General features: G+C 41.7%; 85 protein-coding genes, 10 tRNA genes and 1 other RNA gene. 44 read left to right on the forward strand and 52 right to left on the reverse strand.

The window, feature by feature from the left end; genetic code table 11:
• The 14 genes from rsxC to A923_RS0112870 form a co-directional block, all read right to left on the reverse strand.
• Window positions 1-2,115 (reverse strand): electron transport complex subunit RsxC (gene rsxC, locus A923_RS0112805; RefSeq protein WP_026006229.1); only part of this gene is annotated, 2,115 nt, incomplete at its 3' end.
• A 5-nt stretch (window positions 2,116-2,120) separates the two neighbouring features.
• Window positions 2,121-2,669: an electron transport complex subunit RsxB gene (gene rsxB / locus A923_RS0112810; RefSeq protein WP_017222077.1), complete on the reverse strand. Its 549-nt coding sequence runs from the start codon at window positions 2,667-2,669 to the stop codon at window positions 2,121-2,123.
• Window positions 2,670-2,681: 12 nt separating this feature from the next.
• Complete coding sequence (gene rsxA, locus A923_RS0112815) at window positions 2,682-3,263, reverse strand: electron transport complex subunit RsxA (protein WP_026006230.1); 582 nt, start codon at window positions 3,261-3,263, stop codon at window positions 2,682-2,684.
• Between the two features lie 139 nt (window positions 3,264-3,402).
• Window positions 3,403-5,262, reverse strand: coding sequence for an EAL domain-containing protein (locus A923_RS0112820; RefSeq protein ID WP_017222079.1), 1,860 nt, complete (start codon window positions 5,260-5,262; stop codon window positions 3,403-3,405).
• Between the two features lie 187 nt (window positions 5,263-5,449).
• Window positions 5,450-5,525: transfer RNA gene (locus tag A923_RS0112825), tRNA-Asn, on the reverse strand.
• A gap of 117 nt (window positions 5,526-5,642) precedes the next feature.
• A tRNA-Asn gene (locus tag A923_RS0112830) sits at window positions 5,643-5,718 on the reverse strand.
• 60 nt (window positions 5,719-5,778) lie between these two features.
• Window positions 5,779-5,854, reverse strand: a tRNA-Asn gene (locus tag A923_RS0112835).
• Window positions 5,855-5,912: 58 nt separating this feature from the next.
• Window positions 5,913-5,988: transfer RNA gene (locus tag A923_RS0112840), tRNA-Asn, on the reverse strand.
• A 59-nt stretch (window positions 5,989-6,047) separates the two neighbouring features.
• Window positions 6,048-6,123: transfer RNA gene (locus tag A923_RS0112845), tRNA-Asn, on the reverse strand.
• Between the two features lie 60 nt (window positions 6,124-6,183).
• Window positions 6,184-6,259: transfer RNA gene (locus tag A923_RS0112850), tRNA-Asn, on the reverse strand.
• Between the two features lie 60 nt (window positions 6,260-6,319).
• Window positions 6,320-6,395, reverse strand: a tRNA-Asn gene (locus A923_RS0112855).
• 59 nt (window positions 6,396-6,454) lie between these two features.
• Window positions 6,455-6,530: transfer RNA gene (locus A923_RS0112860), tRNA-Asn, on the reverse strand.
• A 161-nt stretch (window positions 6,531-6,691) separates the two neighbouring features.
• Window positions 6,692-6,767, reverse strand: a tRNA-Asn gene (locus A923_RS0112865).
• Between the two features lie 145 nt (window positions 6,768-6,912).
• A tRNA-Asn gene (locus A923_RS0112870) sits at window positions 6,913-6,988 on the reverse strand.
• Between the two features lie 533 nt (window positions 6,989-7,521).
• Here A923_RS0112870 and A923_RS0112875 point away from each other — a divergent pair.
• Both A923_RS0112875 and uvrB read left to right on the forward strand, forming a co-directional pair.
• Window positions 7,522-7,710 carry a hypothetical protein gene (locus A923_RS0112875; protein WP_017222080.1) on the forward strand — a complete coding sequence of 63 codons (189 nt, stop codon included), beginning with the start codon at window positions 7,522-7,524 and terminating at the stop codon, window positions 7,708-7,710.
• A 552-nt stretch (window positions 7,711-8,262) separates the two neighbouring features.
• Window positions 8,263-10,257, forward strand: a complete 1,995-nt coding sequence (gene uvrB / locus A923_RS0112880; protein ID WP_017222081.1) for an excinuclease ABC subunit UvrB — start codon at window positions 8,263-8,265, stop codon at window positions 10,255-10,257.
• A gap of 92 nt (window positions 10,258-10,349) precedes the next feature.
• Here uvrB and pfkA read toward each other — a convergent pair whose 3' ends face one another.
• The 6 genes from pfkA to A923_RS0112910 form a co-directional block, all read right to left on the reverse strand.
• The gene (pfkA, locus tag A923_RS0112885; protein WP_026006231.1) at window positions 10,350-11,312 is read right to left on the reverse strand and encodes a 6-phosphofructokinase; all 963 of its coding nucleotides are present in this window, start codon (window positions 11,310-11,312) and stop codon (window positions 10,350-10,352) included.
• Between the two features lie 452 nt (window positions 11,313-11,764).
• A complete protein-coding gene (gene tpiA / locus A923_RS0112890; RefSeq protein WP_017222083.1) occupies window positions 11,765-12,520 on the reverse strand; it encodes a triose-phosphate isomerase in 756 nt (251 codons plus the stop codon).
• A gap of 233 nt (window positions 12,521-12,753) precedes the next feature.
• On the reverse strand, window positions 12,754-13,509 hold the full coding sequence (elyC, locus tag A923_RS0112895; protein ID WP_017222084.1) for an envelope biogenesis factor ElyC: 756 nt from the start codon (window positions 13,507-13,509) through the stop codon (window positions 12,754-12,756).
• Between the two features lie 164 nt (window positions 13,510-13,673).
• The gene (locus A923_RS0112900; protein ID WP_017222085.1) at window positions 13,674-14,948 is read right to left on the reverse strand and encodes a hypothetical protein; all 1,275 of its coding nucleotides are present in this window, start codon (window positions 14,946-14,948) and stop codon (window positions 13,674-13,676) included.
• Window positions 14,948-15,580 (reverse strand): condensin complex protein MksE, encoded by a 633-nt coding sequence (locus tag A923_RS0112905; protein WP_017222086.1) that lies wholly within the window; start codon window positions 15,578-15,580, stop codon window positions 14,948-14,950. The genes A923_RS0112900 and A923_RS0112905 overlap by 1 nt, the downstream gene beginning before the upstream one ends.
• 3 nt (window positions 15,581-15,583) lie before the next feature.
• The gene (locus tag A923_RS0112910) at window positions 15,584-19,459 is read right to left on the reverse strand and encodes an ATP-binding protein (RefSeq protein ID WP_017222087.1); all 3,876 of its coding nucleotides are present in this window, start codon (window positions 19,457-19,459) and stop codon (window positions 15,584-15,586) included.
• 269 nt (window positions 19,460-19,728) lie between these two features.
• Between A923_RS0112910 and A923_RS0112915 the strand changes: the two genes are divergently transcribed.
• The 12 genes from A923_RS0112915 (at window position 19,729) to A923_RS0112965 (ending at window position 34,337) form a co-directional block, all read left to right on the forward strand.
• Window positions 19,729-21,159, forward strand: a complete 1,431-nt coding sequence (locus A923_RS0112915; RefSeq protein ID WP_017222088.1) for a basic amino acid/polyamine antiporter — start codon at window positions 19,729-19,731, stop codon at window positions 21,157-21,159.
• A gap of 166 nt (window positions 21,160-21,325) precedes the next feature.
• Window positions 21,326-22,111, forward strand: coding sequence for a sulfite exporter TauE/SafE family protein (locus tag A923_RS0112920; RefSeq protein ID WP_017222089.1), 786 nt, complete (start codon window positions 21,326-21,328; stop codon window positions 22,109-22,111).
• A gap of 129 nt (window positions 22,112-22,240) precedes the next feature.
• Window positions 22,241-23,728, forward strand: coding sequence for an isochorismate synthase (locus tag A923_RS0112925; RefSeq protein ID WP_017222090.1), 1,488 nt, complete (start codon window positions 22,241-22,243; stop codon window positions 23,726-23,728).
• The gene (gene menD, locus A923_RS0112930) at window positions 23,725-25,581 is read left to right on the forward strand and encodes a 2-succinyl-5-enolpyruvyl-6-hydroxy-3-cyclohexene-1-carboxylic-acid synthase (RefSeq protein ID WP_017222091.1); all 1,857 of its coding nucleotides are present in this window, start codon (window positions 23,725-23,727) and stop codon (window positions 25,579-25,581) included. Before A923_RS0112925 ends, menD begins: the two co-directional genes overlap by 4 nt.
• Window positions 25,565-26,461, forward strand: a complete 897-nt coding sequence (gene menH, locus A923_RS0112935) for a 2-succinyl-6-hydroxy-2,4-cyclohexadiene-1-carboxylate synthase (RefSeq protein WP_017222092.1) — start codon at window positions 25,565-25,567, stop codon at window positions 26,459-26,461. Before menD ends, menH begins: the two co-directional genes overlap by 17 nt.
• A 177-nt stretch (window positions 26,462-26,638) precedes the next feature.
• A complete protein-coding gene (gene menB, locus A923_RS0112940; protein WP_017222093.1) occupies window positions 26,639-27,505 on the forward strand; it encodes a 1,4-dihydroxy-2-naphthoyl-CoA synthase in 867 nt (288 codons plus the stop codon).
• A gap of 20 nt (window positions 27,506-27,525) precedes the next feature.
• The gene (gene menC / locus A923_RS0112945) at window positions 27,526-28,635 is read left to right on the forward strand and encodes an o-succinylbenzoate synthase (protein ID WP_017222094.1); all 1,110 of its coding nucleotides are present in this window, start codon (window positions 27,526-27,528) and stop codon (window positions 28,633-28,635) included.
• Window positions 28,628-30,193, forward strand: a complete 1,566-nt coding sequence (gene menE, locus A923_RS0112950) for an o-succinylbenzoate--CoA ligase (protein WP_017222095.1) — start codon at window positions 28,628-28,630, stop codon at window positions 30,191-30,193. The genes menC and menE overlap by 8 nt, the downstream gene beginning before the upstream one ends.
• A gap of 152 nt (window positions 30,194-30,345) precedes the next feature.
• Window positions 30,346-32,232, forward strand: coding sequence for a putative bifunctional diguanylate cyclase/phosphodiesterase (locus A923_RS0112955; RefSeq protein WP_017222096.1), 1,887 nt, complete (start codon window positions 30,346-30,348; stop codon window positions 32,230-32,232).
• A 141-nt stretch (window positions 32,233-32,373) separates the two neighbouring features.
• An RNA gene (ffs, locus tag A923_RS22800) (signal recognition particle sRNA small type) lies at window positions 32,374-32,470 on the forward strand.
• Between the two features lie 685 nt (window positions 32,471-33,155).
• On the forward strand, window positions 33,156-33,638 hold the full coding sequence (locus tag A923_RS0112960; RefSeq protein ID WP_017222097.1) for a hypothetical protein: 483 nt from the start codon (window positions 33,156-33,158) through the stop codon (window positions 33,636-33,638).
• A 108-nt stretch (window positions 33,639-33,746) separates the two neighbouring features.
• Window positions 33,747-34,337, forward strand: a complete 591-nt coding sequence (locus tag A923_RS0112965; RefSeq protein WP_017222098.1) for a DUF6988 family protein — start codon at window positions 33,747-33,749, stop codon at window positions 34,335-34,337.
• 398 nt (window positions 34,338-34,735) lie between these two features.
• Here A923_RS0112965 and A923_RS0112970 read toward each other — a convergent pair whose 3' ends face one another.
• Both A923_RS0112970 and hflX read right to left on the reverse strand, forming a co-directional pair.
• On the reverse strand, window positions 34,736-35,272 hold the full coding sequence (locus A923_RS0112970; RefSeq protein ID WP_017222099.1) for an outer membrane beta-barrel protein: 537 nt from the start codon (window positions 35,270-35,272) through the stop codon (window positions 34,736-34,738).
• 361 nt (window positions 35,273-35,633) lie between these two features.
• Entirely contained in the window at window positions 35,634-36,977 is a 1,344-nt protein-coding gene (hflX, locus tag A923_RS0112975) for a GTPase HflX (protein ID WP_017222100.1), read from the reverse strand.
• A 165-nt stretch (window positions 36,978-37,142) separates the two neighbouring features.
• Here hflX and A923_RS0112980 point away from each other — a divergent pair, with 165 nt between their 5' ends.
• From A923_RS0112980 to A923_RS0112990, 3 genes are all read left to right on the forward strand, one after another.
• Complete coding sequence (locus A923_RS0112980) at window positions 37,143-37,781, forward strand: LysE family translocator (RefSeq protein WP_017222101.1); 639 nt, start codon at window positions 37,143-37,145, stop codon at window positions 37,779-37,781.
• Between the two features lie 436 nt (window positions 37,782-38,217).
• Window positions 38,218-39,138: an esterase/lipase family protein gene (locus tag A923_RS0112985; protein WP_017222102.1), complete on the forward strand. Its 921-nt coding sequence runs from the start codon at window positions 38,218-38,220 to the stop codon at window positions 39,136-39,138.
• 2 nt (window positions 39,139-39,140) lie between these two features.
• Window positions 39,141-40,103 (forward strand): lipase secretion chaperone, encoded by a 963-nt coding sequence (locus A923_RS0112990; RefSeq protein WP_017222103.1) that lies wholly within the window; start codon window positions 39,141-39,143, stop codon window positions 40,101-40,103.
• A 94-nt stretch (window positions 40,104-40,197) separates the two neighbouring features.
• Here the strand turns inward: A923_RS0112990 and A923_RS0112995 are convergent, their stop codons facing one another.
• The gene (locus A923_RS0112995; protein WP_017222104.1) at window positions 40,198-41,829 is read right to left on the reverse strand and encodes a methyl-accepting chemotaxis protein; all 1,632 of its coding nucleotides are present in this window, start codon (window positions 41,827-41,829) and stop codon (window positions 40,198-40,200) included.
• Between the two features lie 351 nt (window positions 41,830-42,180).
• Here A923_RS0112995 and A923_RS0113000 point away from each other — a divergent pair, with 351 nt between their 5' ends.
• On the forward strand, window positions 42,181-43,074 hold the full coding sequence (locus A923_RS0113000; protein ID WP_017222105.1) for a PhzF family phenazine biosynthesis protein: 894 nt from the start codon (window positions 42,181-42,183) through the stop codon (window positions 43,072-43,074).
• On the opposite strand, the gene A923_RS0113005 is transcribed toward A923_RS0113000, so the two are convergent.
• Window positions 43,045-43,950, reverse strand: a complete 906-nt coding sequence (locus A923_RS0113005; protein WP_017222106.1) for a LysR family transcriptional regulator — start codon at window positions 43,948-43,950, stop codon at window positions 43,045-43,047. The genes A923_RS0113000 and A923_RS0113005 overlap by 30 nt on opposite strands.
• A 159-nt stretch (window positions 43,951-44,109) precedes the next feature.
• Between A923_RS0113005 and A923_RS0113010 the strand changes: the two genes are divergently transcribed.
• Window positions 44,110-45,108, forward strand: a complete 999-nt coding sequence (locus A923_RS0113010) for an NADP-dependent oxidoreductase (RefSeq protein ID WP_017222107.1) — start codon at window positions 44,110-44,112, stop codon at window positions 45,106-45,108.
• Between the two features lie 82 nt (window positions 45,109-45,190).
• The gene (locus A923_RS0113015; protein ID WP_017222108.1) at window positions 45,191-45,850 is read left to right on the forward strand and encodes a DsbA family oxidoreductase; all 660 of its coding nucleotides are present in this window, start codon (window positions 45,191-45,193) and stop codon (window positions 45,848-45,850) included.
• A gap of 49 nt (window positions 45,851-45,899) precedes the next feature.
• Here A923_RS0113015 and A923_RS23010 read toward each other — a convergent pair whose 3' ends face one another.
• Window positions 45,900-46,046, reverse strand: coding sequence for a hypothetical protein (locus A923_RS23010; RefSeq protein WP_237716216.1), 147 nt, complete (start codon window positions 46,044-46,046; stop codon window positions 45,900-45,902).
• 345 nt (window positions 46,047-46,391) lie between these two features.
• On the opposite strand from A923_RS23010, the gene A923_RS0113025 reads away from it, so the two are divergent.
• Window positions 46,392-46,730, forward strand: a complete 339-nt coding sequence (locus tag A923_RS0113025) for a P-II family nitrogen regulator (protein WP_017222110.1) — start codon at window positions 46,392-46,394, stop codon at window positions 46,728-46,730.
• A 14-nt stretch (window positions 46,731-46,744) separates the two neighbouring features.
• Complete coding sequence (locus A923_RS0113030; protein WP_017222111.1) at window positions 46,745-47,977, forward strand: ammonium transporter; 1,233 nt, start codon at window positions 46,745-46,747, stop codon at window positions 47,975-47,977.
• A 133-nt stretch (window positions 47,978-48,110) separates the two neighbouring features.
• Here A923_RS0113030 and A923_RS0113035 read toward each other — a convergent pair whose 3' ends face one another.
• The 8 genes from A923_RS0113035 to A923_RS0113070 form a co-directional block, all read right to left on the reverse strand.
• Window positions 48,111-48,872 carry a spermidine synthase gene (locus A923_RS0113035; protein WP_017222112.1) on the reverse strand — a complete coding sequence of 254 codons (762 nt, stop codon included), beginning with the start codon at window positions 48,870-48,872 and terminating at the stop codon, window positions 48,111-48,113.
• A 410-nt stretch (window positions 48,873-49,282) separates the two neighbouring features.
• Window positions 49,283-49,888, reverse strand: a complete 606-nt coding sequence (locus tag A923_RS0113040) for an alpha-ketoglutarate-dependent dioxygenase AlkB family protein (RefSeq protein ID WP_017222113.1) — start codon at window positions 49,886-49,888, stop codon at window positions 49,283-49,285.
• Window positions 49,889-50,049: 161 nt separating this feature from the next.
• On the reverse strand, window positions 50,050-51,261 hold the full coding sequence (locus A923_RS0113045) for a bifunctional alpha/beta hydrolase/OsmC family protein (protein ID WP_017222114.1): 1,212 nt from the start codon (window positions 51,259-51,261) through the stop codon (window positions 50,050-50,052).
• A 275-nt stretch (window positions 51,262-51,536) separates the two neighbouring features.
• Entirely contained in the window at window positions 51,537-52,211 is a 675-nt protein-coding gene (locus A923_RS0113050) for a hypothetical protein (RefSeq protein ID WP_017222115.1), read from the reverse strand.
• Between the two features lie 22 nt (window positions 52,212-52,233).
• Window positions 52,234-55,401 (reverse strand): efflux RND transporter permease subunit, encoded by a 3,168-nt coding sequence (locus A923_RS0113055; protein WP_017222116.1) that lies wholly within the window; start codon window positions 55,399-55,401, stop codon window positions 52,234-52,236.
• Window positions 55,401-56,945, reverse strand: coding sequence for an efflux RND transporter periplasmic adaptor subunit (locus A923_RS0113060; RefSeq protein ID WP_017222117.1), 1,545 nt, complete (start codon window positions 56,943-56,945; stop codon window positions 55,401-55,403). The genes A923_RS0113055 and A923_RS0113060 overlap by 1 nt, the downstream gene beginning before the upstream one ends.
• An 8-nt stretch (window positions 56,946-56,953) precedes the next feature.
• Window positions 56,954-58,210 (reverse strand): TolC family protein, encoded by a 1,257-nt coding sequence (locus tag A923_RS0113065; RefSeq protein ID WP_017222118.1) that lies wholly within the window; start codon window positions 58,208-58,210, stop codon window positions 56,954-56,956.
• Between the two features lie 38 nt (window positions 58,211-58,248).
• Window positions 58,249-58,557: a hypothetical protein gene (locus A923_RS0113070; RefSeq protein WP_157532844.1), complete on the reverse strand. Its 309-nt coding sequence runs from the start codon at window positions 58,555-58,557 to the stop codon at window positions 58,249-58,251.
• 244 nt (window positions 58,558-58,801) lie between these two features.
• Here A923_RS0113070 and A923_RS0113075 point away from each other — a divergent pair, with 244 nt between their 5' ends.
• Window positions 58,802-59,170: a hypothetical protein gene (locus A923_RS0113075; RefSeq protein ID WP_237716217.1), complete on the forward strand. Its 369-nt coding sequence runs from the start codon at window positions 58,802-58,804 to the stop codon at window positions 59,168-59,170.
• A gap of 204 nt (window positions 59,171-59,374) precedes the next feature.
• Complete coding sequence (locus A923_RS0113080; protein WP_017222121.1) at window positions 59,375-59,815, forward strand: DUF411 domain-containing protein; 441 nt, start codon at window positions 59,375-59,377, stop codon at window positions 59,813-59,815.
• 82 nt (window positions 59,816-59,897) lie between these two features.
• Here A923_RS0113080 and A923_RS0113085 read toward each other — a convergent pair whose 3' ends face one another.
• Window positions 59,898-60,806, reverse strand: a complete 909-nt coding sequence (locus tag A923_RS0113085; RefSeq protein ID WP_017222122.1) for a DUF5692 family protein — start codon at window positions 60,804-60,806, stop codon at window positions 59,898-59,900.
• Between the two features lie 306 nt (window positions 60,807-61,112).
• Between A923_RS0113085 and A923_RS22655 the strand changes: the two genes are divergently transcribed.
• Window positions 61,113-61,736 (forward strand): TetR/AcrR family transcriptional regulator, encoded by a 624-nt coding sequence (locus A923_RS22655; RefSeq protein WP_017222123.1) that lies wholly within the window; start codon window positions 61,113-61,115, stop codon window positions 61,734-61,736.
• Between the two features lie 45 nt (window positions 61,737-61,781).
• Here the strand turns inward: A923_RS22655 and A923_RS0113095 are convergent, their stop codons facing one another.
• Genes A923_RS0113095 through A923_RS0113115 form a run of 5 tightly spaced genes read right to left on the reverse strand, consistent with a single transcriptional unit; the run spans window position 61,782 to window position 66,450 of the window.
• Complete coding sequence (locus tag A923_RS0113095; protein ID WP_017222124.1) at window positions 61,782-62,411, reverse strand: ATP-binding cassette domain-containing protein; 630 nt, start codon at window positions 62,409-62,411, stop codon at window positions 61,782-61,784.
• Window positions 62,395-63,135: an ATP-binding cassette domain-containing protein gene (locus tag A923_RS0113100; RefSeq protein WP_017222125.1), complete on the reverse strand. Its 741-nt coding sequence runs from the start codon at window positions 63,133-63,135 to the stop codon at window positions 62,395-62,397. Before A923_RS0113100 ends, A923_RS0113095 begins: the two co-directional genes overlap by 17 nt.
• A complete protein-coding gene (locus tag A923_RS0113105; protein WP_017222126.1) occupies window positions 63,129-63,923 on the reverse strand; it encodes an ABC transporter permease in 795 nt (264 codons plus the stop codon). Before A923_RS0113105 ends, A923_RS0113100 begins: the two co-directional genes overlap by 7 nt.
• The gene (locus A923_RS0113110; RefSeq protein WP_017222127.1) at window positions 63,920-64,894 is read right to left on the reverse strand and encodes an ABC transporter permease; all 975 of its coding nucleotides are present in this window, start codon (window positions 64,892-64,894) and stop codon (window positions 63,920-63,922) included. Before A923_RS0113110 ends, A923_RS0113105 begins: the two co-directional genes overlap by 4 nt.
• Complete coding sequence (locus tag A923_RS0113115; protein ID WP_017222128.1) at window positions 64,885-66,450, reverse strand: ABC transporter substrate-binding protein; 1,566 nt, start codon at window positions 66,448-66,450, stop codon at window positions 64,885-64,887. The genes A923_RS0113110 and A923_RS0113115 overlap by 10 nt, the downstream gene beginning before the upstream one ends.
• Before the next feature lie 461 nt (window positions 66,451-66,911).
• On the opposite strand from A923_RS0113115, the gene hypB reads away from it, so the two are divergent.
• The 6 genes from hypB to A923_RS0113145 all read left to right on the forward strand — a co-directional run bounded on the left by hypB (window position 66,912) and on the right by A923_RS0113145 (window position 80,403).
• Window positions 66,912-67,583 (forward strand): hydrogenase nickel incorporation protein HypB, encoded by a 672-nt coding sequence (hypB, locus tag A923_RS0113120; RefSeq protein ID WP_017222129.1) that lies wholly within the window; start codon window positions 66,912-66,914, stop codon window positions 67,581-67,583.
• A gap of 36 nt (window positions 67,584-67,619) precedes the next feature.
• On the forward strand, window positions 67,620-70,310 hold the full coding sequence (locus tag A923_RS0113125; RefSeq protein ID WP_017222130.1) for an FAD-dependent oxidoreductase: 2,691 nt from the start codon (window positions 67,620-67,622) through the stop codon (window positions 70,308-70,310).
• A gap of 125 nt (window positions 70,311-70,435) precedes the next feature.
• The gene (locus A923_RS0113130) at window positions 70,436-70,777 is read left to right on the forward strand and encodes a hydrogenase maturation nickel metallochaperone HypA/HybF (RefSeq protein ID WP_017222131.1); all 342 of its coding nucleotides are present in this window, start codon (window positions 70,436-70,438) and stop codon (window positions 70,775-70,777) included.
• A gap of 515 nt (window positions 70,778-71,292) precedes the next feature.
• Complete coding sequence (locus tag A923_RS0113135) at window positions 71,293-73,980, forward strand: FAD-dependent oxidoreductase (RefSeq protein WP_017222132.1); 2,688 nt, start codon at window positions 71,293-71,295, stop codon at window positions 73,978-73,980.
• 304 nt (window positions 73,981-74,284) lie between these two features.
• Window positions 74,285-78,892, forward strand: a complete 4,608-nt coding sequence (gene gltB, locus A923_RS0113140; RefSeq protein ID WP_017222133.1) for a glutamate synthase large subunit — start codon at window positions 74,285-74,287, stop codon at window positions 78,890-78,892.
• A 20-nt stretch (window positions 78,893-78,912) separates the two neighbouring features.
• Window positions 78,913-80,403, forward strand: coding sequence for a glutamate synthase subunit beta (locus A923_RS0113145; RefSeq protein ID WP_017222134.1), 1,491 nt, complete (start codon window positions 78,913-78,915; stop codon window positions 80,401-80,403).
• Between the two features lie 404 nt (window positions 80,404-80,807).
• On the opposite strand, the gene lamB is transcribed toward A923_RS0113145, so the two are convergent.
• The gene (lamB, locus tag A923_RS0113150; protein ID WP_017222135.1) at window positions 80,808-82,010 is read right to left on the reverse strand and encodes a maltoporin LamB; all 1,203 of its coding nucleotides are present in this window, start codon (window positions 82,008-82,010) and stop codon (window positions 80,808-80,810) included.
• 335 nt (window positions 82,011-82,345) lie between these two features.
• On the opposite strand from lamB, the gene A923_RS0113155 reads away from it, so the two are divergent.
• The 4 genes from A923_RS0113155 to treC all read left to right on the forward strand — a co-directional run bounded on the left by A923_RS0113155 (window position 82,346) and on the right by treC (window position 87,762).
• Window positions 82,346-83,305, forward strand: coding sequence for a glucokinase (locus A923_RS0113155; protein WP_017222136.1), 960 nt, complete (start codon window positions 82,346-82,348; stop codon window positions 83,303-83,305).
• Window positions 83,306-83,392: 87 nt separating this feature from the next.
• A complete protein-coding gene (gene treR, locus A923_RS0113160) occupies window positions 83,393-84,409 on the forward strand; it encodes a trehalose operon repressor TreR (RefSeq protein WP_237716218.1) in 1,017 nt (338 codons plus the stop codon).
• A gap of 137 nt (window positions 84,410-84,546) precedes the next feature.
• On the forward strand, window positions 84,547-85,995 hold the full coding sequence (treB, locus tag A923_RS22260; RefSeq protein WP_017222138.1) for a PTS trehalose transporter subunit IIBC: 1,449 nt from the start codon (window positions 84,547-84,549) through the stop codon (window positions 85,993-85,995).
• Window positions 85,996-86,079: 84 nt separating this feature from the next.
• Entirely contained in the window at window positions 86,080-87,762 is a 1,683-nt protein-coding gene (gene treC, locus A923_RS0113170) for an alpha,alpha-phosphotrehalase (protein ID WP_017222139.1), read from the forward strand.
• Between the two features lie 137 nt (window positions 87,763-87,899).
• Here the strand turns inward: treC and A923_RS0113175 are convergent, their stop codons facing one another.
• The 6 genes from A923_RS0113175 to A923_RS0113200 are packed head-to-tail and all read right to left on the reverse strand — an operon-like array spanning window position 87,900 to window position 94,372.
• A complete protein-coding gene (locus A923_RS0113175) occupies window positions 87,900-89,336 on the reverse strand; it encodes an ATP-binding protein (RefSeq protein ID WP_017222140.1) in 1,437 nt (478 codons plus the stop codon).
• Window positions 89,323-89,982, reverse strand: coding sequence for a response regulator (locus A923_RS0113180; protein ID WP_017222141.1), 660 nt, complete (start codon window positions 89,980-89,982; stop codon window positions 89,323-89,325). The genes A923_RS0113175 and A923_RS0113180 overlap by 14 nt, the downstream gene beginning before the upstream one ends.
• Before the next feature lie 2 nt (window positions 89,983-89,984).
• The gene (locus tag A923_RS0113185; RefSeq protein ID WP_017222142.1) at window positions 89,985-90,656 is read right to left on the reverse strand and encodes a tetratricopeptide repeat protein; all 672 of its coding nucleotides are present in this window, start codon (window positions 90,654-90,656) and stop codon (window positions 89,985-89,987) included.
• Window positions 90,657-90,679: 23 nt separating this feature from the next.
• Complete coding sequence (locus A923_RS0113190; protein ID WP_017222143.1) at window positions 90,680-91,483, reverse strand: SDR family oxidoreductase; 804 nt, start codon at window positions 91,481-91,483, stop codon at window positions 90,680-90,682.
• Between the two features lie 31 nt (window positions 91,484-91,514).
• Window positions 91,515-93,707 carry an AMP-binding protein gene (locus tag A923_RS23325; RefSeq protein ID WP_017222144.1) on the reverse strand — a complete coding sequence of 731 codons (2,193 nt, stop codon included), beginning with the start codon at window positions 93,705-93,707 and terminating at the stop codon, window positions 91,515-91,517.
• Window positions 93,704-94,372, reverse strand: a complete 669-nt coding sequence (locus A923_RS0113200; RefSeq protein ID WP_017222145.1) for a thermostable hemolysin — start codon at window positions 94,370-94,372, stop codon at window positions 93,704-93,706. The genes A923_RS23325 and A923_RS0113200 overlap by 4 nt, the downstream gene beginning before the upstream one ends.
• Before the next feature lie 271 nt (window positions 94,373-94,643).
• On the opposite strand from A923_RS0113200, the gene A923_RS0113205 reads away from it, so the two are divergent.
• A complete protein-coding gene (locus A923_RS0113205) occupies window positions 94,644-95,624 on the forward strand; it encodes a universal stress protein (protein ID WP_017222146.1) in 981 nt (326 codons plus the stop codon).
• 63 nt (window positions 95,625-95,687) lie between these two features.
• Window positions 95,688-96,302: a flavin reductase family protein gene (locus A923_RS0113210; RefSeq protein ID WP_017222147.1), complete on the forward strand. Its 615-nt coding sequence runs from the start codon at window positions 95,688-95,690 to the stop codon at window positions 96,300-96,302.
• Between the two features lie 97 nt (window positions 96,303-96,399).
• Here the strand turns inward: A923_RS0113210 and A923_RS23170 are convergent, their stop codons facing one another.
• A complete protein-coding gene (locus tag A923_RS23170) occupies window positions 96,400-99,342 on the reverse strand; it encodes a cytochrome c peroxidase (protein WP_157532847.1) in 2,943 nt (980 codons plus the stop codon).
• Between the two features lie 339 nt (window positions 99,343-99,681).
• On the opposite strand from A923_RS23170, the gene A923_RS22545 reads away from it, so the two are divergent.
• Both A923_RS22545 and A923_RS0113225 read left to right on the forward strand, forming a co-directional pair.
• Window positions 99,682-100,056: a flavin reductase family protein gene (locus A923_RS22545; protein ID WP_017222149.1), complete on the forward strand. Its 375-nt coding sequence runs from the start codon at window positions 99,682-99,684 to the stop codon at window positions 100,054-100,056.
• 466 nt (window positions 100,057-100,522) lie between these two features.
• Complete coding sequence (locus A923_RS0113225) at window positions 100,523-102,217, forward strand: hypothetical protein (RefSeq protein WP_017222150.1); 1,695 nt, start codon at window positions 100,523-100,525, stop codon at window positions 102,215-102,217.
• 74 nt (window positions 102,218-102,291) lie between these two features.
• On the opposite strand, the gene A923_RS0113230 is transcribed toward A923_RS0113225, so the two are convergent.
• A complete protein-coding gene (locus A923_RS0113230; protein WP_017222151.1) occupies window positions 102,292-103,002 on the reverse strand; it encodes an SDR family NAD(P)-dependent oxidoreductase in 711 nt (236 codons plus the stop codon).
• 119 nt (window positions 103,003-103,121) lie between these two features.
• The gene (locus tag A923_RS0113235) at window positions 103,122-103,466 is read right to left on the reverse strand and encodes a DoxX family protein (protein ID WP_017222152.1); all 345 of its coding nucleotides are present in this window, start codon (window positions 103,464-103,466) and stop codon (window positions 103,122-103,124) included.
• Window positions 103,467-103,546: 80 nt separating this feature from the next.
• On the opposite strand from A923_RS0113235, the gene A923_RS0113240 reads away from it, so the two are divergent.
• From A923_RS0113240 to torR, 3 genes are all read left to right on the forward strand, one after another.
• On the forward strand, window positions 103,547-104,452 hold the full coding sequence (locus tag A923_RS0113240; RefSeq protein WP_017222153.1) for a LysR family transcriptional regulator: 906 nt from the start codon (window positions 103,547-103,549) through the stop codon (window positions 104,450-104,452).
• A gap of 228 nt (window positions 104,453-104,680) precedes the next feature.
• Complete coding sequence (locus tag A923_RS0113245) at window positions 104,681-105,346, forward strand: YoaK family protein (protein WP_017222154.1); 666 nt, start codon at window positions 104,681-104,683, stop codon at window positions 105,344-105,346.
• 165 nt (window positions 105,347-105,511) lie between these two features.
• A complete protein-coding gene (gene torR, locus A923_RS0113250; protein ID WP_033197624.1) occupies window positions 105,512-106,258 on the forward strand; it encodes a two-component system response regulator TorR in 747 nt (248 codons plus the stop codon).
• 10 nt (window positions 106,259-106,268) lie between these two features.
• Here the strand turns inward: torR and torT are convergent, their stop codons facing one another.
• Window positions 106,269-107,282, reverse strand: coding sequence for a TMAO reductase system periplasmic protein TorT (torT, locus tag A923_RS0113255; RefSeq protein ID WP_237716219.1), 1,014 nt, complete (start codon window positions 107,280-107,282; stop codon window positions 106,269-106,271).
• 156 nt (window positions 107,283-107,438) lie between these two features.
• On the opposite strand from torT, the gene torS reads away from it, so the two are divergent.
• Entirely contained in the window at window positions 107,439-110,405 is a 2,967-nt protein-coding gene (torS, locus tag A923_RS0113260; RefSeq protein WP_017222157.1) for a TMAO reductase system sensor histidine kinase/response regulator TorS, read from the forward strand.
• A gap of 389 nt (window positions 110,406-110,794) precedes the next feature.
• A complete protein-coding gene (locus tag A923_RS0113265) occupies window positions 110,795-112,888 on the forward strand; it encodes a methyl-accepting chemotaxis protein (protein ID WP_017222158.1) in 2,094 nt (697 codons plus the stop codon).
• Window positions 112,889-113,265: 377 nt separating this feature from the next.
• Here A923_RS0113265 and A923_RS0113270 read toward each other — a convergent pair whose 3' ends face one another.
• Both A923_RS0113270 and A923_RS0113275 read right to left on the reverse strand, forming a co-directional pair.
• Window positions 113,266-114,216 (reverse strand): 3'(2'),5'-bisphosphate nucleotidase CysQ family protein, encoded by a 951-nt coding sequence (locus A923_RS0113270; RefSeq protein WP_017222159.1) that lies wholly within the window; start codon window positions 114,214-114,216, stop codon window positions 113,266-113,268.
• 14 nt (window positions 114,217-114,230) lie between these two features.
• The gene (locus tag A923_RS0113275; RefSeq protein ID WP_017222160.1) at window positions 114,231-115,283 is read right to left on the reverse strand and encodes a phosphotransferase; all 1,053 of its coding nucleotides are present in this window, start codon (window positions 115,281-115,283) and stop codon (window positions 114,231-114,233) included.
• Window positions 115,284-115,343: the final 60 nt, after the last annotated feature.

A 115,343-nucleotide genomic window follows, 5' to 3' on the forward strand; every position in this document is an offset into this window, starting at 1 on the left:
AGCAGGCGCGGGTGATTCAGGTGTTTGAATTGCTTCAGTCGTACTTGCTTGCGCGGCAGCCTTCTTGGCTTTAGCGCGAGCAATTGCAGCAGCAACCGCGGCTTTTTTAGCATCGACAGCAGGCGCGGGTGATTCAGGTACTTCAGTTGCTTCAGCTGTACTTGCTTGTGCGGCAGCCTTCTTGGCTTTCGCACGGGCGATAGCAGCAGCAACCGCGGCTTTTTTACCATCAATGGATGGTGTAGAAGCATCTGTAGTCGAGCCTCCAGCGGCTGCTTTTTTGGCTTTAGCACGGGCGATTGCATCGGCAACGGCGGCTTTCTTCGCTTCAATCGCTGGGCTGGTTGTTATTCCAGCTGGCTCTGAACTTTCGGCTTCACGTTTCGCTTTCGCGGCGGCTTTTCTGGCTTTACGCTCAGCAATGACCGCTGAATTGTCTGGAAGGTCGGTATTTGGCATCGCAGTTTCTACTGATGCCGCGCTAGCTGACGCTGCTTTCTTGGCTTTAGCACGCGCAATGGCATCAGCAACGGCAGAACCTTTATTACTTTGACCGTCACTTGGCGCTTGTTCTGCGGCTTTAGCTTTTTGAATGCGTTCCATTGCGGCTTTAACTGGATCTTCCCCCGTTAAAGCTTTCGCAGTGGCTCGGCGTTTTTCAGCAGCGTCTTTTTGACGTTGTTCGCGTTGTGCTTTCTCTAATGCTAAACGCTCATTACGTTTTTCAAAGCGCTCTTTGGCAATGGCCGCAGCAGCAAGTTCAGCATCGCTTTCACGGACTTCAACTTTGGCAATACGGTATTGATGTACAAGCGGTATTTGGCTTGGGCAAACATAACTACATGCACCACATTCAATGCAGTCCATTAGATTGTAATCAGCCAGCTTTTTCACGTCTTTCGCTTGGCTATACCAATGTAATTGCTGTGGTAATAAATCGACAGGGCAGACTTCAGCACATTCACCACAACGAATACAAGCATCCGCTTCTCTGACTTGTGGAATTTCATCCTTAACGGGCGTTAAAATACAGTTACCCGTTTTGGTTAATGAAAATTGCGCATGTGGCAAGGTAAAGCCCATCATAGGACCACCATAGATAATGGCTGCCGCTTGGTTTTCATTACAGTCAAACTCGTCTAGTAGCGCTTTGATTGGCGTACCAATGAGCGCTTGTACATTACGAGGTTGCGGAAAGGCTTTACCCGTTAACGTCACGATACGACTTAGCAGTGGTTGGCGGTCTATAATCGCTTGCTTAACCGCGTAGATCGTACCCACGTTTTGCATCACGATGCCAGACTGGGCAGGGATTTGACCTTTGCTGATCTCTTTACCCGTGAGCATCTTAATTAACTGTTTTTCACCGCCGTTCGGGTATTTTGTCGGCACTTTATGCACGACGATATCATCGCTTAGCTTAAGTTTTTTGATCGCGGCTTCTAACGATTGTGCGGCATCAGGTTTATTATCTTCAATACCAATAACACAAAGTGCAGGCTTGATCATGTGACGTAATATCTCAATACCTTGAATAATATCGTCAGCACGTTCACGCATTAATACATCATCAGACGTGATGTAAGGTTCACACTCTGCGGCGTTGATTAATAAGAATTCAATCGGCTGTCTATCATTTAATTTAACGGCTGTCGGGAAACCCGCGCCGCCCATACCGGCAACACCTGCCTGGCTAATATATTGCTGCAACTCAGCCGTTGATAGCTGTTTATAATCTAACGCCGGTTGCGCTGGCACGGCTTGATCTTCTTGATCGCAGACAAGCTTAATGGCAATTTCTGGTGCAGCAGAGGGCTGGGTACTTGGATATTGGGCAATATGTTCAATCGTGCCAGATGTCGGCGCATGAACAGGTACTGCCATAAATGAATCTGAAGCGGTAAGTGGCTGACCCTTTAAAACCCGATCGCCTGCTGCAACAATGATTTGACCGCCTTGGCCAATGTGTTGCTTCACAGGAATAATAAGATGTTTAGGAATACTCGCGGTGGTGATCGCTAAACTTGTAGACTGGGTTTTGTTCTCTTGCGGATGTACACCACCAAGATAGCGCCACAGTTTACCATTTTTGATTTGTTCGATTAATGACATCATGTGACCTACTTAATATTGACGATTGGGATAGAATCTAACTGCCATTTCCAGGCAGTTTGTACTGGTTCCATCACGATACAATCGGTCGGACATGGTGCCACACATAATTTACAACCGGTGCAGGCATCAACAATGACAGTGTGCATTGCACGCGTTGCCCCTGCGATAGCGTCAACAGGACAGGCTTGAATACATTTAGTACAACCAATGCAGTCTTCTTCAATGATCCGCGCAACGAGTTTAATGCTGGCATCATGTTCTTGTTCTGCGACGGGTTTAACTTCAACGCCCATGATATCAGCGAGTTTTTCGACGGTCGCTGCGCCACCAGGCACACATAAGTTAACTTCAGCACCATTGGCGACGGCTTCGGCATAGGGTTTACAACCCGGGTAGCCACATTGGCCACATTGTGTTTGTGGTAGCTCTGCATCAATCTGCTCAACGACAGGGTTACCTTCAATTTTGAAACGAATAGCTGCCCAGCCGAGTCCAAGCCCAAACAAAGCGGCGAGAATAACAAGGGTAATAATTGCAATTAGAATAGTAGTCATAGTTATCAATAGTTAAAGTTTAACTAAGCCCGTAAAGCCCATGAAAGCAAGGGACATAAGTCCAGCTGTGATCATAGCGATTGAAGTACCCTTAAAAGGGGCAGGGACGTTTGCAGCAGCGATACGTTCACGCATGGCCGCAAATAATATAAGCACTAATGAGAAACCAACCGCAGCGCCAAAGCCATATACCGCACTTTCGATAAAGTTATGTTTTTCATTAATATTAAGCAATGCCACGCCAAGAACCGCACAGTTAGTGGTGATCAGCGGTAAGAAAATACCTAACAGACGATAAAGGGTAGGGCTGGTTTTATGCACAACCATTTCGGTAAATTGTACCACAACGGCAATCACCAGAATGAAACTCAGCGTTCGCAGGTATTCTAAGCCGAGCGGCGTTAAAATATACGTTTCAACAAGGTATGAAGACATTGCCGCAATGGTCAAGACAAACGTTGTCGCAAACGACATGCCGATTGCACTTTCTAATTTGCTCGATACACCCATAAATGGGCATAAACCAAGGAATTTGACTAGTACAAAGTTGTTTACAAGCACAGTGCTGACTAGTAGTAAGAGATATTCGGTCATGATGAAGTAATACAGTGACTATGGGAGGCCATATTATCAGGGATCTGGATCATTGTTACAATAGGAAAGCACTAAAATGATAACGTAAAAAGGCTAAAAATCAATTAGTCTCCTTACGTTATCTGGGGTTTTTACTGTTTTAACTGACTATTTTGCTTAAAGGAGCAGGTCTTGCAATAAGGTAACCTTGGATCCCATCGACATGCATAGATTCCAGCAATTGTTTTTGTGCCAACTCTTCAACACCTTCGGCAATGACTTGGCAGCTCATGCGGTGTGCGACATCAACGATCATACGTAAGAATTGTTGACTGGCGTTATCATCGGTAATTGATTGGATCAAGCCACTGTCTATTTTTATATAGTTTGGTTTGAGTTCTTTAAATAATTTAAATGAGCTAATACCGTGACCAAATTTACTAATGGCGGAGCGACTACCAACACGGCGTAACATATCAATTGCGCGTTTACTGGAAACAATGTTTCTTTCTAACACAATTTCATCTATTTCGAACACGAGATTAGCGGCAATATTCGGCTCCCGTAATAATAGACGTTCTAACCAGACAATGAATGCGCTACTTTGCACGGACTGAGACGTCAAGTTGACACCCCAATGGCTGTTGCCATCCATTTGCGTGCGACTATTACTGATAATGTTTTCAATAATTATTTGGTCTAATTTGACGGTGTAATCCAAACGTTGAGCCATCGCAAACAAGGTGTGAGTTGGTAGCACTGCATTATTACTACCAATAAAGCGGGTATATATCTCTTGGTAATTTTTCATATTTCGATGAATTGGTTGTACTGGTTGACTCAGTAACATCAGACAGCGTTTATTGATTATTTCTTCTATGACCTCTTTCCAATAAGATTGGCCTTGGTTGTCCTGCTGGCTATCTTGCTGTTGGAAAGCCCAATGATTTGGTCCTTCAAGTTGTGCTTTGGCCAATGCTGTATCTGCGCGGGCAAGCACTTGCTCGGGCTGGTGGCCTGAATGAATCGTTGTAATGCCAATATAAGCGACATTTTCTAGTTCATGCAGTGATTGATATTCATCTAAATTAGCTTTTATCTCTCGCGCCAATTTATGGGCGACTGCAGCCGTCATATTGGGGATGATGATGGCGAAATCAGGACCTGATACACGGTATAACTGGCTATCTGGATAGCGCTTTGTGCATTGCTTTAGCATATTTGAGATATCTTTTAGATAAGTATCGCCAAGTTGAAAGCCTCTGTGTTTATTGATATGTCCTAGCGCCGTTGCGCGAACTAATGCGAGAATTGCAGATTGAGATTGCTTTTTCTCCGATAAGATTTCGACGAGTTCACCACGAAAATAAAACCGATTGTATAAGCCGGTCAAATTATCCATGTTGATTTGTTTTGATAGCGCTTCAATTTCATCGTGCTGGCCTTGTAACTCTTTATGATGCTCTGCTTTATGCTGAGCAAGAAGGCGAGTGACAGCAGGAAATGATTGGTGCTTTGGTTTTGTGGTATTACCAATTTCGTGCATGATATTTTTTTCTAGGCCAACCAGTAATCGCTTAACGGATAGCAGGCATAATAAATAGGCGATAAACAGTGAAATAGTAAAGGTGCTTAATAACTGAATAATCACGTTATCTTTTTGACTAAACCTTAACTTAAATTTATAACTGAATAAGTCTGTCGCACCGGAAAAATGCTTAGTTAGCTGCGGAAAGATCAGTTGGATCAAAGTCGGGTAGTTGATATTTGATTCCCAACTTGAAGATACTGATTCTGTTTGAATGAATAATTGGCTTAGCGCGAGACGCTCGGTGAGTAACTTCGTATTATCATCCGTAATTGAATCAAGCGTTATCTTTTGACTTAATACGTCATTAACAGCACTGCCTTGAACCGCCAATGATGAGTTTAATGAATTGTAGCTAAAACCTGATGCGCTGATCAACATACATAAAAAAACAAATGTCAGAAAAAGGTTGCAGCGAAAATAATCCGTCATTTTCATTATCCCTATAAAATTTACATCCCTGTTACTTTAGATTAACCTTTTTAGATCAATAAAAACACGAATAATTAGGATTGGATAAAGAATATGCGATAGAGGGCACTATATTATAATTGAGGTATTTAAATAGATGATTTACGAAGGAATTAATAGGAGAGTGTGACTATAAAGATAAAGAAATTGGCTCCCCTTGCTAGACTCGAACTAGCGACATATGGATTAACAGTCCACCGTTCTACCAACTGAACTAAAGGGGAATTATTCGTTTGCTTCTTTTGAAGCTGATGCGTTGTGGTTATATATACAACATATCATTGTTGGTGTTCTCTATTCTTTTTGGTCTCACTAAAAAGTAAGAACAGAATAAAGTAAATTGGCTCCCTTTGCTAGACTCGAACTAGCGACATATGGATTAACAGTCCACCGTTCTACCAACTGAACTAAAAGGGAATTATTCTTTTTCATAAACAGCTATGTAATAAGCGGCTTAGGTACTCTTTACTTAAAAATTGGCTCCCCTTGCTAGACTCGAACTAGCGACATATGGATTAACAGTCCACCGTTCTACCAACTGAACTAAAGGGGAATTATTCTTTTTATAAACAGCTATGTAATAAGCGGCTTAGGTACTCTTTACTTAAAAATGGCTCCCTTTGCTAGACTCGAACTAGCGACATATGGATTAACAGTCCACCGTTCTACCAACTGAACTAAAAGGGAATTGTTCTTTTTTATAAACAGCTATGTAATAAGCGGCTTAGGTACTCTTTACTTAAAAATGGCTCCCCTTGCTAGACTCGAACTAGCGACATATGGATTAACAGTCCACCGTTCTACCAACTGAACTAAAGGGGAATTATTCTTTTTTATAAACAGCTATGTAATAAGCGGTTTAGGTATTCTTTACTTAAAAATTGGCTCCCTTTGCTAGACTTGAACTAGCGACATATGGATTAACAGTCCACCGTTCTACCAACTGAACTAAAAGGGAATTATTCTTTTTTATAAACAGCTATGTAATAAGCGGCTTAGGTACTCTTTACTTAAAAATTGGCTCCCCTTGCTAGACTCGAACTAGCGACATATGGATTAACAGTCCACCGTTCTACCAACTGAACTAAAGGGGAATTATTCTTTTCATAAACAGCTATGTAATAAGCTGTTTAGGTACTTTGTACTTAAAAATTGGCTCCCTTTGCTAGACTCGAACTAGCGACATATGGATTAACAGTCCACCGTTCTACCAACTGAACTAAAAGGGAATTGTTGGTTTGCTTCATTTTGAGTTAATAAAATTAAAGCGAATAAATTGTGTGTTTCTTACGAAACAGATTAACAGTTTACACGACATTATATAGTAGCGTAAATCACTAACCGTACTTTCAATGCGTACTTTTAATACGTTAATTCACTGAAAGTAAATTGGCTCCCTTTGCTAGACTCGAACTAGCGACATATGGATTAACAGTCCACCGTTCTACCAACTGAACTAAAAGGGAATTGTTGGTTTGCTTTTTATAAAGCTAATAAGTTGTACGCTTCTCTCGAAGCCAGCCCGTCTATTTACTTTACTTGAAAATTCAATTAAAAGAAAATAAAACCAACTGTTGTTCCTAATCTCTTCATAAGAGATAAAGAATAATTTGGCTCCCCTTGCTAGACTCGAACTAGCGACATATGGATTAACAGTCCACCGTTCTACCAACTGAACTAAAGGGGAATTACTTGTCTTTGTTTCGAAGACGGGGCGAATATTAAGGTTAGATGATTCTAGTGTCAATGATAAAGCGGGTGAAATTGGTATTTGCGTTTTGTTTGTCGAATAACTGAGCGATGATGGTTAAGAATTATTGATAGCGTAGTTTAAGTAAGCAATTTAAAAGTTGTGGTTAGGCTAACATTTTCAATACTTTAAATTGAACATTGTTCATGTTTTATTAATATAGTGACTATCCTAGAGTGATTGTGGCGAATAAGCGGTACTACGGATGTACTTTTAAACTACGGAAAGTCGAAATGTCAGATAAAAATGTTGCTTTCCAGGTGATGAGAATGGCAATTATGCATAAATATTTACCCATTTTAGTGAGTATCTTGCTGTGTACACTGGTCGGGGGTTATGGACTGCGTTGAAAACGACTATTAATGTTCGGTACACAATCGGATATAACCTGACAAAAGGATATAGAAGAACAAAATCATCATTTTGCCAATCACGATGCATTAACGGATTTACGAGTTTAAGATTAGCCAATGACCGTCAAATCAATTGAGGACAAAATGCTTAAAGTGGTATCTCAACCCGTGCCTTTTAAAGGTAATAAACTAACCGTTGGCGCAAAAACGTTGATTAAGAAAGCAGATGAAGCCATGTATATGAGTAAGAGCTTGGGGAAAAATAGATATACGTTTGCAGTCGAAGAAGAAAATGTCTCATTGTAAATAAGTCCGTACATTCGCCCCCTGTAAATAATTATTGGTTACACCGCATTTAAACCTTCTTTGTGCTACCTCGATAAATAATTAGTGCTTCTATGTGTTATAAACAGAGTCGGATGTCGTGTTATGTTGCTTGATTATTGAATATGACACTATTTTTGAGTTATCCACTAAATCTGTGGATAACTCTGTTGATTAAGTATGTAAAAAGTATAACTCTACATTTTAGATGATTTTAACTTGTCGTATTGATAATACCTCTAAAGACTATTTAACCACTTTAAATCAATTGCTTAGCCTTGTTATTTTGATTTTATGCACATGTGTATAATGCATCCCTACAATCTCTGTATCAAAAACAACCACTGCAAATTTATTTTTATTATGACTGTTGATAACTGCTTGACATTTTGTTTTTATTGATGATTTTAGACTTGTTGTTCTAATTTTAAATGATCAGTAATCATGGCTAGGGTGATAATTCTGCTGGCGGACTAAGTGTAAATTGGTATTATGGCTCTATATAATTTATAAGCTAAGTTGTGACTTTAAATAATGACGATTTTATTCGATTTATGTTCTGAATATACCCCGAGTGGTGATCAGCCTCAAGCGATTGAAAAGCTAGTTGATAGTTTTAATGCCGGTGTGGCTAGTCAAACCTTATTAGGGGTAACTGGCTCTGGTAAAACTTACACTATTGCGAACATGATTGCGCAATTGAATCGTCCTACACTATTGATGGCACCAAACAAAACCCTTGCTGCGCAGCTTTATGGCGAGATGAAAGAATTCTTCCCGAACAATGCGGTCGAGTACTTTGTTTCTTACTACGATTATTATCAGCCAGAAGCCTACGTACCGAGTACTGATACCTTTATTGAAAAAGATGCTGCTGTAAATGCTCACATCGAGCAAATGCGCCTGTCAGCGACCAAAGCGTTGTTAGAACGCCGTGATGTGATCTTGATTGCGTCTGTTTCTGCTATTTACGGTCTGGGTGATCCAGCATCATATTTAAAAATGATGTTACATATCTCTGTTGGTGAGGTGATAAGCCAGCGCAGTATCATTCGCCGCTTAGCGGAACTGCAATACACCCGTAACGACATGGACTTTAAACGTTCAACATTCCGAGTACGTGGTGAAGTAATCGATGTTTACCCTGCAGAATCAGACAAGCATGCAGTGCGCATGGAAATGTTCGATGATGAAATTGAACGTATAAGCTATTTTGATCCGTTAACAGGCGCGGTTGAAAAGTCTGTAGAACGTGCGACTATTTATCCTAAAACGCATTACGTCACCCCAAGAGAGAAGATCTTAGCCGCAATTGAACATATCAAAGTTGAATTATCAGAACGTAAAAAGCAGTTAATATCAGCGAATAAATTAGTTGAAGAACAGCGCGTCAGCCAACGTGTGCAGTTTGATATTGAAATGATGCAAGAGTTGGGTTATTGCTCGGGTATTGAAAATTATTCTCGTTATTTATCTGGTCGTACTCCAGGTGATGCGCCTCCAACGTTATTAGACTATTTACCCGATGACGGCTTGTTAGTGATTGATGAGTCACACGTGACAGTGCCACAAATTGGTGCCATGTATAAAGGTGACCGCTCGCGTAAAGAAACGCTGGTTGAATTCGGTTTCCGCCTGCCATCGGCATTAGATAACAGACCGCTTAAATTTGAAGAGTTTGAATCTATTTCACCGCAAACCTTATATGTTTCAGCAACGCCGAGTCAGTATGAATTGGACCGTTGTGAGGGTGAAATTGTGCAACAGCTTGTGCGCCCAACTGGCTTGTTAGATCCGATCATTGAAGTGCGCCCTGTTGATACCCAAGTTGACGATCTGCTCAGTGAAATTAACATCCGAGCTAAGAAAGGCGAAAGGGTACTTGCAACGACATTAACTAAGCGTATGTCTGAAGATCTGGCTGAATATCTTGCCGATCACGGCGTGAAGGTACGTTATCTGCATTCTGATATTGATACCGTTGAACGTGTCGAGATCATCCGTGATTTACGTTTAGGTGTATTTGATGTGCTTGTTGGCATTAACTTATTGCGTGAAGGCTTAGACATGCCAGAAGTGTCGTTAGTGGCGATTCTGGATGCTGACAAAGAAGGTTTCTTACGTTCTGAGCGTTCTCTGATCCAAACCATTGGTCGTGCCGCTCGTAACTTGGAAGGCAAGGCGATCTTATATGCTAATCGCATCACCAAAGCGATGGATAAAGCGATTAGCGAAACTGAACGCCGTCGTGCTTTGCAGCATGAGCATAATATCAAGCATGGCATTACACCAACCGGATTGAAGAAGAAGGTGGGTCAAGGTTTCAATATTGGTAGAACGCCAGAGCAACAAATGATGCATATTGCTGAGCAGAAAGCGACGTATGCGATATTTACGCCAGCTGAACTGAGTAAAGAGATCGTACGTTTAGAAGAGGTGATGTATAAATATGCGCAAGATCTGGAATTTGAAAAAGCCGGTGAAACGCGCGATAAAGTAGCGAAACTACGAGAGCAGTTAATACAGTAGACAGAAAAAAGCGAAATCAATGTAAGTTGATTTCGCTTTTTTGTTCAAATCATTTTAAATCTAACATGATCTTGTTCTAAAACTAACAGCGTTTAGAATAATGAATCAGACAGATCAAACAGTTCTTGGTTGAACGGACGTTTCATATTGTTAATACAATCGATGATGTCGTGATGAACCATTTCTGAGTTCATTAGACCAACGCAACGACCGCCTTCACCACTTATTAATAACTTAACAGCATATGAACCCATTCGGCTTGCCATGATACGGTCACGAGCTGTTGGTGTACCACCACGCTGTAAATGACCTAAAACAGTTGCTCGTGTCTCACGACTTGTCACTGCTTCAATATGTTTCGCAAGCTGGTTAACGTCTGTTACATGTTCGCACATAGCAATAATGGCATGTTTCTTACCTTTATCGATACCTGCTTGAATTTGTGCTAATAAATCAGCTTCATCATAGCCTTTTTCTGGAATGACAACGAATTCAGCACCACCGGCAACTGCTGCACCCATGGTTAAATCACCACAGTAACGACCCATGATTTCAACAATCGAAATACGTTGGTGAGATGTTGAAGTATCGCGTAAACGGTCAATCGCATCAACCACGATGTTTAGTGCAGTATCAAAACCAATGGTATAAGTTGTACCTGGGATATCGTTATCAATAGTGCCCGGAATACCGATACAAGGGAAACCCATTTCAGTTAGTTTCATCGCACCCATGTAAGAACCGTCACCACCGATAACAACAAGCGCATCGATGTCGTGTTTTTTAAGGTTCTTGATTGCTTCTTCACGAACACTTTTTTCTTTGAATTCAGGGAAACGTGCAGAGCCTAGGAAAGTACCACCACGGTTAATCACATCAGAAACAGATTTACGATCTAGTTTCTCGATACGGCCTTCGTGTAAACCGGCATAACCATCGTAAATACCATAAACTTCTAAGCCAAGATGTAAGCCTTCACGTACAACTGCTCGGATTGCTGCGTTCATGCCGGGTGCATCACCACCACTTGTTAAAACACCTATTTTTTTAATCATTGAAGCCTCAAATATATCAATCGATGATACTTTATTTATTGGGTTAAAGTACTGCTCTTTATGAGAGCGTACTGTGGCAGCAGGTGGTGGCACGGTTGTTTATATGCTTAGTACACCAATTATAGTTTATCTGTCGCTGCTACATTCTATTTAGTTATTATAACTAATTTGTATTTATCATCACTAGTTTCTATCATTTTAGTATAACTAGGTCTGCTATTATTTTCTGTGTCTTTATGACTCATTTTATTACTAAAGTGATATTAATCACGCTTTCATATGAAACTTTCATCGTGAAAACAAAATAATGCCTTGGTGCAATTTTATTTTTTGAATATTAGTTTAATAAGAAAGGAGTGTAGCAATACATTATTACGGCGTAATAGGTATAACTACACTTTTAGCACTAATGCAGAGAAGATATTATCTCTATATTAGCTTTTGATAGGCAACTATGCAGAAGCACCAGCAATTACTTTAGAGAATTCTACAGCGTCTAGTGAAGCGCCGCCAACTAGGCCGCCATCAATGTCTGCTTGACCAAATAATTCAGCAGAGTTAGCGCCTTTAACAGAACCGCCGTAAAGGATTTGAACTTTGTTTGCTACAGCTGCATCTTGCTCTGCTAACCATGAACGGATATGAGCGTGGATTTCTTGTGCAATTTCAGGTGTTGCTGTTTTACCAGTACCGATTGCCCAAACAGGTTCGTATGCAATAACTGCATTGTTTAGCGATGTAATACCAGACTTAGTAACAACAGCTTGAAGTTGTGCTTCAACAACTGCTTTAGTCTCGCCAGCTTCGAATTGCTCTAGTGTTTCACCGATACAAAGTACAGGTACTAGACCGTTTTCTTGTGCAACAGCAAATTTGTCTGCAACAACTTCGCTTGATTCACCGTGTATAACACGACGTTCGCTATGGCCAACAAGTGTGTATTTACAACCGAATTCTTTCAACATTACTGCTGAGTTTTCGCCAGTGAATGCGCCTGAAGTGTTAACGTCACAATCTTGTGCGCCGTATGTAATTGCAGTGTCAGCAGTTAATGCTTCAACTTGTGGGATAAAAACAGCAGGAGGGCATACAGCAACTTCAACAGTTGCATTGTCTTTTGCCGCATCAACTAAACCGTTAATTAAAGCTTCTACAGATGCTTTAGTTGCGTTTAATTTCCAGTTACCCATTACTAGTGCTTGTCTCATGTCTATCTCCGATATGGTTTAAAGCTATTTTTCTTTAACTTAAGTGCTGACGTTATGTCAAAGCGACTTTAATTAAGAACATGAGATGATTATAGAGTCATCTAGCGCTAGGGCAAGTTGTCATAAGACAATTTTTGGTAATAAAACTACATAAAATGCAGTAACTGTGACTTGCCCCACGTTTACTTGCGCAATTCAATCGGAATTTTTCGGCTAATTACAGGATATGAGTTCTATTGGTTATTTTTTAACGACAACCAAGCCAATCCTAACCATTCATGGATCACCATAGAGCTAATAGCAAGGTTTTTAGCTCTAGGAAAGTAATTTTGGATAGGTTGGATCTCATTAGTCGTTTTGCTGACATGCGCAGTAGGTGCTGGGATTGGAGTTAAACCCTGTTGTTGGAAGATCTTCATTGACCGTGGCATATGGGTTGCTGAAGTAACTAATACAAGTGTTTTATTTTTAGTTATCTTTTTGTTTTCAATGGCTTCTTCTATTGTATCACGTGGCGACTCTAACAATAATATAGCTGATTTCGGTACCCCTAACGCGATTGCTAAGCGGGCATTCATCTTAGCATTACTGTTGATATCACCGCTGGCATAACCACTAAAAATTAACTTGGCCGTTGGGTTCAGTTTATAAATTCGTACACCCTCTGTGGTTCTGGCTAGGGCTGCTGGAGTTAACTGACTGGTGATCGGTAAGCTGTCTACAGTCGTGTGACCATTACCTAATACGTGGATGTAATCGACACTTTGATTCTGATAACTTGGGTACTGAGACTCTAACAACGCCGCTAAACGTGTTGCAACGGGGGCAAGGCTTAATAGTAATAATGTAATAAAACTACTAAAAATAAAAATTTGAGCTGTTCGTTCAAAGCGTGTGAATTTATATAACAGTGCAGCAAGGATAAAAATAGTGAGTAATAAAGGTAATGGCATTAGCCAAGTACCAATAATTTTTTTAAGTGCGAACATAGGCTCTAGTCCCTAGATTATTTACATATGTAGAAACTCATGCAGGAGCATCACCAGATTGTGTAACTTCCATTTCTTGTGTGAAAACTCACCTTAACTTTAATCAGTCTAGATGTAGTTTCAATAGTTCGTAATAAAATACTGATTTATTCTGATTCGAACCGTTAACCTCGTTGTAGTTGAATATCGCTAACGCGTAAATTACCTGAGATTAATATCGAACCGGGTAAATTGGTTGTGATCGCTTTAGGAAAATCAATCGCCATGACTTTACGTACCGCGGGGGCACACTTGTGGTATTCATTATATAGAATACTCAGCCATAAATGCTTCGGTAAAATGTCTGTGAGCTGAGCATCTTGCTGCCAATAGTGCAGGGCAGAGAAACGATCACCTTTATTACTTAATACTTGTTTGAATAACACTTCACATTGTGACAAAACATAATCGGCTTCGAGTTCTCGGGCCTTTTGTTGTAAGTCATCAATACGACCGCTGCTACGTAAATCAACGGTTTCAGCGTCTGACTTGCTTTCTTTACGTAATGAGTTGTAAATGTCAGTCAGTTCTTCTTGTTGTACCTGATTACTAATATCAATACTGGCTGATAATACCAGAGGGGCAACACGATTGAAGATAGCGGGCACTTGTTCACGTTCAGCGTAGTCGTCAAGTTCCCAAATAGGGTTGTCTTTAAGGTATTTAGACATCGCCTTAAGACGAGCCACTTGATCATTTTGCTTACGCAGCGTCATTAACAGCTGGCGCATACGATGAACCGCGCTTTCTAGTTGACGGTTAATACGGCGGTAACCATCAATAAAGAAGGTCACTTTACGGCTTAATTCCGCCGGTACATCATCCCAATCTAACCACGAGTACACATCATTAAGATTAATATCCGCTAATGCGTTAAGCAGGCCTTCGGTATAGGCAATGGCTTTTTCATTCTCATGAATTTTACTTTCTAAGCTATCAACAAAACCAAATTTACTGGTAATTGCCGCGAATAAACCACTCACACTGTCTTCTAATTCGTAAACAATGCCGTAAAGTTCTTCGTCAATCTGACTTAAATAGAAAGACACTTCATTATGCTGGCCAGTTAATAACGCGCGCTTGTATGATTTGATGTCGCCGTCGATGTGCTGCATGACTTTGGCAATATCAGTACGTTTACGATAAGACGCGTGACGTAACAATAACTTGTCTAAAATACGCTTTAAGTTGATGGCAAGCATGTAAGTGCCATCTTCTTCACTTGGGCGGATCAGACCATTTTTGGTGAGCATTTCTAATAATGCAGTATTCTCACCATCATCAATAATATTGCCATCAAAATACGCTTGCGCCAACATCGTACTGTTTGATTTAGCAAACGAGCTACGAATTATCTGGGCAATTTTTTCGACTTCAGAAGCACTTTGCTGCTGTGACATTAAAACATCTCCGACTGTGAGTCATCGAAGATATGGTTATCTTGTGTTTCTAGTTTCAACGATTCACTGTCATTAATAAAATCAATTAACTCGTGAATGTAGTTCATCTTAGCGGTGATCTGATAGATGGTACTGCCAGTCTCTAAGCGCTGCACGTAACCTGCTTCATCTAATTTTTTGAGGATGAAGTTAAGTTGTTCAGAGATCTCGTTACGACTGGTTTTGAAAATACCTTTATTGGTCAATAACGCCAGCTGCTGCTTTAACGTCGGCTCGTTTTCAATACCACGTAATAATTCGGATAAACGGATCGTATCGCCAGCACGCATGGCACAATCATGTACCAGGGCTGTCATGGCAAGATCGAGGAAATTAACCAAGGGACGGAAAATATCACGTACTTGGCGTAACTGCTGACGAATATCACCGCGGTTTTCTTCTTCAATCGTGCAGTAACAAGCAACAAACGCTAAGCCGTCTTCAATCACTTTTACCTTACGGTTAATCAAACGCAGGTAATCATTTACCTTTTCAAACAAGCTTTGTTCAGACAAATAGCGGTATGCATCTGGTTGACTAACCTGACAAATGGTGTGGCCCTGTAACAATAATTCAACGGTAGTTTGAAACATGGCTTAACCCTCTTCTTGCATAGTCGTTGCTATGTTTGATTCTGTAATTGTAGATGTCGTCGACTCAGTATTTTCAGGCGCAGATAGCACAGGACTTATTGGTGAAGAAGGCACCGCTGTTAGCACTTCTGTATCTGCTACGAGTGCTTTTTTAGCATCGCCATTGAGTAATGCCATTAATGGATCATCATCGACATTCATCTGGATCAAACGTTTGTTACGGCTATCAATTTCATATAAGTGATCGAATAACTGCAATACCGATTTATCTGTCGACGGTGATGCAGTCATGATCTGAATACCGTGTTGGTTTAACATATCCAACATGGCTTGAATGTTTTCAGAATGCAGCTCACCTAATTCATCCACTGGCCAAGTGATCACTGTACTTGCATCCGGGCGTAACATGGTCGTTAAACCGGTAAAGAAAGTAATTAAGGCTAAGTAAGATAAACCTGTTGATGACACATCTTCTAATTCTTTCGGTGTTGTCGCACGCGTTGTTCGACCGTTTTCAACAATGGTGAATTCGATATCAAATAACTCATTGTGTTGCATGCTGTTATTTTTCGGCAATACCGCTGACAGTTCATCTAAGCTATCAATTAAGTCTTGTGGAATACTGCGATCGTGCGTCAGTTCGGTATTCGCTTGATAAGCTTCAAATGCGTCGTTTACATTCTCAAGCTGCTGCCAATAGCCTAACTTGTCCATCTTAGTGCGAATGGCAATTTTAATATCACCCAAGGCTGTAAAGAACTGTTTACCATTCATATGGCTAGACAGTTTACGGCCGGTACGGGTAATGTTGCGATCAAAGTTACTTAAATGGGTGTAGATAGATAAAATATCGTTAGCGCGTAATTCTACTTCGTGTGTGGTTGAAGTTTGCAATAATTTAGCATTTTTAAGCACGTAACTCAGCTGTTCGCCGCTGTTAATCGCTTCTTCTAAACGGTAATTAACCAGCTCTGGATCACTTTCAATGCGGTTTTCTAACCAGCCTATTTGCAGTGTGCTTTTCGAGTAACGTTTTAATTCACTGCTGATTTTACTGACAGCGCTTAATACATTGCTTTGCTGCTTGCCTAACAGACTCATCTGACTGTTGGTTAATTTAGAGATATTGTTAACACTGTATTCAGGTAAAGCTTCGTTAACAACAGCAGGGTAGTCGGCTAGTTTTACGAGGCTGTTATCTAAGCCTTTCAGTTGTAATACTAAATCTGAGACTTGTTTATCAAGCTGGGTTTTTTTTTGTTCTAGCTTGTCTGTTGACTGTTGGTAGTCTTGTTTTTTATCTTTTAACTGTTGCTGGAAGCGTTGGATAGCAGCATCTAAACGACGTAAACGCTCGCGACCTGGTTCAACTTGTGACCATGATGTTTCTAACCAGCTATTATACTTGTCGGCTTTTTGTTGGAATACTTTCGCATTCTCAACGGCTTGCGTTGTTTGTTTGATCTTGGCAGCAAGGGCGTTAAAGATACTGGCATTAATACCGGCGTCACTTAATGCAGCTTGTAGTGCAGCGGCAATACGTTGCGTTTCAATTTGCGCTTCATTACGTAAGCTATCAAGCGATGTTTGATAGCTGTCTATACGCTGATTATAGTCTGTTTCTAACTGACAATGGACGCCTAAACGTTCGTTGTTTAGTTCGTTGTGACGGCTTTGATAATCAACCTTCGCTTGGCTTAGTGCTTGTTGCGCTTGGTCTAACAGTAATGCCGTTTCGGCTAATTGAGTCTGAATGCGGGCAATCGCCAAGGTCTTATGTTGTTCTAGCTTGCCGTTTAACTCATCTTCTTCATTAACGAGGTTTGTTAGCAGTTGGTTCTGTTTGAACAATAATTGCTTGCTCGAGTTTAACTGCTTATCAAGTTCTTCAACTTGTTTATTCAGTTGTTCAAGGGCTTTTTGTAGCTGTTCAAGTTCTGCTTTCTTCGCGCCAATCTGGGTCGAGATATGTTGTTCTTTTTCTGCTAGCGCACTGTCGGTAAACGATGCGTTTTCTAGGGCATTGAGGTTGATCTTGATGCCGTAAAAGTCTTGTACTTGCGTTAGTGCTGTTTCAGCATCGGCATTTTTCGCAGCGTCAGCAAAGGCGACTAATAACTCAGGCTCAAGGTGCAGGTGTTTGAGTAACTCAGGGTTAATCACACGGCCGATATTAGCTTGCCAATTTGGCACATGTTCAGCAAGGAAAGCGTGTAATGAGCCTTTTTCTGGGCTTAATAATGCTTGCACATCGCGGTGCTGCTGGGCCAAGTGATTTAATTCAATTTTTAATCTGTCATTGGTTTGCAATGCTTGATGCTGTTTTTGGCGTAAGCTTTGTGATTCATGACTAATACGATTGTAGGCTTCTTGGCGCTCGTTAATATTACGGCGACATTGACTTAAATTCTGTTGTAACTGCTGAGACTGTAACGTCAACGCAGGATCAAGCTGCGGTTGTGTTAACTGCAGATTAAGCGAGATCTTGGTGTGTTCCAGCGGGGTTTTCTTTTCATTTAACTGATCAACTAATACCTGCGTTTGTGTTCGTAATTCACTTTCGAGTGTCGCATAGTGTAGTTTGTTCTCACTTAACGCCGTTGTTAACTGCTGCTGTTGAGAGCTGATTTCGTTCGTCAGTTGTTGTTCACGTTTGTTAAAATCAAGTTCTTGTTGCTGCTGTTGTTCTGTAAACGTGCGGCTAAGATCGGCTGACTTTTCGCTTAACTGGGTCTTTTCATTGTTTAGATTGATTAACCGTAAAGTAAAATCAGACAGCTCTGAGCCACGTTGTTGATAGGTAGCGGCTTCATCATCTTCAAAATCAATTTTTTCTTGTTCTAACTTATCTAAATCGTGCTTTATTTCACGGTGGGCTTTTTCTTCATCGTGGCAAGCATCTTCAATCGATGATACTTGCTGTCTGTGGCTTTCTTTTAAATCTGCGAGTTCAACCAGTACGTCTTTTAAACGCGTGTCGGCGAGCACTTGATCTTGATTGCACTTGTCTTGATAGAGTGCCGCAAGATGATGTAAGTGTTGTAGATCTGCTTTGATTTCAATGAGTGAATCAATGTCAGTTAATGACAATAAAATCTTTTCTTCTAAATTCAGAATAGCTTGTGATGAATGCAGATCGGCTAGCCAGCTATCAATATCGGTTTTATCAATGTTGACCATGTCAGTCACATTGTTGCTCAGCATTTCAGAACTGATGGCATCTTGAGAGATTTCGATGATCATTTGTTTAATCACGTCGAAATTAGAGATCTTGTTGAATACCGAGGTTACTACTTTTTCAATGTGCTTAATCGGTGATTGGCTCATTGAAAAACGTTGTTGCAGGGTACGCAGTGATTTCTTGCCGCCTAGGTCGCGATGATTTTGGATGACTCTTGCATAATCATCTACGCTTAATAAGCTACTGACTTCGCAACGCACTTGTGTTCTATAGTTACGCTTGATCTCGTCATCACCAAAGATATTGCCGCTTTCATCAAGATACATCTTGATGTCGAAGGGGCTATCAATAAAGCGGTATAGCAGTTTGTCGCCATCGCTTTTAATTAATACGTGGCACAACTGTGGTGTGTCAGATCCGTTCGGACGTTGATAGTCAAAAACGATATAACTGGTTTTGCGCGGCAAATAATAAGCAGCAAATGATTTCTTGTTGGCATTACGTTCAACAATACGCCCAGGTCGAGCACCCCAAAACAGCATCGGCAGTTTAAGTAATGTTGTTTTACCTGCGCCATTAGTACCCGCAACCTTGATATTACCCGCGTTATTTAACTCGAGTAGTTTACCAGGCCAAAAGCTATCAATAAGGTAGGTTTTGCGACATAGATATTGTTGTGAAGAATCAGTCATCATCATTATTATTATGCAAGAAATCGAACCCCATATTTTAACTGAATGATGCTCAAGATGTAAGGAAAAAAGAGAAGTTTAATTGGGTGATGCTTGGTTCTGCTCAGATTATCGGCAATCTTGGTCACTTGTCAGGATTTATGCAAATTAAGTGAATATTCTTGCATATATAAAATATTATAATACAATCCGCCGAATCATTTTATATTAACAAACGAAAATTAGGTATTTTATGACAGATTATGTCGTAAGTTGACCTTTTTTAGGAATTATCGATGGAAAACAAACTCGGACTTGGCATGTTAGTGGCCTTGGTATTTAGTACCATGGTCGGTGCCGGAATCTTTAGTCTGCCACAAAATATTGCTGTATCAGCGGCGCCCGGTGCAATCACGCTAGGCTGGTTGATTACGGGCTGCGGCATGCTGGCATTAGTCTCGGTATTACGTAATTTAGTCGTGCGTTTCCCTAATTTGAATGGCGGCATTTTCTCGTATGCACAAGCGGGTTTTGGTGATTACATCGGCTTTATGTCTGCTTGGGGTTACTGGATCTGTAACTTACTCGCTAATGTATCTTATGCAGTGGTGTTCTTTAGTGCGATTGGCTATTTTGTCGATACCCCTGAAAACCCAATGATGGGGCAGGGTAATACGCCGATTGCCGTTTTCGGTGGTTCGTTATTGATTTGGTTTATGCATGCATTGGTATTACGTGGCGTGACACGTGCCGCGTTGATTAATGTGTTTGCGACTATCGCTAAAATCATTCCTATTTTAACCTTCGTTTGTTTGGTTATCATGGCGTTTAAAATGGATAAGTTCACTCTTGATTTTTGGGGTGATAAAACGCCTGAGTTAGGCTCGGTATTAGATCAAGTGAAAGCGACTATGATGGTGACATTATGGGTATTTATCGGTATTGAAGGCGCGGTTATTTTATCAAATCGTGCTAAAGACAAGCGTGACGTGGCGAAAGCAACCGGTATTGCACTGTTCTCGGCACTAATACTCTATATTGCTGTGAGCTTGTTTACCTTAGGTGTGATGACTCAACCTGAAGTTGCAGCACTAAAAAACCCATCAATGGCGCATGTTTTAGAAGTGATTGTTGGTCCTTGGGGCGCAATGCTGATTAATGCCGGTCTGATTATTTCAGTATCCGGTGCGTTATTAAGTTGGACAGTCGTCAGCGCTGAAGTACCTTTCATTGCCGCGAAAGAAGGCTTGTTTCCGAAAGCATTCGCTAAAGCGAACAGCAAGGGTGCAGCAACCACATCACTGTGGTTCTCGTCATGTATGGTGCAGCTGTTTTTAATTTTAACCCTGATACAAGAAAGCTCGTATTTAGCCTTGGTCAACATCGCGACATCGGCAGTATTGCTCCCGTACTTTCTTGTGGGTGCGTATGGCGTGAAAGTGGCGTTAAGCGGTGAAGGTTATAGTGCCACTGAAAACCGTAAGAAAGACCTGTTTATCGGACTGGTATCGTCGTTTTATGGTGCTTGGTTAGTGTATGCGGCGGGCGCTGAATACATGTTGTTATGTGCATTGTTGTATTTACCGGGTGTATTGATTTACAAAAAAGCATTAGCAGAAAAGCAGCAATCATTTAGCAAGCGAGATTATGCTTATTCAACGGTATTATTAGCGGGCGCTGCAGGGGCAATTTACCTGTTATCAACGGGTGTATTGTCGCTTTCTTAGTATTTTAACCACTATTTTGTTACTCTTATCATTTAGTTAAAAGCTGTTAATCAGTCAAAAACTATTAATCACTCAAAAACTATCAACTAGCGAAATGCTGGCACTTATAAAGTAAAGCTCAGGCACCTATCAAGAATAGGTGCATGTTGTAAAAGGAATTGTAACGATGATTGTGGTTTTATATTTAATTTTAGGCGCGGCAGCAGGTTTGATGGCGGGTCTGTTTGGTGTCGGTGGCGGTTTAATTATCGTTCCGGCATTAATTGTATCTTTTAGCTTCCAAGATCTTTCGCCTGATATATTAACCCAATTGGCGATTGGTACTTCTCTCGCGACGATTATCTTTACCTCCCTGAGTTCGATTAAAACTCACCACAGTAAAGGTGCCATTGATTGGGCGTTGGTTAAACGCTTAACCGTTGGTATTGTTATTGGTGCCGTGCTGGGCAGTATTTTTGCCGATTACTTACCCGGTGATACCTTACAAATGATCATCGGTATTTATGCGTTGACGGTTGCGGTACAAATGGGCTTTGATATAAAACCAACAGCACAGCACGATTTACCCCAAGGCGCTGGTTTGACTGTCGCAGGTGGTATTATTGGTGCTATCTCGGCTTTATTCGGCATTGGCGGCGGCTCACTCACGGTACCTTACTTGTCTTGGTGTCGTGTTGAAATGCGTAATGCGGTTGCAACGTCTTCAGCTTGTGGTTTACCCATTGCGGTGGCAGGCGTATGCAGTTACATCGTGACTGGTTGGAATAACCCAGAGTTACCAGCATACAGTCTAGGTTATATTTATTTACCGGCATTCTTTGGCATTATAATTACCAGTACGGTGTTTGCCAAACAAGGTGCTAAATTGGCTCATTCATTACCGAGTCATGTGTTAAAGCGTTATTTTGCGTTGCTATTATTAGTTGTTGGTTCGAAGTTTATTTTCTTCTAAAACGAACATTTTATTGATCTAGGCTATAAAAAATTAAAAAAACTACCCATTAAGTATAGTCAGATGTTCGATTTTGTTATATTTATGCTAAAATTACCCCCTACGTAGTCGTTTAGTAAGGGGAGCGATTTGTTAAATTTAACAACCGCGATCACAGCATTACAACAACAGGTTATCCATGCTCCAGCTGAGCAAACTCGGATTTCTGTTGATTTACAGCCCTTAAATTCAACCGAGCTTATAGAATGGCTTGGTGCTCAAGTTATATTTCCTCAATTTTATTGGCAATCTCGAGACGGCGATGAAGAAGTTGTCGCACTCGGGAAATGCTGTCATTGTCATGATGTTAATCTCGCAAAAACATTGTTTACTCAGCCGCAGCGGATGTGGGGCGGACAAGCCTTCCCTAATAAAGAATCTAGCGAAAAGTCTAGCCAAGCACTGACCAGTAGCGATAGTGATTACTATTTCTTACCGCAAATAGAATTAACCCGTCAGCAAGCGCATTGGCAGCTATCGGTCAACCTACCAGTCAATTTACCAAAAATGTCAGTAGCCAAACAGGCAATGGCAGACGCGGGTTACGACAAAGTTCAGTTATTGGCAAGTCTTGCACAGTTAATTGCACCTGCACCGATACCATTACCGCAATCTTACGTCATTGAATCTCGTCGTCATTATCCTGAGTTCAAACAATGGTCTGATCTTGTCACTAAAGCGTTAACCGCAATCGATGAGCAGTATTTTGCCAAAGTGGTATTGGCGAGAAAAACGGTGCTAACGTTAAACCGTCCTCTGTCAGCGACGCAATTTTTACAACAAAGCCGTCAAGTTAATCAGCAGTGTTTTCATTTTATTTTTGCTATCAATCCTGATGATTATTTTGTTGGTTCAACACCTGAACGGTTATTCAGTCGCGACACCGATCAGTTACATACCGAAGCGCTTGCTGGTACCGCTGCACGAAGTTTAGATGCCGCGGAAGATCGCGCGTTAGCAAACTGGTTACTTAACGACAAGAAAAATCGCTACGAAAACCGCTTAGTGGCAGATGATTTATTATCACGCTTACAACCGCGCTGTCGTTCTGTGCACGTTGAAACGCGCCCTGAGTTAATTAAATTACGTAAAGTGCAGCATCTTAAACATAAAATATCTGGCCAGTTAATGGCGGGCATTGATGACGCCGAATTACTCACCAGCCTACAACCAACGGCTGCGATTGCTGGATTACCGCGTCAACCGGCATTAGATTTTATTGCTGATAACGAACCGTTCGACCGTGGTTGGTATAGTGGTGCATTAGGTTATATCGGCCAGCAACAGAGCGAATTCTGTGTTGCTATTCGCAGCGCGCGGGTATTAGGGCGTGAATTACAGTTATTTGCCGGTGCAGGGATTGTTCCTGGTTCTGATCCGCAAAGTGAATGGCAAGAGTTAGAGCGTAAAACCGCGACTTTATTAACCTTGCTTGAACCTGATGCGAACGACTATCGCGACTCTGACGTCCATCACGATAATGACGACAAGCAAGGTCGAAATAGGCATTCTCATACCCACAATAGTAATAAGCATGTGCTTGCCAATCAATTTGCCTCGGAGCAACAACGCGCATGATCACGAATCAATCGCTTTCAGACATACAAGCGCCATTAAATCGTTTATGGGCGAGTTTAATTTTAGAAGAACTGAGTCGTTTAGGTGTTCGCCATGTGTGCGTGGCACCGGGTTCACGTTCTACACCCTTGGTATTAGCGGCAGCGGCGCATGATGATTTAATACTGCATAGTCATTTTGATGAACGTGGTCTGGGTTTTTATGCGTTGGGATTAGCGAAGTCATTACAAGCGCCTGTGGCTGTGATTGTCACTTCGGGAACAGCCGTCGCTAACTTATTACCTGCGGTAGTTGAAAGCGGCTTAACCAAAGAAAAACTGGTATTACTCACCGCAGACCGCCCGTTAGAGCAGATTAATTGCGGTGCCAATCAAGCTATTCAACAAGCGGGTTTATTCTCTAGCCACGCCTGTCATGAACTGTTATTACCCAGCCCAAGTTTAAGCATTACCCCACAATGGTTGTTGAGCAACATAGATCAAAGCTTGGCAGTGCAACAACAAACGGGTGGGGCGGTGCATATTAATTGTCCTTACCCTGAACCACTTTATGGCGGTGATGCTGATTTTAGTGACTACCTTGCTGGAATAAGCCATTGGCAAGCGCAGCAACAAGGCTATTTATCCATTTATTCACCTTGCATTAATGCCTTAAAGACGATGCCGTCTACAGAAATCTGCTCGACGATGCCAGTGGTTAACCGCAAAGGCTTGGTGGTTATTGGCGCGATGAATACTGCTGATATGCTGGCGATTAAACAATGGGCGAAGACGATGGGCTGGCCTGTATTGGTCGATCCGCAATCGGGTGGTAGCAGTGCTTGGTCGCATTATGATGTGTGGTTACAAAACCAAGCATGTCAGGACAAGTTAGCGGAAGCGGAGATCTTAGTACAATTTGGGGCACGATTAGTATCAAAACGTTTGGGTCAGTTTATCGCACAGCAGAACTGGCAAGATTACTGGTTAATAGCACCGCAAGCCGGGCAGTTAGACCCTTATCATCAGCGTTGTAAGCAATTTGTTAGCCCAATACAAAGTTGGTTAACACTGTTTGAAAATGGTCAGTTGAATACCGCTTTAACGGCTGATAGGTATTCTCTTGGCAACGCTCTTAATAATGTCTTCGCCGACGTTGGTGTGCAACACTGTGATGTTGATAGTTATGAATGGGCCAGAGTATTAACGGTTGCCAGTGTGACGGTGCGACAGTTAATTGAAATTAATCATATTGATGAATTAACCGAAATTAGTTTCGCGGCCACATTAGATACCTGCTTTTCAAAAACGTTAGTGAACAAGCCTACCAGTTTATTCATTGGTAATAGCTTAATTGTCAGATTATTAGACATGTTCGCAGCATTACCCAATGTCCCGGTATTTAGCAACCGAGGTGCCTCGGGTATTGATGGTTTATTAGCAACGGCAGCTGGCGTACAGCAAGGCCAACAACAAGCGATGCTTTGTCTGCTAGGCGATACATCCTTGTTATATGATTTGAATTCGCTAGCGTTATTTTCTCAACCTACGCACCCGAGCGTGATCGTGGTATTGAACAATGACGGTGGTGCAATTTTCGATATGCTCCCTGTTGCAGAGCAACAAAAAGAACAATTATACCGTATGCCACATGGCTTTAATTTCAAACATGCAGCGGCGATGTTTGATTTAGATTATATCCAACCTCAAAGCTTAGCAGATGCACTTTCTGCTATTCACCATAGCTTACACCCGATGACTGAAGTAACCGGAAAAATGCGTACTTTACTCGTCGAGATAGTCACTCCCGCAGGGGCTGCAGCCAAGCAATTGAAGCAATTGTTTAGCGAGGTAAAAGATGCGAAATTTATCTAACATGATCATTACGACGCAGACCCAATTACCGTTATATTCAGAATCAGTTCAATCTGCGAGCAGTCTGTCGCAAGGTGCTGTCGTGAAACCAAGTTTAGTATTCTTACATGGCTTGTTGGGGTCTACCGCAGATTGGCAAAAAATAGTGTCACATTTGTCGTCAGACTATCAGTGTATTTGTATTGATTTACCTGGGCATGCGGAAAGCCAAGCGGTGACCGCGAACGACTTTCAGCATGTACAGCAACTTATTATCGCGACGTTGGCCCAGTATGAACTTGAGCACATCGTTTTTGTTGGTTATTCGTTAGGGGCGCGTATTGCCATGACGATTGCTAGCGAACCGGCTGCTAACTGGCCGTACACTATTGATGGCATGTTATTAGAAAGCGGTAACCCAGGTTTAAACAGCAGCGCCGAACAATTACAACGTGGATTACATGATTTAGGTTGGGTAACACGTTTTAGCGAAGCACCATTAACTCAGGTATTGCCCGATTGGTACCAGCAAGGGGTATTCGCATCATTAACCAAGACAGAAAAAACCGCATTGATTGCAACGCGCAGCCACATTCAAGCGGACTACAATGGTTTTAATGGTGGCAAGCAGATAAGTAAAATGTTGGCGGCCACGTCTCTGTCGAAACAAGGTTATTTGTTACCGAAATTACAAGCGGCTGAGTTCCCAATCAGTATGGTATGTGGTGAATTAGACCCTAAATTTGTGCAATTAACTCAAGCCAGTCAGCTGGAATATCATGTTGTCGCTGATGCTGGGCATAACGTACATGCCGACCAGCCGATTGTATTTTCAGCATTAGTCAGAGGGTTAGTCAGTGACAGCCTGAAGAATAAAGCAGCACAACAGAGCGCCGCTTAAACACGTTGATTGCGGATTGTCGTGGTCGCGGAATTTTAGAAAGTAATAGAAGCATTTAGTTTAGACATTTAGTTTAGAACGTCAGATTAGACATTTAGTTTAGACATAAAAATTAGACATTTAGCTATTCATATATAAAAAGAGTAGCTATTCATATATACAAGATCAGGAATTATTATGAGCAGAACAGTTGGCATTACCGAAGAAGAGCTATACGCAAAAGTTGAATGGCAAGATTGCACAGGTGAATATCAAGATATTCACTTTCATAAATCATTAGATGGTATTGCAAAAATCACCATTGCCCGACCACAAGTACGTAATGCGTTCCGTCCTCAGACCGTAAATGAAATGATGCAAGCGTTAGCTGATGCACGTTACGACTCAAAAATCGGCGTGATCGTGTTAACGGGCTTGGGCGAACATGCATTCTGCTCGGGTGGCGACCAAAGTATTCGTGGCGATTACGGCGGTTATAAAGACGACGAAGGTATGCATCACTTAAACGTATTGGACTTTCAACGTCAGATCCGTACGTGTCCAAAACCTGTGATAGCTGCAGTAGCTGGTTATGCAGTCGGTGGCGGTCATGTATTACACATGATGTGCGATTTAACGATTGCAGCAGACAATGCACAATTCGGCCAAACAGGACCGAAAGTGGGTTCGTTTGACGGCGGTTGGGGCGCATCTTACATGGCACGTATTGTTGGCCAGAAAAAAGCGCGTGAAATTTGGTTCTTGTGTCGTTTTTACGATGCACAAGAAGCCGTTGATATGGGCCTTGTAAATACAGTGGTACCACTGGCTGAGTTAGAACGTGAAACAGTACGCTGGTGTCGTGAAGTATTGCAACACAGCCCGATGTCATTACGTTGTTTAAAAGCGGCATTAAATGCCGATTGTGATGGCCAAGCTGGCTTACAAGAATTAGCGGGTAACGCCACTATGATGTTTTACATGACAGAAGAAGGACAAGAAGGGCGTAATGCCTTTAATGAAAAACGTCGTCCTAATTTCGACAAATTCCCGCGTAATCCATAATTAGCAGCGGAACATTATTAATGCCACGCAAGGCTAAGCTATATCACTATCAGCTACCTTTAGACTGCGCCATGATATTACGTGGCCAGTCTGTTACCGTACGTGAAGGTTGGTTGCTTGAGCTGAGTCGCGGATCTGAAATAATGCAGCGAGGGCGCGGAGAAATAGCGCCCTTGCCTGGCTTTAGTACCGAAACAGCAGCACAGGCAAAGCAACAACTAGAAAGTGTGATTAAAATCTGGTTGGGGCACGGTGTCGTAACACTCAGCGGCTGTTACCCCTCAGTAGCGTTTGGCTTTAGTATGGCGCTGCTGGAGTTAGAAGATGGATTACCGCAAGCTATTCATCGTAGCGATAATGATGATAACGCTAACAGTGCGTTATTATTGGCTGCTGATATTGGATTAATAACCGCTAAACATGCGCAACTTGCTAGCAGTGCGTTATGTAAGTTGAAAATAGCCACGCAAACAAGTATTAAAGCTGCTTGCCAAGACGGCGACGTTGCACGGTACGTACTGCAGACATATCCGCATTTATGCTTACGGCTAGATGCTAACCGCCGTTGGTCATTAGCCGCCGCATTGGCATTTGCAGATCAAATCCCCACTGAATATCGCCATCGTATCGATTTTATTGAAGAGCCTTGTCATACCCCAAGTGACTGTTTACGTTTCTCCCGAGATACGGGTATTGCTATTGCGTGGGATGAAAGCTTACGGGATGCCGACTTATGGGATACAGATAGCAACTCACAAGGGCAGGGCGCTTTAGCGCTTATTTCCTCTGCGAAGTTAGAACATTCCCGTTCAGTCGTTAAGGCCATTGTGATTAAAGGCAGTGTGATTAAAGCTATTGTTATTAAACCGATGTTGACCGGAACTGTTGATTATTGCGCTGAGTTAATTGCTCATGCTCATGAACAGGGATTAACGGCGGTGATTAGCTCAAGCTTAGAATCTAGCTTTGGTTTACTGCAATTAGCGCGTTTAGCACAAACATTAACGCCCGAGACCACGCCTGGTTTAGATACCGTTAATGTATTTAAACAGCAACTTGTTAAACCTTGGCCAAATTGCGCCTTACCCTTACTCTCCTTATCTCAATTGCCTGTGACGACCTATGAATAATCATGATGCTATTATCAACAACGTAATCACAACCACCCCCAATAATGACAAGTCTATTAGCGATAAGGTTAATTTTAGCGAATGGCCTTGGCTGCATTGGGCCCAGACCAATCCAGCGCAAGTGGCTTTAGTCTTTGGTGAACAGCAATTCACTTGGCAGCAAGTTAATGATTTTGTTAACGGTTATGCCCAACAGTTAAGCGTGCAAGGTGTACGAGAAGGAAGTCTCATCGCAGCAGTAAGCACTAACAACTTAACTGTGCAGTGGCTGTATTTGGCTTGTTTACGCCTCGGTGCTTGTTGCGTGATATTAGACCCGAAACAAAGTATTGAACAAGTGAATGATAAGCTGGAAACCTTAGCGGCGGCGTTTATTTGGTTATCAGATCCTGAATTGAATGTGTTGCAAGCACTTGATTATGAAGCTGCTAAGCAGTTAGTGATTACTTCCGCTGACGAGGCCGATATTGCTGCTGAAATTAATGATGGTGTTAAATACGACGCCGAATCTGATGTCGAATGGCAAGCCCAGCGACTCGCTAGTATCGTCTTTACATCGGGGTCGAGTGGCAAAGCCAAGGCCGTCGCGCACAACGGTGACAATCACTTGCACTCAGCGGCAGGGTTATTGCAATCGTTCGTTTATACCGCACAAGACAGCTGGTTATTATCCTTACCCTTATTTCACGTATCGGGACTGGCGATTGTGTGGCGTTGGTTATTTGCTGGTGGCCAGTTGGTGTTACCGTCAGCGGATAGCTTAGTTGCACAGTTAGCACAAGTGACGCATGCCTCGCTCGTGCCGACGCAGTTAAAGCGCTATCTTAACGAACTCGATGCAAATGTAGATGTAGATGCAGATAAAGATAAAGAGCAAGAGCAAAGTACGATTAGCTTAAAGCGTATTTTGTTAGGCGGTGCTGTCATTCCGGTGGTATTAACCGACAAAGCCAAGTCCCTTGGTATTGAATGTTGGTCTGGATACGGCATGACCGAAATGGCGTCGACTGTTACCGCTAAACTAGCTGATAGCAGCGCGGGTGTTGGCATGTTATTAGCACACAGATCATTAACTATTTGTGCTAAAAGTATCAAAGTACGTGGTAAGAGTTTGGGAATAGGGTATTACTATCGCGGTGTATTACGTAGCATGACGGATGATAGTGGTTGGTTGGTGACGGGCGATCTTGGCGAGGTTAAATGTGGTGATGCACGATCTAATGAATTATTCATTTTAGGGCGCAATGACAACATGTTTATTTCTGGTGGTGAGAACATTCACCCAGAACAAATTGAGCGCGTTTTACTTTCGCATCCGTCCATTAATCAAGCGTTGGTGTTCCCATGCGAAGATGCAGAGTTTGGTCATCGTCCTATTGCTGTAATTGACGCGATTGGACACTTATCAGTCAGTGAAATGAATAACTACTTACAAAACAAGCTGATTAAATACATGCGACCAGTAAATTATTATGCATTGCCGGAGTCCATAAATGTGACCGGTATCAAGTTAAATCGCGCTGTTGTTCAACTATGGGTCACAAGTTTGTCCAAATAGTTGAGCTAGATGAGAATTATTCTTGCTCGCCATAAATCTGGCTTGGTGTTCGCTTTGTTTTCTTGTAGTATAGCTATTCTTCCTTATTCATCAGATGAATAGCGGTAAGGTAATCATGATTTACGATGCGATGTAACTAACAGAGATGTAGGATGCTTAATATTAATACTCAGGTGATTGAGATTCCGGAACCTATGTTTCGTGGTTGGCAACAAACTGTAGAGTTGATCGCTGGAATCATGAACCTACCAGCAGCATTAATTATGCGCGTTCACCACAGTGACATGCGCATATTTTCGTCAAACGACACCGCCAACCCAATGTCTTCATTGCTATTAGAATCTAAGCAATTAAGTTGTTATAGCGCCCAGGTTATTTATAACCGTGCGGAGTTATTAATTGAAGATGCGTTACTTGATCCAACCTGGTCTTTGGTTGGTAATGTTAACGCTGACATTATGGCTTATTACGGCTTACCGCTTACTTGGCCAGATGGACAAGCCTTTGGTACACTTTGCGTTTTAGATACCCAAGCACGTGAATTTACCCCGCATTGCAAATTGCTGGTGGCTCGTTTTCAACAATCGATGAATGCTGATCTCGCGGTGCTTTACGAAAAAGCAGAATTACATCACGCCAACCGACAATTACAGAGTTTACTGACTAAAAAGACAATGGCGCTGAGCTTGTCGCACCAAGCGTTATTGCACGAACAAGATAGCCGCTCGGCATTAGAATCTACACTTATATACCAACAAGAATATGATGCACTTACCGGTGTCGCTAACCAGCGTTCATTAGTGCAACAGATGGACAGCATGCTGGAATCTGTTGATGATGAAAATGAACTGGCGGTGATTTACCTTGGCATCCGCAATTTCAAATCGATTAACAACAGTTATGGCTATGACATTGGCGACAAAGTGTTGTTGGAAGTCAGTCAGCGAATTCATCAGCAGTTAACGACTGAGTATTTAGTGGCTCGTTGCTGGGGTGACTCGTTTGCGATAGTAGTGCGTGATGAGATTGTCGTAGAACAAGTGATTGATTTAATCTCTCGTCTTACCCGCGCTTTTGAATCGACTTTCCTAATTGATGATTTTACGATCACCACGCGCGTTTGTTTTGGTATTGCGTTAGCAGATTCAGCCGCCGACAAAGGTATTTCGTTAGTCGAAAAAGCCGAAGCAGCAATGACGGCAAACAAAGATAAAGGCACGCATTACAACTTCTTTACGGAAGAGCTAAGCGCTGTTATTGGTGAGCGTCATTATCTTGAATCGCATTTAGCAGAAGCCCTCGATAAACAAGAAATGTCGGTACATTATCAGCCGATGATATGTGTTAAAACGCAGCGGGTATTAGGTGCGGAAGCATTAATCCGTTGGCGTAATCCAATATTAGGCGCTGTTGCTCCAGATCGCTTTATTAATTTGGCCGAACAGAACGGCCAGATCTTAGCATTGGGTAACTTTGTATTACGTACGGCAATGAAACAAGCCGCACAGTGGCGTAATAGTTTTGGTGATGACTTTTGTATTGCGGTGAATATATCGCCTGTACAGCTGCGTGATGACAACTTAGTGTCTCGGGTTGCTCAGCTGTTAGCTTATTATCAGATACCTGGTAGTGCGTTAGAGCTTGAGATCACCGAAGGCGTATTATTACAAGACGAACAGAAGGTGACTAAATCACTTGCTGGATTAAAGAAACTCGGTGTCAGCATCTCGTTAGATGATTTTGGTACGGGTTATTCATCATTAAGTTATTTGCAGAAGTATTCGTTTGATACCTTAAAGATAGATCGCAGTTTCATTATGAATTTAATGGAATGTGATCAAAATAAAGAATTAGCGCGCGCGATTATTGCGATGGCGAAGAAGCTTAATTTACAAGTTGTGGCCGAAGGTGTCGAAACGGCAGAGCAACATCAGTTTATTGTCGATGAAGGTTGTGATTTTGGTCAGGGTTATCTGTATGGCAAACCAGTACCTGCAACTATGTTTACATCCCAGTACCTTTGCCGAAAAGTCATTTAACTGCATCGGAATTGATCGACTTGGTTGGATAGTGTGCAATCGGAATTTATAGTGAATAAAACTGCTATAAACGGTTGCAAAGAATCAGTGAATAGTTAATAATTCACTCGTTGTCAAGCACGACACGTTTGATGGGTGCCTTATGGGTCCCTCCGCATTGATACTCTGTGAACTCGGCCAGGTCCGGAAGGAAGCAACCGCAGCAGATGATTCAAGTGCCGGAGTGAGGCTTGTAGGGTATCCTTCAAAAGTGTTGTGCTTTTCGCGTTTCTGACGTCCTATTATTTTAAATAAATAGGAATCAATATCTTATCAAACAATCTTCCTTTATTTTATATCCTCTTTAGTTATAGTTTCATATTACCTATTAAGCAATTTATCTGCTAAACAATGTTCGGGCTTAACTGTTTATTATGCCAAGCGTTCAAAACTTATCTTTTCATGGTTTAAGCCAAGCTCGTGACTGCAGCCTTTATCTATTATCTTTCTCCTTAATCAGCACTATGAATTAGCAGTAAGCCGTTTCTGCCCCATTTTCAGTTAGTGCTTCTACTCATCAACATTTTATGTATGGCAAATTGCCATACATTTTATTATGCATAAGCTTGGCAACTTGAGTTGATCTATTTATACCTAATGAAAACGGTTCGATGGAATAATTTTATACAGTGTTCTTGATGAAAGCTGTCACGATGTATCAAAAGGCATTATTGATACATCTATAAATAAAAGTCTCAATTTTGCGGAATAAAGTGCTCAAGTTATGATTAAGTAAAAGTATATAATGTATTGATTTATAAGTTAGTTTAAAATGGTATTTAAATTATTTGCCGTCGTCTGAAAAAAGGCTTACGAAGACGTCTGTATAATACACTTTTAGGCTATCTAGGCTTTGGTCGAATATAAATTTTAAAGGAATAACAATGACAGTATGGCTACTAGCAATTGATCGAGAGCATTCTTCTTATGAAGAGTTGAAATATAGGAAAGTTTTAGGGCAAGGTTGGTCTGCTATTGGAGATTTATCTCCTCTCTTACCTGTTAAAAATGAGCAAAAGTTTAGAGAGATTATTACCAATTTTGTTAGTTATGTTTATGATAACTGGACAGACAATCGAGATCCGAGTCGAATCATTTTGAATCTAACAAAATTCTCTAAAGGTGATTATGTCATTTGTTGTGAAGGTGAGTCCGCTAGGGGAATTGCAAGGTTAACAGAGTCTGTTGAGTATCATTACGACAATCCAAAATTGTACGAATATTCTCAAGTTATTTACCCTGTAACAAGTTGGGTAGATCTAAGTGATAATGGCCATATTAAAATTAAATCAATGGGGCCTGTTGGTATTCAAAAGTATGGTGGCAACCCTGAATATATTGCATCGTTCTTTGAACCGAAAACCTAGAAAAGCACTTAAATTAAACTAAAACAGTGTGTTGCGTTTATTTTTTCTACACGTTTCAACCCACAGTTTTAGTCCGCTTAGTGCGGAGTTATGGCTCAGAAGGATATTATGAATTTACAGATTGCGGAAAATTGGGTTACAAGTTACGAAAGTGCACTTAATGGTTTGGAGTTTCATCACGAAGACCGAAAATTAGTGCCACTTGCATTGCTGCATTTAGCATTAGAACATAATGCAGCAATTATCAAACTAATTGGATTAGGGTGTCATGGTTCTGCATTTGCTTTACTACGGCCGCAGCGAGATGCATTTTTACGTGGGATTTGGTTATATCGTTGTGCTACAGATGAACAATTAAAGAAGTTTATGGATGGAAAAGAGCCACCAGGAATTAAAATTCAATTAGAACAAATTGAACAAACAGAAGGTTATCGCCATAAACAATTATCTTCGCTAATGGCCGATATTAAGATCTATTTGCACGATTATACTCATGGCGGGCTTTGCCAATCAGCAAGTAGAGATAAGGGTGACCGAATCGCAGGCGGTTATTCAGCACAACAATTAGAATGGTTGTTAAGGCAGACATTGTTACTTTCATTTTTAACAATTCTGGAAGTCTGTTACGTATTTAATGATATGGCATGTGCGCAAAAACTGACATCGCAATTTAATGAGTTAGTTTCAGATGGTAACTAGCTGAAAATTAATCTTTATCTGTATAGTCGTAAACGTGTTATGCAGCCGTTAATCTCATTTACCAATACTTCTGTAATGCGAACCGTACCCTTTGAAGCATAAGCACTAAGCCGTTTCTGTCCATAAATGGTTTAGGATGCTCGATCTAAGCTTTGTGAACAATACATGCATTCATGTTAGTGAAAACTTATGGACGTAGATAATTTATATGTTACTTAATCGGGGGGTGGGGAGTTGGATAGGTATTTTCTGGTTCTGTAGCTTCGAATTACCCATTAAAGAATGTTCAGGTTTAACTGTTCATCAATCCAAGCTGATTACTAGGGTCTTTCTTAGTCGATGTTAAAGACGCGCTAAATCGCTTGGGTTGAATCACAGGTGTTTTGCATCAGTCAGTACTAAAAAGCAAATCTCACGCCTATACCAGCGATTGAAGAGTCCACATCGGTATCAAATACCAGGTATTCTGCATAAATGTCAATTGTATCTAAAACATCGATGCTAGCACCAATACCGCCGAATATCTCTTCGCCATCAGCATCATCTTTCGATGAACCCACTTCAACATCAATATTAACTAAAGCGACACCTAATTTTGCATAAACCTCAAAAAATGGCCCTATTGGTAAGTAACCAACACCTGCTAGTGTAAAGGCTGATGCATCAATGTCATAATTAGTATTTGCTACTGTGCCACTATATCCACCAAGGTCGTAATAACCCAGTTCGGCAGCAACCATAAAAACATTAGAGTCGATGAGGGTATAGCCGACGAATAAACCAGGTACCACGTCGTCGTCATCGAAGCCACCTTCTTCTACATTGGCCTGATACACACCAGCACCAATATATAAACCATCTGCATGCGCCAGAGAAGGGCTGTTGGCCGCGAGGATAAAGGTGGTCATTGCTATTAATTGAGGGAATTTGTTCATGTAAGCTCCTGTCGATATATCGACTTTAATTACGTTAGTCTTCCAAACCTCTTACAAGCATTACGTGTCGGTACTATTTTAATTACTCGAAATAAGCTATCTACCGCCACATACATTACATAAAGCTAGACGCTATATTTATTTGCGCCAACTTTCCTTTCACTTCATTTTAGTGAAAAATGATGGATATAGATTATTTATATGTGATTGAATAGAGGGGAGTAGGGTCAGGTATGACGGGAGCATAATGCAGCTATTAGCATTACTTAGGGGGATTAAGGTACGTGGTTTAGACTGTGGACGAGAAGAGTCCCCTTGCTAGGGGGACTTAAATTGTAACTATTTCTATACCTAGAATTGATTAATAAGAGATTTGCATCATTTTATGTAATCGTTCGAAGGCAATCGGGCTCGCTTTTAGTGTCATGCGTATACCATCTTGAAGATATTCTTCATCTATTACCTGCATTTTACTGTGGATCTCACCCATGATGCCACTGGCAGTATAAGGGATTTGGAAACAAGCATTACACATGGTTTTTTCTAGTGCATTTTGAATTTCTCTATGCACTAACGCGACATCAGCTTTGTCACGTGAACTGATTAGTAGCGCGTCAGGGTATTTCTCTAACAATTCTAATTGCTGATCATCGCTTAAACAATCGACCTTATTCAACAATAATAGTTTGTTACTCAAATCGGTATTTAACTCATGTAATACATGGTTAACAACGGCTAGTTGAGAAGCGAAATTCTCGTCCGATGCATCAACCACATAAAGCAATAAATCCGCATTCTTTGCTTCTTCTAGCGTTGAATGGAATGATGCGACCAAATCATGAGGCAATTTTTGGATAAAACCAACGGTGTCCGAGATTAAAATACGCGGTTGTGTCGGTGGAAGTAGGGTACGTACCGTCGTATCTAACGTAGCAAATAGTTTATCTTCAACTAATACTTCGCTGCCTGTTAGGGCGCGCATTAACGATGATTTACCAGCATTGGTATAACCCACTAACGCGACAGTTAATTGTTCGATACGACCACTGCTTCGACCTTGCATTTCGCGTTGTAACTTGGTTAGCTCACGTCTTAGCTCGGCGATTTGAGTACGAACACGGCGACGACTAATCTCAAACACCGTTTCACTGATTGAACGGCCTTTTTGACGCTCGCGATCGCCACTGCTTTCATCACGTAATCGCGGTGTTAAGTAATTAAGTCGCGCGATCTCTACTTGCAGCTTCGCGGTACGTGTACGTGCATGCTTACTAAAAATTTCGATAATAACGCGGGTACGATCGTAAACCTCAACCCCTAATGCCTCTTCAACATTACTTAATTGATTCGGGCTTAATTCACAGTCAAATACCACGACATTAGCTTGTCCTTTAATGCCGGGTGTTGTTAATAATTCGCTTAACTCGTCTTGGTCAAATTCGATCGGCGGTTCATCTTGTTCTGATGCCGTCGACTCACCTGTTAACGTTGCTAATTCTTCTAGTTTACCAGAGCCTAATACGGACAGCTGTTTGGTCGATTTTTGTCGTTGCGTTTTAGTCCCTACCACAGTAAAGCCGAGCGTATTTACTAAACGGCCTAATTCAGATAGTGATTCGTCCACATCCTCTTGAGTAACACAAGGTGTGCGAATAGAAATTAGTAAAGCGCGGGTAACAGAGTTATCTGTTGTTGAAATCGACATGTAGGTGCTCATTGCTTAAAGTCATATGGGGTGCATCCTACCTGTTTATGCTTTGCTTATATATGCTTTACTTCGATTTATAAAAAATTAGGCTTTATAAAATATTATTTTACTCTGACCTTGGTTTCTTGCTATAAATATACTTTGCTTACAGGAGTTAGCGTTATGCATATTTTAAATTTTGAAGCTTTTTTGATCGCGATTACTATTTTAACGTTAACACCGGGTCTGGATACCGCATTGGTGATCCGAAATAGTAGCCGTTCGGGATACATTGACGGCTGCGTGACCAGCCTCGGGATCTGTTCTGGGTTGTTTGTACACGCGATGTTTTCTGCGCTTGGGATCTCGGCTATTTTGCTGCAATCGGCAGATCTGTTTCAAGTGGTGAAATGGATTGGTGCTGCTTATCTCATCTGGTTAGGGCTTGGTAGTCTTCGCGCTATCTACAAGGGTAGTAATAAAGTAGCGATGCTCCAGGAAGATAACGGGATATCTAGCTCTAGACGTTCGCTGCGTGAAGGTTTTCTTTCGAACGTGCTGAATCCTAAAACGGCCATTTTCTATCTCGCGTTTTTACCGCAATTTATTGATCTTAATTACTCACCGATTTTGCAGTCGTTTACGATGGCTAGCATCCACTTTTTAATCGCTATGATCTGGCAATGTAGTTTAGCGTTTGCCATTAACTCAGCTAAAAAATTATTTAAAAGTAGTGCCATGATGAATTGGATGGAAGGCGTGACGGGCGTGGTGCTCATTGCATTAGGCGCGAAGTTATTACTGTCGGATGACAAGCTTTAGTGCTGTGATTGTTTAGTCAAATAGAGATTGCCCAGTTAAGTGGCAATCTCTATTTCAATTGTAAAACATCCTTGATTGAGACGTTTAAAGAAGTATATAAACACGACAGCCTTTAATCCCGCAATTACCTTCTAATTAAAATACCGCCATCAAAACGTTGCAATGAGTCGGACGTTATCTCAGATTAATCATATTTTAGCCGAGTATACATATATTTTTTATCAACTCATATATTAAACAAGGGATTGGATCACTAATTACGTCTCAATTGTATCTATAACTTCACATTTATAATTAAAATAAAAGGTAATTTAAAAAAAACAGAGGCGGTATAATAAATATTTAAACTACTCCTTTATAGTTGGTTCCGTTTAGTGATGTTTTATTTTTAATTAGTTAATTCATAAATAAAATGGACCTTGTCCAAGGAGTGAATATGAAAAAAAGCTTAATAATATTTATTATTTCTATATGTGCTGTTATTACACCTGTGTATGCAGGTGACAAAGCGGCAACTAAGTACCCCATTGTTTTTGTCCACGGCATTTTTGGTTTTAGCGATATATGGGGCGTCGATTATTTTTATGGTGTCCCCCAAGCGCTACGAAATGAAGGGGCTAACGTTTATATTGCCAGTCTCTCTCCAGCCAACTCAACGGAGTTAAGAGGGGAGCAATTACGTATTTTTATCCAAGCCGTACTTGTTGATAGTGGTGCAGAAAAAGTAAATATTATTGGTCATAGTCATGGTGGTCCAACAGCTCGTTATGCTGCGAGTGTGAGTCCTGAACTTGTTGCTTCAGTTACATCTGTTGGTGGTGTTAATTGGGGGACTAAATTTGCCGATGTTATGCGAGGCGCTGTGAAAGTTGACTCCGTTACGGAAACATTGGTTAAAAAAGGCATGAATACTTTAGCTCATGTTATCACTGGTATTAGTGAAGGTGAGACGCTACCAGAAGACAGCTTACTTATGACTGAGTCATTAACGACTGCGGGGTCATTATTATTCAACAGCGCTTATCCTGAAGGTATGCCAACAACTTATTGTGGTGATGCGGATACTGTTGGTAGTAATGGGGTTTATTATTACTCTTGGTCTGGCGCACAGCCTTTTACGCATGTCTCTGATCCTGTCGATTATGCGTTAGAGCTAACGAGTTTAGTTTTTGATGAAAAAAATGACGGAGTTGTTACTTCTTGTAGTTCTCACTTAGGGCAAGTTATTAAAGATGATTACTATATGAATCATATGGATGAGGTTAATCAAACGTTTGGTTTGACGAGTTGGTTTGAGACCGATCCGGTGACCTTGTATCGTCAGCATGCCGAACGTTTAAAAATCGCTGGTTTATAGAGATGAAAAAACTTATCGCGGCAATTGCCGCGTTATTACTGTTATCAGTATTATTGGTTATTCAGTTTTCAGATGTATTAACGGATAATGTGCTTACTGTTAACCAGAAATCGAAACGGACTGATCCGGTAATAATGGTAGAAAAACTACCTTCAAAACAAGATTCAGATATTTTGGCTATAAAATTAGAAGGTCTTAGTCGTGAGCTGATAGGGAAAGACCTAACCATTGATTTTTATTTACGTAATCATTTCGATGACATAATTCATCAGCACAAGCTGAAAGATCAATTGCTTGAAGTTTTATTAACAAAGCTGTCTGCTGAATTGAACTTACATCAACAAGCAGATAATCGATTAAATGACCTATTTGATCGCTATCGACAATACTTATTGGCAATTACTGATCTGAAAGGTAACGCACCAGCAATTGATGGAGAGATTGATATATCTGAAAGCCAGATATGGTTGCAACACTTGTATGCACTGCAATATAAATTATTTACTGAAAGTGAAATATTGGCCTTTTTTACCAAAGAAAAAAACTATGATCAGCAAGTGCTTACTCGCTTGGCTATACGTCAAGATTTAAGCTTAAGTAAAGCACAACGAGAGATTCTTGTTGAACATCAAATTAGTCAGCTCGAACCAGAAGAGCTGGCAGCACTGAAACCAACGATCTCAGCACAAAGAATTGCTTCTTTATTAACTTATAGCGGAAACAATTACACTGATATTGATTCTGAATTAACGGTAGATCAGATAGATCGTATTAACATGACCCGAGAAAAAAATACGTTATGGCAAGATAAAGTACAGGCTTATAGGGATACTGTTACAGCTAATCCGCAATTAGATCAAAACGGTATTTTAGAAGACATGCGACTTTATCAGCAGCAAAAATTTAGTGACAATGAGCTGAAACGTTTACAGGTATTCTTAAAGAACCCACAATTATTGGATTAAAAAAGATACTAGTTTGGTTTAATGCGGGGAAAATTCGGCTTAGCGCTGTTGTACTAAGCCGGAACTCAATGTGATAAAATTCCGGCTTAATGCATTAGCTAATACCTAAACTATCTTTATCATTAATCTTGAAAAAAGACAGCTCGTCATTTAATTTTTTAGTTAATTCTGAAATATCTTCATTTGAAGAACTCGTTTGCTCAATTCCCTTTAAGTTTTCTTGCACAAGTAAATTAATATCTTCGAGCTGTTTCGAAATATCTTGCGTTACAGCACTCTGCTCTTCAGATGCTGTAGCGACTAAGGCATTAACATCTGAAATACTTGATACTTTATCTGAAATTGATTTAAAGGCTTCGGTAAGTTCTTGAGAAATAGACAGTGATTCATCTATTAGTACAACATTTTTATTCATCGACTCATCGGCCATTAACGACTGATCTTGAAGCTGGGTAATAATATTTTGAATATCAATTGTTGATTGCTGGGTTTTAGCGGCCAAGGCTCTCACTTCATCCGCCACGACAGCAAAACCTCGCCCATGCTCCCCAGCTCTGGCTGCCTCAATAGCGGCATTTAATGCTAAGAGGTTTGTTTGCCCTGAGATGTTGTTAATGACTTCAACGACTGAGCTAATTTTTTCTGAGTGGCTTCTTAAATCTTTAACAATAGTCGTAGTACTATGAACGGAACTGCTAATTTGTTCTGCAATATCTTCAGAGCGTTTTAATGTCTCAGAGCTTATAGAGATAACTTCCATTGCCGACGTCGCCGCGCTTTCTGCCGCCGCTGCATTTTGAGCAACACTATCGGCCGTTGAAGATAGTTCAGTTGCTGCTACCGCTACTTGATCGACAAATGAAATTTCGTTCTGAGCATTGGCTTGGCTAGACCCAATAATCCCCGTTAGTTTTGATTGATTATTACCTAATCCAAGCATTAAAACATGATTATCATTCACAAAACGCTTTAACTTCCCACTAAATAAAGCAAGAGATGCGGATATTTCATCAAGCTCATTATTTGATTTTGGAATAATATTTTGACTAACTGATCCATTTGATAATTCACTAATCCAGTCAATTATATATCTCAGGTACTGCAATTCTCTGCGCATCATGAAACTAGAGAATAAAAAGGCGGCGATACTAGAAATAATAATGACACACCAATTGAAAAATTCAGTATCACTTAAATATTCATAACTGAAATCTAACTCACTCTTTGCGACATCCAACTGTAAATCAATTAAATCAGAGAGTTCTTCGCCCAAACTATCAATTAATCGATAGAGTTCTATTATCAGTTCAGCATTTGGTATTTCCCCACGTTGATGCAGAGAAAACAGTCTTGGTAAGTTAGTCTCTAGAGATATAATCTTATTATCGAGTATTACGGCGAGATCTTTTTCATTTGAAGTCAGTTGAGTTTCAAGGTATTCATTATAAATATTACGTGCAATTTCTAGCGATGAATTAGCATTTTTATAAAAATCGTCAACTTCTAATATGCCTAAATGAAATTTATTAGCTGAATCAATAATTTGAACAGCATATAAATCAGAAACCGATTTGAGTGAAGAAAGAGGAATTACTCGATCTACATAAACATGATTAAAAGAGTTCATGATCTTTGCTGATGAAGATAAAGAATTAACTTGAACAAGAACAAGAATAAGACTAAAAAATAAAGGCACACTAAGTAATTTCATTGAAATACTTTTCATTATCACTCCATAAATAATTGGGATACGAGTTGTTATATAATCGCCTCGCCTTAATCATCGGTTCATTTTTAGTCTATCCCATCTCATTAACAAAAATGAATCAAGTTATCTTCATTTGATAAAAACACTCAATACTGGCTAGTTATTTGGCCCGTTATATTAAATTTTTATTCCTTTAGATGTATGCTAAACAATATAATTTGAATTTATTAGATTTTAAGCTCTAATTATGCTGCATATTTTTACTGCTTAGCGACCTGAATATGCTTGTATGTGGATATGAAGTGGTAGAGTAAACTTAGCGAGTAGAAATGTTTTCTATTCATTGTTATATAGCGCAAGGAAGTTTCGATGAATGTAGACGTTATACTTGTAAATGCATTTACAGCGAATGGTACAGGTGGCAATCCTGCAGGGGTCGTGCTTAATGCTGACAAGTTATCTGATGCGCAAAAGCTAAGTATTGCGCAAGCGGTAGGTTATTCTGAAACTGCTTTTGTATCGAGTGATGAGGAAGTCGATTTTGAAGTTTCCTTCTTTACGACGACAGGTGAAGTTGATTTCTGTGGTCATGCAACATTAGCCACATTTTCAATCATGCATCAAATGGGGATACTTGCGACTGGTCAATATGTCCAGAGGACAAAGGCTGGGCTGCTGCCGATTGCGATTGCATCAAACAGCCAAGTCATCATGGACCAGCAGTTACCTAAAATGCTCGGTAGTTTTTGTTACCAAGATATCGCAGCTGTCATTGGTATTGAATGCTCAATTCTAGCAAGTACGAAATTACCCATTGAAGCCATATCAACGGGATTAGCTGATCTTATTATTCCAGTGCCGACTGGGCACCTAGATTTAATCGAACCCAACAGCGACATAATTGCTGATTTCTGCAAACAACATGACCTTGTTGGTTTTCATGTTTTTGAACTTTGTCCATCAGACAGCGAATTCACCGCAAGTTGTCGTAACTTCGCACCGTTATTTGGTATCCCTGAGGAATCGGCCACTGGCAGCTCAAGTGGTGCTTTAGCGTGTTATCTCGCAAAGCATGTTCCTTTAGCCAGTGACAATAAAAATCACAATCACTATGTTTTTGAGCAAGGCAGGGCGATGAATTGTACATCGATTATCACAGCATCTGTCGAGTCAAACGATTCAACAATAACGCGCGTTAAAGTCGGCGGTTTAGCGAGAGAAATTGGTACTGTGTCAATAAACCCCTTGAACTCTCTCAACTAAAAAGTCCACTGCGGCCTTTATCTTAGGCACTTGATAGCGCTGTTTTTGATACAACAAGAACACCCCTAAATTAGCCTGCTGCGTGATCTTAATGCTTGGCGTAATAGTAAGCTCTGTCAGTTCCCCCGATTCAATATACGGTTTTAACGCCCAGCGTGGCATCAGCAAAATTCCTAATCCCGCGACGGCTTTCTCTACTAGCCATTTACCATTGTTACTGATGAGTACCGGTTCTGCAGAAACATCTTGCCACTGAGTATCAATTTCACAGATCCAAGGAGTAGGGCCATTCGGAGCTTTAAAATACAGGCCTTTGTGTTGCTTTAACTCCATGGCATTAACGGGTACACCATAGGTTTGTAAATAACTGGGCGCTGCGACGGCGATGAAGTTGTTATCCATCAGCTTGATAGCCAATACGCGTTCATCGGGTGCATAACCGCCTCTAATAGCAAGGTCAACTTCATCACGCCCTAATGTCGATAAGTCATCACTCAGGCTTATATTCAAGGTGATCTGCGGGTATAACTCTCTGAATTCGTCTAACAGCGGTAATAATATGCGCTCACCAAACCCCACCATAGAGCTGATATTCAATACGCCCATCGGTGTCGATTGATAGTTTCTTACTGTTTCATCACTGTGTGCTAATAAAGACAGCACTTCGCTGACTTGCTGATAATAAATTTGGCCTATCTCAGTTAAGCTCACCGCTCTTGTCGTACGTTTTAATAATGTAGCGCCAAGGCTTTTTTCTAGGTCTGCGACCCTGCGCGACAGCGATGAAGGCGGCACCGAAAACAATTCAGCGGCTTTACTAAAACTGCCATGTTCTACCACTTTTACAAAATACTTTAATGCTCTTAATTGGTCCATCATTCACTCTCATCGCTATTATTGTCTTTAAGACAATAAACATTCGCTAATTAGTCTCTATATCTTACATTAAATTAAGACAATAATGAGGCATAGTTAATTATCTTTTAGACAATTAGACTCATCCTTCAGACAACATTAAGTACAGGAAGCAAGCACATGACAACATATACAGCGATCAATCTTATTAAACGTCCAACTGGCGGTCCAATCAATGCAGATCTATTTGAAGTAGTGCAAAAACCAATGCCGACTGTGGGCGAGGGCGAGTTTTTAGTTAAGCAAAGCCATATGTCACTTGATCCTGCTATGTTTGGTTGGATGAGCCCTGATACCAACAGCTACATTCCACCAGTAGGCTTAGGTGATGTGATGCGTAGTTCTGGCATCGGTGAAATTGTCGAAAGTAACCATCCCGATTTTAACGTGGGCGATCGCATGATGGGTATGATGGGCTGGCAGGAATACTTCCTAAGTAACGGCCAAGGTCTGAATAAAGTAACAGCGCCATTACCAGATGAAGCAATATTATCTGTGTTTGCTTTACCTGGATTAACTGCGACTCAAGGTCTATTTAATGTAGGTAAACCGAAGAAGGGCGAAACTATTATCGTTACGGGCGCTGCGGGTTCGGTTGGCTCTATTGTTGGCCAGTTAGCAAAAGCGGATGGCTTGAAAGTAATTGGTGTTGTTGGCAGTGACGAAAAAGCCGATTGGGTTGTTAACGAATTAGGTTTTGACGCAGCGATTAATTACAAGAGTGACGATTTAGACGCACAACTTGCAGAGCATACTGCTGATGGTATTGATTTGTATTTTGAAAATACCGGTGGTGCGATCCAAAGTTTAATTGTAGATCGTATGAATCCACATGGCCGTGTCATGGTATGTGGTCTGATCGCGGATTACGCAAACGAAGTACCTACACCTGGTCCAAGCTGGTTGAACGTGATTAAACGTCGCCTGACTATTCAAGGTTTCACTATGCCGGATCATTTCCATGAAGTACCTGCATTGCTAGAAAAGCTAACACCTTATGTAATGGCCGGTAAAATCAAACACAGATCGCATGTATTAGAAGGTTTGGAATCATCTATTGGTGGCTTAAACTTATTCTTTACCGGTGAAAACAAAGGTAAGTTGATTGTAAAACTTTAATTACCAATGATGCTATCGGTTCATAAAGTAAGTGGCTAATCGTCACTTACTTTTTGTTTTATTAAACGGGATTAAATTTAACATGAGTCAATTTAATATGAGTAAATTACAAATCGATATTGTGTCTGATGTTATGTGCCCTTGGTGCATTGTCGGATACAAAGGCCTAGAGTCTGCATTGGCACAACTTGCACCGGGCATTGAAGCGACAATCAACTGGCTGCCTTTTGAATTGAATCCGCAGATGCCGAGTGAAGGTCAAGATATGCAAGAACACTTGGTTGAGAAGTACGGTATCAGCGAGCAACAAAGTGTGCAGAACAGAGAAATGATCAGTCAACGCGGTAAAGATGTTGGTTTTGATTTTAACTTTGCCCCCAATATGCGCATGATCAACAGCTTTAATTTACACAGATTATTAGCGTGGGCTAACGAGCAGGGCAAGCAACATGCATTGCAAATGGCCTTGTTTACCGCGCACTTTACTGACAATGTCTCTTTGAGTGATGATGCAACGCTTATCAAGGTCGTTGATTCGGTTGGTCTTGATGTTGTAGTCGCTAAAAACATCCTCGACTCTGATGATTATGCTGCGCAAGTACGTGCAGAACAAAAGTTGAGTATGGACAGGGGCATTAGTTCGGTGCCGACTTTCATTATTAATAATCAGTATTCTATTGCTGGTGGCCAAACTGCAGATACTTTTAAGCAGGTTTTAACGGAAATCACGCAGGAAGCATAAAAGCAGCCCGTGAGCAGGTAGTTATTGTCAACTGCCTGCCCGTTTAGACCTAAGTATCTTTGATTTTTTTACTTTGTTTTTTCATTATATACATCGCTTTGTCCGACCGTGCTAAAGCGTCATTGAAAGTATCTTTGGTTGCTCGTTCAGGTTCTACTGTAACGACAAATTCATCACCACCCACTCTAAATGCCATTTCATTTTATATCAATTCATTCGACTTAGTATTCGTATTTATTATTGTCCTGTAAATCATAATTTATTTAGTATGTATTACGAAAATAGAGTTCAAACCCTAGTTTATTGTCAATCTATTCCTGCATCGTTACATCGTTAGGATTAGCGTTTCGCTTTAGCATCTGAATCACTGCACTATTTTGGTGTAACGCGATAATAAATTGCACTAATTTGGTTATATTAACTCTTCAACACTGTTTGTTTTTAAGGTAAGCCTTTGAATTTTAGTTGTTATATTTATTGGCACAGAGATTGAATTAACTTTAAACATATAAATGTTAAAAGTTGATACTTGAGGATCTCTATGAAATTAATAAGCGCAATTATTAAACCATTTAAACTCGATGATGTTCGTAAAGCAGTAGCCGATATCGGAGTGGAAGGATTAACAGCGACTGAGGTTAAAGGTTTAGGTCGCCAAAAAGGTCACACCGAGCTATATCGTGGCGCTGAATACCAAGTTGATTTCTTACCAAAAGTGAAATTAGAGATCGCAACTCAAAGTGACAATGTTGAACAAGTCATTGAAGCGATTAAAAATGCGGCTTACACAGGGAAAATTGGTGACGGTAAGATCTTTGTTTACGACTTATTGCAGGTAGTGCGTATCCGTACCGGTGAAATGGATTCAGAAGCGATTTAAAGGGAATTATATATATGCAAGAATTAACAACGACTGTGACGGAGCTGCGCTTTGCACTCGATACGTTTTACTTTTTAATGTCTGGTGTGCTGGTGATGTGGATGGCGGCAGGTTTTGCCATGCTAGAAGCAGGCTTGGTTCGCTCTAAGAATACCACCGAAATTTTGACTAAAAACATCGTGCTCTATTCAATTGCATGCATCATGTTCTTACTCGTAGGTTATAACATTATGTACGTCGATAATGTTGAGGGCGGTATTATCCCGTCATTTGGTTCGTTAATTGGAACGCAGGCTGAAGGCGCTGACCATTCACTTGAATCAGACTTCTTTTTCCAAGTTGTATTTGTGGCAACTGCAATGTCTATCGTGTCTGGTGCTGTGGCTGAACGTATGAAGTTATGGGCCTTCCTTGCTTTTGCTGTCGTGCTCACCGCGGTTATTTATCCGGTTGAAGGCTATTGGACTTGGGGCGGTGGTTTCTTATCTGAAGCGGGTTTCTCTGATTTTGCTGGTTCTGGTATTGTTCACATGGCGGGTGCATCGGCTGCATTAGCGGGTGTGTTATTACTCGGAGCACGTAAGGGTAAATACGGTAAAAATGGTGAGGTACACCCAATTCCGGGTTCAAATATGCCACTCGCGACATTGGGTACATTTATTCTATGGATGGGTTGGTTTGGTTTTAACGGTGGTTCACAGTTATTAATTTCTGATGCTGAAAATGCAACGGCTGTTGGTCTTATCTTCCTGAACACCAATGCGGCGGCAGCGGGTGGTGCGGTTTCTGCGTTGATTGTGACTAAGTTCATGTGGGGTAAAGTAGATTTAACCATGGTACTTAATGGTGCATTAGCGGGTCTTGTTACTATTACTGCTGACCCTCTGAGTCCAGCTCCAGCATTTGCAACATTACTAGGCGCTTTAGGCGGAGTATTAGTTGTGATTAGTATTGTTGCCCTGGATAAAGTGAAGATTGATGATCCAGTTGGTGCTATCTCTGTACACGGTGTGTGTGGGTTATTTGGTTTAATGGTTGTTCCATTTAGTAATGGCGAGGCAACATTCTCTGCTCAATTATTTGGTGCTGCGATTATCTTTGCTTGGGTGTTTGGCGCAAGTATCCTTGTATGGACAGTGCTTAAAGCAACCATGGGTATTCGAGTGACTGAAGAAGATGAAATGATCGGTATGGATATGGCTGATTGTGGTATTGATGCTTACCCTGAGTTTATTACGACTAAATAAATCGATGTAATACTTGGACAAGAAAGCTCAGCATTTGCTGGGCTTTCTTTTTATTAGAAATAATTCATAAGAAATAATTTATAATAATCGCTTTTATTAAGTAGATATAACAATAACTTATTATATCTCTTGTTTATAAGTTTTGTGTGTCACAGAGTAATTCGGCATAACGTACCATCGGAATATTCATTTCTGCTTGCAACAATGTCCCTTTCGCCAGCAATGCTTCTCTGCTTATGAACGGAATGTCGTTTTTGAATGCGAGTATAATCGTGTTGCCACCTTTTACGTCAAGACTAAGAAGTTGGTTGTCAAATTCCAGCGCCAGTAATTCATCTAACGCTTCTCGTAATTCAGGCGTCGTATTGCAGATATTGAGGACCAGGACACCCTGTTGGTTGAGTGCATTATTACAATCACGTAAGTAGGTTGCCTGTACTTGCTTCGGTTCCATGCCTTGTGAGTTGTATAGATCTGAAAAGATAATATCGCTTTTTATGTCGGTATTTTTCATGTAATTCACCGCATCATCGATATGAATGCTGAGGCGTTCTGTGTCGGGTAAGTAAAAATATTCTTTTGCGGCTGTCGCCACTGCTTCGCGGTATTCAATTGCGTGCACGTTCAAGGTTGCAAAACTACTGAGCAAGTTCTTTGCCATTGAGCCCGCGCCCAGCCCCATGACGGTAGCCGTTTTGACTGTGGGGATAAAAAATAAACCCGCCATCATCGCTTGGGTATAACCAAGATGTAAGCCATTAATGTTATTTAGTTTCATGCAACTTTGATAGATCTTGCCATCAAAACTGAGGATCCGACTGTTCTTGGTTTCGTAAACATAAACTGGGCCGTGTTCATCTTCTGTTGATGAGATGCAGGTTCCTTTAATATCCATGGTCTTTTTAATATCTCTTCAATACGTAAATATAACTGATAGGGCATTATAACGGAAAACGAGGTAATAGAAGTACTATCGAAATATTTCAATGAATTTAGCTCGAACGGAGAAGATTAGGTGTTATTTTGTGAGGTGTGTAAAGAGTTGCTGACTTAAAAAGGCATGAATATAAATGAGTACCTACAATATGTCTATGTAACTCTAATGGGATAGGAATATCATGAGAAAGTTGTTATTAAACATATTTAAGAAAAAACGACAATCAGTGTGTTTAAATGAAAGACTGAAATATGCCATGATTGAAAACCCAAAGAGGTCATAACCACTATTAACCGGCACGATTCACTTTTATTATTAATTGGCATTACTCACCTTAACGGTGACAGCATTACCGACTGCCACAGCGATTAAATAATACGTCTAAACGTCAAGTTAATACGCGGGGTATCAACCTTAAGCCTTTTTGGTAAAGCATGATGCCAATGCTGCTGGCAGTATCGCATTAACAATAAATCACCCTGTTCCAGTTCGACGGATACTTGTTCTTTTGTGGCTTTATGGCGGAATTTGAAACTTCGGGTCGCACCAACACTGACCGATGCGATACAACTTTGGTCCATGTTCGTTTCATCATCACTGTGCCAACCCACGTAATCAGTACCGTCACGGTATAAATTACATAACACCGCATTAAACTTCTCGTTATGTATTGCTGTTATTTTATCGGCTAATTGCAAAAGTGAATGAGGCCAATCTAAGACTTTATGTGTGACAGCGTTATAGCGATGTTCTCTGTCCGTGTACAGACATACCAAGCGTTTTGGTTCTACCCATTGGCCATACATAAACAGTTGCTGCGTTTCCCAATGAATAAGTGACTGAAGCTCAGACAGATCAAGATCTGTAAAAAAATTAGGATAAAGCCAAGCTTCGCCATCTCGCGGTAGAACTTGTTCTGGTTCTCGCGTAAATAAGTCTAAATTCATGGGTAATGTCATGTGGGATGCTTGCATATAAGAACATCCCATCATATTAACTAAAATATAATCATGTCACAATCTCAATGCTGATTGTTTTACGCCATCATGACTTACCGCTGAAAGAGCCTCTGTCATGTGAAGCATTGACTCATGTCGTCAAGCAATGTCGTCAAAAAATGTCTCAAGCTATGCCATTAACTCATGTCATCAACCAATGTCGTCACCACTTGTGGGTTACTGTGTAATGTTCGATGTACCGGACACCTATCTGCGATCTCCATTAATCGTGTTTTTTCGGCATCACTCAAGGGGCCTAACAGCTGTACTTTACGGATTAATAATTCTATTTTTTGATTCGGTTCCGTCACATTACTGGCATCTTTTATATAATCACGCTCGTGAGATAAAGATACTTCGACATGCTCGAGGGGGATCTTCTTATGATCCGCATACATACGAATTGTCATCGCAGTACAGGCACCTAAAGCAGCCAATAAATGTTCATAGGGATCGGGCCCTGTATTTTGGCCTCCGACTTGTGTTGGTTCGTCGGCATACCAACTGTGGTGGTCACTGAAAACGGATTGCTGAAATTTATGGTCGAGTTCCGCTACCGTAATGTGCCCTTTGGTTACTTGGGGACGCGATATTACGGCGACTGGGATATAGCGGCTTGCCCATCCGGAAATCGTTTGCGCAACATATTCACTGTCGATTGATTTTGATAACAGATGATCGGCAGTGTCTAAGCTAACAAAGCTTTTAGGGTGCTTGGCCGCTTTATAGATTTTCTCGGCATCTGCAATATCGACAGTTAAATCGATGGGAGAATGCAATACCAGCAACGCCTTATTCAGATGCTGTATATGCTCTGTCGTTTGGTTACGCAAATCATCTATAAATTGTTTTTTAATCGTAAACTCACGTGGGCCCAAACTCACTTTCGCACTGCCGCTTTGTTCTATTGTGTCGAGGTGGGCATCAAAGTTGTGTATCACATGGCTTGCTTCAAACGGTGCCGCAATGGTCACCACTGCTTTGACTTTTGGCAGTTTTGCTGCCATCGCTAACACGGCAGCGCCACCGAGACTATGTCCGATTAATAGTTGTGGTGCATCATAATGCTGTTCAAGAAATTCTGCCGCTGCAAGCAAGTCTTCGGTATTGGATGAAAAATTGGTATTGGCAAAGTCACCGTCACTGTTACCCAAGCCGGTGAAGTCAAATCGAAACACAGCAAAGCCATGTTGCACTAAAAACCGGCTAATTCGCGAGGCGGCTGCCACATCTTTACCACAGGTAAAACAATGAGCAAATAATACATAGGCTCGTATCGCTTGGTCAGGTGTTTCAAGCAAGCCCGCTAGGTTTTGTCCTTGACTCGGAAATTCAACTTTTGTTCTCATCGATTTGATCCTAGGTTTATAATAAACACCTTGGAACTAAATGCATCTCACGGTGTTATTACGTAATTAAAAAGCAATTAACGGTAGTAATTGTATCTGGGATCTTATGAGTATAGTTGTAGTTGCATCGCTAATTTGAACATTAGCTAAAAGACATCATGTATGTAGAAGGTAAAGTACGGTACAAGAAAGGCGGTGGTGGCATTCTATTAAAGAAAGCGACCAAGCTATAACTTATTTCATTACAGCTTGGTCACGAGCGATATTATTAAAAATTAGTCACATTTAATACGATATTCTTTATGACTTTTCTTGGTATGTTGCTTGATTGCCTTAAGCACTGTTTTAACTTCTTTTTTGCCGTCTGCTGTTTGTAATTGCTTAAACAGACCCGTCAATTTTTCAATGCCTTGCTGATAGCCCTGATGCTGCATGTGAGTTTGGTGGTCCATGCCGGGCATATTTTCCATTTGGCTATGATCCATCGCTGGCATATCTTTATTCATGGCAGACATGTCGTGATTCATAGCAGGCATATCTTTATTCATTGCGGACATGTCATGATCCATACCAGGCATATCTTTCTTCATGCCAGCCATGTCATGATTCATCGCGGACATGTCATGATCCATACCAGGCATATCCTTCTTCATGCCAGCCATGTCATGATTCATCGCAGGCATGTCATGATTCTTCAGCTTTACCGGAATCTCATTTCTTGCCTTCATTGAGTTGGCAAGTAACTTAGTTACCTGAGCTTGCATGGCCGTGGCATCATTACGTTTAAATGCCGCGACATAGGATTTTAAGTCGTCATTCATCTCTTTCATCATGCCGCTTAGCGCGGTATCTTCGCAGTGTGTTTCGCCATCATGAGCGAACACCGGCAGACTGAGTGCGGCAGACAGTACTAGCGATCCTGCTATCGTTTTTGTCATTTTGTTTAACATGGCATATTCCTTTTTTTAATTGTTAATTGTCTGTTGTTAATTTTTTATTAGAGGCTGCGGTACTGTCATCATCCTCGGTCATGATCGATTTCAAGCTGAACTGTTTCCACAGGTAGAACATGGCCGGTAGTACCAACAAGGTTAGCATTAACGCTGAAGCCATACCGCCAATCATTGGCGCGGCAATACGCTGCATCACTTGTGAGCCAGTTCCTTCACCAAACATAATGGGCACAAGGCCGATGATAACAGTGGCGACGGTCATCATCACTGGACGTACTCGTAAACCAGCACCTTCCATTATTGCCTGACGTAATTTGGCTTTAGTTAGCTGGCCAGCTGCAATAGCGGCATCGAGTGATTGATTTAAATAAACCAACATGATGACACCAATCTCAACGGCAACACCAGCGAGGGCGATGAAACCAACACCGACGGCAATCGAAAAATTATAGTTGAGCAAGTAAAGTAACCAGATGCCACCGATCATCGCCAGCGGTAAAGTACCCAAAATCAGTAATACTTCACCGACACGTCTAAATGCCAGGTAGAGTAATAACACGATAATAGCGAGTGTGGCAGGGATCACCACCGTTAAGGTTTCCTTCGCGCGCTGCATATATTCGTATTGACCAGACCAGGTAATAGAATAACCAGCAGGCAAGACGAGTTGTTCCGCCACAGCTTTTTGCGCGTCGAGTACATAAGAGCCAAGGTCACGGCCTGCGATATCAACATAGATCCAGCCATTAGGACGGGCATTTTCAGTTTTTATCATCGGCGCACCATCTTCAACATAGACGTTAGCCACGTCGCTTAAGGCTATACGAGCGCCTTGCGGTGTGATTATCGGCAGTAATTTCATTTGCTCGATGCTGTCGCGGTAGGTTTGTGGATAACGCACATTAACTGGATAACGCTCTAATCCTTCAATGGTTTGGGTGACATTCATCCCGCCAACCGCGGTGGATACGACGGCTTGTACATCAGCAATGTTAAGACCATAACGTGCAGCTTTTGCCCGCTGTATATCAACCTTAACATAACGGCCTCCGGCTACTCGCTCAGCATAAGCAGAGGTTGTACCTTCAACGTTAAGCAATATTTTTTCTATGTCTTTACCAATTTTTTCTATTTCAGCCAGTTTCTCACCCGCTACCTTGATACCAATGGGGGTTTTGATACCAGTGGCTAACATATCGGTACGCGTTTTGATTGGCATTACCCAGGCGTTGGTGACACCAGGGAACTTGATCAACGAGTCTAATTCTTCGCGTAAACCTGCAGATGTCATGCCGTCTCGCCACTGATCTTTGGGTTTTAAACTGATGAAGGTTTCTATCATCGTTAATGGCGCGGCGTCTGTTGCTGTTTCTGCACGTCCAGCTTTGCCCCAAACGCGTTCCACTTCAGGCACGGTTTTGATCAATTTATTGGTTTGTTGCAGCAATTCTCTGGCTTTACCGATACTGATCCCCGGATAGGTAGTCGGCATGTACATTAGATCACCTTCATCTAGAGGTGGAATAAATTCACTGCCGATCTTGTTTACCGGATAAAAGCCGACGACAAGTAAACCCGCAACCACAAATAACAGCAGTAAAGGTGCTTTTAAGCTGAATGTTAGTAGCGGTCGATACAGGGCAATAAGACCACGATTAATCGGATTTTTGTGTTCTGGTAGTACCTTACCGCGAATGAAGTAACCCATCAGAATAGGCACTAAAGTCACCGCGAGTCCGGCTGCTGCTGCCATCGAATAGGTCTTCGTAAAGGCGAGGGGAGAAAACATCTTGCCTTCTTGTCCTTGCAGTGCAAATACTGGCACGAAACTAAAGGTAATGATGAGTAGGGAAAAGAACAGTGCTGGACCGACTTCGGATGCAGCTTTGCTGATCACCTGCCAACGATTTTCATCCGTCAACGGTGTTTTTTCCATGTGTTTATGCACATTTTCAACCATCACGATAGCACCGTCGACCATAGCACCAATGGCGATAGCGATACCGCCTAATGACATGATGTTGGCATTAATTCCCTGCCAAGACATGACGATAAAAGCCACCAAAATACCGACGGGTAAACTGATTAAGACCACCAGTGAGCTGCGGATGTGGAACAGGAATACCGCGCACACGACAACGACCACAAGAAACTCTTCAAATAGTTTTTCGTAGAGGTTTTCTACTGCATTATCGATCAGGGTAGAGCGATCGTAAGTCGGAACAATTTCAACACCTTCCGGTAAAGATCCCTGCAACGTTTTAAGTTTAGCTTTGACGGCTGCAATGATATCACGGGCATTTTCGCTGTAACGCATGACGATGATACCGCCAACAACTTCACCTTCACCATTAAGCTCCGATACACCACGGCGCATTTGCGGCCCGATAACGATGTCGGCCACATCACCGAGTAATAACGGCGTGCCAGTTGCGCTCAGTTTTAACGGGATGTTTTTCAGATCTTCAATAGAACTGATATAACCATTGGCGCGCACCATATATTCCGCTTCAGCCATTTCAATCACACTGGCGCCTGCTTCTTGGTTGCCCTGTTTTATGGCGTTGCTAATGGCAGACAGTGGAATTTGATAACTGCTTAATTTATCTGGGTCAACGCTGATCTGGTATTGTTTGACCATACCGCCGACCGTCGCCACTTCCGATACACCCGGTACGGTTTGCAGTTCATACTTTAAGAACCAATCTTGTAAACTGCGTAATTCGCTAAGATCATGATTACCGCTGGTATCGGTTAACGCATAGGAATAGACCCAGCCAACGCCTGTTGCATCGGGTCCTAATGCTGGTTTGGCTGTGCTAGGCAGATTCGGTGTTACCTGAGAAAGGTATTCAAGCACCCGAGACCGAGCCCAGTACATATCTGTGCCATCTTCAAAAATGACATAAACATAAGAGTCGCCAAAGAAGGAGAAACCACGCACTGTTTTTGCACCTGGTACGGATAACATCGCCGTGGTTAGCGGGTAAGTGACTTGGTCTTCAACTACTTGTGGCGCCTGTCCTGGATAACTGGTTTTAATGATCACCTGTACATCGGAGAGATCTGGGATCGCGTCGATCGGGGTATTTTTGACTACAAAGCTACCGTAGACAATAATAATAAAGGTCGCTAACAAGACTAGCATCCGATTGTGGATCGACCATTCAATAATGCGTTTGATCATTACATGTCACCTTCTACGTCATCATCAAAGTCTAACCAATCCAAAGCGTCATCACTATCAATTTCAGTATCTGAATTAGTGCTCGTTTCAGCCTCTGTTTTTTGCTGATCCATGCCGGAGTGATCCATTGTCGAGTGCTCCATAGCTGCATGGTTCATGGCCGAATGATCCATCGCCATTGCAGGTTGTTGTGGTGATTGTTGTTGCGAAGAGACTGGATCGATGCGACTAAAGTCTGCTGTTAAGCTAGATTCAGAATCTATCAGGAACTGAGCACTGGTCACGACCTTGTTCCCGGCGGCTAACCCAGTCATTACTTCAACATAACCCGCTGATTCTCGTCCTATCGTAACCCTGACAGATTGATATTGACCGTCGCCTTTGGCCAGTACTACCCGATCAAAATTGCCAGCACGGATCACGGCTTCGCGAGGTACCTGTAAGCTGGTGGACTGAGTTTGGCTGAGTAATTTCAGCTTGGCGAACATATTAGGTTTTAACTGTTTATCTTCATTACTAAATTTAACGCGGACTTTCAGTGTTCGAGTCGCTGCGTTTAATTCTGGATAGATGTAATCAACCTCGCCATGCCAAGTTCTGCCTGGGAAGCTATCAAGTTGCATTTCACCCTTATCGCCAACTTGTACTAAACCTGCTTGCGATTCAAATACTTCAGCTTGCAGCCAGATCTCATCTAACTGTCCCGCTTCGATGATCTGTGCGGCTGGCGTGATGTAAGCGCCTTCACGTACGCCTAATTTGGTAATAAAACCAGACTCAGGTGCGAAGACCGTGACATTCTGTTTGGCTTTGCGCTTGCTGCTAATCTGACGGATCTGCTCTTTGCTGATACCGAGCGCAGACAAGCGGTTTTTTGATGATGAAATTAAGGTTTTATTGCCGATACGTAATGCATTGAGCAACTCTTCTTGGGCTTTAACTAATTCAGGGGAATAAAGTGATAGTAGTTTTTGGCCCTTCGTTACTTGCTCTCCTTCTTCTTTGATGTAGAGCTTTTCTATCCAACCAGATACCCGGCTATTAATTTGCCATAGCGTATGTTGATTAAACTCGAGCAGACCCACGGTATTGATTTGTGGGATGAAGGGACGCTGGCTGACGGTTTGAGTGCGCACGCCTAAGTTGTTTTCTACGCGTGGAGAAATGGTGACTAACCCGGCATCACTTGCAGCTGCAGATGATTCGCCGTAGACAGGGACGAGATCCATGCCCATCGGTGATTTACCGGGCTCATCGCGACGATAATTGGCATCCATCGGAGCGACCCAATACAGCGGTTCTTTCTTTGCTGACGCTGACACTGGAACATCGGGATAGACTGGCACGAGATCCATGCCCATCGGTGATTTACCGGGTTCATCACGGCGATAGTTAGCGTCCATTGGTGCTACCCAATAGAGTGGCGTTAGTTCCGCGGCTTTAGCCGTACTGTTTGCTAAGTTATCAGCTTGATAATTTGTAAACCAAACGCCTGCGGTCAACCCGAGGGCAAGAGTAATTGAACTTGCGATGATTGTTTTCATGTCGACCTCTATAATGCTTGAAAATAACGAATGCGCGCTAATGTTTTTAGACCCTGGAAATGCAACTGATGATATTCAAGCTCTAGGGCCTGCTCATCCATAAACGCCTTAATTACCTGTTCAAAGCTATTGGTATTGAGCTGATAACCTTGTAAAGATGCTTCGGTATTACGTTTAGCATGAGGAAGTAGGGTGTCTTGATAGCGTTGTAATCGAGATTCCGTATTCAGGAAATTAGCGATAGCACCGTTTAAAATGCCATTGAATTTAATCAACAACAGATCTTTCTCGGCTTTTTTAATGCCCTTGCCCTGTGTGGCAGCGATGACAACCTGATCTTGGCGATTACCGGTAAACAAGGGGATATTCATGGTGACAGAACCACTGAGTAAATCACTGCGCGCGGATCCTGTTGTCATGTCTAATGCTTCTCGGTGGCCGTAACCCACATCGACTTTAAAGGATGGTTTATAGGATTCATTGGCTATTTCGATGGTGTTTTCAGCTACATCAATTGCTTGCTGTGCGGCGAGTACTTGGGGATGGTTTGCGAGCAATTTATAATGCACAACTTGACCTTGCTTGGCATAATCACGGCTTGCTTGCCACTCTGGAATTTGTGGATCAAGTTGGCCGAAAGCTTGTGAACCAATCCAAGAAAGCAACTGACCACGTAATGCTTGTTCTTGTTGGGCAAAGGCTGCAATTCTATCGTCGAATTTAGCTAATTCGAGTTCGGCATTAATAAGGTCTTGATTTTGCTTGTAACCAAGCTCAAATTGACGGTAGAGGTTATCTACATTCAACTTAAATAAGGCTTGGTTTTTTTGCAAAATTTCTTGAGCAAGTTTGGTAAAGCGAATATCAAACCAAAGTTCTCTGATCTTTAGTTTTAGCTCTGCTTGACGGTTAGCTGACAGCTGTACGCTTTGCAGTGCTTGCAGGTTGAAATTGTTGGCGTTTAACGCGAGTGTATCGCCGCGAGAAAATTGTTGTGACATACCAATACTAAACTGCGTCATGGGATCGTCAGTTAACGAGAAGCTGTCTATTGGTACATTCGCTAAACCGAGTTTTATCATCGGATCAGTCAGTTGTGATGAACTGATCGCTTGCGCTTTAAAACGGGTCTGCTGAGCAGTGTAGATCTGGGCTGTTGGATCGCTTTGCAGGGCGAAGTTTTCCGCTGCAGATAGCGTTAACAGCTGAGCATTAACATTAAATGTAAATAACGTTAATAGCCCAAAATAAATTTTGGATGGCATTTTTATTCCTTATTAATTGATTTTTAAAATAATTAAAATCAACCAATAAGAGGGGGACGATATAAGCTTTCTGGATGTTGTTCAGGGAGAGGGGCAGGGAAATACAATACAGTCGTTGTTTGATCTTGACTGGCAACGATTAATAGATTCGTGCTGATAAAAGGCAGTGAACTGGCGGTGCTACAATCACCATAATTGCACATGTCACAATTACTTTCGCTCATCGCGGTAAGATGATTGCTGGTTGACGTATCATCCATGTGACAAAGATTGTCTGTGTTCTCGTCTAAATTGCCTTGCATCATTCCCGGCATCATTTGCATGTCACACGGAATATTTGCAGACATAACGTGGCTGTTCATTGCCTGAAGAGGTAATGAAAATGAGTTTATTAATAATAATAAAACCAAAGCCAAAGCGCGCATGAAAGACATCTTTTAATGAAAGTACATGTAATTTAAGCATTACCCCTATGGTAAGGTCAAGAAGGTAAGGGCAAATTTTTGTGGCGTTGTTTATTTATACACCGCATATTGACAATATAGCAGGTCTTATAGATAATTCGTCGTAATTAAGTAAGAAGAGTTTGTGATGCTAATCCCAAGGCGTGTAATTAAGGTGATCTGTCTGTTGCTAGTGAGTATTGTACTCTCGAGCCAGCTTGCCTATGCGCCACTTTCTGCCCATGAACGGTCAAATAACATTGCAGCCATCGATAATGCGATGCATTGTGATGCCGGGCAGATGATGGCTAACAACGCAAAAGATAACTGCTGTGATTCTTTGGAAAGTCATATTGAAAATAAATGTTGTTTCTCCAGTGCGACCACAAGTTATGCCATTATTTCATTATCCTCTTTGAATGCACGTCAGCCTTACACACTAAGCCTGATTAATCGTGATCCATCTAAAGCTAGTTTTACCATCCCTGCTCTCTTGTATCGACCTCCCATCGCTTAATATTCCTTGTACTACACCACACATACGTTTGTTGCTTAATCTATGCCTTTCGATATAAATAGCAATATTGATATCGAAATAGATGAGGGAACATAGATTAAAAATGTGCAATCGATGTCAAAAATAGACCGATTAAACTAATCTATAAACAAAGTGTGCTGGCTATCCAAATTAAGTAATACTTCGAAATTTAAGGAATTTAAGATGAAAACGATTATCCAATTGATTGCCATATTATCACTCACATTTAGTGCAGTTGCATTCGCCAAACCGACGATTGAATTATACAAGTCACCGTCATGTGGTTGCTGTGTAGCATGGGCAGATATCATGGAAGAAAAAGGCTATAAAGTGAATGTGCATCATCAACGTGATTGGTCAGCGGTGCAGAAGAAGTTCGGCATGCCGAGTAATTTACAGTCTTGCCACACGGCTGTTGTTGACGGTTATATGATTGAAGGGCATGTGCCAGAAAAGGACGTAGCACGTTTACTTAGCGAACGACCGAGTGATATTACCGGTCTTTCTGCTCCAGGTATGCCGCAGCATTCCCCTGGTATGGCTGCACCAGGCCAGGACTATAAAGACTTTAACGTTGTTGCGTTTGATAAAAATGGCAACTTGAGCTTATATAAAAAGTACTAAGATAATAAGTCGATAGGGTAGAAGTGCTGGCCTATCGACTTCAAGAAAAGTAAACCCGTTTATCTAAGTAATAATGGCTTATTTACTGTGCCACTTCTTGGTAAACTTTTAAGTCAGTGTGCAATTCATCTTTCAGCGCACTGAGTTTGAGTGTGCGTATTTTTTTGAATTGATAGACAAACACACCAATGTTAAAGAGAATGCTGATAATACTGATCGTCCACATCGCCGCTGGATTATCTGATGATTTAACCGCAAACATCGTGGTATCAACAAATGCAGGAAACGTCATCACAAACATCATCCAGAAACCCAATGTGTGGGCTCGATGTTGTAACCAAGCGCCTTTTTTGATGAAGAAGGCTGGGATCGTACAAGACAGTAATAAGCATAAACCGGCGTAGAATGAATGGTCTGGTACACAGTTATAAACGTAAGCGAAGTTCCAAAGATCATAAGCGATGATCCAGAACCAAAGCATATCTGGCCACACCATATCTTGGTATTTGTCTTTACTAATATAAATGCCCACCCAACCACAAATTGTCACGATATTCAAAATACCGGCGATGGCATTCAGGTAATTCCATTGGCCACCAATGATCTCCATGCCATCATGCATACCATTGAAACCAGCCGTTTGGAATTCACGCATAACCGCTTCAAAAATATTAAAACCTAAGATGAAGGCAGGGAAAAATAGCAGGTATTTATTCTTTGCAGCGCCTTTAATGTAACGTAACGCCATAAAGCCAAGGCAACCCGCTAATGCAGAATACGCTTTAACCCATGCAAACCAACTGCCTACCGTTGTGCCTTTGGCAGCTGTTGTTGGCCATACAAAGAGGGTTAACAGTATTGGTAACACTAAGAAACAAAATCCCGCCGCCCATTTACTACGTCTTGAAATTTCATTGAGCAGAATTAATGCCAGCGTTACCGTTATCCCTGCTACGACACTATACCAAGGGATTGATTCGAAAAAAAACATACACATTTCCTTTGTTTACCTGAATATAACATGCATCAATTAATGCAAATGAGGGAGCCTACACTGCGGTATTTGTAATCAATTATTCACCTTTACAAAACGTGAGCTGGACTCATGTTTATACTACCCCTTTAGTGATGCCTGTCAAAACGTAAGGCGGCCTCATGTTTTGATTTGTGGTTAATATCACGTAATTACTTGGATCCAGTAACAAGTTAAGCCCTTTAAAATGCGGAGATGGATCTAAAGGATCGATGTGTTATTATTTCCCATTAATATATTTGCAAGCACATGGGTTCAGCACTGATGGATTTAAAACAAGCAACAAATCGTCGAAAGCCAAGTCAGAATCGTAGTAAGGAACGTGTTGCGGTTATTTTAGAAGCTGTGAAGGCGTTGATCGAAGAAAAGGGGATTGCGAACCTAAAAATTTCAGAAATCGCGAAACGGGCAAACAGCTCTGAAGGCTCTATTTATCAATATTTTTCAGATAAAGAAACAATCATCCTCTCTTTAGCTGAACACTTTATGAAAAAGATACATGTTATTGTTGATAAACATATTGATAAGTTAGATAGCTTAGATGACCTCGATATGGTCATGAGCTGTAATTTTGACGATATTTATGCATTACATAAAAATGAGTCTGCACTGCGCCAGATTTGGTTTGAATCTGTCGATATCAAATTAATCCATCTGGCGACAGTCGATAGTGAGATGAAAGCCGATAGGATCTACCAAAGCGTACTTAAATTTGCCACGCCTAAAGATCCCGTACAATTGAAACAATTTATCCTGCTAATGAGTATTCAATTTAGCTCCGTGATCCGCTTATGTTTTTCCAGTAATGTCGGCACACCCGAACAGCTCAAAAAAATATATGTCGACACCGTGGTTGGCAGTATTACCAAGTACATTGATTTGAATTAACGATTGGTTGACCTGAATTAACGCTAGATAGCGCACGGTTCGATACTACTCATTAAAACAGATCACTCTATCGCAAACGGCATTGAGCAGATCATCATCATGAGAAATGACCAGTAGACCGAGTTGCCGTTGGCCAACTTCCTCGCACAATGCCAGCCAAATATCTCGCTGAGTTAATGGATCTAGCTGCGCAGTGATCTCATCACACAGTAAATACTTAGTGGTAGGAGCTAATGCTCTGACCAAATTGAGTCTTTGTAATTCGCCTCCAGAAAGTTCGCTCGGAAAGCGCTTTAGCCAACTGGGATCAATTTTATAGCGTGCTAATTGCTTAGTATCAATAGGATGGCTTTCAGTTAATGATCGCTCTAATGACCAGCGGGGATTAAAGGCAAATTCAGGCTGTTGGCAGATCCACTGCACACTGTTTGGGTTATGTTTCGTTATTATAGGTTCTATTGCAGGTTCTAATGTCGCTATTCTTAGTTTAGATGGTGACTGTGATAGCGAGCCTGAATGCAAAGGGTGCATACCCGCAAGTACCATTGCTAGCGTTGATTTTCCACAACCGCTAGGGCCTGTTAGACCGAGTATTTCACCACTATGTAATATTAATTTAGGTAACGTAATTAATTGCTTGTCTCTTTTGGCTGTGCCATTAACTAGCTTTAGCATTACAGCTCCTTGTCCAGTTCGCAGGACTCGCATCCCAGAGTGCTTGAGTATAGGCATTGGCGATACCCAGTCTAATCGCTGTGGGGGTGGTATTGTCGACGATATGACCATCCTTTAGCACCAGTATTCGATGTGCGACTTGCGTAATGCCTGGCAAATCATGGCTGATGATCATGACGCCTTTTGCTGGATGTATTTTGTCTGGCTGACATAACGCGGCCAGTTCACTAAAAACTTTGTTGGAACGGCTTAATTCAAGTCCACAAGTCGGCTCGTCGGCAATGATAAAATCGGTATTTTGTATTAACGCCATTGCCGTGAGCACGCGTTTAGCCATACCTCCTGAGAGTTGGCTAGGGTAAAGGGTTAATATACTGTCATCTAAACCGACCTTTTGTAACGTAGCGGTTAGCTCTGCTGGTGTATTCTGAGATGCATTTGCTTGCTGGATCAATTGTGCACCGACACGTGTACTTGGGTTTAGCGCAGTTGCCGCTTGCGCAACAATGGCAATACTGTTTTTGTTAGCTGATTTAAATTTAACCGTGCCCTGTAGGTTAAATCCCTGAGGACATGCTCCCAGCAATGCATTTGCAAGAATACTTTTACCACTGCCACTGGCGCCTATTATCGCCAAGCATTCACCGCGTTTAACAGTGAAACTGGCATTTTTTAGCAGCTTGTGGTGATTATTTTCAATGGTGAGTTGCTCAACGATTAACATGATGATTGGCCCTTTCTGAGTGAGCGAGTGAAGCAAGTTGCATTTTCTGCCAGTAATAATAAAGCCGTGATCAATACCAATCCTGGGAAGAGCGCTAACCACCAATTACCGATAATCAAATAGCGACTTGCTTCGGATAATAATATACCCATTGAAGGTTCATTTGGGTTTAAGCCAAAGCCAAGGAATGTTAATGCCGCTGCGTGCAGGATCGCGTGAGGTATCAGTAATAACAGACCTGTTAACCATTGTGGTAATAGGTGTGGCACCATGTGCTGTACTAAAACTTGCCAGTAGGGCTTACCAAAATTTCTAGCCAATAATACATAAGGTCGGCGTGTTAGCTGGATCACTTCGGCACGCAATAACCGGGTCAATCGAGGCCAGTGACTTAATGTAATCGCAAAAATGACGCCCTGCGAGCTACCTTCTAATGCCAAGGTCAACAAAATCAGTAACAATAAATGTGGTAATGACATCATGGTATCAACCAATAAGTCGACAAACCAAGCCAATCGTTGATGCGTACTGGCGATGATTGCGAGACTAAATGCAATCATCGAACTCATTAATGCGGCAATGCCGCCAACTTGAAGGCTACTGATAAGTGCTTTCATAGTACGTGAAAATTGGTCTCGTCCAAGCCAGTCAGTACCGAACCAATAAGTGATTGAAGGGGGTTGTAACTTGGCCATTAAATCAATATCACTCCCTTGGCTAGGCCAAAAATAAGCGCCAGCAACCAGCAGCAGGAAGCAAATTAAACTTGGGTAGGAGAGATGTTTCATTGCGTTATATCCTGACCGGGCAAAAGGGAGTAATGCAGTAAATTAGCGATGCTATTACCCGTAAAAATGAATACCGATGAGATTAAGGTGATGCCCATTAATAAGGCGGTGTCGCCACTGAGTCCTGCAATCACTAGGGTATTTCCAAGTCCGGGATAATTAAATACCGTTTCAGCTAATATTGAACCGCCAAATAATTCCGCAAAACTGGCAAATTGCAGTACTAAAGCAGGAGTGAGGCTGTTTCTCAATATGTGGTGACGAATAATACCGCAAGTAGATTTACCATGTATGCGGGCATAATTGACATGTTCACTGGCTAATACATCCAGTACTTTTTCTTTGGTGTGCAGCACGATGGGCGCTAAACTCGTCGCCGCGAGCGCAATACATGGCAATATCAAGTGCTCTAAACGGGTTAACCAAGGTACATTACTTGGATCCATGCCTAATGGAGCAGAACAACAAACAGGTAATACACTCAGCTTGACTGCAAATACATAGATAAGGATTAAGCCAAGCCAAAAAGAGGGCGTGCTGGCTAATACCCAGGCAAAACGAGTGATCAGCCGATCCCAAATACTGTTTTCTGTTAAGGCTGCAATAAGCCCTAAAACGTAACCGAAAAACAATGATAATGTCCAACTTGCTGCCATCAATAATAACGATGACGGAAAGCGTTCGATAATAATATTGCTAACGGGTTGTTGAAATTTAATCGAAAATCCGAGATCGCCCTGCAGTAAATGTTGACCCCAGATGATGAAGCGTTCAGAAATACTCTGGTCTAAACCTAAATTCTGAGCGAGTAAGAGCCGTTGTTCATTAGATATTGACATCATTTGATCGCCAATATAATAATTGAGCGGCTCGATAGGTGAAACCGCCAGCAACATGAAGGCGAACAGTGTCACTAGTATTAACTGAAGCATCAGTCTCGCTGTCGAGCTGGCAATAATGGTTATTGGCATGTCCATGACCATTCAGTAATATTTGCAGTGAGTGGCCAACCATGTCCATGAGGTTCTGGTATTGGATCACCAAGATCTAAGCATGAAGACGTAGCGTATAAATGGTCTAAATTGACTAACCAAGTCCAGGGTTGATCTGCCAATATTTGCTGTTGAGCCTGTTGCCAAAATGGCAAAGATGCTTCCCAAGACGGGGCATTACTTGCTTGTTCAAGCGCGCGATCAACGAGCTTACTTTTATAGAAGCCAGTGTTAAAGAAATCGACACCAGCAAAGTCACTGTGATAGACAAAGCGAACTTCTTTTGCTGAGTGGCTACCAAAGCCCATTAATACTGGATTCTCATGCATTTTTGTCGCAATGAAATCCCAGCTACCAGCAAGTAATTCAATATTAATACCTAAGGGTTTAACCATATCAGCGGCGACAATTGATAATTGTTCACGGACGCTATCGCCAGATTTGTATAATAGGGTCATGTTGGCTTCATGGCCATTTTTGTCGATAATGCCATTACCATTGGTATCTGCCCAGCCAGCATCACTGAGTATTTTCCGCGCGGCATGAAGGTCTGCACCATTTAGTAAGTTTTGCTCTACTGGACCCCAAGGCATACCATCAGCAATGGAGTGGGCTGGGCGGCCATAACCGTTTAATACGCCATTGACCAACAAATCACGATCCATTGCCAGGTTGATTGCTTGTCTAATTGCAAGATCTTGGCTGACGTTGTTGCCATTTATTTGTTGATTATCTGTTTTGTTGGGGTTGTTTACAGGCCAAGAAATGCCTCGATTATCAACACTGTCAATTTTCCATAACGCGAGAGGTGGTGTGATCACCGCTGAAAATCGTTGAGGAATAGCGGCAAGTTGTAATTGACCGGACTTGAGTAAGGCTAACTTGCTGTCTTCATCGGTGAACACAATTAAGATATCTTTAAATTGTGGTTTTTGTGCGTAATAGAACGGATTTGCGGTCACGAGTAGTTGCTGACCCTTGTCCCAACGTTTGAAAATATACGGACCAGAACCGATTGGATGCTGACCATAATTTTCGTCATAACCGTCTTTTGGTACGATACCAAGTGACGTAAGCTCATCGATGAAAGTGATGTCAGGTTGCTTTAGCACAAATTGGATCTTGCTTGAATCTAGTACTTTAATGTTAACTAAGTTATTTAAATCATGAGTCGTGGCCGCATTCTTTGCGGTCAGATAGGTAAAAGCGATATCTGATGTGGTGAGATCGACGCCATTACTAAATTTTATATTCGGTTTTAATTCAATGGTCCAGGTTAAGCGGTCGCTTGAAAGCGTCCAGTTTGCAGCAAGGTCTCCACTGAGTGCTAATTCTTTATTTCGGCGGATCAATGTCGATTGAAATAAAGGATCGCCATAACGCCCCCAGCCATAAATAGGATTAAACCCAGCATCCGGCTCATTGCCTAAAGATATAATCAACTGTTTCGGTGTGGCCGCGTAAGACTCTGAAACTAAGATTGTCAATGGTGCTGTAATGGCAACCGTTACCAATAATAAAGATGATAATTTCATTTTTATGATCCTTCATACATTTAGAGTAATCATACTAATATTAAATTCGTGGCCCTCAAAGATAAAAAAGTGTTAAACATCACAGTTTTATAAAACAGTATTTAAAGGTTAATTTTCATGTTCGATGAAACAGCATATTTCACATTTTCCTTACCAAATAAACGTTTTGGTAACATGGGATAGCGTATTTGTGACAAGTCGTATCATCCCATGTCTCTGTCATTATCTCCGTTCTTTCTCCTCGTTTAGGTTTCAATACATAACAATATTTTAATGTTATGTATTGATTTAAAAATTAAAAATACGATCAACTTCAAATTAATAGAGTAATTACTCCAAAGTATGACCTACGTCTTAGTAGGTAGTTTGAAGTAAGGGTAATATGGCCGCATAAAATTTTTAATTATTGATAGGGTAAGAGGAAAAACCTCCCCCGAATTTCATAACAGAGGTGAAAAATCATGAAAAACTTTAAAATTCTTGAGATTAAAGAAGGCATATTCGACAACAATAACAAGGAAGCAGACTTGTTAAGAGCTGAATTAAAACAGCAAAATAATTTGTTAATAAATCTGATGTCTTCTCCTGGTTCAGGTAAGACGACGACGCTGGTAAGCACAATTAATGCGTTAAAAGACGAAATGAAAATCGGTGTTATGGAAGCGGATATCGACTCTGATGTTGATGCTCACACTATCGCCAATACTGGCACAAAAGTAATCCAACTACATACTGGTGGCATGTGTCATCTTGATGCTGAGATGACGAAACAAGGTCTAGAGGGGTTAGGTTCAGAAGGTCTTGATTTAACCATTCTTGAAAATGTAGGTAATTTAGTGTGTCCAGCTGAGTTTGATACCGGTGCAGCAAAAAATGTCATGATTTTAAGTGTGCCAGAAGGTGATGACAAGCCACTTAAATATCCTCTAATGTTCTCTATTTGTGATGTATTACTGATTAATAAAATTGATGCCATGGGGTTCTTTGATTTTGATTTAGAAGCCGCGACAACGCGTGTAAAAAAATTAAATCCAAATATTAAAGTTTTTCCTATCTCTGCTAAAACTGGCGAAGGCGTTGAAGCTTGGACTAACTGGCTTCGTGGTGCAGTGAAAGATTGGCAAGAATCATAAAAATTATAAAAATAGAGTTTTAGCTTTGGAGGCAATGTGGAAAATAAAGATAAGGTCTTAGATCTTGCGAACAAGATCAGTCGGGTTAAGCGAGGGTCAAAAGCAGGCATTACGTTTGATGATCCTGAGTATAAAATTTATAGCCCTTGGATGTCGGAAGATGTGGCAGAGGTTACCCTTTGCTTGAAACTGCGTGAAAAAATGAGTGCTGCAGAAGTTGCTGCTGTATGCGGCAGACCTGAAAAAGAAGTGGCTGAACTGCTATGGGAATCTGCGGTGGGCGGTGCTGCCTTTGTAAACAATGTTGACGGTGTAGACAAATACTGGATCGATATCTGGGTGCCAGGCCACATGGAAATGGTTGTTAACAATAAAGAACTTATTCAAAAGTATCCTGAACTAGGTGCAGCGTTTGATGCATTCGGTAAGAAAAAAGGCCCACTATGCGCAGGTAACATCCCTGTTGGTAAAGGCCCTATGCGTGTGATCCCAATCCAAACTGCGATTGATGGTGATACGAGAACGGCTTCTTATGAAGAAGTGTCTAAATACCTTGATGATAATGAAGTGTTCTCTCTTTCTGATTGTGCTTGCCGTACCTCTCGCGAAGCCATGGATGAAGGTTGTGGTCACTTAAAAGAAGATATCTGTATTCAGATGGGACATGCTGCGGAATACTATATCCGTACCGGTCGTGGTCGCGCTATCAGCCGTGATGAAGCGATGGTCGTGATCCAAAAAGCCGAAGATAACGGCTTGATGCACAGCATTCCCAACTTAGATGGTTCGGGTAAAACCCATGCGATCTGTAACTGTTGTGGTTGTGGTTGTTTTGCGATGAGACTTGCAGAGCAGTGGCAAAACCCGGATATGGTTCGTTCGAACTACACGGTTAAAATTGACTTAGATAAATGTGTTGCTTGTGGCGAATGTGTTGAAACATGTCCGACGAATGCATTGAAGTTGGGTCAGAAATTATGCAGCAAAGTACCTGAACCAGTAATAGAGCGTGAACTTCCGCATAATACGGAATGGGGCGAAGATAAGTTCAACCCGGATTACCGTGAAAATAAACAAGTTGTAATGGAAGGCGGTACAGCACCTTGTAAAGCGGGCTGTCCGGCACATATCGGCGTGCAAGGTTATATCAAACTTGCGTCGCAAGGTAATTACGAAGAAGCACTAAAACTGATTAAAATGGAAAATCCATTCCCAGCCGTGTGCGGCCGTATCTGTCCAAAATTCTGTGAAGATGATTGTACCCGTTGTGATCTTGATGGTGCGGTTGCTGTCGATGATATTAAAAAATTCATTGCACAAAAAGAAATGGACGCGGATACACGCTATATCCCGACAATTAAATACGACTACGACCAGAAAATTGCGGTTATCGGTGGTGGTCCAGCCGGTCTTTCTTGTGCTTACTACCTCGCTGTTGAAGGCTACAAAGTAACGGTATTTGAAAAACAAACTGCACTGGGTGGTATGTTAACACTCGGTATCCCATCTTATCGATTAGAAAAAGATGTGATTAACGCAGAAATCGACGTGCTAAGAGAAATCGGCGTTGAGTTTAAAACTGGCGTTGAAATTGGTAAAGACATCACGCTTGCTGAGCTGAGAAAACAAGATTTCCAAGCATTCTACATGGCAATTGGTGCGCAAGCTGGTCGTCCGTTAGGACTTGACGGTGAAGATGCACAAGGTGTTGTTACTGGCGTTGAGTTCTTACGTCAAGTTAACCTGGGTGAAAATACTGATCTCGAAGGCAAAGTAATTGTTATCGGTGGTGGTAATGTTGCCATTGACGTAGCAAGAACCGCTACTCGAGTTGGAGCTGCACAAGTTGACATGTTCTGTCTTGAAAACCGCGAAAAAATGCCTGCACACGCAGAGGAAGTTCAAGAAGCGTTAGATGAAGATATCAACGTTAACAATTCTTGGGGTCCAAAACGTATCGTGACTGAAGACGGCAAAGTCGTTGGTGTTGAATTCAGAAAATGTCTTTCTGTCATCGATGCAAATGGCAGATTTAACCCGAGCTATGACGAAAATAATACTAAGATCGTTGATGCTGACCATGTATTGCTTTCAGTTGGCCAAGCAATTGCTTGGGGCAACATTCTTGAAAACAGTAACATCGAGTTGAATCCTAACCAAACAATCCCAGCAGACGCAGCAACTTATCAAACTGATGAGCCAGATGTATTTGCCGGCGGTGACGTGGTAACAGGCCCTCGGTTTGCCATTGATGCGATTGCAGCAGGTAAAGAAGGTGCTATTTCTATTCACCGTTATGTTCAAAATGGTCAAAGTTTGGTACTTGGTCGTATTAAACGCGATTACCGTGCGTTTGATAAAACCAACATTAATCTTGATGGATATGATAGCGCGCCTAGACAGCAAATTGCCCATGTTGACGGTAAAGCGTCGAAACAAACATTCCGCGATCTACGTGAGACATTCACAGAAGAACAAGTTCGGATAGAAACTCAGCGTTGCCTCGGTTGCGGTGTGGCTGTTGCCGACGAATTTATGTGTATCGGCTGTGGTTCTTGTACAACGAAATGTAGATTCGATGCGATCTCTCTTGTGAAAACTCACAACGCTGAAGGTTCTGACCTGAAAGAAGTGAAGAAGATCATTATCAAGCATGCGTTAAAACGTAAATTAAGAATTGCGGTAAACAAACCGATCAAAAAAATCAAATCGTTAATGAAAATATAAGACATGAAGTGATAATAATATTATAAAACAGTTATTTAAATATGTTTTGATTGATTTATAAGTACATCAAAAGGCGGGGGATATCAGTTCTTCGCCTTTTCAATTAAATTAATAAGGAGGTTGTTATGCATGAATTAGGTGTTGTCTTTGAAGTTATCAAAACCGTTAAAAACTTTGTCGATAAAAATGACTTAACAAAAGTCGATACAATCGTACTACAAATAGGTGAACTATCGTCCATGATCCCGAAATACATTCACGAGTGTTTCCCTGCCGCTATTGATGGTACAGAGTTTGAAGAGACAAAATTGGTGATTGAAATTATACCCGCTGCCGCTATCTGTAAAGGGTGTAAGCATGTTTTTAATATCATTAAGCATAAATCTCAATGTCCAGAATGTGAAAGCCTGGAGTGGGGAATGTTAACCGGTAAAGAGTTCTCGATAAAAGAAGTTATTGCTTGTTAATGCGTAACGGCAGTTGATTTATGACTGCCTTGCCTAAAAGTGAATGAATCCTCGCTGCATTAATGCCGACACGGCATATTACACTGCCAGTATGAAGAGATAATCATCTGTTTCTTTATGTCAAAATCGATCAAATTAACCACGTTTAACCTTAAATACCGTCCATCTAAATATTCAAAAATCAACATGTTGGCGCTAACTATTAATACGTAACACATTGTTTTTTTTAGCTTAGCGTGATTCAGATCTGATCATTAATACCAAAGATAAGTATAATAACCATACACTTTGTAGGTGAATTAATTTGAAAGAAAAGCCTCATTCCTATTGATACCCATGGTCATTCAAGCTGAGCGCTTAATTAGCACTCTGAATTAGCAGTCTGAATCGCTATGGGTATGAATAGGTGAAATAAGCGCCTCCTTAACTGTGTCTGATGGTTATGCTTGAAAATGCTGTTAAGTAACTAATTTAAAAAGAATAATAATTAGTATTTAAACTTTGGAGTTAATGTCATGGTAAAACAGAAAGTATTAGATTTGGCCAATTTGATCAGTAAGACGAAACGTGGTGCTAAAGATGAAATTAGGCCTGAGCATCCGGAATATAAAGTGTTAGAGCCCGTCGTCACCGATGAAATGGCTGAAGTGGCGTTGTGCCTCAAATTCCGTGAAGGGATGACGGTAGAAGAGGTTGTTCCTCTGTGTGGTAAATCGCCAGAAAGAACCAAAGAACTATTGTGGGAACTGGCTATGGTCGGAGCCACTGTGATGGGTGAACAAGAGGGTGTCGACAAATTTTGGTACGAGATCTGGGTTCCCGGCCACATGGAGTTACTGGTCAATCATAAAGAGAATGCGCTTAAATATCCGCAACTGGGTAAAGCATTTGATGATTATGGCAGAAAAAAAGGTCCGCTTGCGGTGGGTAACTTCCCGATAGGCACAGGTCCTATGCGAGTAATACCAATCGAATCTGCAATTTCGGGTGAATCTAGACGTGTATCGAATGATGAAATTTCTAAATACTTAAATGATAACGATCGATTCTCGGTATCTGATTGTTCTTGCCGTGCAGCCCGAGAAGCGCTAAATGAAGGTTGTGGTCACCTTAAAGAAGATATGTGTATTCAATTAGGCCATGCAGCGGAATATTATATTCGTACTGGTCGTGGTCGAGAAATCAACCGTGAAGAAGCATTTGAAATTATTCAAAAAGCCGAAGACAACGGTTTAATGCATAACATGCCGAATGTTGACGGACCTGGACACACTCACGCGATCTGCAATTGTTGCGGTTGTGGCTGCCTGGCTTTAAGAAACGCCAATATGTTAACCAACCACGATTTTGTGCGTTCTAACTATACCGTGAAAATCGATGAAGATAAGTGTGTTGCTTGTGGTGAATGTGTTGAAGTGTGTCCAACTAACGCATTGAAACTAGGGCAAAAGCTGTGTAAAAACACACCTATCTCTAAGGTTAATCGTGATCTTCCTTTTAATACAGAATGGACGCCAGATCGATGGAATGAAGATTACCGTATCAACAGAGAAGTTGTTATGAAAGAGGGGACTGCACCTTGTAAAGCGGGCTGCCCAGCGCATATCGGTGTGCAAGGTTATATCAAGTTGGCGTCGCAAGGTAAATATGCTGAAGCACTAAAACTGATTAAGTTAGAGAATCCATTCCCTGCAGTATGCGGACGTATTTGTCCAAAATTCTGTGAAGATGATTGTACCCGTTGTGATATAGATGGTGCGGTTGCTGTTGATGATATCAAGAAATTCATTGCACAGCAGGATATGAATGCAGAAACGCGCTATGTGCCAACGATTAAAAATGATTACGATAAAAAAATTGCCGTTATCGGTGCAGGTCCTGCGGGTTTATCTTGTGCATATTACTTGGCTATACAAGGTTACAAAGTCACTGTGTTTGAAAAACAAAAAGTATTGGGCGGTATGTTAACACTGGGTATTCCTTCTTACCGCCTTGAAAAAGATGTTATCAACGCCGAAATCGATGTATTGAAAGACATGGGTGTTGAATTTAAAACGGGCGTTGAAATAGGTAAAGATGTCAGCCTTAGTGATCTTAGAACACAGGATTACAAAGCATTCTATATGGCTATCGGTGCTCAGGCTGGTCGTTCGCTTGGACTTGAAGGTGAAGATGCTAAAGGTGTTATTACCGGTGTTGAATTTTTACGTCATGTTAATTTAGGCGAGCATTCGAAATTTTCAGGTAACGTGATTGTCATCGGTGGTGGTAATGTTGCTATTGATGTAGCAAGAACCGCAACCCGAGTTGGCGCTGCACAAGTGGATATGTATTGCCTTGAAAGTCGTAAAAAAATGCCTGCACACGCAGAGGAAGTTGAAGAAGCGTTAGATGAAGATATAAACATTAATAATTCTTGGGGGCCAAAACGCATCGTCGCTGAAAATGGTAAAGTCGTGGGTGTAGAATTCAGGAAATGTATTGCTGTATTTGACGCAGATGGCAAATTTAACCCGAGCTATGACGAGAACGATACTAAGATTGTTCTTGCTGACCATGTATTACTTTCAGTGGGCCAAGCGATGGATTGGGGTAGTATTCTTGCAGACAGCAACGTTGTATTGAATCCTAACCAGACTATTCAAGCTGATGCTGATACTTTCCAGACGGGTGAACCGGATATTTTTGCTGGTGGTGACGCATTAACAGGTCCTCGTTTTGCCATTGACGCGATTGCGCACGGTAAAGAAGGGTCTATTTCTATTCATCGTTTTGTTCAACGTGGTCAAAGTTTGGTGCTAGGCCGACTAAAACGTGATTACCGTGCATTTGATAAAGCCAATGTTAATCTTGCTGGTTATGATACTGCACCAAGACAACAAACGGAGCATGTCGATGGTAAAAAATCAAAACAAACCTTTAAGGATCTTCGTGAAACATTTACCGAAGAACAAGTTAAGAAAGAGTCGGAACGTTGCCTAGGTTGTGGTGTAGTCATTGCCGATGAATACACGTGTATTGGTTGTGGTGCCTGTACTACCAAGTGTAAATTTGATGCAATAACCCTAATCAGAACCTACGATGCTGATGCGGTAGAGTTTAAAGATCTGAGATCTACTGTCATTAAACACGCGCTAAAACGTAAGGTGCGAGTTGCGGTCAATAAACCAATTAAAAAGATTAAAGCAATTTTTTCCAACTAAGCCGTAAAGTCGATACTATAAAAAAATATGGTATAAAAGGGCTGGGAATATAAATTCTCAGCCTCTTTTTTACCATTATCACTGATACCTATAAAGAGGTGATTGAAAGAGGTTGTGGACAGACTCTTTACAGAGCGGTATCTTATCTAATACAAAGAAATCACAAAATAAGTGATAAAAGGATGAAGCCAAGGTTTTTAACCACAGGCTTTACAAGAATGACAGACGACTTAATAACCGGGTGATTGTTCGAAAAAATACCCTGCTTATAATTTTGGGTAAGAATTTAAAGGGAAGTTTATATATGATGAGCAGAAATACTAAGCATCACGGTCTCTATCGTTCAGAGTTTGAACACGATAGCTGTGGTATCGGCTTTGTTACCAATCTAAAAGGTAAAAAGTCGCACGATATTATTCAGAATGCACTTACTATGCTGGAATGCATGGAACACCGAGGCGGTACTGGCTTTGATGTTAAAAGTGGTGATGGTGCAGGAATATTGATCCAGATCCCGCATGATTTTTTCAAAGCAGAAGCCAGTGAACTTGGTTTCCAGTTACCTCCTGAAGGCGAATACGGCGTTGGGATGATCTTTTTCCCTAACGATCCCGAGCAAGCGGAGAAAAGCCGTGAGGTTTTTAATGCTGCTATTGAAGAACTGGGTTTAAGCATACTGGCTTATCGTTCGGTACCAACGGATAATTCGATGTTGGGGGTAGCCTCGTTTGACTCTGAGCCTCAGATTGAACAGGTATTTATCCAAAAACCGACTGATCTTACCCAGCAGGTTTTTGAACGTAAGTTATTTGTGTTACGTAAATACACGTCACACAAGCTTAACAGAACCATCGCTAAAGAAACCGATGAGTTTTATATCGCTTCTATGTCCTCGCGTACCATAGTGTATAAAGGGCAATTCACCACCGCGCAGGTGAAACAATACTACCTCGATTTGCAAAATGAACGCGTGACGACTGGTCTCGCCATGTTCCACTCTCGCTTTTCAACCAATACATTCCCGGCATGGCGTCGAGCACAACCGTTCCGCTATTTATCTCACAACGGTGAAATTAATACCGTTCAGGGCAATGTCAATTGGATGAACGCGCGCGAAGCGATGTTTAAATCGATAAACTTCAGTGACGCCGAACTGAAAATGATCAACCCGGTATGTAACCGTGGTAATTCAGATTCTGCAAACCTTGATATGGCGATTGAGCTGCTTGTGCTCAGCGGACGTCCACTGGCTCAGGTCATGATGATGATGGTGCCGGAAGCATGGCAATCTCAGGAAGACATGGATCCGGTTAAGCGTGCTTTTTATGAGTATTACGCCTGCATCATGGAACCATGGGATGGCCCGGCTTCTATTTCGTTCACCGATGGCAAAATGATTGGCGCCACACTCGACCGTAACGGTTTACGTCCTTCGCGTTACTTGCTCACCAATGATGGCACGTTGATCATGGGTTCTGAAACGGGCACCATCTGTATCGATCAATCGACAGTCGTAGAAAAAGGTCGCTTGCAACCGGGCAAGATATTTATTGCCGATTTGGAACAAGGCCGCATTATCAGTGATGATGAGGTTAAAAATGGTATTTGCTCTGCACAACCGTATGAACGATGGCTGAGCGAAAACAAAATACTGTTGAACGAACTGCCAACGCCAGCTGCATCTGTCACTCAAGCTGAGTTGCCAAACCTGAGAAAAATTCAAAAAGCGTTTGGCTACAGCAGTGAAGATCTTAACCTGATTTTGGCGCAAATGGTCGACAGCAGCAAAGAGCCGCTTGGTGCTATGGGTACAGATACACCGTTAGCGGTACTTTCCGATCGCCCGCAGCAGCTATCTCACTATTTTAAACAGTTGTTTGCTCAGGTAACTAATCCGCCGATAGATCCGATCCGAGAAGAGTTGGTGATGTCTTTGCGTGGTTATGTCGGCAACTCGCACAACTTATTGACAGAGACGCCTGCGCATTGTCACAAGATTGAAATTGACCAGCCAGTGCTGACCAATGAAGAATTTAAAAAACTGCAGCAAATTGACCATAATCATCTGCAGTCTAAAACGATTGATATTACCTTTAGAGCGACAGGCAAAGAAGGGGCACTGAAGGCCGCACTTGATCGTATCTGTTTGTATGCCAAAGATGCGGTTAACAATGGTTATGCGTTGTTGCTATTGAGTGACCGTAATATCGACACCGATCATGCGGCGATACCGTCGGTACTGGCGACTGCAGCGATCCATCATTATTTGATCCGCGAAGGTTTACGTGCCAAAGCCGATCTTATCCTCGAAGTTGCCGATATTCGTGAAACGCATCACTTTGCTACTGTGTTAGGTTTTGGCGCTGCAGCGGTTAACCCTTATTTGGCGCTTGAAAGTTTGTATAGTTTGCGTGATGACGGCGTTATTAATCCTAAATTCAGTAATGACGTTGTTGTTGCTAAGTATATCAAAGCCGTTGGTAGTGGTTTGTTGAAGATCTTCTCGAAAATGGGGATTTCAACATTACAGTCTTACCAGGGTGCTCAGATATTTGAAGCGCTGGGTATTAACAGTGATGTTATTGATAATTACTTCACCGGTACGGTAAGCCGCATCGAAGGTATTGGCCTAGATCAAATCGCAACAGAGGCGTTAATGCGCCACCGTGACGGTTTCTTGCCTGAAGACCGTATTGCCGCTGATGATCTGTTGAAGACTGGTGGCGAATACGCTTGGCGTCATGATGGGGAAAAACATCTGTTTAACCCAACTACTATTCGCTTGCTGCAGCATTCTACAGCGAGTAACAATACTGAACAGTTTAAAGAATATGCGAAAGTCGTTGATACACAGAGTAAAGATGCCTTTACTTTACGTGGTTTACTCGAATTTAGTGCGGACCATAAATCTATCCCATTAGATGAAGTGGAGCCGATCGAAAATATTTTCAAACGTTTTGCTTCTGGTGCTATGTCCTTTGGTTCTATTTCTTGGGAAGCGCACACTACGCTCGCCATTGCTATGAATCGTATTGGCGGTAGAAGTAACAGTGGTGAGGGCGGTGAAGATCCGATTCGCTTTAAGCCGATGGAAAATGGCGATTCGATGAAGTCGCGGATCAAACAGGTTGCTTCTGGTCGTTTTGGGGTAACCAGTCATTACCTGACGAATGCAGACGAATTACAAATTAAAATGGCGCAAGGTGCCAAGCCGGGCGAGGGTGGCCAATTACCTGGACATAAGGTTGATGCCTGGATTGGTCGTACACGTGGCTCTACGCCTGGTGTAGGACTCATTTCACCGCCGCCGCATCATGACATCTATTCTATCGAAGATTTGTCACAGCTCATATTTGACCTTAAAAACGCTAACCGTGAAGCGCGGGTAAATGTGAAACTGGTATCTGAAGCGGGTGTTGGTACTATCGCATCGGGTGTGTGTAAAGGTTATGCCGACGTGGTTCTGATTGCTGGCCATGATGGCGGTACCGGTGCTTCACCTCTGAGCTCGATCAAGCATGCGGGTCTGCCTTGGGAACTTGGCCTCGCTGAAACCCATCAAACACTGGTGCGTAATCATTTACGTAGCCGTATTACGGTGCAAACCGATGGGCAGTTAAAAACACCACGCGATCTGGCGATAGCGACCTTGTTGGGTGCGGAAGAATACGGTATGGCGACAACTGCGTTAGTAGTTGAAGGCTGTATCATGATGCGTAAATGCCACTTAAATACTTGTCCTGTCGGCATCGCGACACAAGACCGAGAGTTGCGTGGTCGTTTTAGTGGTCAGGCTGATATTTTGGTTAACTTCTTTACCATGATGGCAGAAGGTTTACGCGAAATCATGGCTGAGCTAGGCTTTAAAACTATTAATGACATGGTTGGACAAACCCAGTACTTGAGAACGCGTACCGATGTCGATCATTGGAAATACAAGGGTGTTGATCTCTCGCCGTTGTTGCACAAAGAACAATGTGCAGCCGACGAAACGCTATACTGCTCTAAAGAACAGAAACACCTGATTGACGATATTATTGACCGTCGCATGATGGAAGACGCCAAGGATGCACTGGAAAATCAAACGTCAGTTAATCTTGAGTACGATGTAGTGAATACCGATCGTACTATTGGTGCCATGCTGTCTAACGAGATCTCGAAGAAATATGAGGCTGACGGTCTGCCGGAAAATACCATCAAGGTTAAGTTTAACGGTTCGGCAGGTCAGAGTTTTGGTTGCTTCTCAGCTAAGGGCCTTCGCTTTGAGCTTGAGGGCGATGCGAATGACTATTTTGGTAAGGGATTATCCGGTGCCAATTTGGTTGTTTACCCACCTAAAGTGGCCACTTTTGAAGCCAGTAAAAATATCGTCATTGGTAACGTTGCCTTGTTTGGTGCTACTTCAGGTAAAGCCTTTATTCGCGGTATTGCGGGTGAACGTTTCTGCGTCCGTAACTCAGGTGCTACCACGGTTGTTGAAGGTGTGGGTGATCACGGTTGTGAATATATGACGGGTGGTAAGGCTGTTATTCTTGGTCAGACCGGGCGTAATTTCGCTGCGGGTATGTCAGGTGGTATTGCTTATGTCCTAGATGACAACAATGATTTAGCCAGCAAATGCAACATGGAAATGGTGCAGCTTGAGATGCTTGAAAACGTTAATGATATTGCTGAACTAAAAGCCCTCATTACCGAGCACAAAGACAATACTCAATCGGATGTGGCAGAAGCCTTGCTCGCCGACTGGGACAGTGCCGTTAAACGTTTTGTAAAAGTCATGCCTGTTGATTTCAAAAAAATGCAACAGTATATGGACCAAGCACGTAGCACGGGTAAATTTGAAACTGAATATGATGTGGCAGTCGAAGCATTCGACATGCATCTTGCAAATCTGGCAGCTCAAAGCGCCTGAGCTGAATAGGAGACAATATTATGGGAAATCCAACCGGATTTATGAAAGTAGCAAGAGCCTTACCAGAAGATCGCGATCCGAAGACGCGTTTGATTGACTGGCAAGAAGTCCACCATCATATGGAAACAGCTGATATCGAAAAACAGGCATCACGCTGCATGGATTGTGGTGTACCGTTTTGTCAATCGGCAGTATCACAATACGCCCCAGCGGTTGCTGGTTGCCCGGTTAACAATATCATTCCTGAGTGGAATGATCTGATCTATCACGGCCGTTGGAAAGAAGCGGTGCAGTTGCTGCACAAAACCAATAACTTTCCAGAGTTTACAGGTCGTGTTTGTCCGGCTCCTTGTGAAGGAGCTTGTGTACTGGGGATCAATGCTGAACCCGTCACAATTAAACTTCACGAGTATGCGATTATCGAAAAAGCCTTCAAAGAGGGCTGGGTTGTCGCTAACATTCCAAGCAAGCGTACGGGTAAAACGGTTGCGGTTATCGGTTCTGGCCCTGCTGGCATGGCTGCGGCTGCGCAGCTTAATTCCGCAGGCCATAGGGTGACTGTCTATGAACGCGCCGACCGTATCGGTGGTTTGTTGATGTACGGTATTCCTAATATGAAACTGCAAAAGGAGATCGTTCAGCGTCGTGTGGATCTACTTGCTGAAGAAGGTATTGTGTTTGTAACTAATACTGAAGTGGGTAAAGATATTTCTGCAAAGCAGCTTGAACAGGATTTTGATGCGGTGGTGCTGTGCGTCGGTGCTACGGTCCCTCGCGACCTGATGGTTGAAGAAGGTCGTGAACTTAATGGTATCCACTTTGCCATGGACTTTCTAAAAGCGAATACCAAGAGCTTGTTAGACAGTGATCACGCAGATGGCAACTACATTAATGCTAAAGGTAAAAATGTGGTTATTATCGGTGGTGGTGATACCGGTACTGACTGTGTAGGCACATCGTTACGCCATCAGTGTGAAAGTGTTGCTCAGTTAGAGATCATGCCGCAACCGCCGGCATCACGACAGGACAATAATCCTTGGCCAGAGTGGCCGAAGCAACTTTTGGTTGATTACGGTCAAGCAGAATCGATAGCGGTGCAAGGACAGGATCCACGCCAATACCTGGTGATGACCACTAAAATTGAAGGCGATGACAACGGCAATGTTAAAGCCGTTCATACGGTGAATGTTGAGTGGCAACGTCAGCCTAATGGCGCAATGGTGCCGAATAAGATCCCTGGTAGTGAGAAAGTACTGCCTGCCGATATAGTCTTGTTAGCAATGGGCTTTATGGGACCAGAAGGTGGCTTGATTGAGCAGTTTAATCTTGAAAAAGATGGGCGTTCTAACATCAAGGCCGAGTACGACAAGTTTGCGACAAGCAAGCCGGGCGTATTCGCCGCCGGAGACGGACGTCGTGGTCAAAGCCTGATTGTTTGGGCTATTGACGAAGGCCGTCGTGCTGCCCGCGAAGTAGATGCTTACTTGATGGGAAAAAGTTACTTACCTTAACGCTCGTTGAAATATAAAAAAAGGCGAATCATTTATGATTCGCCTTTTTTATGTAAGTATTTTAATTTCAATCGTGTGAAGATGATAGTGAGATGTTGCCTCCTAAATATCCTTTGCCTTCTACGCTTAGCAAGTTGAACACTAGCTGAACCAAAACCAAAACCAAAACCAAAACCAGCGGCGAGGACTTTGATCAGCACTTCACCATTATCTATTTCTGGGTTCGGTACATCTTTGCAGACTAGTTTTTCATCACCACGGTTATCGGTTGTGACGATAGCCTTGTTTAATCATTTCTTGTTTATTGGTATTCTTTATATTTTTATCTAAGCTGTTTGATATACAGATAATGAATAGGGAGAATAAGCGCCTATTCATTATCTGTAAGTTAACTTAGTTTAATTTTACCACCATGCTTCAGCTTGCATACCAACACTTAGTTCGCTATTTTCGTGTGGTGCGAAGGCATTGTCATTTTTGGCGTCGTTTAGGTAGGTAGCGAAAACGCGGATTTCAGGGCGTGACCAGAAACCGGATCTTGGTGCCCATGCTTGCGCAATGGTAAATTTACTACCGGCACTATCAATATCATTGATTGTTTCTGTAAAACCACCGACCTCTACGATAGTACGCATCAGATCATTCCATTTGTACATTGGACGAATGACGACACTTAATGTCGAATCATCTGTGTCGGTACCGTCAACGTTAGTCGCTGCAGCGTAACGAATTGAGTGACCAAATTCGATGTTATCACCGACAGAGAGTACACCCCAGTTAATAACTCGGAAGCCTTCTGCATCGTTATTCGCCGCGTCACGCACTAAGCCGTTACCATGGCCGTACGTAGTCATCTGCTCAGCATAACCGGAATTGGCTACTTGCAAGATGGTTTTATTGAAGCCAGTATTTAAATTTTGTGTCAGGCTTGCGGTCAGCATTACGCTATCATCAGCGTCAAGTGATTGCTCTGCTCTCTCATGGCCATAGTGGTAGTCAACACCAACTTCTAAATCAGCCTTGTTCCATAGCGGAATACCTGCATAACGGATATCGACGATGACGGCTGTGGTTTCTTTACCATCCTCAATATCATTGGCAACAGTATCTTGAATTAAGGCAAATGATAATTTACCTGGACCTAGATTGATGTGCTCAATACCGCCACCGATACCGCTTACATCCCAGTAATAGTTATCAACAATATGCACGTCATGACGTTGGTAATAACGGTCACCAGCCCAAAGTGTAATGTCTTTATCAGCAAATAGGCCATTTGCTTGCACATTCAACTGCACCACATCTACGTTTCTGTCAGTCGAGTTTTCGTCCTGTCCTTCCCAGTAAGCCAGCATTGAATCAACAACAAATGAGACGTCATCCTCAGCGTAAACTTCTTTCTTAAGGCCGAACTCACCGTACAGGTCATTTTCATTACCTAAACGACCGACTTTGTTGACTTCCCATTTATTGTTAGCACCGCTTTCAGTGCTTAAACCAACACCGCCACGCATGTAACCGTAAAATTCGACGGGCGAATCTTCTGCTATTGTATTCGATGATAATAGTGCACCCAAAATGGCGCAGGCAAGAGGTAGTAGTTTCATTGTTTCATCCTTGTTGTGTTAACGTTTAATTATTTAAGCTCTTTATTATTAAAATTAGAATGAGCCTTGGGACCGCTCCCAATTCGTGTATGGTGCAGTGATAATTAATCGGATGAAAGTCATAAACATTAATATTGTGATCAAGATAACTATAAAGACTTATGTTATAGTTATTTTTTAGGGAGCGCTCCCATTATTATTGTGTTGGTTAATATCATGAGTAGTATTAGCTAACAGAATGGGTAATGTTGGCTAACGCATGAGTAGTATTGGCCTGAACCAAGTTCACATATTTAATGCATTTGGTATGACTGTAAATTATTTAAGGAGAGAAAATGTTATCTGTTGTTGCTGATGTTGGTGGTACAAATATCCGACTTGCTGTTTGTGACCTTGAAACTGGGGCATTGAGTGAATTAAAGGAATTTGCTTGTGCAGAATTCGTAACCCTAGAGGCTGCACTTGCTCAATACTTTGCTGCATTGTCGGGTGAAATAACACACCTTTGTGTTGGTATTGCTTGTCCTGTTGAAAATGATCATGTTGTGATGACTAATTTAAACTGGGAGTTCTCTAAACAAGCGCTTCAAGATAAATTAAAATTAGCATCGTTACATATCATTAATGACTACACTGCAATTTCATTAGCTGTGCCGTTTCTTTCTGCGGAAGAGAAAATACAAATTGGTGCTGGTGAATGTCAAACGGATGGGGTAACCGCAGTTTTTGGTCCTGGTACGGGACTTGGCGTGTCACACATTGTTAAAGCGGCGGGTAAGTGGATAAGTTTAGATGGCGAAGGTGGGCATGTCAGTTTCACACCTAATACACCAGAGCAGGCTGATATTTTATGCTTGTTACAAACACAGTTTGGCCACGTTTCTGCAGAGCGTATTTTGTCCGGGCAAGGTTTAGTTAATCTATACAAATGTCTGTGTACTTTATCTGAGCAGGAGGCTAAATTTGATCAACCTAAAGATGTCACTAAAGCTGCATTAGATGGCAGTTGTGATATCGCGCGCAAGAGCCTAGCGGTATTCTGCCAAGTAATGGGAGGTTTTGCTGGTAACCTTGCGTTAAATCTTGCTTGTACTGGTGGTATTTATATCGCTGGTGGTATCGTGCCACGCTTTGTAGATTTCTTCCAAGCGAGTGAGTTCAGACGTTGCTTTGAAGAGAAAGGGCGTTTTAAGGATTATCTTACAGCAATTCCAACATTTTTAATCACGCATGATAACCCTGGGTTATTGGGTGCAAGTGTTTATTTACGTCAAGAGTTAACGTCTATTAACTAACCTTGTGGTTAATAAAAGCCCTTAATCATTGCAAAGTGAAAGGGCTTTTTTTATTTGTGTGACTTGTCCTAAATAGTAGTAGTGAAAATGATTGAAATCCGGCCACGAATAGCGATAATAAAGGAGTATTCATTAGCTAGGCCGAATAAATTGATAGCAAAAAAACTCACCATTCTTGATATTGCAAAGTTAGCCGGGGTTGGAAAATCGACAGTTTCCCGTGTATTAACGAATGATCCTAAAGTAAAGGACAGTACCAGAGTAAAAGTTGAGCGGGTTATTCAAGAGTCTGGGTTTGTACCGTCCAAATCGGCTCAGATTCTGGGAGGAGGGAGTGCCAAGGTTATCGGTATTATTTTATCTCGACTAGACTCAGCATCAGAGAACAAAGTTGTGAGCGGTATTTTAGACGTTATTTACGCTGCTGGTTATGATGCTTTGATCATGGAAGGCCAGTTTGACGTCGAAAAAACCAATGAACATTTAGCTGTTTTGAAGAAAAGAGATGTAGATGGTGTGATCTTATTTGGTTTTACTGGATATGATTTATCTGCAGTTGAAAAGTTAGCGCATAGAGCGGTTGTTATTGCGGTTGATAGTGAAAGTGTTTCATCTGTTGGTTATGATAATTATGGCGTTATTGAAAAGGCAATGGCTCACATTCAAGAACAAGGAAAACAGCATATTAGCTATATTGGTGTTGATGTTAAGGATAAAACGACGGGGTTAATGCGTCTTAATGCTTATTTGGATTATTGTAAATCAGCGAATATAAAACCTAATTTTCAAACTGGGCAGCTTAGTTATAAAAGCGCTTATGAGCTGACAGATCTGGTACTGACGCCAGAAACCCAAGCGATTGTTTGTGCTAGTGATACTTTGGCTATGGGCGTGGCTAAACGTCTGCAGGTACTGGAACGCAATGATATATTGGTTTCTGGGGTAGGCGCGACAGAACTGTTAGTATTTGTTTTTCCTAATACATTCAGTATCGATCCCGGCTATTATTCGGCGGGTAAGACCTCTGCTAACTTGCTGATAAAACAGCTTCAAGGGCAGCGTGAAGTTACTCACTTAACCCAGGAAACGTTCATAGCACATTAACGTCCCCTGAAGATATTTTGTGATTCCCACCTCAAAATGGGAGCGCTCCCGTTTACGCTGAGCTACGGTTGCGTTATGCTTCTCGTTATTGGGAGCGGTCCCATTTAATTAACTCTAACAACAAAAGGGATAGTGAAATGAGTAAAATTGATCAGAAACAAGTTGAGCGCTTGATAGACCTTATCGGAGGACAAGACAATATAGCAAGTGTCAGTCACTGTTTAACACGCTTACGTTTCGCCTTAGTAGATCCTGAATTAGCAAATATTAAAGACATTGAAAAAATTCCAATGGTAAAAGGCTGCTTTACTAATGCGGGGCAGTTTCAGGTCGTTATTGGCATTGAAGTTGATGATGTTTATAAAGTATTAACGAAGATAACCGGTGCTAAAGGCGCTGATAAAGAAGCGACAAAAGTGGCTGCACGACAAAATATGAATCTGCTCGAGCGAGGGATCTCTCATATGGCAGAAATTTTTGTCCCTCTTTTACCAGCAATTATTACCGGTGGTTTAATTCTTGGTTTCCGCAACGTGATCGGTGACATCCGCATGTTCGATGGTAAAACCTTGGTTGAGATTAGCCAGTTCTGGGCTACCGTTCACTCATTTCTTTGGTTACTGGGTGAAGCGATTTTCCACTTCCTACCAGTTGCAGTTTGTTGGGCTACGGTGAAGAAACTCGGGGGCACACCCGTTCTCGGCATTGTATTAGGTATTACCTTAGTTTCGCCACAATTGATGAATGCATATGGCATCGGCTCACAAGTTCCTGATGTTTGGGATTTTGGTTTTTTCGTGATGGAAAAAGTCGGCTATCAAGCGCAAGTGATCCCAGCAATTTTAGCTGGTGTGGTATTGGCGATGATTGAAACAAATCTTAAGAAAATTGTTCCTGCGTACTTATATTTAGTGATTGTACCTTTTGTATCATTGCTTGTTGCCGTTGTTTTAGCGCATTCGATTATCGGTCCAATTGGACGTGACATTGGCAATGCTGTTGGTTATGCCGCCAAAGTTGCAATGACGGGTGATTTTGCCATTTTAGGTTCGATGATCTTTGGTTTCTTTTATGCCCCATTGGTTATTACCGGTATTCACCACACGACTAATGCGGTCGATTTACAGTTAATGCAAGATATGGGCGGGACGCCAATCTGGCCAATCATTGCTTTATCTAACATCGCACAGGCTGCTGCGGTTACAGGTATCATCTGGATTAGTAAGAAAAATAACGAGCGTGAAATCTCAGTACCTGCTGCAATCTCTGCATACTTAGGTGTTACTGAACCTGCAATGTACGGCATTAACTTGAAGTATAAATTCCCAATGTTATGCGCAATGATCGGTGCTTCTGCCGCTGCTGGTATTTGTGGTGTGGCTGGCGTTATGTCAAATGGTATCGGTGTAGGTGGTTTACCTGGCATCTTATCAATCAAGCCAGAATTTTGGTCTGTTTACGCGTTAGCGATGGTAGTTGCTATCGTTGTGCCAATTGCATTAACAGTAATGCTTTACAAACGAGCTGAGAAAAAAGGCGAGATTGACAGTGAAGGATTAGTTAAAGAAGAGGCTATCGCTAACTAATCTATAACTGTTAATAATACTACAGTTGGGCAGCGCTGCTTGCTCAACGTTTTAACCCCCTAAGGCAAACCCAAGAGTTAAAATATGAATCAAATACACAAAGACTGGTGGCGCACTGCGACCATTTATCAAATATACCCTAAAAGTTTTTTTGACAGCGGAAGCAAAGGGGTTGGAGATATCAAAGGTATTATTTCTAAACTTGATTATCTTAAAACTTTGGGTGTTGATGCTATTTGGCTTACGCCTATTTATGAATCACCAATGATTGATAATGGTTATGATATTTCAGATTATTACAATATCAATCCTGATTTTGGCTGTATGGCAGATTTTGATCTGCTGCTCGAACTGGCTCATCAAAAAGGGCTCCGCATTATCCTTGATATCGTGGTTAATCATACTTCCACGGAGCATCAGTGGTTCAAATCGGCGTTGGGTAATAAAGACAGTGAATATCGCGATTATTATATTTGGAAAGATCCGATTAATGATCAAGCGCCGACTAACTGGGAGTCAAAGTTTGGTGGTAATGCTTGGGCGCTGGATGAAAAAACGAATCAATATTACCTGCATCTTTTTGCTAAAGAGCAAGCGGATCTGAATTGGGAAAATCCTAAAGTTCGTGACGAAGTAAAAGACATTATTAGCTTCTGGGCTGAAAAGGGAGTTGATGGTTTCCGTCTTGATGTGATTAATTTAATCTCAAAACAGCAAGACTATCAAAATGACTATCAAGGTGACGGTCGCCGTTTTTATACCGACGGACCTCGTGTGCACGAGTTTTTGCAAGAGATCAGTGATGCGGTATTTAATCAATATGGCTCGGTAACGGTTGGAGAAATGTCTTCAACCTCACTTGAGCAATGCCAGCAGTATTCATCACTCGATGGCAAAGAGTTATCTATGGTGTTTAATTTCCATCATTTAAAAGTCGATTATGAAAACGGTGAAAAATGGACTGAAACGCCTTTTGATTTTTTACAGCTGAAATCGATTTTTAATCATTGGCAACAGGGCATGTTTGCTCAAGGTTGGTCTGCTCTGTTCTGGTGTAACCATGATCAGCCTCGTATCGTTACTCGATTAGGTAATGATCAGGTGTATCGAGTTGAATCCGCTAAAATGTTGGCTACATCTCTGCACATGATGCAGGGTACGCCTTATGTTTATCAAGGTGAAGAGATTGGCATGACCAATCCCGGTTATACGTCGATAGAACAATATCGTGACCTTGAAAGTACTAATATGTACGACATTATGCTGAACCAGCAAGGTAAAAATAAAGCAGAGGCGTTGGCAATACTGGCTCAAAAATCACGTGATAATTCGCGAACGCCGATCCAGTGGAATAGTGAACAGCATGCTGGTTTTACCAAAGGTAACCCATGGCTGGAGGTCGCTGAAAATTACCAAGACGTGAACGTCGAGCAAGCGCTTAAAGATGAAAATTCAGTGTTTTATTATTACCAGCGTTTAATTGCGCTGCGTAAAGAGATTGAGGTGATCACGACCGGAGATTACACCGATTTAGCCCCAGCACATTCTCAACTATTTTGTTATCGACGCAGCAGTGAGAAGCAAACGCTTATCTGCCTCAATAACTACTACGCAGAGCCTGCAGAATATGTATTACCTGAGGATTTGGCTGTTGGAAAAGGAACCTACATTCTGGGTAATTACCCGGAATTATTAACCGATGAAGTGACCCATTTAGTCAAGTTGAAACCTTATGAATGTCGTGTTTTATTGATCCAACACCAGTGATTTAACGAGTTATAAATAGTAAAAAAGCCTTTTTCACGTCAGTGTTAAAGGCTTTTTTATTGAAGTTATTTTCGATTTCACATCACAACCGCTGACAACTATATAGTCTATCTACTTTGCTCGCGCCTCACTAATATTCACGATAATTTTAAGATCACTTCAAACGTATTGCCTTTTGAACTCGGATTTTCAAGTAAGGTTAATGAACCTTGATGTAACTTAGTTATATCATTCGCAATCGACATACCTAACCCTGCGCCATCGCCTTTCTCTGTATGAGCGCGGAAAAAACTTTCAAATATTTTGGCTGATATCTCGGTGGGAATCGCTTTGCCATTGTCTGAAATGAGGATCGTAATGTCATTACAGCCTGCTGTTGGCGTCACTAATTGCACTTCAATCTTCGAATTATTACCTGAATAACGGATGGCATTATCAATCAAGTTACTGAATAAGATCGACAGTAACATCGGGTTGCCTTGCACATCGCAATGCTTGGGTGCATCAAGCGAGATGTCTTGTTGTTGTTTTAAGGCGAGGGGAACCAGGGCACCAATCGTTTCTTGTAAACACTTAACCATATCCATTTTTTGAAATTTAATGTTATGAAGTGATTGTGCTTCAATACGCGATAACATCAGCAATTGTTGTATCAGCCGATCAAGCCGATCAATACCAGACAATATGTTGTTAAGGTCATTTGTTAATTGTGCTTCATTTTCACTGTGTAAGGCGTTTTCTGCATTTAATTTGAGGATGGCTAATGGGGTCTTTAATTCATGCGCCGCGGTACGTGTTAAGCGTTTTTCCCGTTGCCATGCATTGTCTAACTCTACAAAAAGGTAGTTTAATTGACTGATTAATGGCATGAGTTCGGTCGTGGCGGTAGGCACTTTTATCTCATCTAAGCAATCAATACCACGTTGCGATATGACTAATCGAAGTTCATCTATTGGGCGTAAAAAAGTATTAATTAAGAAGATGAAAATGACCATGAACGCTGGAATTAAAACGAGTTGCGGCACGCCTGTCGAAACGGCTATTTCATTCACGATTTCATCTCTAATTTGCCGTTTTTCGGCGACGATAAAGATGGCTTTGTCGTTTATTTTAAACGGAATTGTAAGTTGGAAATAGCGCCATTCCTCGTTATTTTCAATGCTTGTACCAAACCCATCCAGACCCGCTTTACCAAGCAGTGTTGTTGGAGAACTGGGTGAATTGAACAGCATTTCATTGTTAGCATAAAATTGGAAAATGATGTTCTGTTCATACGGATGACCATACTGAGTGGGGTCGTCACTGTCTCCTTCGGAAGCCTGTAATAATTGTTTAAACCATGTTTTATAGTGCGCAATAGAGTCGTTATTATCTTCAGTAACTAAACTCGGTATACTCAAGGCAATGATCTTGGCAGATTGACCAAGTCGCGCATCATAAACCTCATCAATTTCATGTTTGGTTTCATTATAGATCATCACCCAAGACAGTAATATAAGGATCATCGTCGCTGAGACTGTCGATACAATTAAGCGCTTACGAATAGAAAAAATAGCTGTATTAGTCTTTTTCAATGATATACCCCACACCACGAATGTTCTTGATCAGTTTACTGTCTATTTTCTTTCTTAAATTATGAATATGCACTTCAATGGCATTATCACTGGCCGCTTCATCCCAGCCATGAAGCGCTTGTTGTAACTGATCTTTACTTAATACCCGCCCTGATTTTGCCACTAAGGTTGCGAGTAGTTTAAACTCTGCTTTGGTTAATTTAATGGGTTTATCTTGATAATGAACCTCATTATTTTGCAATGAAAGACGCAAGCCTTTACATTCAATTTCAGATTCGGTGTTGCCAGAGATACGGCGGATCATGACACGTAACCGCGCTAACAATTCTTGTAGTGCAAAGGGTTTTAATAAGTAATCGTCAGCGCCGTCATCCAAGCCTTTGACACGGTCTTCAATGTCATCGCGGGCGGTTAGAATGATAATAGGGATCTTATGGCCGGCTTGGCGTATTTTCTTTAGTACCTTTAAACCATCAATATCTGGCAGGGTAAGGTCTAAAATTATCGCCATGAAATCTTCGGTTTTTAAACTGGCTTCAACCTGGTTACCTAATTGTAGCCAGTCGACAGTAAAACCATGACGACCGAGGGAAACCATCATCGATTCCCCTAATAGAATGTCGTCTTCGACCAATAAGATCCGCATTATTATAATTCCTTCATTTTTTGAGCTATTTCACGTTGGCGACCTTTATCTGCTAAGGGTCTGTCCGGTCTTGGTGCGGCCTGTTTTGCGTGTATAAAATAGCGGCGCGCTTCTGCTGTTCTGCCATCTTGTAATAAAAAGTCGGCATAAAAATAATTTGGGTCGATGCCATCAGGGTTTATCGATAACGCCTGTTTTAACCATTTTTCAGCCGTGTCATCATCGCCGAATGCCAGTGGCCATCCCGGCACTTGATAATACAGCGAGCCTAAACTGGTGTAAGCAGAACCGTCGAGCACAGTTGGATTTTCTTTTATCGCTTGTTCAAGTAACACTTTGGATTCTTTCACTAAAGATAGCGCACCTAGACCGCCTTTTGCACCTGCTAATGTGCTTTTATTGATAGCAAGCCATACTTTCAGCTCAGTATTTTGTGGTGATTGCGTTGATAGGGTTTGCGTGCTGTCGACTAAGGCTTCTAGACAAGACTCTTTTATATCGTCATTTTCAGATCCATATTGGCATTCTGCCCACTGATGTTGAACGTTCAGCAGGGTGCTTTGCGCTGTTTTTTCATTGGCAAAGCTTGGAACTGCTAAAAATAACAGACCAGTCGCTGCGAGCGTTACGGGTACTTTACTGTTTTTTATATATTGCATGAGTGATGTGTTCATATTGTTTACCTGCCGTTTTTGCATTAAATAGGTTTTTTCATAAACTCGACGATTACCGCGTGTTGCTTACGAATAGAAGATGAAACCAACGAGGGAAACAGTTGGTTAATTTTCACAAACAATTTTTCTGGCCAACCAATCCAGGTGGTGGTGTGTTCTTTTTCTAACACCTTGATGACGTTGAGAGCCACTACTTCGGGAGAGTCCATCGCATTGCCAAGCTGATGATTTAAAGCCGTGACATTGGCATTGTTTAACTCTGTGGTGGTGGCGCGCGGTGCGAGATAAAGTATTTTCGTCGCACTACCTTGTAGCTCGCGTTGCATTGCTTCACTAAAGCGATGTAGGCCAGCTTTAGCCGCGCAGTAAGTGCTGTAACCTGGGTAACCAATAGCGCCAAACGTGGAACCAATATTAAGGATGACGTTGGGCTTTTGTGACCAAGATAGGGCGCTTTTAGTCAGTAATATGGGTGCTAATAAGTTGAGGTATAATTCAGCTTCAATGGCCTCATCATCGCGGTTATCTAAGGAATCAAAAGTATTGATACCAGCATTGTTAATCACGCCATGAATCGGCATATTGTCATCGACCATGGCAGCACACTGTTCGCCTAATGTTTTGATCGCGAGGGTATTACTGAGATCCGCTATTAATATGCTGTGCTTTTCGGACATTGCCAGAGACTGCTTTAATGCGACTAACTTAGTCTCATCTCTGCCGACTAGAATGATAGAGCAACCTTTCTGCGCGAGGTTTGCGGCGATACAGCGGCCAATGCCACCGGTTGCGCCAGTTAAGATAAAGTGTTTATGTTGTAAATTCATGTCAGTTCCTTAAGCGATAAACGGATTAACGTTAATGCGTCGCCGATAAGCTTTTTAGCATATCGCCATATAAAGTGAAGACCATGTTGGCACCAGCAATAATGGCTTGTTGATCATCCGTGTCGGTGATGTTATTCATCAACTTTTCAAAGGTTTGGATGTGTTCTTGATCTAATGTGCTGTGAGACGTTAAGTAGCTCATTGCGGCATCAGGCAATACAAGCTTGCTCTGTACTAATGCTGCGATAGAACCACCGACAGTGACGCTAGTACCTTCTAATACCCAGACCATCCCAAAGAAAGCTAATGGATTTTTACGATCGATCTGGTGATACAAATACGCCACCATCAGTTCGATTGCTTGGCATGCTTTGCCTTGATGTTGGTCATGACGAACGTCGTCTGCATTTGCACCACACGCGCGAATGTCATTTAAGATCCATTCGTGGTGGCCTTTTTCTTCTTCTATGTATTCACCAATGGCACTTTGTAACCACTCGTATTTTTCTGGTAGGCGCGAGCCACAAGCCATTAATAGCGGCACTGTATGTTTGACGTGATGAAATGCTTGGGTAAGGAAAGCAGTGTAATTGGCTAAGCTGATGTCGCCTTGTTGGCACGCTGCAAAAATAGGTGCTTGATACATCAGGTCTTGCTGTTGTTGGGTTGCTTGTTTTAGTTGCTCAAAAAATAGTGGTGTTGATGTCATGATGTTTACCTTATTAGAGTCTGAAGACGATAAATCGAGTGTGTTAGCTTGTTTACTAAATTGCAGCTGAAATGCGTCACGTTTTGGGCGACCATTGGCGGTGAATAAGTGTGGGTACTGGCTAAATGAATCAACCAATCTCCACCGAGACAGTGCGGCATAATCTGGCAATGTTTGGTTTAATTGCGTTATAGCATCGCGTACCTTGCCTGGTTCTTCTGTACTCGCAGTACTTGTCGAAATAACAGCAAGCAATTGGTCATCTTGATCACCCATTACCACCATGTTACGAATAGCTGGGTAGACCTGCGCTTCAGACTCAATCCATTCTGGCGAAATGTTACGACCAAACGGGGTGATCACTAGGTTTTTCTTTCTACCGGTTATATGTAAAAAACCATCGGAGTCTAAATAGCCAATATCACCGGTTTCGATGTATTGCGGTTTTGTGTCGTCACCTAAATAACCCAGCATCGAAGCGCCAAAGACCAGCACTTCGCCATCGCAAGCAATTTCTACTTGGCAATGTGGTAACACCTGACCACAACTGCCAAATTGAAAAGCAGCAGGGTGATTTAGACTGACGACAGAACCGCATTCTGACAAGCCATAGCCTTCATAGGCTGGAATGTTCAGTTGATGGGCTAGATCCATGATTGAACTTGGCACGCGCGCACCGCCAACCGCAACAAAAACTAAGCGTTTAGCTATTTCTGGTTGCGATTGTACGGTTTGAATTAAGGCGCCAAGTAATGCAGGTGTGAGCACTAAACTTTGTGGGGTAAAAGTCAGTAATGCCTGCATAAAAGTGGGCGCTTCAAATTGACTCGAACCAATAAGACCGACTTGTTCCCCAGGTAAAATGATGGTGCGGACCCCAAGCATTAATGGCACGTAAATACCGGTGATGTTTTCGAGTAGTGTCGTCAGCGGTAGCAATACCAAATGAGACTGCGGTATCTGACCTTGAGAAATTGTATCGAGTAAGCTTTGTGTTACCGTTTCTAAGTGCAATGCGCTAAGACAAACACCTTTAGGATTGCCAGTTGAACCGGATGTAAAAGTGATTTTTACGCATTTGTCTGGAAACTCAGTCGCGGTCACTGGTTTGCTTGTTGTATAAAGCGGCATGCCTAATAACGTTACTTCTAATCGCGTTGCTTTTGACCGTAATGAATTGTCTGACCAATCTCCAATAAAAAGATCAGCGCCACTCTCATTCAGCGCATGGTCGACTTGTTGTGGGGTGAAAAATAGCGGAATAGGCACGATTGTAATATTGGCTGCCAGCGCGGCTAAATCGAGCATGGCCCAATCAATGCTATTGGCTGCACGCAGGGCAATACAGCGTGGGTTTAAATCCAAAAGGGCTGCTTTTGTCTCTTCAATTTGTTGGCATAATTGTGTGTAAGTGAGCTCAACAAGCGCAGTACTTGCTACTCTGTATCCGACAAAGGCGATAGCGTCAGGCTGGGTTAATCCGTAGTTATAGATACACGTTAATAGAGCGTTCATGAGCATGCCTTTTGCGATTGCGATAGTGATTGAGAGTTAAAGTCAGATTGTGGCTGTGATAGTGAGCGGTTTCGCGAGGTAAACCGGGATGTTAATTGCGCTAAACCTTGCTTTAAATTGCCCGCAGATACTTTCGGGTTGTGGTGATAATAATTGCCCCAAACTTCTTCGCCATCTTGAACGTAGTCGGCGTTGGCTGGCGTTAATATGACAGGGTGCAGTTTTAAGCGCGTCATCATGGCGTGCAGCGGATCTGTGGCTGTAAATATGCACCATTCATAACCTTCATTAACAAGGTGTTCAGCCATCAGCATAAAGTGCAGTGGTGACATGCCTTTGGAAAATGACGCAAGCTGACCAAATTCAATCAGCTTGTTCCTTGAAATAGGTTGCTCAAACGTATCAGACATTAATTGGTCGGCAGGCGCGTGAAGATATTGCTCCAAGAACAGCGGGGCGCTATCTGCCTCACGATATCCACAAGCCGAAAGGATGGCATTGTTTTCATCTAAAATAGCAACAAACATGGGCATGAACTCATGGATATGCGCATTGAATGCAATGCTGTATCGAGAATAGATATAGGATTCAACATGCGTTCTTAAAGGGTGATTAGCATCGATCACTGCCAGAGTGTAATTGTTTATCGGTTGATCATAGTTCATATGCTTTCCCTTGTTTGTTGATTCTGTATTCACTTTAACAAGGGAAACTTAAGGGAAACTTAAGGGAAAAAATAAATGTAAAAAAGCAGCTGACATGGAAGCAAAAGGGTATCAAGTGAGTATGCATCACCGTTTTATACGGCTAGAGAGGGCAAGAAACATAAATTAAGCCATAATTACAATTAGACAACGCTGGTGGTTCACCAATCAGTAAGTTAGGTCATGAGCGGCACTGTGCTCTAATTCGTATTTTTATTTGTAGGATAATGACATGCAAAGGTTTAAAAACATTATTTGTGTCGTAACGCTTGATCCTAGTAGCAGTGCTACATTAGAACGCGCTGTGGTTTTAGCTAACAACAATCAGGCTCAGCTTACTGTTGTCGAAGTCATTGAAAAAATACCCGCGAATATAAACATACCCGCTAGCATTTTGTCGCCTGATAAGATTGAGGCCACTATAGTCACCGAGCATCTAAAAGAACTGACCGCACTGGTTGCGCGGTGGCGAGATGACATTGATATTAAAATTAAGGTGTTGGTTGGGACTCCGTTTTTAGAAGTCATCTATGAGGTATTGCGTAACGACTATGATTTGGTAATTAAGGCCGCAGAAAGTGATACTCGGTTAAAAAGTGTTGTTGGCAGTAATGATATGCACTTGCTACGTAAATGTCCTTGTCTGGTTTGGCTGATTAAATCGGAATCACCTAAATCATACCGCCGCATTCTTGCTGCTATCGATGTCGACGAGCAGGTGCCAGCGGAAGAACTAGAAGCAAAGCGCTTACTTACTCATAAAGTTCTCGACATGGCAAGTTCATTAGCCATGTCTGAATTCGCCGAACTGCATATTGTTCATGCGTGGGAAGCGCTTGGTGAAAGAGAGCTCAGAAGCGGGTTCCTCACTGTATCGGAGCAAGAGTTGCGGGCTTATATCGAGAAGGTAAAAGAGCAGCATAGCCTGAGCTTGAATAAAGTGATGGAAGAGGTGGTAAGTAAGTTGGGACGTAATACTTTTGAATATCTAAACCCGCAATCGCATTTGCTCAAAGGCCAAGCACACAAAGAGATCCCTGCATTAGCTGACAAGATTGAGGCTGATATAGTGGTCATGGGCACTGTAGCTCGCAGCGGTATTTCTGGTTTCTTCATGGGTAATACCGCTGAAACAATCCTCAATCGAATCGATTGTTCAGTACTTGCCGTTAAACCGCCTGGATTTGTCACACCAGTGACTTTGGACAAATAAAACTAGGTTAACTAACCTGAATATGGCAGGCTGTTATCTTCGCTATGACAAGGTTTTAATGACATGCAATTAGATTTCTCCGACTTTTCAGCTAGCCAACGTTATCACTTGATGACACAAACCATTATTCCACGACCTATTGCGTGGACACTTACCGATTCGGGTGACGAAAACTACAACCTCGCGCCATTTTCTTATTTTACCGCAGTGTCGAGTGAACCTGCTTTGTTAATGATCTCAGTGGGGAAAAAACCCAATGGCGATAACAAAGATACACTCACTAATATTCTTAAAAACAAGAAAATGGTTATTCACATTGCTTCAGCTGATCAAGCTGAACTGGTGACTCAGACCGCCGCGACATTAGCGCATGGCCAATCTGAGCTCGCCAATTCAGGGCTAACCACCGCTGCATTTGAAAATTTTCCATTACCGCGATTAGCGCAATGTGATATCGCTTATGGTTGTGAGCTTTACGAAATTAAAGAGTTGGGTGATGTACCACAAACATTAATATTTGTTGAAGTTAAGCAACTCTACATTAGTGATGCGGTTGTAGTTAAAGATGATAAAGACCGCATGAAAATTGCTGCCGATAAAGTGAAACCGCTAGCGCGATTAGGTGGTGGTGAATACGCATCAATTACCGCGCCGTTTAGTCTGCAAAGACCTGCGTAAATAAAGTTAGCTTAAGACGGGGATCGCTGAATAATGAAAACCCCGCAATCCATGAGATGGCGGGGCTAAAGGATACTCCTTGTTACCAGTTACTTGCTTATATTGCTTTAACTGGTGGTATATCTATACCATTGACCCCCGGTATTAAGCATGGTTCGGTGAGATCATGTGCATGACCAAGGCTTCCTGACAGGATATCCTCGAAGGTTGCCAGCGGTACGTTATTACCGAGTTTCCCAACGGCAGGAATACCAACAAGTTTGGTCGTACCATCAGCGTTATGACCCAACGGTACACACAGTTCGGGATGGTCATACTTACCGCGTTCAAAGGTTGTGTTCCAATCGGTTAGACCCGTTTCCATCATTTCTATAACTGCAGCTTCCCTTTCAGGACTTAAGCCTACGACCCTTAAACCAGCATCAAGATTTGCCAAGTTCATATTCGGGAACCCTTGTGTCGGAGTCGTTAGTGAGCCTATATTCCTATAAAACGCAAACACCTGTTTCAAGCTCATTTTTGAACCATTATGGAAATAAGGTGCGGTATGCTTAAGGTTATGTAGACCTGGTGCCTTAAATGCCCCGTTACGTAATAGGAACTCATCTGCAGCAATATCAGGAACACAATTTACATTAGGGTTGTTGTTAGGTTCTCCTTTACCTTTGCCGTTGCCAACTAAACCGGGTCCGCAGGCTAGGGTGAGCTGAAATGGAACCGGTGCTAGATTGGTTACGCCTAACCCATTTACTTGCATCGACGTTGGTAGTTGTAAAGAACCTGCGCCTGCTACGCCTGTGGTCAAATTCACGCCAATATCGGCTATCTTATCGGCATTGAAAGGTTGATCTCCGACACCAAAGCTAATCAACTGTTTTAATTTGGTGAATGCAAGTGGTACTTCTCCTTCTCGACCGCCAAGCCCCAAGTCTTCCGCTGTCGGACGCACGGCAATATTATAAAAACCAGCGTCATAGATGGCGATGCCACCATCAAATTTTATCATACGTTCGGTCAGTGCTGCTGGTTCTTCTCTGGCAAGTTGACCGGGTGGGATAAAGGGTTCTGGTGGTGGCGCACCAAATCCAGTGGTCGCTGCTACGGTTGCCCCGGTAAAGGTCGGATCAAAGTGACATACTGAGCAGGCTGTTGCACCTGCCTGAAAACGCCCTAAACCCTCATCAATATTAAGCAGGCTAGCAATCGCTTTTTGACACTGAGGTGTTGTCGGATCGTCACCTGCACACTCACCAATTAGATCGCCAACGACGAGGGTTCCACCTAGCGGCTGATTAGGGCCATTGCCAGCTTCAGAGCCTGCTACTGCGCCCGGATCGATAAATTCAGCAAATGCTAGCGTACACAATTGGGTTGCGATAGCCTCTTGAGCAGCGCTATTATTTAATGCGACTAGTTCGATGCACTCCTCTAGATTTAGACCGACATTTTCAAGTCCGCCTGGGCGGTTGCCATTGCCAGGGAAGGGGAGGCCCAGATCGACAGTGACACTTTTATTTTTTAACGTATTGGTAATCAAGGTTCCTGGTGGGATCACCCCGCCGCTGAGTAGCTCAACAATGGAATTTCCGGCAGTAAACAAGGTTGCTTCATAGGATTGTACAGCTAGCGCAAAGAACATAGGGAAATTAAGCTCCATCAGGGTTCGGTTTGCTGACCTTATGCCACAATCGCTCGGTGATACGACTGTATCGAAATTTGGTGCTTGAAGGCAAATGTCTTGTTCATCGCCATTAGAATCCACATATCCCCAGAAACGCTTGTCATAGATTTCGGTGACAAACGCGCGGTAAGTAATGTAATCACTGTGAGGTGCGGCAAGGCCTCGTTTGAAATCATCTGTGGTTGCACAAGTTAACAGCTCCCCTAATAATGAGTCATTACAAGAAATCAGCTGATTGAACAACGGCGTTGCATTGACCAATTTTTTACCCATAAAGTGATTTGGCCGGCCGCTACCATCATCGATATGACCAACCATTTCCATTACACTCCCGATAGGTCCTAGAGCCTGAGAGGCGAGGGAAGAGAATGGTACGTTCATACGTTGTTCTTCTATCGTGTCGCCGTCGTTAGGAGAGCCACCAGCTGTGTATACCCTGACCATGGCATCCGGATCGCGAAACCCTAAGGTATTAACACCATTGAAGAAGATATCAGCCCTACCATCAAAAAAGCTGCGTTGATTAAAAATGGCATTATAGACGGTTTGGGTGTTACGCGGTTCTACGTGCCGAACTGTATTTGGTAGTTCACTAAAGTTTTTATTAAATCCTTCATCTTCACTATCCAGCTCTCCCATATCCTGACGACCTGGGCTGGTGCCGTTAGCGGCGCTAGCTATTGGGAATGACATTGCTAAAGGATCATCACAATCAATATCGTTGCCGAGACCGGCTAATCCATCTTTACAATGTAGTCCCTCAAAACTCATCGCTCTCGGTCCCTGCGAAGATACGACGTCATTAACATCAAGACTAGGGTCTACATCAGCAGGGTCGGGAAGTGTTGCTGGAGCACCATCGAGAGGAGCATCTATGGTTCCCCCGGCTGAAATCACAGCGGCTTCGCTCACAAGTAAGCCTCGTTCGCTGCCTGGACCACCATATTCAGCTAGCGTTAATTTGCCATTAGGACCTACTAACTGGTGGGTAAAATCTTCATTAAAAAGAGTGGATGGGTCGTTTCCTCCGCCCCCGTTTATACGCCGTAAACCTGGACTCATTTGGTTGATATTACGGTTATCCGCACCTGCGGTGAAATGGCATGAGGCGCAGGAGGTAATACCATCCCCGCCGACCTGCATATCATAAAATGCAGCCTTGCCCATTTGTTGTAATCTTGTTTGCATTTCTGGGTTGGTTATACGCGTTCCCCAATCACTGGCATTATAGCCACTACCTGTTCCATCAAGCAGGCCGAGTTTATTAACATCGGGAACGCCTATGGTTTTCATTGGTAATACGGCGTATACGGGGGTTATCGCTAGGTTCAGGCACAAGGCCAGTGCCAACATTCTCACTGGCGGCCTGATATGACTAGGAGATATTATTTTTTCACGTGATTTCATCTAGTGTACTCCATTATATGCGACTCTAGGTTACTATCCTTTTTATTGTTGCAACGTTAAGTTGCTATCCATGGTTTTACTTGTGGGAAAGTAAAGTTCTCTCACAAGTAGAACTATAGGTAGATATAATTTAAATATAAAGGTTACATTGCTTTAATATTGGGAATAAAAAAAGTAGCTGAAAATATGGCGGACGATAGAGTGAACCTGCTTTGTTAATGATCTCTGTGGGTAAAAAAAACCAATGGCGATAACAAAGATACACTCACTAATATTCTTAAAAACAAGAAAATGGTTATTCACATCGCTTCAGCTGAGCAAGCAGAACTGGTGACTAAAACTGCGGCGACATTAGCACATGGCGAATCAGAGCTTGTTGATTCGGGTCTAACAACGACAGCGTTTAATGGCTTCTCGCTACCACGACTAGCACAATGCGATATTGCCTATGGTTGTGAGCTTTATGAGATTAAAGAATTGGGTGATGTACCGCAAACCCTTATCTTTGTAGAAGTTAAGCAGCTTTACCTGAGTGACACAGTAGTCAGTCAAGATGCTAAAGACCGATTAAGTATTGCCGCAGATAAAGTCAAACCCCTCGCACGATTAGGCGGCGGGGAGTACGCATCCATTACCGCGCCTTTTAGTCTGAAAAGACCGGATTAAATTATGTTATCGGGTGGGTATTAAGCCCCCTAACGACTGAGTAAAAACGCTGGCATCACGTTAGCGTTGTATTCCTTTTTCATCTTGTTGACAGAATTCTCACTAACTCTCCGCTCAAAAAATCATGTTTAACAGCATCGTCAGGACAAGACCAAATCAAATATTCATATCTAAAACTGTTGATAAATTATACTTACATACGATCTACCCCCCCAATATCTAGTTATTTACCCTTGCAATCATAAAGAATATTAATGAACATCTATAATTTTAATATATCTTATTGTTTTTATTGAACATAGTGTATAAGGTCTACCACTTGGTACTCATTTTGTATTACCTATTAGGTGGGTGCTTTTAGTGTTCACAGAGTTAAGTCAGAATTTAGATAAAATTCGCATTATAAAAATGATTCTCTGTATCTTTATTTTCTATATCATTAATATTTATAAGGACAATAATAAAAATGAAAAAGCTTAGTTTTCTTGCAGCTTCTGTCGCGCTAGTCTTATCTGGCTGTGGCAGTGATTCTGATCCAACAACTGCACCAGCTAACCCTACTGTATCAAATGCATTCATTGATGCTGCAGTTGAAGGTATCTATTACTCTGCTATGCCAAGCGGCATGTCTGGCTTTACTCAAAGCGACGGTAGCTATGAAGCGAAAGAGCAAGATACTATTACTTTCTTTTTAGGTGGCGAAAACGGCGTTAAAATTGGCGCTGCATCTAACCGTGAAGTACTTACTCCTTTTGAAGCTGCAGGTAAATATAACCGAGCATTAAACCTTGCGATTATTCTGCAATCGTTAGATAACGGATCTGATGGTGATTCGGTTATTACAATACCTGAAGAATTAAAAGATATGTCAGATCCAATTATCTTGGCAGCACTTGCAGATCTAGATCTTGATTCTCGTACCAGTTCAACTGATTTTCTGACTGCTGTAGGTGTAAGTAACATTGTTGAAGAAGATGTTGCAATTGAACATATGGATGCATCTTTTGGCGAAATGGCACGTGGATCTGGTGCACCAGTTGCCTTCTTCCAACAAGGTTCAAATTCAATTATCCGCGCTATTCATGTCACTCAATATGAAACTAATACATCTAACGTGACTTATGTGCACGCAGATAAAATGCTAAAAGATAAATTATTTGAAGATACACGCGGTATGCCGAACCAGGAATACCGTTTAGATAGTGATAAGATCGTAGTATTACCAGGCTCCAATGACAGTAGCATAAGTGGGGATTATGCTAAAAATTACCTAGACTGCTTAGGCGATGATGCGGGCTATACTTGGACTCACGAAGATCCAGGGACGTGTTCAGGAACGCCAACGAGTACAGATCACCATCAATTAGATATTTCATTTTCTTACAATCTGCTTGCTGAGGATACTGAAAGAGCAATTGATAAGGATGAACTTTGGAGTGAAGCGTGGTTACCACTTGGGGCTGTTAATGAGCAAGCATTAAATCATTATAGTGATACAGTTGTTGATGATAGAGATGACGGAGAAGCAAATCCTGCTTGGCAACGTGAGATTATCTCAGGATCTTATGATCCGATCACCCAGATTTACAGTGAAATCCGTAAGAAAATAAAACTAATAAACTGTAGTGATAATAATACGGGAACAGACTGTACTGATGATCGAACTGAAGAAAATGTTAGTTTCTACTATGAAGTAGCTAGTTCAGGCGAAGAGCGTTATGTCGACTTTAAAGGTACTTGGAAATCTTCAGAAATATGTGAAGATGGAAGTATTGTTAAAGCTCAGTATGTGTATAGCGATAGCGATATGAGAATGTCTGGTTTTGAGTGTCAAAGTGAAAATGGCAATCCAAGCGTTCCAAGTGAGCTTGAGCCTGGGCCTTATTCTTATGCTGAGTTGGCTGACATTGATTACTGGTGGTTTAATCAGGATGGTCGAAAATCACAAGCAACTTTAACTGAGTTAAATTCAGTGGTGCGTTTCTGCGATGATAGTAATTATGATCGTAATGATCCAGCTAGTGTGTGTGGTGATGAATATTTTGTTAAATGGAATTATCAACCAGCTGGTAAAGATTGGGATGAAGGCTTATTGATTCGTCACAAAATGTTACCAAATGGCGATATTGATGGAACGATTACAATGCAAAAAGTTAAGTAATACTTAACTTCTTAAATTGATGTATTAAGCCCAGTAGACAGTTGTTTACTGGGCTTTTTTGTGTCTGAAAAAGATTAATGCATTTTACCGTTAAACGCGATAAGCGAACCACTTAGATTAGTTTTTGTTGGTTGAGTTAGCTCTATCATTAACTCGGCCATCTCAGCTGGGTCAACCCAGGTCGAATGATCAGCATCAGGCATCGCATCGCGGTTTACTTGGGTATTCACGATCGTTGGTAGTATCGCGTTTATCTTAATATTATGTACAGCACCTTCGGCTGCCATACTTTCGACAAGTCCATTTAATGCGAGTTTTGATGCCATGTAAGGGCCAAAACCTGCAGGGATATTACGCACTGTATCGCGGGCTGAAACGAACATAATAGAGCCACCACCGCTGAGTGCCATTGCATTGAAAATCTCACGGCCAAATACAAACGCAGTCATAAAGTTAGCGTTGAATATGTTTTCTACTTCTTTTGCTTCAATGTCTTTCCAAAGTCGCCACGTGAAAATACCTGTGCAATGGTAGTGCGCTTCAATGTGACCTAAAATATTGACAGCCTTGGTTGTAAGCGTTTTGCTCTCAGCTTCATCAGCTAGATCACCAAGCAGCACTGTTAGCTTACCAGCGTATTTATCTTCCATTTGTTTAGCGCGAACGTCATCACCTTTGCGGCCAAATGCGACAACTTTGGTACCTGATTCGATAAGATTATGGATGATTATTTTTGCGGTAACCGAAAAGCATGCTGCGACAGTCGCTGTTTTAATATTATTCATGGTGTTCCTTTAAGTACTTGAAATTATTGCTGTGAGTCATCATATACTTTGTGATAAGTGTTGTGAACTATGTAAAAGACAATACATTTTTGCTTAAACCGCAAAGCGTATTCTTCGTTCTAAAAGAAAATAACGAGGCCAGATAGCGACAATGTCACCATGGCTGGAATACCGTCTTTCCACGTATCAAAACGCAGATGAAAAAAGATAGCGCCTAATGATGTCGCCAATAACGCTGCCGCACCAAGCAAACCTAATACACTGCTTTGAAACCAGATGCAGCTCGCGCCAAACAACTCGACAGTACCAATCAGCGCCATTATCTGGCGGTTTAATCCATATGATTGAAAGAATTCAAGCTGCTTTTCAAAGATCATTTTTTGCCAACCGAATAATTTGATAGAGCCAGCGAATAAGAAGAAGGCTGAAAGCAATGCAATAATGACCGTGATAAAGGTATTCATGGTGTTTCCTCATTTATTAACTTGTAATGAGTGTAAGCTTGAATCATTATGAATAAAAATGATTGCGGTAGATAATAATTATGAATGAAAGTAATATTGCTAAAGTGGACTTCAACCTACTTAAATCGCTGCAAGCACTACTCGAAGAGCAGCATGTCGGACGCGCGGCAAAGAAAATGCACGTGAGTCAGTCTGCAATGAGTCACACCTTGACTCGGCTTAGAGATACCTTCAATGATCGACTTTTTATAAGGCATGCTAAGGGGTTAGAACCCACGGTTCGGGCTCTTGAACTGGCCAATAAACTTAACTTCATTCTTAACGAAATTGATGTGTTGTTAGCGCCTAAATCGTTAGACCTGTCACGTGTACATGCTCGATTTCGACTCCAGACTCATGACTTTATTGTCGCGTCATACCTTGCCAACGCCATACGAGAGATTAATGATGCTGCACCGAATATCATTATTGATATTCAAATGCTGAGTAAAACGGCTTATGATGATTTGGATGCGGGCAAGCTTGATATGATCATCGGGGCAGGGGTAAAAGCCAATCCTAAGTTTATGCAAAAGCGGCTTATCGACGAGGTGTTAGTCTGCTTATTAGATCAGGGAAATCCGGTATTGGCGACTTGGAATGCTGAGGGGCTATTTCAGTGTGCGCACATAAAGTCGAGTCTGTTGGATGAGCAGGACGACTCTGTTACTCAGTACGGCATAATGGCAGGAATGCCTGAACGGAAAATCGGTTTGTATGCTGAAACACTTAATCTACAGTTAGCACTATTAGCCAATACCAAACTCATTGCCTTTCTACCGGAATCAATGGCAGAACAAGGACGTAAGTTATATGGGCTCACGGTCAAGTCGTGTCCATTTCCTTTACCCAAGGTGACCATTCGCAGCGTATGGCACGAAAGACATCAAAACGATCTGCTACATAAATGGGTACGGAGTCGGATCAGCGATGCTTTTGTGAGTTAATTATAGTGAGTTAATCAAGTGCCTGGCCTCATCGGTAAGCTAGTTTTATAGACAGGTATATTAAGCTTTAGCCTTTCTGCGTATTTTATTTGATTTAAGATAGCTATTTTTGATTCTCAATTTGTAATTAACAATAGATTTGTTACTGTTCACCGTAATAAAGTGATAGTGGAATTGACGTTATACGGCATTTCATTTAACGAGCTGATCGTGGCTTAAAGGATTGTCGTGATTTCAAAATTACCCCGCTGGGTAGAATATGGTTCATTTGTGCTTGCGCTGGTGGCTGGGCTTATTAATTCCATCGGATTATTAGGTTTCAAACATCAAGCCGTTTCCCATTTATCAGGTACCGCGACATTGCTCGGCTCCGGCATCATTACGTCCAGTGTTGCTGATGTGCTGCATTTGGCTTGTGTGATCCTTAGCTTCGTCATCGGTTCTGTTATATCGGGTTATTTCCTGCGTAGTGGTGCATTAAAATTGGGTCGTAACTACAGTGGCCTGCTGGTTTTAGAAGCGCTGTTTATTTTAGGTTCTAGTTATTTATTAGTACAGGGATCAGTACAAGGTAATTATTTGGTTTCAGCAGCTTGCGGCTTGCAGAACGCACTTGTCACGACTTACAGTGGCGCGGTTATCCGCACAACCCATTTAACGGGCATATTTACTGATTTGGGTATTATGCTAGGGGCGAGGTTACGAGGTCAGCCATTTGATAAAAGAAAGGCGTCCTTGTTTATCTTAATTATTGCAGGGTTCATTTCGGGTGGTACACTTGGTGCGTATTTTTTCAATGTGTTAAATTTTTATGCCCTGTATATCCCTGCCGGTATTTGCTTGTTGTTGGCATGCTCCTATTCAGTTTACAATGCCAAAGTCAGCAGGGTATGAGGCGTTATTAAAACACACTCATTATTGATACCCTGCATTTATGCAAAAAGTAGTTTGAGATAACAGAAAAAAAATAAGTCGGCTTTACATCGATTCTTAGCATACGAAGGTTGATGTGCATCAGTAAATCAACTATCGAATGAGTTATGGTGAGCCAGTTAGTTAATGCAGAATGTTAAGGAATTTAATTTGAAAAATAAGCATATCTTGGTTGTTGAAGATGAAGCGATAACCCGCGCGAAACTCGTTGGCTATTTTCAGCATGAAGGTTACCAAGTGAGTGAGGCTGCGAGCAAAGCTGAAATGAATGTGGTGTTGGCGAATCACCACATCGACCTTGTTATGCTTGATATCAACTTGCCAGACGAAGATGGCTTGATGATCACTCGAACCCTGCGCGGGCAGTCAAATATCGGTATTATTCTGGTTACTGGTCGTATCGACGCCATTGATAAAATTATTGGCCTAGAAATGGGGGCTGATGATTATGTCACTAAACCTTTTGAGTTACGCGAGTTACTTGTACGGGTGAAAAATTTGTTATGGCGTATTTCACTGACAACGCAGGCCAACAATGCCTTGGAAGATGTCAGCAAAGTTGAACGTGATGATGACTTATTTTATTTTGGTCCGTATAGTTTTGATATTTCCAAACGAAAACTGTGTCTAAACGGTGAGCAAATAAAACTGACCAAAGCCGAATACGACATGTTAGTCGCATTCAGCGCCCATCCTGAACAGGTGTTATCTCGAGAAAAATTACTGACTCTGATTGATCATAGAGTCGAAGCGCCTAATGATCGTACGATAGACGTATTAGTACGTCGACTGCGTAATAAAATAGAATCAGATCCGAAAAATCCTGCATATCTTATTACTGTGCATGGCGAAGGTTATTTATTCGCGTGTTAGCTTAATTTAATTAAGGGTTAACCGAATAAACCGGTTTGAAATAACTCGGCGACAACGATTGCGCAGTAGGAAATTGCGCTAACAATTCTTTGGTGAGCGTTAATATTTCAGGCGCCTGATCCTTGATGATTTTTTGCTTTAATAAATAATCAGTGGCTTGATCTATGGCCATTGCACCTTGCAATACCATTTGGTCAGAATTGGCCATTAGAATTTTACCGCGGAGAATACCACGATACACGCCATGACTCAGGTAATGGCTTAAGATTTGTGGACGTTCGCTTTCTGCTAGATTCGCCAACTCGCCAATCGCCATTTCCGCCATTATCGCATTGCCAGCAAGGTAATCGAGCTCATTGTGACCGTCTTGATTAACAAATTCAGCCAGGGTTTCATTAATGAGTGAAAACTGACGCATTTTATTATTCAAACCATGTTTAATTGCTACGATCTCGACATCACTATTTTTCAGCGCATCCTGTAAACCCAAGGTCGCTTGTTGACTGCCGCCACCAGAGTTAGGACCAGGGAACCAGGCTAATTTTAATTTTTCAGCGTTATCTGTTTTAGGATGTTTACGACTCAGGAATTGCCCTAACTTTGCACCCATTTGATACCAAGATACACCCGTGCGGCCCGTCAGACTAGTGGTGGAGACTTCGTTTACCAAGCCAAATAACGGTACGGTTTTATTCAGTTCTGCGAGTCTGGCACTGAGCTGTTCAAAGTACACTGCACCGACTAATATGGCATCGGCTTGCCATTGTAGGCACTGTTCAATTTGCGTCCATTGCTCCAAACTATTTTTATAACCGCCAGCTTCCAGCACTTTTAATGATACAGCTCTTTGTTTTGCACGTTCAGTCATGCCAAAATTGATACTTAGCCAATATGAATCCTTCAGATGTGGATAAACAGCACAAAGACGTAGTGGCGCTTGCGCCTGTTCAGTGTTTGCCGATACTGGCGCATTGAACAACAATGTGATGAATACTAACTTGATGAATAGGAACAAAGATTTCATAATAGGTTTCATGCTGTATTTCACTCTAAATGTGTACAAGTGGTTGGTGGCTAGTGATTAGCGTTAAATTGGGTAATAGCCGTTTTTTTAGTTTTAGTTTTAGGCATAGTTTTAGCCATCGTTTTAGTTCTAGTCATGCTAGCAAAGGAGATTACATTGCGATTTCGTCAAAGTATAGGTAACAAGCTGTTATTCGCGTTTAGTTTTGCCGTTTGCTTATTGGTTGTCATCAGTACCGTATCGTGGCATAGCTTGAGCCTTATTGCCGACAACGGTGAAAAGCTCACGCAACAAACGTTGCCAACGTTATCCAGCGCCCGTGAACTAGCGAACATCAGTTTACAAATAACCAATCGTACTACCTTACTGAAAAATGCCACCAGTGACATTGAGCGATATAATATTAATGCTGAATTGACCCAGTTAAACCTTGCTATTGGCAAGCAGTTTAAAGCCTTTGATGCTTCTGAGTTTGGCAATAGTAATGGTAATAGCAATATCCGTCACCTGATATTGCAAAAAACCAATATCATCAACAATATCCGTCAGCTCAATGACAATGCCAAATTACAAATTCAACAGTACCAGCAGCGCAAAACGTCATTTCAACAGGCTACTACTGGTGTGCGACATATTTTTCAGTTATCGCAATCTCAGGTAGCCAATGCTAATACGTTTGCTTTAGTCAGATTAAGCGGACTTTATGACTTAATTGAACAAGGTCAGGATAGCAACATTATCTATCAAGACATTGATCTTATTATTGATGAAGATCTTAATTTATTAGATAAAATGACCGCATTGGAAAAGTACAGCTTAGAACTGGGACAAGTCGCAGATCTTATAATGACCACTTCGACAACAGAACCACTGACTCAATTAACCCAACAAAAAGATCAACTGTTATACATTATCAATCAGCTGGCGGATTCAATCAAGGATCCTGATCGTTTAGAACGCGCCAAGTCTGCAATATTAAGCCTGACTGTTTTCAATGATTTAATCAGTCAGCAACGCGATTATCTCAATCTAGAACAGCAACAGAATAACTTACATCTGCATATATCAAAGCAATTGAGTGAGCTTAATCAGGGTATTCTTGCCTTGGTGGAAACACAAACTAAACAAGCTCTAGAAACCAGTAAACAACATCAAAAGCAGGTTTCTTGGTCGCAGAGCAGTCTTTTACTCGCTACCTTTTTGTCATTAACCGTGATTATTGGGGTAATGTGGAAAATTGTATATCAAGGCATCGTATTCAAATTATCCAACTATACCCAAGTGATTAAAAAGCTTGCAGAAGGTGATCTTGAGATCAGTGTCGAGCCTTCTAATGATGAAGAATTAAAGCAAATGGCATTGGCGCTTGATGTGTTCCGTGACAACGCGGTAAAAAAACAAAAGCTTGAACAAGCACAAATTGAAACGGAAAAAGAATTACGTCTGCATAAAGAAAACTTAGAGCAACTGGTAAAGCAAAGAACAGCGCAGCTCATGCTAATTAATCAACGGCTCAATGATGAGTCTGTGGGACACGCATTAGCAAAGAAACAGGCGGAAGATGCCAATAATGCTAAATCAGTATTTCTTGCTAATATGAGCCATGAGATCCGCACGCCAATGAATGGCATGTTGGGTACATTAGAATTGTTAGCGGATACGTCACTGTCTACGCAACAACAGACTTATACCCAAACTATTCTGACATCGGGTGAAAACCTGTTAGAGATCCTCAATGACATTCTAGATTATTCAAAGATTGAAGCCGGTCATATCGAAGTATCGAAACGCGCGGTTAATCTAGCGCGTTTGGGCAATAATGTGATCGAACTGATGGGCGCGAGGGCTGAAAAAAAGGGACTGGATTTAACTTTTAATCTGGATGCCGAATTGGATAGCTGGGTGCTTGCTGACTTGGGTAAGCTTCGCCAAATTATTATCAACTTAGTCAGCAATGCGATAAAATTCACCGTCACAGGCAATGTTTCACTGACCATGAGTAAGCATCAACACGAGCTTAGTTTTAGCATTACCGATACAGGCTGTGGTGTGGCACTGAATAAACAGCAAACCATTTTTGAAGCCTTTACCCAAGTGGCGAACTTAAGCAGCGCAGCTGGCACTGGCCTAGGTTTAGCCATCTGTCAGCGACTGGTTTCGGCAATTGGAGGGTCTTTGTCGTTAACGAGTATGGAAGGACAGGGCAGTTGTTTTTTCTTTAGCATTCCATTGGAAACGGCACCGAAAATCTTGATCAACAAACAATTGGCGATAGCGACAAGCGTTGTTGAAACCAACAGCTGCTTCCGTATCCTCATTGTTGAAGATAACCAAATCAATCTTGAAGTTGCTTGCGCACTGGTTAAAAAATTAGGTCATCAAGTTTACAGTGCTTGCGACGGGGCTTCTGCACTCGCGTTGTATTCACAGCAGGATGTTGATCTGGCCTTATTGGACATCAACCTACCGGATATGGATGGCGTCGAACTGGCTAGCCGATTGCGTGAGATGGCGCAGCATAATCAACGGCCATTAAAGACAATTGCAGTCTCTGCTCATGTCTTTAAACAAGATATTACTAAGTTTATCGATTCAGGATTTGATGGTTTTATTGCCAAACCAGTACAGATGAAACGCCTTAAAAGTACCATTGCTAAGGTGATGGTAAATGAAGTCGGCTTTGATGCAGTTGATAACACAGTAGATAAGATAGTCAGTGAAGAAGTACACAAGATTGAAGATAAAACGACAGATAAGATAGACTCTCTGCCGTTATTAGACAGTGTCATATTGTTTGACTCTGCAACACTTGAACAAGACCGTCAATATTTAGGTAAAGACAAGATTATTGCGCTAGTGCAGTTATTCTGCCAACAGACGCAGTCGGATTACAGTGATTTTTCGGTACTGAATGCAGAACAACAAGAAAAATTACTGCATAAATTAAAAGGCGCCGCGATTGCTTTGGGGCTTACTGCTTTGTATGACCTTTGTAATGAATTAGAACACTCATGTAAAAATGAAGCGTTAACAAGATCGCAATTATCAGCGCTCGAATTATTGATTACGGATTCTGTCGAGCAGCTACAAAATTATTTAACCCAACTTGCTGACGAGGTTTAATTTCAATTAATTGAACTGACCATGAATTATTAGTTAGCACGTATCTCAAACTTGAATATCACGGTCGTTGACCACTCCACTCTCATATCATCATTTAAGAAATTAATATTTTATTGACTATGATTAATAATTTTATAAATATGCGTGTGTATAATAATTTTATTAGTGGTTGTGTATATATTGATTAAGATTTGTTATATATTCAGTCTGAAATCCAAAGGTTAAAATTTAAATTATCGCTATTATCTTTATTTTAAGTAAGGTGTATATAGCGTAATTAAATTAAATAAGCTCGCCATGAAAACAAATATTTGATGAAGTATCGCGGAATGATTATTCATTGACAGTGAGTTATAAAATGCCGTTATTACAAATGATTAAGGAAAATAATGTTTAAAAGTATACGCACACGCATTGCCATTTTTGCTGGGTTAACAATGGCTTTTACCTTATTGATCGCAATGGGGATTACCACCAATGCTTTTACTAAAGTTAATCAAGAAATAACGGCAAAAGTTAAAACACAATTAACGGATGCGACCACTTTAAACTTACGATCTACTGCAAATAATCAAGCGAACACCCTCGAAAGTCAACTATACCCCGTTTTAGCAAACTTGAAGCAAATACGTTCCATCATTGAACTGAGCGCACAAAACAAAGCAGATGCTGAAACTATTGTTACGCAGTTTATTGCGGCACTTGAAGCGCAAAACAAAGCGGTATTTGCTGGTTACATGGTTTGGGAAGAAGAAACATGGCCACAAGAGACGGCAGGCAACGTAGCAAAAGCATTCAATACTAAAGGTTATTTAGCGCCCTTTTTCTCTCCGAACTCAAATGATAGTTTTGATGTTGTCGCAATGGAAAATTTCAACAACACAGCGCTGAATAGTAATGGCGAACGTACCGATGACTGGCATTTAATGCCTTATGAAACCGGTAAAACGTTTGTCATGGAACCCTATATGTATTCAGTTCGCGGCCAAGAAGAACTGATCACTACCATCAGCCAACCATTAAAACTCAATGGTAAAATTATTGGCTCACTTGGTTTTGACCTATCTTTGGCTGAACTGCAAGGACAGAGCGAGCAATTGGCTAAAAACCTCTATGATGGGAAAGGTCATATTCTTATTTCCTCATGGAAGGGGGCGTTACTCGCTAATAGTAAAGACAGCAGTAACATCGGCAGAAAGGTGCCTTCAGACCTTTTATCAAAATGGAAAAAAATTCAAAATTTAGCGATATTAAATGACGTTGGTATGCTTACTATTGGTAACGATGAATACGCTATTACATCTATTGATACCTCTGGTTCACCTTGGGTTGTCATGGTGTCTATTCCAACTAATGAACTAATTCAAAGCGTTGCTGACTTTGAATCTTGGAGTCATGATCAAAATTCCGATGCATTAGGACAAGGCATCATCGCAGGCCTCATTGCAACTATTATTGGTATTGCTGCAATGAGCATGATTGCTCATTCGTTAGGTAAAGCTTTGATTAACTTGGTTGAGCGTTTTAAAGATGCGGCTCAAGGTGATGGCGATTTAACCTATCGAATCATCGTTAAAGGTAATGATGAAAGTGCGCAACTGGCATATTGGTTTAATACTTTCCTCGCGCGTATGCAAGAGATGCTATTGACTGTAACGCAAAGTGCAGACCAAGTTGATCAAGGGGCCGGTAAGGGGCTGCAAAGTGCGGCACGTTCTAAAGAGCAACTTGATATGCAAGCCGATGAGGTACATTCGCTAGCAACTGCGATTAATGAAATGAGTGCGACAGCTCAAGAAGTCGCTAATTCGGCAGTGCAAGCAGCTTCGGCCGCAAGTCAAGTTCAAGATAATAGTGTCGTTGGTATTAACCGGATGCATAGCGCTGTGTCGTCAGTAGAAAGCTTAGCGCTTCAAATCAATAACGCCCAAAATCAAACGAAGACAATGGCAGAATCGAGTCATTCGATCCAAGGCATAATAGAAGAAATCAGTGGTATTGCTGGACAAACTAATCTACTTGCTTTAAATGCTGCGATTGAAGCTGCACGAGCAGGTGACGCTGGCCGTGGATTTGCTGTCGTCGCAGATGAAGTTCGTAATCTTGCCACCCGCACGCAAACATCGACGGAAGAGATCGGTTCTATGTTGGAAAAATTAGAGCAAGAAACACAATCAATTGTAAGATTAATGCAGCAAAGTCAAGAACAAGCCTTAGATACCAAGCAAGAAACAGAAGCAGCACAGCAAGCCTTTTCTGAAATAAACCAAGCTATTGATGTTATTAACGATATGAATAATCAAATCGCATCTGCGGCAGAAGAACAAAGCAGTGTTTCTGAAGATATTAACCGTAATGTTGTACGCATTAATGATACAGCAATGGAAGTAATAGAAAGTATGAGTGCTTCGGTAATCATTAGTAACGAATTAACAGAAAGTGCGACGAATCTACGCAGTGAATTAAGTCATTTTAAAATATAGAACTTAATTAAATCTAATTTAAAACAGCTCTAAATCAGGGGCTGTTTTTATTTATACCTTAATAACCATTATATGATATAACTTAATATAACTTAATATAACTTAATATAACTTAAGTTGACACAAATTGAATTTATTAATGATTGCTATAACTAATGCCACGTAGCTAGAAATATACAAACTTACCGTTTAATAATAAAATTAACGCGTCTATATACTATAATAAGTTAATCACCGTACAAATCATTAAATATAAAAACACTGCTATTACTTACCATGAATTTGTTTGATCTTGTTTATGCTGAAGATCATGTTGTAGTAGCTTCAATGGGATACACGAGTCAAGAATTGACTCATCGGTGATGATGGTGACGGTTTTATTTTAGGTCTGCACTGCCGTTATATGTATTCAATCCACTGCTATACAACACGCCTTTATGATTCATGTAATTTGAATCTACACGATTAAGATCTAAAGGCGCGCCCTGATAATCAATTACTGTGCAACACACTTGCGAAGATGACGCTAAATATTGGTCAGACAGCGCTTGGGTGATAGCTGCGGTCGCACTGAAATCCCATAAGCTGCCGCCACCGAGTTGTGGTTTCGGTAACTTCACATAACAAGCTGGTGGATTTTCGAGTACGCCAATGGCATTCATGACAGCCCCACAGTTTTTGATTACTTGTAACTCTAATCCTTGCTGCAATGCCTGTGTTGTTAATTGCTCAATCACAGCAGGATAGCGAGCGTCTTGCTGAAAACTGCGGTCGATATACAAACTTAATACAGAACTAATAGGCTGCGGTTGATTCGGTTGCTCTGGCCGATCAGCTCGCCAAGGCTGTCCATTCTTCAGTATGCTTGATATGAGTGGCTGTGCATTAATGGCCTGATAGAGTTCACCTGTGCAGGGGTTAAGAACCACGCCAATGATAGGTTTACCTGCAATATCAACTAAGGCGATAGATACGGCGAAACCATCCCCACCTTCAATGAAGGGCAGGGTGCCATCGAGTGGATCGATACACCAGAAATAGTCTTTATTAAAACGGGCGTGGGTTGCTACATCTTCTTCGCAGGCATTTTCTTCGGTCAGCAGAGCTATATCATATTGTTCGATAGTTGGCTCTAGAATCTCTAATATGATGGCTTGGCTGTCCCAATCCACTTGCGTGACCACCTGCGTACTCAAACTTGATCCTGCCTGTTTATTATTTACCTGCAGCGAACTTCTATCAACGCTATTGATGAATGTACCCGCTTTTAAAGCAGCCTCTTTGGCAAGTTGTAATAGCTGCTCTAGCTGACAAACCGTGAGTTTCATTGTGTTTATTGACCTTATTCAGGTGAATTTAATTGTACTTCATTTAACAATACTAACGCTTGCTGAGTCAGCGCTTCAGTGTAGCTATTTATCTTCCAGTGAGTCGGACTCCAGCCTTTCATGAAACGTTGGAAATCAGCCCAGGCAATGCAATAAAGCGGTCGCCATTCATCTTCCACTGCTTGCGGATTTACGTGTGGTTGATGCTCTGACAGCGCTTGCTTTAACTGTCTAAAATAATAATCCAGCAATGCTGGTACAGCTTGATCGCAGTGTTGATAGGGTAAACAACTACTGAGTAACAAGATCACGTCTTTCATGCCGCAACCTTTACCGACATATTGGAAATCAACGCCTGCAACCCGATCGCCAGCGGTTGTGAAGCAGAAGTTAGCTAATTTAGCATCGCCATGGATCAGGGTTTGAAATTGGCATTGTTGTAATGTGTTATCTATTTTTTCAGCCGCTTGCTGCAATGGGATGTCGGTTAACGAAGCCAGTTCGTCAGGGCGTGTGGCTAGGTGCCAGTAGCTTCCGCAATCCCATAAACCTTCTGGTTCAATCGCAAGGTGCTGGGCATGGAAATAAGCTAACCAAGATAAACAGGCCTCTATCTGTTTATTACTGACGTGTGGCTCATTGGTCACCGTGATATGACTGGCAGGCTTAGGCTCAAAGCTAGTAAACGTCTGCTCAAACCCCAGCGTAGCTAAATCTTCCATGATCAGTAATATCTCATCACTTTGTTCTTCAACATATAAACACTTAGGTACAGGACATTGCGCTAGACAGTTATTAGCGTAGTACTGATACCAATGCAGTTCCACTTGATATGATTTCAATTTTCGCTGATGAGAAATCGGTGTATTCCAACCGCGCGGATGCACTTTTGGCTGTGGTAATTTGATATGTTTGACTATCACCGAAGTATACTGACTTCCACTCAACGTGGCACGAAACAGCTCTCCATATCCACCCCACAAAGGTTGAATTAACTGGGTACTAACCACTTGTTCTGCCGTCATTGCGTTGGCGACTGCCTGTAAAACGTCTGTCGGAATAGTCATATCTGGCTCATAAATGAAAGTAGGGTGATAGTTGGGTAATAGTGTACAAAATAGTGCGGT

The organism is Moritella dasanensis ArB 0140 (assembly GCF_000276805.1).
In the GTDB taxonomy this organism is placed as follows: Bacteria; Pseudomonadota; Gammaproteobacteria; order Enterobacterales; family Moritellaceae; genus Moritella; species Moritella dasanensis.

Coding starts and splice junctions, on each gene's coding strand:
- menB (WP_017222093.1), top strand. CDS start 26,639: ATGAGCAGAACAGTTGGCATTACCGAAGAAGAGCTATACGCAAAAGTT.
- torR (WP_033197624.1), top strand. CDS start 105,512: ATGCAGAATGTTAAGGAATTTAATTTGAAAAATAAGCATATCTTGGTT.
- A923_RS0113180 (WP_017222141.1), bottom strand. CDS start 89,982: ATGCGGATCTTATTGGTCGAAGACGACATTCTATTAGGGGAATCGATG.
- A923_RS0113065 (WP_017222118.1), bottom strand. CDS start 58,210: ATGCCATCCAAAATTTATTTTGGGCTATTAACGTTATTTACATTTAAT.
- A923_RS0113100 (WP_017222125.1), bottom strand. CDS start 63,135: ATGTTAATCGTTGAGCAACTCACCATTGAAAATAATCACCACAAGCTG.
- A923_RS0113225 (WP_017222150.1), top strand. CDS start 100,523: ATGAAAAAGCTTAGTTTTCTTGCAGCTTCTGTCGCGCTAGTCTTATCT.
- gltB (WP_017222133.1), top strand. CDS start 74,285: ATGATGAGCAGAAATACTAAGCATCACGGTCTCTATCGTTCAGAGTTT.
- A923_RS0113130 (WP_017222131.1), top strand. CDS start 70,436: ATGCATGAATTAGGTGTTGTCTTTGAAGTTATCAAAACCGTTAAAAAC.
- A923_RS0113005 (WP_017222106.1), bottom strand. CDS start 43,950: ATGGACCAATTAAGAGCATTAAAGTATTTTGTAAAAGTGGTAGAACAT.
- A923_RS0113045 (WP_017222114.1), bottom strand. CDS start 51,261: ATGAGAACAAAAGTTGAATTTCCGAGTCAAGGACAAAACCTAGCGGGC.
- A923_RS0113010 (WP_017222107.1), top strand. CDS start 44,110: ATGACAACATATACAGCGATCAATCTTATTAAACGTCCAACTGGCGGT.
- A923_RS0113085 (WP_017222122.1), bottom strand. CDS start 60,806: ATGTTTTTTTTCGAATCAATCCCTTGGTATAGTGTCGTAGCAGGGATA.
- A923_RS0113185 (WP_017222142.1), bottom strand. CDS start 90,656: ATGAACACATCACTCATGCAATATATAAAAAACAGTAAAGTACCCGTA.
- A923_RS0112985 (WP_017222102.1), top strand. CDS start 38,218: ATGAAAAAAAGCTTAATAATATTTATTATTTCTATATGTGCTGTTATT.
- A923_RS0112820 (WP_017222079.1), bottom strand. CDS start 5,262: ATGACGGATTATTTTCGCTGCAACCTTTTTCTGACATTTGTTTTTTTA.
- A923_RS0112955 (WP_017222096.1), top strand. CDS start 30,346: ATGCTTAATATTAATACTCAGGTGATTGAGATTCCGGAACCTATGTTT.
- A923_RS0113230 (WP_017222151.1), bottom strand. CDS start 103,002: ATGAATAATATTAAAACAGCGACTGTCGCAGCATGCTTTTCGGTTACC.
- hypB (WP_017222129.1), top strand. CDS start 66,912: ATGAAAAACTTTAAAATTCTTGAGATTAAAGAAGGCATATTCGACAAC.
- A923_RS0113200 (WP_017222145.1), bottom strand. CDS start 94,372: ATGAACTATGATCAACCGATAAACAATTACACTCTGGCAGTGATCGAT.
- A923_RS0113050 (WP_017222115.1), bottom strand. CDS start 52,211: ATGTTAAACAAAATGACAAAAACGATAGCAGGATCGCTAGTACTGTCT.
- A923_RS0113240 (WP_017222153.1), top strand. CDS start 103,547: ATGAATGAAAGTAATATTGCTAAAGTGGACTTCAACCTACTTAAATCG.
- tpiA (WP_017222083.1), bottom strand. CDS start 12,520: ATGAGACAAGCACTAGTAATGGGTAACTGGAAATTAAACGCAACTAAA.
- A923_RS0113080 (WP_017222121.1), top strand. CDS start 59,375: ATGAAAACGATTATCCAATTGATTGCCATATTATCACTCACATTTAGT.
- A923_RS0113070 (WP_157532844.1), bottom strand. CDS start 58,557: ATGTCTGCAAATATTCCGTGTGACATGCAAATGATGCCGGGAATGATG.
- A923_RS0112970 (WP_017222099.1), bottom strand. CDS start 35,272: ATGAACAAATTCCCTCAATTAATAGCAATGACCACCTTTATCCTCGCG.
- A923_RS0112915 (WP_017222088.1), top strand. CDS start 19,729: ATGGAAAACAAACTCGGACTTGGCATGTTAGTGGCCTTGGTATTTAGT.
- A923_RS0112905 (WP_017222086.1), bottom strand. CDS start 15,580: ATGTTTCAAACTACCGTTGAATTATTGTTACAGGGCCACACCATTTGT.
- A923_RS0112965 (WP_017222098.1), top strand. CDS start 33,747: ATGAATTTACAGATTGCGGAAAATTGGGTTACAAGTTACGAAAGTGCA.
- A923_RS23325 (WP_017222144.1), bottom strand. CDS start 93,707: ATGAACGCTCTATTAACGTGTATCTATAACTACGGATTAACCCAGCCT.
- A923_RS0113040 (WP_017222113.1), bottom strand. CDS start 49,888: ATGCAAGCATCCCACATGACATTACCCATGAATTTAGACTTATTTACG.
- A923_RS0113035 (WP_017222112.1), bottom strand. CDS start 48,872: ATGGATATTAAAGGAACCTGCATCTCATCAACAGAAGATGAACACGGC.
- A923_RS0113235 (WP_017222152.1), bottom strand. CDS start 103,466: ATGAATACCTTTATCACGGTCATTATTGCATTGCTTTCAGCCTTCTTC.
- A923_RS0113210 (WP_017222147.1), top strand. CDS start 95,688: ATGCAATTAGATTTCTCCGACTTTTCAGCTAGCCAACGTTATCACTTG.
- A923_RS22545 (WP_017222149.1), top strand. CDS start 99,682: ATGGTTATTCACATCGCTTCAGCTGAGCAAGCAGAACTGGTGACTAAA.
- A923_RS0113030 (WP_017222111.1), top strand. CDS start 46,745: ATGCAAGAATTAACAACGACTGTGACGGAGCTGCGCTTTGCACTCGAT.
- A923_RS0113025 (WP_017222110.1), top strand. CDS start 46,392: ATGAAATTAATAAGCGCAATTATTAAACCATTTAAACTCGATGATGTT.
- A923_RS0112920 (WP_017222089.1), top strand. CDS start 21,326: ATGATTGTGGTTTTATATTTAATTTTAGGCGCGGCAGCAGGTTTGATG.
- A923_RS0112995 (WP_017222104.1), bottom strand. CDS start 41,829: ATGAAAAGTATTTCAATGAAATTACTTAGTGTGCCTTTATTTTTTAGT.
- hflX (WP_017222100.1), bottom strand. CDS start 36,977: ATGTCGATTTCAACAACAGATAACTCTGTTACCCGCGCTTTACTAATT.
- A923_RS0113015 (WP_017222108.1), top strand. CDS start 45,191: ATGAGTCAATTTAATATGAGTAAATTACAAATCGATATTGTGTCTGAT.
- A923_RS0113190 (WP_017222143.1), bottom strand. CDS start 91,483: ATGAATTTACAACATAAACACTTTATCTTAACTGGCGCAACCGGTGGC.
- uvrB (WP_017222081.1), top strand. CDS start 8,263: ATGACGATTTTATTCGATTTATGTTCTGAATATACCCCGAGTGGTGAT.
- A923_RS0113060 (WP_017222117.1), bottom strand. CDS start 56,945: ATGAAAACAATCATCGCAAGTTCAATTACTCTTGCCCTCGGGTTGACC.
- A923_RS0113265 (WP_017222158.1), top strand. CDS start 110,795: ATGTTTAAAAGTATACGCACACGCATTGCCATTTTTGCTGGGTTAACA.
- A923_RS0113275 (WP_017222160.1), bottom strand. CDS start 115,283: ATGACTATTCCGACAGACGTTTTACAGGCAGTCGCCAACGCAATGACG.
- A923_RS0112990 (WP_017222103.1), top strand. CDS start 39,141: ATGAAAAAACTTATCGCGGCAATTGCCGCGTTATTACTGTTATCAGTA.
- torT (WP_237716219.1), bottom strand. CDS start 107,282: ATGAAATCTTTGTTCCTATTCATCAAGTTAGTATTCATCACATTGTTG.
- rsxB (WP_017222077.1), bottom strand. CDS start 2,669: ATGACTACTATTCTAATTGCAATTATTACCCTTGTTATTCTCGCCGCT.
- A923_RS0113135 (WP_017222132.1), top strand. CDS start 71,293: ATGGTAAAACAGAAAGTATTAGATTTGGCCAATTTGATCAGTAAGACG.
- A923_RS0113270 (WP_017222159.1), bottom strand. CDS start 114,216: ATGAAACTCACGGTTTGTCAGCTAGAGCAGCTATTACAACTTGCCAAA.
- A923_RS0113055 (WP_017222116.1), bottom strand. CDS start 55,401: ATGATCAAACGCATTATTGAATGGTCGATCCACAATCGGATGCTAGTC.
- A923_RS0112875 (WP_017222080.1), top strand. CDS start 7,522: ATGACCGTCAAATCAATTGAGGACAAAATGCTTAAAGTGGTATCTCAA.
- menE (WP_017222095.1), top strand. CDS start 28,628: ATGAATAATCATGATGCTATTATCAACAACGTAATCACAACCACCCCC.
- A923_RS0113075 (WP_237716217.1), top strand. CDS start 58,802: ATGCTAATCCCAAGGCGTGTAATTAAGGTGATCTGTCTGTTGCTAGTG.
- menD (WP_017222091.1), top strand. CDS start 23,725: ATGATCACGAATCAATCGCTTTCAGACATACAAGCGCCATTAAATCGT.
- A923_RS0113110 (WP_017222127.1), bottom strand. CDS start 64,894: ATGCCAATAACCATTATTGCCAGCTCGACAGCGAGACTGATGCTTCAG.
- pfkA (WP_026006231.1), bottom strand. CDS start 11,312: ATGATTAAAAAAATAGGTGTTTTAACAAGTGGTGGTGATGCACCCGGC.
- menH (WP_017222092.1), top strand. CDS start 25,565: ATGCGAAATTTATCTAACATGATCATTACGACGCAGACCCAATTACCG.
- A923_RS0113105 (WP_017222126.1), bottom strand. CDS start 63,923: ATGAAACATCTCTCCTACCCAAGTTTAATTTGCTTCCTGCTGCTGGTT.
- elyC (WP_017222084.1), bottom strand. CDS start 13,509: ATGTTCGCACTTAAAAAAATTATTGGTACTTGGCTAATGCCATTACCT.
- A923_RS0112980 (WP_017222101.1), top strand. CDS start 37,143: ATGCATATTTTAAATTTTGAAGCTTTTTTGATCGCGATTACTATTTTA.
- A923_RS22655 (WP_017222123.1), top strand. CDS start 61,113: ATGGATTTAAAACAAGCAACAAATCGTCGAAAGCCAAGTCAGAATCGT.
- treR (WP_237716218.1), top strand. CDS start 83,393: ATGATTGAAATCCGGCCACGAATAGCGATAATAAAGGAGTATTCATTA.
- lamB (WP_017222135.1), bottom strand. CDS start 82,010: ATGAAACTACTACCTCTTGCCTGCGCCATTTTGGGTGCACTATTATCA.
- A923_RS0113115 (WP_017222128.1), bottom strand. CDS start 66,450: ATGAAATTATCATCTTTATTATTGGTAACGGTTGCCATTACAGCACCA.
- A923_RS0113095 (WP_017222124.1), bottom strand. CDS start 62,411: ATGCTAAAGCTAGTTAATGGCACAGCCAAAAGAGACAAGCAATTAATT.
- A923_RS0112910 (WP_017222087.1), bottom strand. CDS start 19,459: ATGATGATGACTGATTCTTCACAACAATATCTATGTCGCAAAACCTAC.
- treB (WP_017222138.1), top strand. CDS start 84,547: ATGAGTAAAATTGATCAGAAACAAGTTGAGCGCTTGATAGACCTTATC.
- A923_RS0113000 (WP_017222105.1), top strand. CDS start 42,181: ATGAATGTAGACGTTATACTTGTAAATGCATTTACAGCGAATGGTACA.
- A923_RS0112960 (WP_017222097.1), top strand. CDS start 33,156: ATGACAGTATGGCTACTAGCAATTGATCGAGAGCATTCTTCTTATGAA.
- A923_RS0113155 (WP_017222136.1), top strand. CDS start 82,346: ATGTTATCTGTTGTTGCTGATGTTGGTGGTACAAATATCCGACTTGCT.
- A923_RS23010 (WP_237716216.1), bottom strand. CDS start 46,046: ATGGCATTTAGAGTGGGTGGTGATGAATTTGTCGTTACAGTAGAACCT.
- rsxA (WP_026006230.1), bottom strand. CDS start 3,263: ATGACCGAATATCTCTTACTACTAGTCAGCACTGTGCTTGTAAACAAC.
- menC (WP_017222094.1), top strand. CDS start 27,526: ATGCCACGCAAGGCTAAGCTATATCACTATCAGCTACCTTTAGACTGC.
- A923_RS0112900 (WP_017222085.1), bottom strand. CDS start 14,948: ATGTCACAGCAGCAAAGTGCTTCTGAAGTCGAAAAAATTGCCCAGATA.
- A923_RS0113145 (WP_017222134.1), top strand. CDS start 78,913: ATGGGAAATCCAACCGGATTTATGAAAGTAGCAAGAGCCTTACCAGAA.
- treC (WP_017222139.1), top strand. CDS start 86,080: ATGAATCAAATACACAAAGACTGGTGGCGCACTGCGACCATTTATCAA.
- A923_RS0113205 (WP_017222146.1), top strand. CDS start 94,644: ATGCAAAGGTTTAAAAACATTATTTGTGTCGTAACGCTTGATCCTAGT.